Genomic DNA, 86059 nt, shown 5'->3' with positions numbered 1-86059 from the left:
CAAGCTCCGGACCTATCGGTCCGTCGCACCCTGCAGGGAAGGAATAGTATTTGTACCTCCCTCCCCAATAGGAGAGTATGCTGGAAGGAAACGAATATGCCCGTGCCATGCAGAAATTGTACGGCAAATCGCTGATCCTGGAGAGCACCGCCGAGTTTCACCCGGTTCTGTACTTCTACTTCATTGATGCTCTCGCCCACATCGATTTCACCCTCAGTATCCTCGCCTACAACTACATGTCGCCCCGGAACGTCATGAGCATGGAGTACCTGCGGTGGCGGGTGGATGAGGAGAAGGTCGGCGAGCGGGCATACTTCCCCGATTTCGTCAACTGGCTGAAAGCCGAGCACCACGAGAAGTTCGAGGAACTCCCGATGCTCTGGTCCGGCATCTATGACCGCGACGACCCCGCCCAGTACCGGAGTTTCCGCATCGTGCTCAACCCCGACGACAAAAAGGCGATCCCGGTCGAGTACCTCGAGACGTTCATCGACGAGTTCTTCGACCCGAAATTCATCAAACAACTCTATAAGACCTCGTCGCTCGCCCGCCTCTTCGATGAGTTTGCCCAGAGTCACTCCGCCTGAAGGAGACCGGTAATGGATGTCGCCCGCCTTGCCTCGGCGCTTGTCAGGATCAGGAGCGAGAACCCGCCGGGAAACACGGCAGACCTCGCTATGTTCATAGCGGAGTTCCTCGACGCGCTCGGGGTGAAGACCCGCATCGTCCCGCATCCGGGCGGGCGGGACAACCTCATCACGACCGAACCCGACCCCCGGCTCCTCCTCTGCGGTCACATCGACGTGGTCCCCGCCATCCCCGACGGCTGGACGCATGACCCCTACAGCGGCGAGGTTGCCGACGGCTACGTCTGGGGGCGGGGCGCCACCGACATGAAAGGGGGGTGCGCCGCTCTCCTCATCGCCTACCGGGACCTGATCGAAAGCGGTGCGGAGCCGAAGGCCCAGTTTGCATTCGTCTGCGACGAGGAGACCGGCGGGGAGTACGGCATCCGGTCGCTGCTCGCAGAGAACCTGCTTCTGCCCCGGGACTGCCTGATTGCGGAACCGACACCGGAGATGGGTCTGGCGGTCGGCCAGAAGGGTCTCTACCGGATCGCCCTCACCTTCCGCGGCAAGCCGGGCCACAGTTCGCTCTACCCCCTGGTCGGCAAGAGCGCCGTCATGGCGGCGTTCGATCTCGTAGAGTACCTGCGGAAGGTCCACGCGCGCCCGTTCCCGGTCGGCGAAGACCTCCGGCCGCTCATCGCGCAGTCGGCCAGGGTCTTCCGCGATGCCTTCGGCATCGCGGGAGGGGACGCCATCCTGACGAGGGTGATGTTCAATCCGGGACGCATCGAAGGGGGGGAGAAGGCGAACATTGTGGCGGAGAAGTGCCGGATGGAACTTGACGTCCGGGTGCCGTGGGGGTGCTCCCTCGACGATCTCCGGCGGGGCATCGCCGAGCACGCCCCGGACGCCGCGATACGCGAGATGGATGCCGCCGAACCGACCCTGACGCCCACGGACGCCCGGATCGTCCGGACGGTCTGCCGTGAGATGGAGCGGGTCTACGGTACGCCGGCAGTCCCGTTCCTCCAATGGGCCGCAAGCGACGCGAGGTACCTCCGCGACAGAGGGTTTACCGTCGTGGAGTACGGGCCGGGAGAGGTCCCGACGCTGCACGCGGTGGACGAGCGTGTCCGCGTAGGGCAGCTTGAGAAGGCAGTGGACGTTTACCGGGGGGTTATCCGTGCGTACTCGGGGTAAAGAGGAAATTTCGCGACTGAAATTTAGGTCGAGCCGCGGTGCGGCCTGACCGGCTTGAAACACTACAGGAGCACGAGACATTCAAAGCATATCAACTTTTTTCGAATACCGTGCACCGAGCAAAAACCGAAATCCTTATCAGGCAAGGCAGAAACCACACCTTCTGTGTGACAATGGAAGGACCGAACGTAGGGATATACCTTGATTTTGCAAATCTATCGATTTCAGCTTCAAATACATGTCCGCATCTGGAAAGGCCCTTTGACGTTGAGCCTCTGATGGATTATGCGGCAAGCAAAGGAATTATTACCGTTAAAAGAGCATATGCCGACTGGACTCAGCCCTATGCAACAAATTATGTCAGAATGCTTGTAGACCACGGCTTTGAGATGAGGCACGTTCCGGTCATGAATTCACAGGGGAAAAATGCCGCGGACCTTCAAATGACCATCGAAATCTTGAACGATATCCAGTATCTACCGCTGGACATTTTTATACTTGGATCAGGGGATACCGATTTCGTTCCTCTGACCCGGAACGTGATGGCAAAGGGCAAGCAGGTACATGTGGTCGGATTTGAGGTGTCGGTCGGATCGATTCTAAAAAAGAATTGTACGATCTTCAAATCGATGGACGATTTATTAGGTCTCGCCGAAGACAAAGATATCGGAAGTGACGCTTCAAAGATGGGAGTTAATGCAGGCCCGTCGCTTTCGACTGCCAGAAGTTTGCTAATCCGTTTCAACAGAACATGGACTCCGGGTGAACGGATTCACCTCTCTGAGTTGAAAAACCAGTTGCTGCGGATGGAGCCGTCTTTCTCTGAAAAAAACCTGGGTTATCCATCGTTTAAGCCGTTCATGGAATCGTTTGTGGGGGATGTCGTTGAAAGAATTGAGACGGACCCGCGGACAGGCCATCCGTTCATCATCTTCAAAGACAACTCCCTGATCAGCAGCGAAACGGCCGCTACCGAAGAGGGAGCATTAATGGGAGACGTATCGCAGTTTCTCGAACATTCCGTGAGTTATCCCCAAGACCGCAATACTCGCCTGGCTTTCGCTCAACAGTTCATCAAATGCTTTAAGGACCTGAGTAACCCCTCAATCCTGGAAATTACGGAGTATATCTGTCAGCATGCAGGGTTCGACTATTCAAAAGGGGCCGTAAAAAGATTCGTTCTTGCTCTCGGAGAAGGGCGAGCGATGCATTTTGCCAGGGTGACCACAGAGCACCCCCTTTTCACGTTCCCCCAGGAGATTAACGAGGGACTGGATAGCCCTGCTGAAGTCGAGTTCATTTATCGCTCAAGGGTCATCGAACTGGTCCGGAATAAGTTCCCGAAGATAGAAAATGAACAATTGTTACGTCTGATGAATCTCGTGCCGCATTATGACTGATATCTCTATGGAGTCGCGCGGGTTACGATCCGGAGATCTCCGAAAAAACGAAAAGGGATTGCATCCGGGCCGATCTTAACCGACAGGGATGGATATTTCCTGGCAGGAATCGTGCTCTGGTAACTTGACGCGATTGGTTCATCGTCATTCAAAGCGTTGCAGAGTGACAACGAGAGGAAGCAGCGATGTCGGGACTTTCATTACGCTACCGATAGAGAGAACGCCCACAAGTATATTCCGATGTGAATCTCAATCAATCTGATTGAATCGTCACTACCACATCGTCTCCCCGAGTAATAGTCCTCCCTTTGTCAGGCCAGGCTAATTGGTCCTCACGACCCGTGAGGTGATCCCGACGACCGCGGCCGAGGTGACGAAGATCTCCGAGAACGCCTTCCGTGACCTCCAGATACCAGCTCGCCCTCTCCTTTGAGGCGACGGGAATTGACGTCGTAGACGTCCGGGCCGGGGTGCCTATTTACTCTTTTTTTTCTTCATTCAGAGCGACGATCAGCTGCAATATCCCTTCACGCAGGGATACGGATGCGTTTTCCATCCGCGCGTCGGGCGAAGCGTCCCTCAGGCCATACCTATTCCATTGCAACCCTCCACCCTGTGCCCATTCCTTCTCCCACCATGACCAGGTTCCGTTTTGTGCGGCCGGCGGTAAGACGGCAACAGTATTTTCGAGGACCTGCTCCTCTTCTCCGGTGGTTTCTGTCGGCATTATTTTGGTAAGCAGCGGACCGATATGGAAGGACGCCTCCACCTTTTTCAGTGCCGGTTCAAAAAACCGTGCCGGAATTTTGAAGTCCTTGACCGGGAGCAGCCCGGTAAAAGCATGAATCGGTGAGCGTGGGTCCACCAGCAGCGTGACATACGCCGGAGCCGACGCACCTACCGCCAGCTCGAGATAATTTCCCTGCGGCTTGCCCGGAGGCCCGATCCGGCAGACGTAACCGGTATGGAACGGCGGGGCCGCCACACTGTGGAAGCATGTATAGTCGTTTCCGGCAAAATAACCGATAGTTCCGTCATTTCGGGCAATTTGATCCCCTAAACGCAGGGAAAAACCGTATTTTAAGAACGGCGGCTCGATGGGCGCAAAAGTCGCCTGCCATCCTGCGTCGGTGAGGGGCGGCCCCTCCAGTTGAAAGCGGAATCCAGCGCGAACCAACGCAAGCGGCCTGCCGATGAGGAGGGAGAGATGCAGGTCGCTTCGCTCCCCAAGGGGCTCTAACGTCCACATTGCCCCGTCTACCGTCTCTAAAAACGCGGAAAAGTCCGCTTCCCCCCGTCCGGCCAGCCCGGCAATAAAGGCGCCGAGGTGGGGAAAAACCTGGTGAATCTGCAGCAGCGTCCGTATTTCACCGTGTACCGGAGGCGACCATACCACGCGCTTATCTCCCCGGGCCGGCTTTTGCAGACGCAATTCTCCCATCGCGGAACCGTCCGGCGCATACAGGAGCAGTCCATGGTCCAGATGATTCACCAGTATCCATCCGCAGATGGGGTTGACCCGGGGGCTCTCTCCTAACATCATGCTGTCGTCTCGCTGGTCGCTCAAAAGGACCTCCAGGCGCATATGCTGAAGCAGGCGCGGCGGCAGCTGTGCGGGTGCCGTAACCGCCGGCTGAAGGCTGCGCGGCGGCAGCATGGCCGCGTCGCGCAGGAGCGGAAAATTTTCGTGTTTATACAGTCCCGATCCGGTTTCAGAGCGCGCCAGCTCCAGCACCCGTCCGAATTTATCATACAAGATTAAATCGGTAAAAAATATCTGGCCCTGGCAGATCCCGTAAAAATCGGAGAGCACGTCGTTCAATAAAAAAGGAACCGTGTCCGCCGCCGCTTCCGTCATGCCGGTGCCGGGCGTACGAAAGGTGCAGGCGTCCCGCTGGGCAAGCATCGCACGAAAGCCCGTCAGCTCCTGTGATACAAAACACCAGCCGTCCACTCTGCGCATCCAGTCGTCGAGCTGCGCATACCCTTTGCTATCCCCGCCGCTGCTTACGAATTCCCGCAGCCGCTCTTTGAAGGTCTGTCTGATGTGCGTGCTCAGCGGGGAAACTCCCCCGAATTGAACAATGTTGCCGTCGCCGGCGGCATTGTCGTCCAGGATATAATCGATCCCGTCGAAAAGCCAGTTCTTCTTTCCTCCCGCCTCGTGCGGGACGTGGACATGCGATACTGGCGAGACCAGGGGGTGTTGGAATGGGTTCTTCTTTCCTCCCGCCTCGTGCGGGACGTGGACATACCGGACCCTCCATTCCATAAAGATGGGGCTCCAGGGCTGGGACCACTGCTCCAGCCCCTTTTGCGGCAGAACACCCGGGTAATCCCCGTCATTATGCCGGGCAATCCTTTCTTTCAGCACCTCCACGGGCAGCCCCAACAACGGTGCCGCGAATTGCGCGCTTTCCGGGTCTAAGAGCAGAAACTCCGCGAAAAGATCTGCTGCCGCCCCGGGCAGGGCCTCCCGGTTGGGTAACGGCGGCATCGTTTCAACGAGCCGGGCGGCCTCGACGCTCTTCCCATCTACACAAAGTCCCCTGATTAGCTGGCTGCCCAGGCGCACGCGCAAGTTCACGCCGGGGTCCGCTTCTTTCGCGGGCTGTACTCCAGCAATGGCCACGACCGGATCCGTTCCCTGCCAGTAGCGTGCTTTGGCTACCGCCTTTAGCTGTTTATCCGGGTCGATACTGCTTTTTTGCGCGAACGCTTCAATGCCCCGTAAAAAAGCCGCCTGTCCCCCTTCTTCCCCGTTTCCATCGGGGAGCGGCCGGGGGCAATTTCTGCGCAAGCGCATCCACCTTCTCCAGCTGCCGGCGCACCCGGGACAGCAGGGAGGCGGGATCGGCCCCATCCAGCAGTCCGTCGAAATCTTCGCTGCGATAGCCCGTCTGGTTCGGGAAAATATGCCGGATGTGCCCTTTCTTCCACCAGGCTGCGTGCAGGTCCCACTGCAGCTGAAGAAGCTCTGCCGCTTCCCGCTCGTAGGCGTTTTGATCCGTATTGAGCCGGAACAGGAAATCTTCCTCCGGTCCGGTAAGTTCAAGTTCTTTTCCGTCCGCACTGCCGCCTTCGGCACGGCGTGCGGCGAGCTCCCAGCGATACCCGCCGGGCCTGGAGGAGAACCACGCGTCCCGCACCTTTTTGTCCAGCATCGCTTCGCCGCTCGGCTCATCGAGGACGTGCAGCAGGTTGTACTGGAGTGCGTGCAGCAGTGCGGCGGTGCGGCCGGCATCCTGATACCCGGAGAGCTGGCTGGCCAGAAGGGTGCTGAAGGCGTCGACGGTATTGTTCCCGACGGCCACATTCAGTCTCTTGTTCTGCCTGATCTCCTCCAGGGGGTCTTCGTGCGGCGCCGCGCCCGTTCGCTCCCAGGCAAGCGAAAACACCGAGCCGGAGTAGATGCTTCTTTCAATCTGTTGGGGCACCGCACCCTCCGTCAACGACCAACCGAGCATCTTCAGCACTTCCGCCTGCGTAGTTTTGCCGGTAAAACTCCGGGGACCGGTGCGAACGACATCGTTGCCGGGATCGGAGTACCATCCCGCCACAAAATACCTGATTGTGTCGTTGTCGATCCCCGCCAGGTCGTCGTAAAAGGAGAATATATTGCGGTTATGCGCCACATAGATGCTGAATTCGGCGTTTGAAGGCGCCAGGGCGGTTAAAAACATCGCCTCAGGCGCCTGTTCGCGCCAGTTCTCCAGCGGGAAAGGAATACCCAGATTGACGGTAATGGGCTCGTGGGGGTCGGTCGAGGAGAGGTTGGCGTTTTTCCGCCGGGAATCGGCGCAATCCTTCCACATGGCCAGAATGCCGGGATCGATCAGATAAGCGCTTGTCCCGGCTGCCGTTTCCGGCGGTGTTTCCGGGCATGTGGGGCAGTCGCTCTCCAGCACCCATCCTTTTGTGGTGTTGCTGCCGCAGCGGATGATCAGCCACCGGTTGGGCACCAGCGGATAGCGGACAGCGTTCTCTTCCTCAAAGCCGGTGCGCAGGGCGCGCGGAAGCACCCAGTGGAGATATACGCCGGGCTTCTGCTCCCCGACATACTGGTTAAAGGCCAGCGGCTCCGCTGATTTATACTGGGAAAGCGCATTGTAGTTGAACGTCCACCAGCGGAAACTGTCCCGCCTGATCACCGCTTCGTTAGCCACGAGCGCGTCAAGGTCAACGGGAACAATAAGGGTCTCTTGCATGCAATCCCTCCTTTTTGAAGGCAAATCTGTTCTTCATTGTTGCGGGCAGTGAAAGATCATCGTCTCGGGCGGTTTGCCGAGCTGCATCGATAGTGCGCCGGGGGTCAGCACGCCCCCGGGCAGCGTCTCGTTACCCATGGCCGCCGCCATCCTGCCCAGCAGTCCGTCGGGTGAGCCGGGCGACAGGTTCAGCACCCGTCCGTCCCGCATGCAGCCGGGCCCGGATAACAGCGGGAAACCTCCTATCCGGGCGCCGATGCTCCTGTCGCCTTCGCGATGCCCGGGGACGGCCTGACGAAGGGTTACCGTGCCGTCCTCCCGCACGCCGAAACCAAACCCATCCTGCGGTTCGCCGAACTCGATGCGGTGCGGAATGGTCTCAAAGACGCAAAAGAGCACGTTCGGGGATAGGTGGTCGAGGCGCAGAATGCGCAGAGCATTCCCCGCCCCGTCGTACGGGCGCACGACCATATTGGGCCACCCCGCCGCCACTGCAGAGCGGAGCAGAAATCCGCACATAGGCCCGGGAAGAGCGGCGCCGGATGAGGCGGTACTATAAGCCCCTCCCCGCAGCGCACAGAGGGAGCGCAACGCTGCGTCCTGCGCCACCTTTTTGATCATGCCGGAAAATGCGGTCTGGCGGCTGGACTCAAGCCCGATGCTCATCGCCCCGTCCGTCAGAGCGTCCAGCCAACTCATGTCCAGATAAAAGAAGCGTAGCGACTCCACCGGCAACAGTCTCTCATCCGCCACCAGATAGTCGAAGGGAACCGGATAGAATAGAAGCAGTTTCCCCAGCCATCGGGCCACCGGCTCCAGTTCCCTCTGCACCGCCGCGTACATCTTCTCCTGCACTTCCGGATCGTCCATGCATCCTTTCACCTCCTGCACCGGGTCCGTCACGCAGACAGCCCTCTGCAGCGCCGTTCCGGCCCGGCCCGGCACCGGCGGCTTGCCGATCTCCTCAAAGAGCCGTCCGTCCAGCAGAGCGCCGAATTGCACGCTCATCGTATTTTCTTCGTGGAAATCTTCAACGTTCTTTTCGCTGAAATACGAACTGCGCAAACGGTTCTGCAGCGTATCCACGAACCGCTGGCCCGCCGCACGCAATAACAGTAGGTGCCGTCCGAAGTCCGGATCGGACAGGGCCGCGGTACGTCCGGCTTCCCACGCTGCCGCGAGCGAGAGGTCGAATACCCCGTTTGCCTGATCGTAAATCATGGCGGCGTCGGCCGTGAAGAACGGTGCTGCTTTTGGCAGGGACTTTTGTTTACACGGCGCCAGCGGGCCGCGATACCAGGCAAAACTCTCCTCCCCGGTTCGTGCATGATAGCACAACGGCACGTAACCGGCCTGCAGTCTCCGGTTCACATCCGCGGCTGCCTCGTTGCCGTCCTCCTCAACCTTCAGTTCAGGAAGGTGCAGGCTGAAATTTTCCGGCTTTGCTTTCCCATGCTCGTACGCGGCCGCAGCAACGTTAAGCATGAGGGATTTAAAAAATCTTGCATGACAGGCTCATAAAACGGCGAAACGGTGGTATGCTCATTTGGTCGGTCATTAATATCGGTAAAGTACGACTCCGCCAGGAGAATGATGAACAGCGTGTTTTGAGGGGCGTCTTTACGTGCTCTGTCAAGCGCCTCCTGCAGCAGTTCGCAGGTAAAATCTTCGTACCATGAAAACCATTCAAGCTGCCTTTTTTTCTTCAACCAGTGGAGAAACGCCCGACGGTCCGCGCCCGGCTCCGGGCGCTCCTGCAGCGGCGGGCCAAGATCTCGGGGAAGGATGCCGCCGATGATCGCGCCGAAATCGGCACCGTCGCCGACGTTTCTGACGGCCGCGATTGCCGCATTCAACTCTGGCCGTAAGGCGTTGAATCGCGCTTCTTCCTGCTGCCGTGCCTGCACGAACGCGTCGCTGTAGCTTGCCAGCGCAATGACTCTGATATGTATCGAACCCATAGACACGCCGCCTCACGGATGCGGCTCAGCCGTCGGGCTCCTTTTTCTGAGCGGCGCTTCCTACGGGTATCCAGAGAACCTTGATCTCCGAATTGTTTTCCGGGATATCGTTTTTTCCCGAGATGAGCACTTCTTGATTCCGTTTCACCGGAATTATCCCGGAATTCGAACTGCTAAAGGCGTTGTTGTCATTGCCGGGAATATTTGTTATCTCTATATAACAGAAGTTTATAACCTGTATTGTACACCTGGCCACAGATTGGCCCGGCTTTTCACTGTAAGCGATGTTAGCAACCAGGAATCCATCCGCATCGGCCCGATAGTGCGCATAGGGATTCGGCCCCTTGCATACCGTATACATATCATGATGAAACAGATCAAGCTGAATATTCGCCCCGCGCGTATTCAATGAACGCTGTATCGTGACGGAATCTGCAGTCAGCTTTCCTTGTACGTTCAGAGAATTTTCCACGGTCTCTCCGATGACAGTCAGATTGCCGTTCACGTACAGCGCACTGTTGACGTTCAGGCCACCGCAGATATTTGCGCCTCCGCTAAACTTTGCATATTCGTCAAAGTAGGCTTGTTGAACAAAAGCCGCCGGCCCGTTAAACGCGGCCGATTCGCCGACGGTAAGATACGACGGCTGAAGCACGGGATTTGCCACCGTCACCGTAAGGTGCCGGTAGATGTAAACGGACCGGTACCCCGCCTGCGGCTGGTCCCCATCCCAGTCGCCCGTCATGGAGGCAACAAGCACAAAGGCGGTATCGTTCTGCACGCCTTCCTGCAGCACACAGGAGGTTTGCGTTCCCTGGTACACAAGGTTCCCGTCTTTCTGGTAGAGTTTGAAATAGGTGCCGTTGCTCTCCCAGGCAAAGCGGATTTTTTCTCCTGTTTGAAATTCACTGCGGGGAACGGTATACTGATCGGCAGCGGTCGTGATGAAATTGTCGGCGTAAAATTCCGGCTCGCCTTTGACGCAGTTGAATTGATAAAGCCTGTCCTGCATCTCCTGCTGGTTGTCCGGCGACGATGTCTCCTGGATCTGTATTGTGGAACTGCCGCATTGCCCGCTGATATCGCCGAAGATGGAAAACGTCTGATTGCCGCTGATCTTATACAGTTTCTCATCCCTGCAGACCATCGTGAAAGCCGCATAGGGTGTTGCGCTTCTGACTCCCAGCCTACCGCCCGCATCCTCTTCCTTTGTCAGCAGGGACCAATCGGCGTTATTGGCGGCAATGGAAGGCATGGACGCAAAGAGGGCGTCCGGCGTGTTCCCGTAAGGGACCGCGATGATGATCTGTTTACAATAGGCGCCTTGCGGATTCAGCAGGGAGATATTCAGCCTGCCCGTGGCGGGCATCCACGGCACGCTTGCCTGCATGGGCGAAGGCGATGTAGACGCGGCGTACTGCAGCAATACCTGCAATTCTTGAGTATTCATAGTCTTTTTTTCTCCGGTTACTCCGAGATCGTTGAACATGTCTTCAACAAAAATCGGTAACGTCTCAGTTTTTCCGTAGCCTGTCTGTGCCCCGTCTCCTTACGTGATCGTTCCCTCTCCGTCGTTAAATACATTCTGCCGGTAGCCCGCTCTCCCCTGATCCCGGCACAAAGCCGGCGGATGGTGATGGTCTGTCTGACCCTTCCAACGCTCCCACCCTGGAGGGCCAGCCGGAGGAGCCAGGCAAGCTCCAAGCATCGCAGTGATGGAGGTGCTCGGGGAAGAACGTGGGCTCAAAGACGCCCGAGTTCCGAAAGAGGGTCTGGTCATGGCGGAGGAGGAGGGAGTGTGCCATGGGTCAGTCTGGAGAGAAGGGATGGGTGAACTACCCGCCCTGAAGGGCGGGGCTTCCTGCTTCATGGACAATACATCAAGAGAATTCAGAACTCAAGCGCACGTTTTTCCACCATGAGGCGGAACGTCACAGGTCTAACTTCACGAACTCGTTCCTTGCCATAATTTCTTCGACATCATCCGTGAGCCGCTGTTTTTTTACTTTTCCACCAGCTTCGCGAGCGTATCGTCAAGCGTCTCGTCCGGGCGCCTGAGAGCCAAAATCTCATTATACATCTCTTTTGAGACGGGAATGTTCTCCGTAGCCAACATTGAAACCTGATCTGTGCTGAGCGGGGATATACTTTCTTTCGCTCGGCAAGTGAAAGGGCGAGAGGCCGAGCCGGAACAGACGAGGTACGGGCATTTTCTCACCGAAATTCATGTGATGTAGAAGCAGACGCACTGCCCGGACCCCGCCCGGAAGTGGGTGAATGCCATCCATTTTGACGATATGGTCACCCAGGGAGCAAATTTATATCTCCGGCTCCCGATAGAGCTTCTTAATCAGTCATGCCCGTCACCATGGATCTGATCAGGAAGAAGCGGTCCAGGATTCTCGTAATAGCCGAGCGGCACGGTATCACGAACCTGCAGGTCTTCGGGTCGGTCGCCCGCGGCGAAACGGGGCCGGAGAGCGACCTCGACCTCCTGGTGGAGCTGGAGCCAGGCAGAAGTCTCCTCGATCATATTGCACTCATCCAAGATCTGGAGAAAGTCCTCGGGTGCCGGGTGGATGTGGTGACAGAGACGGCGCTCAAGGAGCGATACAGAAAGAGAGTCCTCAGTGAGGCAGTGCTGTTATGAGGGACGGGAACGAGCGGCTCCTCGACATCCTGGAAGCAATCGAGGAGATTGAGCGACACGCGGCCCGGGGGAGGGACATTTTTTTGCAAGATGGCAGGAGCGGGGGCACCGTCAGGAACGACGTTCCCCCTAGGAACGACTGTCCGCAGGACAGGAGTTTGAGAAGACATCAGGCTTCGAGGCGCGAACACAGTGAGCGTGAGCACCGTTAGGTGCGAGGAACGGAGTTGGAGCACCAGGGGTGCGAGTTACGACTCCTTCCCCAGCGCGGACGGGATCTCCCACCAGGCGGCCATCCCGCCCGTGCCCCGGTCGGTGAAGGACCCCCTCGCCTCGAACGAGACGAACGTGACCGGGACGCTCGCTCGACGTCCTCGTCGCGGCGAAGGACTGCGGGGTGCCCGCCATCGTGGCCGCCTCTTCCTCGATCTACGGAGACATCCTCAACTCCTGGGTCATCCCTGCCCCCCTCGACGCTGAAGATGTAGTGGGGGTTCCAAGTCCGCCAGACGGTGATCTCCCGAACCGTCCGCCCCCCGGGGCACGAGATCAACGAACTCGGCCTTACGAGAACATTAAGGCTCTCGTGGCAGGAGATCTTCCCAACCGGAAGGTAGTCCTGCGGCGCCTCAGAATTCACCGCCACGTTTATCGGTTCTCCCTCCTATCTCTTATTCATCAGGTGAAACCGGTTATGTCCGATGTTACCATCAGAGTTCCCCAGGATATCGTCCAGGCGCTCCGGCTCCCTCCCGACGTCGTTGCCGTCGAGTTGCAACGGGAGCTTGCCGTGGCGCTCTACCAGCGGGCATCCTCTCTTCCGGGAAGGCGGCGGCTCTTGCAGGGATGAACCGGTGGGAGTGGGAGGAACTACTCGGAGCACGGAAGATCCCCCGGCACTATGCCGAAGAAGACCTCGACCAGGACATTGGCTATGCCGATCGCGGTCAGTAATTCTTCGCCGCTGATTCACCTCTCGATGGTCGGGCATATCGGCCTTCTTCGCCGCTTTTCATCAAGTTGCATTTTCAATGCAATTGCTTCAGATCTTTGATCTGGGGCAGTGTGCATCCCTCCCGCGGTCTGGCGGGAGGTCGTAGAACTGGGCGGCAGCCGTCCGGGGGCCATCGAGATCCGGGAAGCCCGTGAGTCGGGGTGGCTACGTGTGGTCGAGCCCTCCGATAAGGCTCTGGTGCGCCTGCTTGAGCAGGAACTCCACGCCACGGGAACTGTGAACAGTTCCCTGTCAGGCAAATTTCCAATTCGCCGTGGGGCGAAGCAGAGAGTATTGCCCTTGCTCTTGAGATCCGGCCCGATGTGCTTCTCCTTGATGAGACCGAGGCCCGCCGCGTAGCGGGGCTCTACAGTCTTCCAGTCACCGGCATTATCGGACTATTGATTCAGGCGAAACGTGAAAGGCAGGTTTCTTCACTTGCGGAGGAGATGGACCGGCTACGCCAACAGGGGAACTTCTGGATCCAGGATGCCCTCTATTGGCGCGTTCTTGAAACGGAGAAGGACGAGTAAGCCGAAATTTTCGATTAGGAATGGGGCCAGTCAGTTCCGTCGCATGTAGGTGGAACGATATAGGGGGCGAAAGCCCCCTCAGTTCAGTGCGGGTACGGCGTCCGCCTAGGTCTCGACCGCATCGTGGATAGTGTCGTCCTGGTAGGACGAGATCCGGACGATCTTCCGGGTGAAGGTGACGTAGTAGTCGCGACTGGCCCTCAGGGCAGGAACAGGAGCACCGGCAGGTGCGACACACCCGCCGGGTCGTGGCACTTGAGCTGGGCGTAGTAGGTTTCGCGGGCGTTGTTCCGCTCGGCATCCGCGCCCATCGCGATTCGCACCTGCGGTGCTCCCGCTCCGTTCCTGCAGAACTTCGTGCCTACCGGAGCATCGCGGCCGCGAGGGCCTCCGCGGCGTTCATCTCGAAGGCAGCGATGGTCGGGAACTGCAGGGAGACGGTCCCGACCCTCTTGCCCTCGCCGTCGACGAAGTTCACCTTCGCGGTGTAGTGCTCGCAGTTCCGGACGACGGCGGGAACAGGCTGCCCGTCGGCGCCGGTATACCCGACGCACCCGAAGGGATTGTCGTCGATGACGGACAGAATAAAGTTGTCAAACGATACTGCGTCGGCGATCGGGATCGCAAGATCCCAGACCGCCGTCTTGTTCACGGTCTTCTGCACAAGGTCTGCCACGATGGTTTCTCCTTTCACGGCACAATGCTCCGGGTTGTGCCTGATAGGAAGATGCGAAGCATCTTCCGTGGCCTGCATGCTTCCCGGGATATGACAGACAACTATAGGGTGGACGGGGGGAGATATTAGTCTGATTTTATCGGGAATGGCAGAGCGGGCCCCGACGAGGATTTTGGGACATTGTGCAGAACACAAGCAGCAGGCCCCGCATTCAGGAGGGTGTTTTCCAGAGGGTCGAGAAGGTACCTTGGGGTATAAACTTCTGACCAGCACCGATCTTGCTATACGCGATCGTCCGGGAACCCCTTACGGTTGGTTACTTTTGCTTCTCCGCCGGCTTTGCCACGCCCGGCCTCATCAAGAATTAACCGGATCCCCTGCTTGAAAACCGGGAGATCATCGTGTACGGTCAGGAATACGGCTTCGTAATCCACACCGAAGTAATGATGGACGATCCGCATCCTCGCCGCCTCCCTCCAGGGAATCTCAGGGTGACCTTCACGTAACTCCGGCGAGACCATCTTTGCCGCCTCGCCGATAATGGTCAGCATACGCTCGATCCCGGCACGTTGCAGTCGCCGGCCCCTGAGGTCTTCCACCGACGAGATGCCTTCGGAGAACTCCTCAATGCTTATGATAGCATCAAGGATATGATGGAGATATGCGAGGTCTTCCGGCGTCATAGATCACCACGGCATCACGGTATATTGCATCGGCGAGGTAGGGGCTCACGGCGTTCTCGGTGACGAGGTCCACCTTCATGCGGAGAGCCCGGGCGAGTTCGTCCTCGATGCGAACAAGCGAAAAGAGGCTTTTTTTACGGGCGAACCGGACCAGGATATCGATATCGCTTGCCGGGCCAGCATTTCCCCGTGCATACGAGCCGAAGATCGCGATCCATTCGGCATCGTTCCGGGTGAGTATCGCGACGATGATCTCCCGTGCTGTCCTGGTTAATGTACGTCCTGCCATTTCGCCCGACCGTATCTGTATGCTGGGTAATATGACGCTCACCCCGTATCAGTCTTTTGAAGGATGAGGCGGCTCGCCGGGGAGCGTGGGCGATCAGCTCCGCCTCTCCTGAAGACGGGGGCAGCCGCGGCAGGGCAAGCGGTTTCCGTCGGAATTTCTAATTATAACCTTTACGGTCAGGCGTTTTGGGCCCCTCGTCAGATTGCCCTCCGGGAGGGTTACCAGGACGGCCGGGGAAAAGACCACCCGGGAGCTCGGTCTTACGAGACGAACCGGGACGTGAAGTGGATTTGTAAGACACGACGGGCCAAAGGGTGCGATGTTCCGAAGGAACGGAGCTTGAGCACCGCCAGGTGCGAGGCCGGAGCGGGAGCACCGGCAGGAACGACACTCCAGCGGAATGCGACGGGCCAAAGGGCCGGAGCATGAGCACCGTCAGGTGCGAACGGAGTTCGAGCACCGGGGCACGGACGGCATCCTCCACCATGAGGCCATCCCTCCGTGCCCCGGTCGGTGAAGGACCCGCTCGCCTCGAACGAGGCGAACGTGACCGGCACGCTCGACGTCCTCGTGGCGGCGAAAAGCTGCGGAGTGCCCGCCGTGGTTGCGGCTTTTTCTTCCTCGGTCTACGGGGACACCCCGGCTCCGGGGTCATGGCCGGCCCCGCTCGACGCTGAAGATGTAGTGGGGAGTTCTGGGCCCGGTGGACGTTGATCCCCTCTGCAGAAGATGTACCAGTAGCGGCTGGAGAAGATGGGATATTAAAGGAGGGCCGTGCACGGGCTGAAAATGAAGGGGCGAAGGCTGCAAACTGGGGTGGCACAGGGGAGCAGCTAGATACTAATGAGAAGAGCTTCAGATCCGGGTAGAAAACCGGAGCAGGAGGTTACGCCGCCTGCAGGATCTCGATGATCCGATCGATGACCGATGTAACGGCTCGGTTGTTGAGACGGCCGGCCCGGTAGAGGATCAGGTTGGTACTGGCAGAGAAGAGCCGGTTAGGCCGGACATTGCTCGGTTTGTGGAGCGTTCCCTCCACAAAGTCCACATCGGCGATGCCAATAGAGTAACGATCCCGGATCTGGCGGCTCGTGATCTGGCAGAGGATGACGTCATCCCCGCCGGGTGTCGCAATGACTAGAGCCGGGCGCCGTTTCACTGTTGAGAGATCTGAGAAGGGAAATGGTACAACGACAACGTCGCCCTTTACAAATCGCTCCACGCCTCTTCCTCCTCGGGCTGGAGCCAGTCTTTCCGGAGCGCGGGTTCGCTCGCGAGGGCGGTGTCGGGGGCGGCCTTCCGGCGTTGGGATTTGAGGAACCGAATGAAATCAAGCACTTCACCGTATGTCCGGGGTGAGAGGTCGTTCAACTCGTTGATGATCTCCTCTTTTACTTGGGTCATGGAAGCCTCACCTCTGGGGTATATGATCCTCTGGTGCTTCAATCTACATATCTCTGTCTGAAGAGGAGTCGTTTGCCGGGGCGATCTATGCCCCAGCACTGAGAAAAGTTGCGTGGGAGACCTCCGTCCCCCTCTCACGCCTGTGCGGGAACCGCGTCCGTCGAAGGCGCTCGCACCGCGGTCCGGACAGCGTCGTCCTAGTAGGACGAGATCTGGACGGTGGTGTGGGTGAAGGTGACGTAGAAGTCGCGACTGGCGGGAGTGGAGTGCGAAGGGCCGGAGCATGAGCACCGCAAGGTGCGATTACGAGCGGCAGGAGCAGGAAAAGACCGAAGGGCTTCGACTCGCGAGGGCTCGTTTGAACCAGAGCGTGAGAAGCCGAAGGCTTCGAATCACCCGACGGGTCGTGGCACTTGAGCTGAGCGTAGTAGGTCTCGCGGGCGTTGTTGCGCTCGGCCTCCCCGCCCATCGCAGTAGCGAGGGCCGCGTTCTCCATCGCCTCCGCGGCGTTCGCGTTGAAGGCGGCGATCGAGGGGGACTGCAGGGAGACGGTCCCGACCCTTTTCGCGGTATCCTCGTCGATGAAGTCCACCTTCGCGGTGTAGTGCTCGCGGTTCCGGACGACGGCGGCGACAGGCTGACCGCCGGGGCCGGTATACCCGACACACCCGAAGGGGTTGTCGTCGATGACGGTCTCGATGAGGTTGTTAAACGACGTTACGTCGGCGATCGGGACGGTGAGGTCCCGGATCGCCGTCTTGTTCACGGTCTTCTGCACGAAGTCTGCCCATGGGTTTTTCACTCCTCACGGCACAACGCTCCGGGTTGTGCTTGATAGGGAGACGCGAAGCGTCTTCCGTGGCCTGCATGCTCCCGGGAATATGACAGACAACTATAGGGTGGACGGGAGAGGATATCAGTCTGACTTTACCGGGGATGGCATAGGGGAGATTATACGAAAAAAGCGCCGGAAATAGATCTTCACCACGGAGACATTCCCCGTAACCGGCTACCGGTTAGAAATGCTTTTAGGTGCGGGAGATAGAAGTGATTCTCAAAGGAAGGAGCGAGACGTGAATCGCAGCAAAGATGAGATCATCGAGTTAGTAGACCGGGATTCAGTCATCATCTCGCACCATGCCCGGGTCAGGATGTTTGAGCGCAACATTTCCACCGATGATCTCCTTGCGGCGATCAGGGTCGGTGAGATCGTCGAAGCGTATTCCGACGATGAGCCCTGCCCCTCGTTGCTCATGCTCGGCTTTATACGTGACCACGCGTATCATGTAGTACTCGGGATCTGCGATGATCATCTCCGGGTCATCACCGCCTACGTGCCGGATGACGAACACTGGATCGATATGCGAACGAGGAGGAAGAAAGAATGATTCCAGAGAGATGCACATTCTGTAAAGGGACCCTGCAGGAAGGAAAGACCGAATTCATTGCACGGGTCGGGGATGAGATCATCGTCATCCGGGATGTCCCGGCCTACATCTGCGACCGTTGCGGCGAAGCATACTACAGCGCGGAGGTCTCCCGGAAGATCGATGCCGTGATGAAGGATGTCCACAGCGGCAGGCTCTGCTGTCGGCCTCTCGCGGCAGGCGAGGTTGAACTCACGGGGTGAGGCCGGCAGGTCCGCCGGAACAGGTACAGTAACTTCTGGACCGGCGGCAATACTCTGCGGCCGGACAAGCGCTTTTTTCTACCAAGATTCCTGCATATAGTCCTTACGGTCAGCCTTTTTCTCTTCCCCGTCCTACTGTCCTCCAGGAAGGTTACCAAGATGACCGGGGAGAAGACCACCCGGGAACTCGGTCTTGCGAGACGAACCGGGACGTGGAGTGGATCTGCCGGGCGCTGCAGAGAATGGGGGCGCAGGATGAAGAATTTGAGGCCTGGATCCGGGCGCTGGAGCGGCTCTCGGGCGGAGAAAGCAGGGGAGGAGAGGAGGCCCTCCTGCACCGCGGAGCGACGCGGTGACGCTCGCGATCCAGACGCCGTTTCTCGACAAGAAGGACCTCCTGCCCGACCGCACCCCCCTGATCGAGGGGCTGCGGAACGTCGGGCGGCACCTGACGCCGGGGACGCTGGTGGTCCTCGAGTCGACGATCACCCCCGGGACGACCGCCGGGATGGCCCGCGAGATCCTCGAAGGCGAGTCCGGACTCGTCGCTGGGGAGGATTTTGCACTGGCGCATGCCCCCGAGCGGGTGATGGTCGGGCGGCTGCTCAGGAACATCCGGGAGCACGACCGGGTCGTCGGCGGGATCGATGGGGTCTCGACGGCACGTGCCGTGGAACTCTACGCGCCGGTCCTCACGACCGGGAGGGTCATCCCGATGACCGCGACCGCGGCCGAGGTGACGAAGACCGCCGAGAACACCTTCCGCGACCTCCAGATCGCGGCCGTGAACCAGCTCGCCCTCTACTGCGAGGCGATGGAGATCAACGTCTACGACGTCCGGGCCGGGGTGGCGTCGCTCAAGGGCGAGGGGATCACCCGGGCGATCCTCTGGCCGGGGGCCGGGGTCGGCGGCCACTGCCTGACGAAGGACACCTACCACCTGGAGCGGGGGGTGCAGGTGCTCGGGGGAGAACTCGACTTTCCGGCCGGCCGTGAGTCCCTCTACACTCTCGCCCGCGGGATCAACGACTTCATGCCCGAACATATGTTGCATTTGACGAAGTCGGCGCTGGCACAGGCCGGGAAGACGCTCGCGGGTTCGAAGATTGCGCTGCTCGGCTGGGCGTTCATCAACGACTCCGACGACGCCCGGAACACGCCGGCGGAGCCGTTCCGTGATGCGGCGCTCGCCGCGGGCGCGCTCGTCCGGGTGCACGACCCCTGGGTCGACCCGGCGACATCGCCGGACGTACCGCCGGGGCTCTCGCGGGACCTTGCGGGGGTGCTTGCCGGCGCGGACGCGGTGGTGGTCTTTGCCGGGCACAAGGAGTACCGGGGGCTGGTGCCCGCTGGGGTCCGGCGGTTGTGCGGGTGTGAGCGGCCGGCGATCGTCGATGGGCGGAATGTCGTGGACCCTGATGTGTGGATCGGTGCGGGGTTTGTGTATCAGGGGATCGGCAGGGGCGACAAGAACCGTCACGCGTTGCGGGAATAATATCTTTTTTCCCTGCCTGTAACGTGCAGAGGGGCGGGAGATCGGCCCAACGTCCCCTCTAGAGACGATACTATGGAAGGTGGGAAACAGAGATCGGTTTGCGGCAGGTGAATGCTGGGCGCGGTTCTTTCACCGACACACGGCCCCGGCATCTCCGATGGCATAGAGGCCGGGCTCCCCGGAGAGAATGGTAGAGGATGGCCGCTCAGAAAGAGTCATCATCGCCACAGCCCCCCGCTCATCGAGGGTCGGTTGCTCCCCTCGATCTCCCTGCTGTCCGTCTCGATATCGGTCATGGGTATCCTCACAGGCGAGAAGTTATCGAATAGGTTCCTTATCAAGCATCTGCCTGACCGCAACCTGCAGGTCCGGGAGCTTGTTCCGGACGACGTCCCACACGATCTCGTCATGGATACCGAAGTATGCGTGAATCAGGATGTCCCGCATCCCCATGATCTTTCTCCAGGGGACGCCGTTATACTCACCTTTGAGCGGCTCGGGGATGAGCTTCGCGGCCTCGCCGATGACCATGAGGTTCCGGATCACCCCATCTTGCACGAGGTTGTTCTCCGTGAACGCTTCATAGTTCATCCCTCGTGTATACTGCTCAATCCTCTCGATAGCCTCGAGAATATCACGGAGATAGAGGTTATACTCCCGGGGCATACCGGATACTCCGGAGGATATACGGCGCGAGAGCCGGCTTGACGGTATCGCGATCGACAAGGTCGACTCTCCTCCTGAAGAGATCTTCGAGGAAGAACTTGAGGTCCATATACGCATCAAAGGAACGCCCGCCCTCCTCAAACTCGATGAGGATATCGATATCGCTCTCCTCATGCTCTTCCCCCCGGGCGAAGGAACCGAAGATCCCGATCCGCCGGATGCCGAGGTTCCGGATCTGCTCCCGGTGTTCCGCCAGCGCTCCGAGGATGCTCTCAGCCGTAAGCATGCTGCACCATACTCCTGTTACCCGTCGGTCGGGATAACGCTTTTCCCCCGCGGGTTGCCGAGCGGCGACCCTCTGTTTGATATCGTCGAGATATCTACCGGCCAGCGGCGGAGCGTAGCCGCAGACCTGCGCAAAAATACTCCGGTAGACGGTGAGCGGGGTGTGGTCGTGCCAGCAGTTGACATAGACCGGGACGACCCTTTGGATCTCCTCCCTGACTTCCCAGAAGAGCCGGCGGGCGGCGGTGGCCCTCCCGGCCCCCAGCAGACCACGGAGGACGGCGGAGAGGGCGCTCCCGCCCCGTAGGACAGGCCGGAGGAGGAAGGCGAGTCCCGGACGGTCTTCCTGGTGAAGGTGACGTAGGAGTCGCGACTGACGAGAGCGCAGCGAGCGGCAGGAGCAGGAGAAGGCCGAAGGGCTTCGACTCACGAGGGCTCGTTTGAACCAGAGCGTGAGAAGCCGAAGGCTTCGAATCACCCGACGGGTCGTGGCACTTGAGTTGAGCGTAGTAGGTCTCGCGGGCGTTGTTGCGCTCGGCCACTCCGCCCATCGCGGCCGCGAGGGTCGCGTTGGCGAGAGCCTCCGCGGCGTTCGCATTGAAGGCGGCGATCGAGGGGGACTGCAGGGAGACGCTCCCGACCCTTTTCGCGGTCTCCTCGTTGATGAAGTCCACCTTCGCGGTGTAGTGCTCGCGGTTCCGGACGACGGCGGCGACAGGCTGACCGCCGGGGCCGGTATACCCGACACACCCGAAGGGGTTGTCGTCGATGACGGTCTCGATGAGGTTGTTAAACGACGTTACGTCGGCGATCGGGACGGCGAGGTCCCGGATTGCCGTCTTGTTCACGGTCTTCTGCACGAAGTCTGCCATGGGTATCTCCTTACTTCCCGGAGATATGGGCAGACAACCCTACAGTACGCTCCTAGGTGATATCAGCCGGATCCTATCACCAGAGCTGCCGAGAGACCGAAGGCCATCCTATTGCTGTTTTTCCAAAGAGACCTCCTCCAGGAAGACGGGGCCATACCGGACACTCAGGAGAGTTACTCATTCTTTCCCGGGCCGGGACCTGCCGAACTGGGGTTCCGGGTGAATATCGTGACGAGAATGTTCGTATCGAGCAGATATCGGCTCATATACGGTTCCATTCATCCCGCAGGTTTCGAATTTCAGCCTTCAGATCGATGTTTAAGTCTCTGTATATTCCCCGATATTTTTCGGGATCCGGAACCCCAACCCGTTTGTCGGCAGGTTTTTCGGCATTCAGGCTGTCCCAGAGGTCGATTGGCACGATAACGCCAGTCTTTCTTCCTTCTGCATCACAGATGTATTGCACTCCCATGCCACACACTCCAGGATATGCAGATGTAGGTGCTCCAGGCAGATGATACTTTTCCCGCTCCGATCTCCTCCTCTTCGGGAACATCCACCACTGCCCGGTAAAACAAAACGTCCCCACAGGTAAGGGGGGCCGCCCCGGTTGCCAAGCTCCCGGCACGGGAAAAAAAGAGCGGGGGTAAGAGACTTCCTTTCACTCCGGTGCGGGGACGGCGTCGGCCCAGGTCGACCGCATCATGGATCGCGTCGTCCTCTCTGGACGAGGTCCGGATGGTCGTACAGGTGAAGATGGCGTTGGAGTCGCGATGTTCCGACAGGAGCGGGAGCACCGTCAGGAACGACGCTCCTCCTAGGAACGACTGTCCGCAGGACAGGAGTTTGAGAAGACATCAGGCTTCGAGGCGCGAACACAGTGAGCGTGAGCACCGTTAGGTGCGAGGAACAGAGTTGGAGCACCGGAGGTGCGAGTTGTGACTCCTTCCCGGGTGCGGACGGCATCTTCCACCAAGCGGCCATCCCGTCCGTGCCCCAGCCAGGAGTCGCTCTACACCCTCGCCCGCGCCATCAGCGACTTCATGCTGGCGCACATGCTGCACCTGACGAAGTTGGCGCTCCCCGGCCGGGCCTTCGTCAAACGGCTCCGACGACGCGTGGAACACGCCGACGAAACCGATCTATGAGGCGGCGCTCGCGGCGGGCATGATGCACGACCCCTGGGTGGACCCGGCGACGTCGCCGGACGTCCCGCCGGAGCTCTCGCGGGCGCGGACGCCACAAGGAGTACCGGGGGTTGGTGCCTGAAGAGGTGCGGCGGTTGTGCGGGTGCCAACACCCGGCGATCGTCGACGGGCGGAATGTTGTGGATCCGGATGTGTGGATCAACGCGGGGTTTGCGTACAGGGGGATCGGCTGGAACGATAAGAACCAGCACGCACTACAGGAATACTACCTCCTTTTTCAGTCTGACAGTTTAACGTGCGAGGCGGCATGGCAGGAGATCGCCGTTATCATCTTATGGAGGCTGAGATGGAAGCCGGTGTACGCAAACAGAGATCGTTTGTAGCGGATCTCCTTGCAGAATCAAGGGTGCCGTTGGTGAGTGAAGGTCTGAAAGGCCGACCTTCGCCCGGATAACTGAATCGACTTTGAGACCGCTTCTTGAAAAGCCTACGTGTGAAGTGGTTACCATAATCCCTGCCGGACCCGCTCCCACATGGATTTTTGACGAGATGAAGGCGAGGACCACATCGCGGTCACCCTCATGGAGGACAAGTGCCGGGCGCAGGTTTGTTGCGGTGAGATGGGGAGGAGGAAACGGTATCAGAACAATCTTTCCTTTCATCGCTATGCAGCCCCGGCATCCCTGATGGTATAGAGGTCGGGCTCCTCGGAGAGAAAAGCGGAGAGCGACCGCCCGGAGAGTTTCATCATCGCCATGCTCTCCCTCTCATTGAGGAGAAGATCGAGCTTTTCAGTGAGCACCCTGATGCTCTCCCTGACGTCTGCTTGCCGGTCATGAGTATCCTCAACAAGAAATTATGCAGATGATCAGGGATCTCGTCCCGGATCGTTCTCCGGATGAAGCGGGAAAAGTGATCCCTATCGGGTAGGTTCCTTATCGAGCATCTGCCTGACGGCAACCTGCAGTTCCGGGATTTTGTTCCGGACGACATCCCACACGATCTCGTTATGGACCCCGAAGTAGGCGTGAATCAGGATGTCCCGCATCCCCGCAATCTTTCTCCAGGGGATACTGGTATGCTCGCATTTGAGCGGCTCGGGGATGAGCTTCGTGGCCTCACCGATGACCATGAGGTTCCGGATCACTCCATCCTGTACAAGATGGTTCTCCATGAACGCTTCGTAGTCCATTCCCTGTGTATATTGCTCAATCCTCTTGATTGCCTCAAGGATATCACGGAGGTAGAGGTTATATTCCCGGGGCATACCGGACGCTCCGGAGGATGTGGGGTCTTAAAGCCGGCTTGATAGTATCGCGGTCGACGAGGTCGACCCTTCTCCTGAAGAGATCTTCGAGGAAGAACTTGAGATCCATATACGTGTCGAAAGAACGTCCCCCCTCCTCAAACTCGATGAGAATATCGATATCGCTCTCCTCGTGCTCTTCACCCCGGACGAAGGAACCAAAGACCCCGATCCGCCGGACGCCAAGGCTCCTGATCCGTTCCCGGTGTTCCGCCAGCGCTCCGATGATGCTCTCAGCCGTAAGCATGCCGCACCATATTTCTGTTACCCGCCGATCAGGATAACGCTTTTCCCTAGGTGGCCGGTCGCGGGGAGATGGTGACGCAACGCTTTACACTCATCTGGACAGGAGACTCCCTGCGGCAATCCACTGGATAGGCATGCTGCTCCCGGCGACAATCCTCGCCGGTGACCGGATGAGTAGCGGCAGGACAGACATTTTTCGCGCCCCGGATTCTTCAATATAACCCTTACGGTCAGCCTTTTTCTCTTCGACCTCCTATTGTCCTCCAGGAGGGTTACTAAGATGACCGAGGAGAAGACCACCCAGGAGCTCGGTCTTACGAGACGAACCGGGACGTGAAGTGGATCTGTAAGGCGCTGCAGAGAATGGAGGCGCAGGACGAGGAGTTTGAGGCCCGGATCCGGGCGCTGGAGGGCTGGCGCGCGGAGAAGGCCGGCGAGGAGAGGAGGTTATCGAGGGTGAGCGCCGGGGTCGGCGGGGTGGTGGCGGTGCTGGTGAGGGGGCCGGGCGGGGGGAGGAGCAGGCGTCCTCCCCGGCCGGTACCCCGGGTAGACGGATATCCTGGTTCAATTCAGAAGACCCTAAACCGCCCCCCAGCATAGATTCTTCATGCGCTACATCGTCACCGGCGGGGCCGGCTTCATCGGCTCGAACCTTGCAGACACGCTGACACAGCACCACGACGTCGTCATCATCGACAACCTCGCCACCGGGCGACGGGAGAACATCGAGCACCTCCTCGACCACCTCCTCGACCACCTCCTCGACCACCCTGGGTGACATTCCTCGAGGGGAGCATCACCGATCTCGACCTCCTGATGGAGACACGACTGGCCGAAGGGCAGGAGCGGGAGCACCGGCAGGAACGACGTTCCATGGGAACGGAGTTCGAGCACCGGAGGTGCGAGTTGCGACTCCTTCCCGGGTGCGGACGGCATCTTCCACCAGGCAGCCATCCCGCCCGTGCCCCGGCCGGCCGGGAGTCCCTCTACACCCGCGCCGTCAACGACTTCATGCCCGGGCACATGCTCCACCTGACGGAGTCGGCGCAGGCGGGGAAAACCCTCGCGGGCGCGCGGATCGCGTTCCCCGGCCGGGACCTTCAACAACGACTCCGACGACGCGCGGAACACTCCGGAGGAGCCGTTCTACGAAATGACGCAATTTAAAGGCGCGCAGGTCGCGGTACACGGACCCAGATGGACCCAGATCTTACGTCGCCGGATGCACCGCCCGGGCTCTTGCGGGACCTCGAGGATGTGCTCCCGGGTGTGGACGCGGGGGGTCTTTGCCGGGCATAAGGAGTACCGGGGGCTGGTGTCCGCAGAGGTGAAGTGGTTGTGCGGGTGCGAGCGGCCGGCGGTCGTCGACGGGCGGAACGTGGTGGACCAGGATGTGTAGAGCGGGGCAGGGTGATAAGAATAGACATGAACTTAAACCGACGACACAAACAGTTCTATAATACAGTCATGCAGATGTACGACATTCTCCAGCGAGATCCAGAGATCTGGCACCTCTTCACCTGCGCAGAGGAGTACGACGAGACATTCAGGGACGGCTACGACCGGTTCCCTCACTATATGAGCGGCTACCGCGAGCCTTTTGAGCCCCGAGCCTCGCAGTACCTCGCAGAGCAGGGCTACCGCCCCGAGTACCCCGACGGCCAGCCGTTCGCCGTCTGCCTCACTCATGACATCGATACGGTCTACCGCTCCACTCTCTCTAAGGGGTATGCGACCCTCTCCTCCATGAAGAACGGAGACTTTGCAAAGGCCCTCGCAAACGCGAGGCAGATCCGGTCGAAGAAACTCCCCCTCTGCAACTTTCGTGAGATCATGGCCCTCGAAGAGCAGTACGGCGCCAGGTCGAGTTTCTACTTCCTTTCCCTCGCCCCGGGGGATCAGGACTATGCCTACGATGTCAGGGAGCTCGAGGGCGAGATAGGGAGGATCGCCGACGCCGGGTGGGAGGTCGGGCTCCACGGGGGCCACCGGGCTTACTGCGACCCGGAAGCCCTCACGACCGAGAAGCAACGACTGGAAGCGGTCCTTGGCCGGCCGGTCGTCGGCTACCGGAACCACTACCTCAGATTCCGGGTTCCGGAGACCTGGGAGCACCTCAGCCGCGCCGGGTTCCGCTACGACACCACCTTTGGATACGCTGACTGCGCCGGGTTCAGGAACGGGATGTGCCATCCCTTCAAGCCCTATGACCGCCGGGCCGGTCGCGAGATCGACATCCTGGAGATCCCTCTCGCGATCATGGATGGCACGCTCGATCGCTACATGCGGCTCGACGCCGGGAAGGCCTGGGAGGTCGCCCGCCGGCTCATCGACGCAACCGAGCGCTGCCACGGGGTCATTACCATCCTCTGGCATAACACCTACATGGAGGGGGAGCGGGTGAAGTTGTATGAGAAGGTGCTTGGATACTGCAGGGAAAAGGGGGCGTGGATGACGAGCGGGGAAGAAATTGCCAATAGATTGATACAATGACAACAAATGACTTCGAAGCGAGAATCCTTGAGCCACATGAGTACAACTTGTGGGATGATTTTGCCATCCGGTCACCTCAAGGAACCATCTTTCACAATAGTGACTACTTGCAGGTGGTTGCAGATGCTTCATCAAGTAAACTCAATATCTATGGCTGTTTTAAAAATGACGAGTTTGTAGGGGGATGCTCACTGTTTGTGAAAAGATCGAGATGGGGCGCCTCCCATGCAGTATCAAGGGGCCCCCTCACTCCGTTTGGAGGGGTTCTCCTCCCCAATTCTGACAGTACAAAATTACGCCAGAGCGAGTTGGTTCAAAGCGGTATTCTCAACACGCTCTGTGACTGTATCGAGAAAGAGCGTTATTTTTCAATAACTATAGTCAACTCACCCGATCTATCGGATATTCGTCCCTTTTTGTGGCGTGATTGGGAGGGGCATGTGGCGTATGCATATTACGTCAATTTAGAAGGTAATTTTTCTGAGAGATTTTCAAAGAGCGTCCGAAGAGAAGTAAGAAAGGCAGGCGATGCGGGCTTGTATATTGAGAGACTTGATGATGCTGCGGTGCATCATAAATTACTCACTCAAGTGTTTGACCGTCAAGACCTGAATGCTCCTATTGAAGGGAATTTTTTGGTGAGCATGCTTGACCTCATTAAGAGAAAGAGATGTGGCGGCATGTGGGTTGCGCGAGATGAGTCTGCTAATTTCTTAGCATCCCGCATCTGGATCTGGGATAACAAGCGAGCGTATGCTTGGAGTGCAGCTTCAGATCCTACATTTCGAGACAGTGGAGCAAACCAGTTCTTATTTGCGAATGTTCTGAAAGAAATGCAGAGGATGGGATTCCATCAAGTTAATATAATGCACGGCAATATGCAACGTCTAAGTTATCACGCTACAGGGTATAATCCAATTTTAGTGCCGTATTATTTTGTTACAAGAAGGAGGGTCATCTCCAGCATAGCACTTGGCATCAAAAGGGCCATGAAAAACCACAGATTAAGTGATAGATGAGACATTTAAGCGGGATATCCCATGATAAAAAAGACCATTTTTATTATACGAAATATATTATACAGCACAAACATGCCTGAATTTCAAAAGATTGAATATGAAAATTTTACTATTGAACCATGTAAAAGTGAATACCTAGAAGAAACATTCAGTTTATACAAAGATTTGCATAATGGTAAAGAACTCTCAAAATGGAAAAAATTGCTTCTTCATTTAACTGGGAGTAAATTTTGTTATATAATAAAATCAGAAAACAAAATCATTGGACTTGGATTATACTATTTCAATAAGAAAGATATTAAAGAAAAGACTATTCATGAGGGTTACATAGGATTAAAAAAGGAATATAGAGGCAAAGGGATCGGAACTATAACGAGACAAAATGCATTATATCATTTTTCTCAAATGAAAAGAATAACAGGAGTTTCTTCAAGAGTTAGTTTGGACAATGAAGCTTCTTACAGAGGGAATATTAAACTAGGATTTGAGGTTAAAGAAGAATATTTTGATACAGATTTAAGCAAAGAAAGGGTTTACTTGGTGTGTGATTTAAAAGGGTATAAGAGAACGAAGAAAAGACATGAATGAGGTCATCCCAATACTCTCGATCAAGGACCATACACGCCAAGTGAATCAACCCCATGAATGTCACATTCTCATGCATCTTTTCAAAAATTCAAGTGTTAGGCAGCCGTTACAGGATGGGACAAAATGCGATCTGTTACAATTTGTTAATATTAACTCTATCGATGGATACCGAATAAAAGGTTTCAAGTCTGTCCCTCTGATATGGGTGTTCATTCTCTGCAATAGCGGTCGCTCATAAATTGACGCCCACCCTAGATCTAATTTTGAATATGAGAGCAATGCATTGCTAATAGATCGTAAAATAAAAGGGTTAGTTTGAGATTTTTTACTGTTTAAATCTGTTGTACAATCAATTGTGAGTAGCGGGGTTAAAGAATCAACAAAGAGTTTATCCCTTGCGTAGCGTATATATAACCTTTGTCGAATTCGTTGTTCGAGGCCAATATTTGAGAAGAAATCGATCAATTCTGCATCTAAAAGTGGAACCCTCCATCTACATGTGAAGAACTCGTACACTCGTAAAGAATTTACAATGAATTTCGATTTTCGCTCCTTAAACTCAAAAAATTCCAGAGCATTTGTATATTCCTCTAAACTATTGATAGTAATTATCCCCACACTCGTTTGAATCTTCTCATAAAGAACAGAAGAAATTCTAGTTAGATTAGGCCAATGCCAGAGGTTATAATAGTATTTTGCAATATTCCCCTTGAATTCTTCAAAAGTATATTTATTTAGTTGACTACAGTCGTCATATACAGGGCTACCTGCTATAATCCCGCTATGCATCAAACTACCGGCAACCATCCCTTGGTGTCCTGGCACAAAAACCGCGTTCTCAGGTATCTTTCCCCCATCCATTAGTTCCTTAACGGCAAGAAAATCCTGGATATGAGGCAGTGATACCAGATTCCCACCATATTCGCGGTAACGCTGCATATAATCCGAATGATAACTGCCATACAATTTTTCCTTAGTGTACTCCACAAAGTACCACTTGTACCCCAGTGCCTCTGCCACCTGCCTGCTGATCTCAGTCTCCCTGCTGCCCTTCTTTCCGTAGGTAAAACAGATCACATCTTTCACGCCGAGCCGCTTCAGCATCGCAACGATAACACGAGAGTCCAACCCCCCGCTCAAGGGAACTACGATCTGGCAGCCTTTTGTAGATTCTACAAGCCGTTGGAAGACACGCACAAAGGTTTTGTCAAGCCGGTTCAACAGGTCCTCCTCAGGTTCCGAAAAGTAATTCTCGTGCCAGAAATGGTGATAGAAGTGGGTGGCGAGAGACCCCTCTGTTTTATCGTAGACGAGATATTCTCCTGCCTGGAGCTGCGATATCCCGTCAAAGAGGGTATCAGAGCCGGTAACATACCCGGTGACCAGAAACTCAGCACCGTTCTCTTCGTTGAAGGAGGGATTCAGGCGGTCTCGGAGGTGGTTTGCATCATCTGAAAAGAGAACCTCATCCCGGCTCACGGCGTAGAAAAGAGGAATACTCCTGACACGGTCAACCGTACAGAAGATGTATTGGGAGGTCTCTATTACAAAGGTAAAATTCCCGTTAAGGGCAAGGAGGAGGGATTTCAGGGCATCGTGGTCAAATCGGGAATCTCTGAGAACTGAAGAGAAGAGACGAAAGACATCGGCACTCTGGAGGAGTTCATTCTCATAAAAGAACGTTCCTTTCAGCCAGTACGTAATGTTGCCAGCCTTAACTTCAGTCCACGGATAGTAGCGATTATGGAAAAACATTTCAATTTTCATAGTCTGACTCCCTGTAAGATCCCCCTAAATTCCTTCTTTAAGATAGGGTCTCTGAAAACAATGACTGCATAGTAGATGCAAGTCACGATCCCGGTGACAATGAGGAGTATGTACAACGGCGGTGATAAATATTTGACGATAACTAACGGAAACGCTACCGCAAGGGCGACCAGAGATAGCATAAGAAAGTCTCTCAGACCCATCCAATATGATATACCGGAGATCTTGAGAACGTATGCGTTCATTCCTCCCCAGAAGGCAACCCCAGTGAGCGAAAACAGCATGAGGGTGGTAACCGGATCACCAGAGACTCCTCCAACATAGAGGACAACAATGCGAGAGAGCAAGACCGTCAGGTTAAACACGAGCCCAACGGTTTGCTTTTCGAGCACGCTGAAGATTGTCGAGAGGGGAGATGCAATGAAGACAAGAAATATCCAAGGCGCAAGGATACGGGCGTATCCTCCCGCCGTGCTCCACTGTGCCCCGAGGACAAGACCGAAGAGTTCCTCGCCGATGATCATAAGGATCAGGATCGGGAATATCCCGATGGAGACAAGCCGCTGGTGGACTTCCTGCACAACGGTCTTCACACTCCCGGTTCGATTCTTTTCCTCACTCGCCTTCTGGAAGAAAACCTGCCCGGTCGCAGAGCCGATGAGGCTCATAGGCATGTTGACGACCATGTGCGCCATCCCGTAGAACCCGACAACAGCGGGGCTGAAAAATGAAGCAAGCATTAGGGGGGCGACCTGGAGAGAGACCGAATTCGCCACGGTTGACCAAGAAGTAAAGAGGGGAAATCGTTTGTACCTGACGGCCAAGCGCTTTATATTGCCAGGGCTGACATTTTTAAAGAGTGCAAGATCCTCCCTGATACCCCTGAGCATAACGAGAAGACCTGCCCCATACCCGGCGAGCAACCCAAAAACCAACCCCTGTGGTGATGCCGAGCCGATCCCGGCCCCGATCTGGACGGCCTTGCTTGAGACCGAGTTTGCCACCTGTGCGGTAGCGACCGCCCCAAACCGCACCCTCCGGGACAGCCAGTAGTTCAGCACCAGGTACAGGCCGTTTAAAAAGACCACCACGGGTAGGAATATGATATATTGAGATAGATCAGGCGTTTTGAGTACTTCCCCGACCCATCCGGATAAAAGAATGAAGACACCGCAGCTTATCGCGGAGACTACGCAAACAAGGATGATACAGAGGGTAGTGATATTGGCTGAATCTTCGTCCTTTTTTGGGAGCATGATAGCGAGCTGATAGGATAGGCAGGAAAGGACGGCAAGTACGCTCGATATGGCGAGAAAAAGTTGAAAAACACCGTAGTCTCCCGGAGAGTATAATCTGGAGATAATGGGGAGGAGGAGAACCCCCAGTATCTGGGCGATGACACTGCCGGAGGCAAGTTTGAGGATGTTGGTAGTGAAACGGGACATTGAATATGCTTATAATCACTCGGGGTGGTATATCTAATCTGTTTCGGTATCAGTACTTCGCTAATTTTCAACCTAACATCCTCTTTGCCGAATCAGGAAAACACCGATACGTTTTCGGATGGTCAATCCGGAGGGAGAACATCGATTGCTCTCGATCTATGGGCGGTTTTCCGAGAAGGTGTGAGGGTGAGCGCCCTTCTCTACGAGCAGGTTCACCATAATCTGAACGTCCTGAAACTGACAAACGATGGAATCGCTCTTGGACAACGCCTTGGAACTCGCGGTGAAAGAGGAGTGGTCGGCGCTCGAGATTCTCGCATATCTCCTAGACCAGGAGGTGAAGAGCAAGGAAGAACGGGCCCTTGAGTTCTGATGAGATTGACCGGGTTCCCGATGGAGAAGCGGCTGGATGAGTTCGATGCGATGTCCTCGCAGTTGCGGTTCTGGATCGAATTCTCCATCACTGCACAACGGTCAAGGCAATAGTTATCGCCTCAAAGAGCGCCGACGGCAGGGGATTATCCCTCACATGTAGGATAGGCAGGATCAGAAACGAAGAGATTATGCAGAGGAAGTGAGCACTTTGAGTCGTCACTATTTTATCCCGCCATTGACACCTGACAGGAATGCTTTCCCTGGTTTGAGGACGTGATGCACGAAATGGGGCAAGGATCGCAGTGCTCTTCTGCTCCAGGTTTGTTGAGGTGGTAGCGAACGGACGTTTCACAAGGTACCTGCTCCAAGAATCCGGTGATCGAGTGAACCTACTGATTCATCACAGCCATCCCGAAAAGAACCGCAAACAGGTCGGTTTGCGTGAGGGGGCCGGGGATTGGGATATTCAGGTACTGATTCAGTGCCGCGATGACAGGAGCGCAACATTTTTCAGGTTGAGAACACTCTCCTTTCTGCTAGGTGATCTTCCGCCTTTGGGTGAAAGGCATGGGATCACCTGCAATTTATATAAATCTTTCGCTTTTGTGCCGATTTTTCATTATAACACATAGGGTTTGTGTTTTAAAATTAGCGAACTACTGGGTTTCGTGCGATCGCTAATAGAGTAGTATAAATCCTAGATGATCGATAATTTTAAGTGAGTTATGTCTAAAGATGCCAGCGCTCAGTTTTATGGGAACCTGTCTTGCAGCACTTGTAATGGAAGATGGTTCCATTCAAAGGTTACAGCCCACAGTAGAGCCAAGATAATGCTCTCGAAAACTATAATTCGCACAGTTCGGTCTCTTCAAATCTCCTTTCCGAACGTGGCATCCGACCCATGAACCAGAGAGGAGGTTAGAATTAGGTAGGATTTAACCCATTCTCTTTAGTTTGAGAGCATGTTCAAAGGAGATTTTTTCAATCTGTGAGAGTTATGGAATTAGATAAGAGAAATTGGAATATCCACATATTAAATTGTATTCGCCAATCTATTCCATATCTCCCATACTTAATGTTATTGCTCTTAATTATGGGTATATTTATGGCTTTACATTTTAATAGTCCCGATTTAGCACTAAAAGGTGCTTTTTTGATAGCTCCTGCATTCCTAGCATCATACTTCCTTCAATTCATGTATAAAAAAGATCTTACTTTTAACGACTTTATTAACCTCTTTTCGTGCAATAGAAGGCGTCTTTTAACATTGTTTATGTGTCTATTCTCCATTAGTCTCGTAATACTAGCCGGAGGTTTCGGAAGATCGTGTATTTATCTGGTTCTGATAACCCTGCTTTACATCATTATTTTTCTCCAAATAATTTCAAATAAAATCTCTAAAGCCACAGTATTGTCTGAAATTATGCTTACACAGGCAGAATTTATCTGGAGTAGCACTCAGAAATACTATTTCTATTTTGGGGGGACGGATATCATGCCACACCGATTTATGGCAACGGTAACATATTTATCGGGCCATGTTATCCCTCCAGAGATTGGAGGTTATGCAGAATTCCCTCTTTATCACATTCTCCTTACAGAATGCTCACATGTACTTGGTCTGGACATCGAGACCGTCATATTCTCCGTTACCTGGCCTATATCAGTTATTAGCGTTATTTTTGTGTATTACATCTTTTTACGTACGATTAGAAATGAGCAGATTGCTCTCTTAACCTGCTTGCTCTATTCAATGAGCTCTATAGGTCTGACACATAGCATTTACATGATCCCCCGAGCGCTGGCGTTTGTAGGCTTCCTTATGCTCCTTTATTTTATGACATCTCCTAACGGGTTAAAAGATCTCACTCACAAGTCCTTTAACAACCATTATGCAAACTGTATTCTTGTAACGCTAATAGTGCTCTTTACCATACTCGTCCATCAAGTATCTATAATCCTAATAGTTGCACTGCTTTGCCTTTTGATGGTCTATGAATGGTTTGTAGGCCATGAAAGATATCTGAAGAGTTTGACTTTTGTATTCATAATCGTGATGTCTGTTGCTTATTGGGTATATGTGGCATTTTCATTTGCTCGATCTACATTTGGTTCCCGATTGGACACGGATCTCTGGGAGGATCCTGTAGTGTTACGTACAACCGATCTTCTTCCGACCGACCCCATGGCTACATGGTCTTATTATATCAATTCTATTGGAATAGAGGTGTTTCTATTCTTTGCGGTAATAGCAATAGGTTTTATCTTGTGGAGAAAGGAGTCCAATTATCTCACCGTTTTAGCGCTATTTACATTAACCACCTTGGTATTATATGTGCCCAACCCTCTTCATATGATCTGGCAGTTTAATGATTTACTTGCTGTTAATAGATTTAACTTGCTTCTGGGACCATTTATGGCTTTGATAATGGGGGCTGGTATATATATCTTATCTCAATACCTCCGTAAGGCAAAGATTCCTGTAAATGCTATTTGCATATTACTTGTTTTGGTGATATTCATATATGGTTCGTCCATGACAGGGCTGTTGAAAATTGACACTTCAATTAACCGTGAATATTTCAATTCTGATGAAATTAGGGGGCTTGACTTCGGTTATAATTATATACCCTATGGCTCTACTATCCGTACAGATTACTCTAGTCAGAGATATTTAGATGCAGGTTATTTCAGCGAGAGTGACGCTTTGGATCTCCCTTACTTTTCCACAGGTATAATTGCTGATCTGAACAATATATCCTCTTATAGTGGTTATATCGTAATACCCTACAAAGAGTTTGTACAGCGTGGTTTGTCTTTAGGGGTGGGAAGTAAGTTTGTTCCACGGAGCGTCTACCCATGTTATCCAACCGAAGAAAATGTGATCGCTATGACTGAGGGACTGGAACCGAGAGATAAACTGTATTCCAATCGGGCTATTATGGTCTATTTATAATCTACGCACATTTCAAAAGCACTTTGTGAAGAGTGTTGAACCTGAACTGACAAAGACCGTGAATAAAGGGTAAAGTAAATCAGTGTCTATAGGGGTTCGCTTCAGTGGCAGCACCTGATGCCAACGGCTAACACCAATGGGTAACGTTTCTAGGGCCGAAGGTCAACCCCGGTGGCACTCTCTCCGGTCAGGACGAAAAGAATCCTACTGATCATGGTACGACGGTCCGTTCGAGGTCTCCCGATATAGGGTTTCTGAGGGGAGATGAAGTTCAATAATTACCCTGAGAGCAGCGTCGATTTCTCGGAAAGCCATACTGTCCACTTTTATTCAATACCTAAAATAATTATGGGGCGTCCTCAAAGGAAAACAGAAATTTAATGAGATAACAGGTGTGCAGGCTGAATGTGCTTCCAGATCTCCCCTATGACACCGAGGCAGAGTATCATTTATTGTTATTTATCCACATCGTCGATATCACCGTAGCACAGGGAGCACTGGTGACGCTCCGATGGCAGGATTGAAGAAGGGATCTAGAGGGGGCGGTTGAAACAGAGAGGACCCCAAAGTCATGATGATGTCATTGTCGAATATTTTTCACCACCGTTGTATCACTGATACCAAAGATATTCCCACGAAAAAGGGGGACCCGTTAGGTTTGATGGCTATAAGAAAAACAAAGGGGAGTAAACTCAGGATTCTGGTTGATCAGACCGGTCTCCCTCTTGTCTGCACTATTTTCCCCGCAAATATGCACGATTCTCAGATGTATAAGCCAACCCTCGAAGCATTCACGATTCCCAAGGTCACCGAGAGGCAAACCATCATCTCGGCAGATGCAGCCTACGATGCTCGGGAGATTCGATAGTACAACTGGAACCGGGGAATCAAGAGCAATATTCCAGTAAATAGAAGAGCGAGGAAACATCCGAAGTAAGGTAGGCCATTCTGGTTTGACCGGAAACACTACAAGAAGCGCAAAACCGTTCAACGGTTCTCCAGCTGGTTCGAGGCATTCAAGAAGATCATTCCCCGATACAAGCGGTATGAATACTCGTTCCGGGGAGTAATCTATCTACATGTACGATGATGATCTGGAGGGTTATGGGAGGACCTCTTTTCTACCCGAAGTTCATACTATTTTCTCCGCTTTCCCCAACCAGCGCTTCCAAGAAACCCTTGAGCTGCTTCATCTTCACCGACCAGTCAAGGTGCTCCTCCGCGTAGCGGCGCATCTTCTGCGGGTGGTCAGGATCGGCGCAGACTTCCTTCGCGAATGCTAAGATCTGCTCGATATCGATGGGACTCTCGTCGGCGGCGAGATGGAGAATATACGGGAAGTCTGCGGGGAAGTCAGGATCAGCACATGCAATGATATAGGGAATTCCTCGGGCACAGTACTCACGACCCTTCAATTCAGATGTCTGCGTCAATCCCTTCCTATGAATCCCAAGGCTCCCCACCGCGATGTGGCATTGATCAAAGAGGGCGTCGAGGGCTTTACCAGTCGTGAAGCCGTGGAAGACTACCCCGTCGGTGATGCTGAGTTCCTCGGTCAGTTGCTGGAGATGGGGTAGTTCTGCTCCGTTCCCGGCGATGTGGAGTATGACTTTCGGTGTTCCGCTATAGGTGGCGAGGCCTCGGAGAAATCGATCGAGCCCGTGCCAGCGGCTGACGTTGGCGACGCAGAGGAGGTGGAGGTCATCGCCGGTGTAGTCCGGAGCCTGTCTTACACGGACTGATTGGACTGCGAAACCATTGCCTATCGTAAGATGGGGTTTTTCAGGATCTCCGGCGCGGGCAATCTCATACTGGGTGATCTCATCGGTGACACCAATGAGAGCGTCGGATTGTTTTTTTAACAATTTTCCGAAAAGGCGTTCTGACCAATATTCGAGAGTAATATCATTTAGTCTGTATTCGTCCAGTTCTTTTGTCTGATGCTCGGTCACAATCTTACAAGATCTGAGACGCTTGGAATATTGATGTGGATAATATAAAAGGAATGAACTAGAAGATCTATAATATAATATATCCCCAGAACCCAGTGAATCTATTGTTTCACCAAGTATCTTGCTGATCTTGTGGGCACGCTTGATCCGTCCAAAAACATCTCCCATCGGAACCTTATCTATCCTGTACGTTGTTAGAAAATCATAGGCTGAATAGCGAACATCCCCAACACAGACCAGTATCAGTTCAATATCCACCCCAAATCGGCTCAACTCCGACACCTGGCTAAATATTTTCTTACTTACGCCATTGCTGGAATTTTGATCACCAAACATAAAATATTTTATCTTCAATATACCCACCAAATATTCACTTTGTAGTTAATCGAATATGAATAAATAAATTCTTATTTAAGTTGCCAACGTGGGTCTGCCATTCCCAGTTATGTCAAATATCATTCGACATCCCCCTCTAAAATCTATCGTCAACTTTTGGTCAAACATTTGGAAACCTCAGTTCTGCTCGTTCTTCGTGATTCGTCCACAATTTATGTGGTTTTTGATCTTTCATCTGATAACTTGCCCTCCCGGATTTTTACCATCACACAGTGATGGGGGATCAAATCAAAGGGTGCCGTCACGATGACCTGATCTGGAAAGATCTTTAATTGGCGAACGTCTTATCCGAAGTGAAGATAGTCAGTCTCCCTTCATACCGCCGTGAAGCCAACTGGAAGAACCAATATGTGTCTGTGGCATCGAACGACAAATACTCGATCTCGTCGCTGATCTGGAGATCTAGCCTATGCAGTTTCTTCAAGTACCTATCCAGCCTACCCGGGATGATACGCTTCCTTGAGGGGCTCGATCAGGGCTGAGACATTGATGAACGGCACTGAAATTCTCTGTTCAATGGCAGCGACTCCCAGGCCAGGAAGTCCGAGAAACACCACATTTTCAGCGCTTTCCACACACCTTCGTGTTGCAAGATCCCGGATCACGCTTTAGTTAACCGAAAGTTGAAAAACGAAATCAAACCCTTCGATACGTTTCGGGAGAGGGAAAACGGCATGATTCATCCGCATTCGGACCGTCGCAGAGACTGTGGCTGTTCCATTCCAGCTCGACCAAGTATCCTACTGTCTCAAGAGGGATCAGGCTCTCCCTCATCGCCCGTTCGAGCGTGAGTTCGAGAAGAGCATCCATCGTCTCAGTTTCAGCTTCGTCAGGTGCTGGTGCACCCGTCCAAGAAAATGCATCGTCATGCATTTCCCCTCCCAGAGAGCATCGGTTTGTTCTTTTGGGAACGCTGATGTTTTCCGTAAAGCAAAGGGTGGGAGCAGAACGCGGTACCACCAGCAGAGACCTAGATCGCAGCATCTCAGACAATAACATCGACAGAGTTCCCGGTATACCGCTAGGGAATGGAATAGAGATTCTGTACAACGAAAGGTAACAATTTCAGGAGACTTTGCAGGAGTAGATCCTCTGGAAGAGTTATGGGAGGATAGGAAGAGAGCAGATGAAGGTTTTTCCGGAAAGCCGATCATATAATCTTTCTGTTGGTGGCATCCAGTCGTTCTCGTACATGAAACTTCAGATCGTCAATCGACTCGAATTCCCGGCCATACAGGAATTTGTCTTTGACGTAACGGATTGACCGTTCAACTTCACTCTTAGTCTTTGCTCGGTAGACTCTGCAGAGCCGTGTCGTGAATCTGAAATGGCTCCTGAGGTCAACAAACGCAGGGCGAAAGTCTGAGACGGTCGAAGGTATTTCCGCTTCAAACGATGTTGCGGGGGTTGTCGTAGAGGATAATGTTGGGTAACTTGAAATACTCGATGGTTCTCAGGTGAGAGGCGAGGAACGTCGGGGGTCTTGGGCCGGCGTGAACTTGATCTCAGCAGGGTGAATAAAAATATCAGGATGGCCTTCTGGAAGCGTTGTCTCTGGACTACACCGAGACTGAACATGCCTACTCAATGTCCTGCAGGATTCTCTTCCAGTCTTCCACCGTCTTTTCAAACGTAAAATGCTCCTCCACAAACCGCCTCCCATTCCCTGCGATCTGCTCCAGATCTGGAGAACACAACGCCCGGATCACATTCTTAGCAATGCACTCTGGAGAGTTATTCTCTATAATAAATCCGGTCTTTCCGTCTATTATAATATCCGGTATTGCCCCGACCGGTGTCGCGAGCACCGGGGTCCCACAGGCCATGGCCTCAAGCATGACGTTCGGGAGCCCCTCCGAGTAGGAGGGGAGTACAAGGAGACGCAGCTGGTTCAGATATCTGGGGAGATCATCGTGGGGTATCCAGCCTGGGAGATCGACGCGGGCGGAGGCTCCCTCTTCTTTCAGGGAGGTCTCGATCGTCTCTTTTAACTGCCCGTCCCCGCCGATGAGCACACGGAGATCCTTCCGGTCACTAAGAATGGCAGGGAGGGCCTGAACGAAATGCTGGACGCCTTTCTCCCCGCTCAGCCGCCCAATGTAACCGATTCGGGAAGGGCGATCGGACAGCGGAGTCGTAATACAGAATGAATTGAAATCGAGGGAATGCTCGTGGGCGATGCGGATTTTATGGGCATAATTTTGTAGCCCCCATTTCTCGAGGAGGCTTGGTGAGTATACAACAATACAGTTAGCGTACTTGAAATTAATGGACTCCGAGAATCTCAATATTTTCGAAAAAATATTTGCATTTGCCAATGCAGAATTTGATATCGACGCTGCTAATACAAACACAATCTTCTTTTTTAACAACTTCCCGATAAGTGCAGGCAATATATATACGTGTGAATCTAAGAAGTAGAGTAAAACATCTACATTATCCTTTAACTTTATTATTTTATTGGAAATATGTACCTGTAAGAGAAAATTACCAGTTATTTTTTGGATAATATTTGATTTTGGGGTATATGGAATCCTATAGATAAAAATATTCGAGTTTGTTTCTCTAGATGGACTGATATCTACCTTACCCGTAATGACAAAAACGAAATCAGATATATAAGATATAACGTTTACTAAATTTGAAAGAGGAACCACACCAGCCGCACCAATAGGAGGAGTGATTATACCAATATTTAGGGATCGGTTCCTCATCAAGTTCAATTTGTCAAAGTTGGTATCGATGCTTTTCAGGGGCTGATATGAATCCCTATTCATTCAATCACACAACCAGTTCTATGTGCTTATACTTGAGTTAAAAGTCAGAAATCAAATATATCCCTTGAGATTACATCAATCAACGCCCTCAGTTAGACTCCTATATAGACCCAATAACTTTTTTTCCATAATATCCCAACTATATCGCTCTTCATAGGCTCTCCTACCATTTTTCCCAAAACGTCTGCATAAAGCGGGATTATCCCTCATCAAAATTATTTTCTCTTTCAGTTCATTTAAATTATGAACATCTACCACCAAGCCGCAATCCTCTTCAAGCACCTTAGTTGCAGTAGACGTTCCTTTGTTTACTAAAATTGGCCTACCGCACATCATCGATTCCCAGAGCTTTGATCCACAGATGTACTTATTAGTGTTCAGATCAGAACTCCTCAAAACAACTAAGCAATCAGCGTTCAAACTCATTTTTAATGCCTCAGAATATGCAATTCGCCCAATGTACTCAATTTTATCATCAGATTTTTTCTCCCATTCTTTTATATCATCAACAAGATCTCCATATCCAGCAATAATAAGTTTGACACCATCGATATCTTTTATAACATCGCACAATATATCAAGATTTAACTGACGAATCTTATACAAAACGCCAATATATAACATTATAAAGGCGTTATTAGCCTTATCATTAGTTATCTCTGATTTTCCAAAATCATAAGCAGAATCATAGATAATATTTACATTTTTATTTGGAATCCCTCTAAACTGTTTGATTTGGCACTCATCGACGAGAATTATCGCATCAGAATATTTCATGAACATCTTATCAAGAAACATAATGGCATTTCGGATTGTTCCTGGCCATTTTAGTGCATCGTACGTTGTATCCAATATTTCATAAATTACAGGGATTTTTCTTATTCTCCCGACAATTATTGCAGGCAAAATCGAATTATAATTAAAAATATGGAAAATATCTGTCTGTATATGTAAAAGCGAATGAAACTCATATATCCACCAAATAGGCCAATAGAGCAAAGAGGAGAAATTGTTTCTGCCCTTTAATTTTAAATTATGAATCTTCATTTTGTAGGATGTTTCAGGGTCATCCCTATCACACATGCAGATTACGTTAACATTATATTTTGCTCTTATTATAGAGTCTAACTCCTTAATCAGACGGGGATCGGTTCTGGGGTCACTAGGTTTGATAAGAGAAATGTTAAGTTCTTTCATGTTGTAGCCTCACTATTGTTTGGTTGTTTCTCGAATACTTCTGTCTCTCACACATAATTAATGCTCAATGCTAACCATCTCACCATAGGCGAATGCAGGATTTAACTGTGAAGGTATCAAACCTATATCACGATGGCCATAAGGCCTATAAAGACTCTGTAACATCGTTTTTTCACGGTTAATGGTTATTGCAATATTTTCACTGCTCGCTCCCTCGCCGCTTTAGTTCAGATAATCGCGAACCAAGATCAACTATTTTTTCGCCTAATGGTCGCAAATATACATTTGAAGAGCAAACTGAACTAAGCAGGGGGACAAAACCCCGGATATAATTGTGAAGGCGGGGAGCCATGAGATCAGCATTATAGTCAGGAACACTCTTACCAATCATCTTCCTGAGCGCCATACGTATCTGAACATCAGCCTTCTTCTCTCCCATCGAAACAGACTCTTTCACCTTTTCTGCAGAGAGAGGGGCGACATTCAGGTGCTCATCATGTACAGCCCGTAGAATAAGTTCCTGGGCATCATCTGTCCGAACAATAACAATGGACTGCCCTATCTTTTCCTTTCCTACCACTTCCGGGATCCAGGGGTCACCTACAGAGATATCAGCCAGTTCAGCTGTTAAATCGCAGCAGTAGAGGCAACGATTCATCGCGTTGAACCACACTACGTGAGGGAATATTGCCTTATGATAGGGTATAGATGACTCCTTACCATTCCTCAGTTGTACAGACATGGTCCCCGGCCAGCCATCACCCCGATAACGGATGCTCTTGAGATCGTCTTTTTGTACATCCATCGATTTAAGCAAATAATCTGTCTGCCAGAAAGTATCGGTGTGCGAACAGAATAACCCGATGTGAAGAACCACACGTGCACTGAGTTTCTTATAGATCTGCTCGGCTTTCCTGATACCCTGGATATGGCACGGCAACCCTACAACTGCGAACTTTTCGCCTTCCTGAGCACTAAGCAGTTCCTTGATCATGATATTTGCAGGCACCGGACAGTACTTCGACGTGGAGGCTTCAACAATCTCATCCCTGGTTTTTGCGATGAAGGGTTCAGGTTCCCAAGGTCGGTCCCGGTTCATCCGGGTTACAAGCGCCCCATCTATTATCCCCGCTTCGAGGGCATAGACCAGCAGTCCGGTGATCACCCCTCCGGATGATGCTTTGTACCTGACCCCGGACTCTGCCGCGTGCCCCATATAGCACTTTAGATAAGAGCCCAATATGACATCTTCAGCCTCTTTTCCGAAGATATCCATATTAAGGCCTTTAAAATCGACATAATGTCCAGGACAGATATCATAACAGATACCGCACCCATTGCATGCACCTGAATGTATCTCTGGCTCATACACCCGGGAATGCTTATCTGGTTTCACGGAGATCGCCTGTTGCGGGCACACTCCTGCACACGTCCCGCAATTACAGCAGAGGTGGTCGTCCAGAACTTTCTGAATGGTTTGCCCCATTTAATCACCAGCGGCATTATCATTCGCCAAAACGAGATCCCGGATCAGGTAGCCATTAACCAGAGCCTGCTTCTTCGTGGAGGCGCAATTCTTCAGAAGGTTCGCCCGTATAGATTCTTTGTCATGCAGTATTTTCTCTGATTTCAGTCTCAATTCGTTGAAAAACGCACCATACTCAAAGGTCTGGTTTATATCCAGGAGATATTCCTCCTGCTCCATCATTTTTCCAATAATCCCATGGAATTTATTGTAACTGTAAGAGACCAGACCAATGCTCGGGACCCCCAGAGAGGTCGAGGCAACAAGTGCGTGAAACCTGGAGCAGATAAAGAGATCACAAAGTCCGATAACTGATTTTACCTCTGTAGCTGAAGCGCTAAAAGGGACTATCCGAGCTTTTTCAGGATTTTCCAACGTCCGATATATTTTATCAATTAAATCAATATCCTGAAAAGTGTTCGCGATATAAAAGACCGTAGCACCAATATCTTCAATGAGAAAGTCGCTAACCTCAGAGATAAGTCGAACATACCCCTCCTCGGGCAACATCGAGTTCATCATGGCGGCCGGACAGATCCCGACAACAGTAGCGCTATCTGCGACAACGTCGAACACCTCCGAAATCTTGGTAGAATCAACGTCGTTGTCGCTCTCCATGAGAAATGCCAGATCCGCGGTAACCTCGATCTTTGGTTTTTTAACCTCGATGGATTCCAGGTAATCTCTACTGAACTCTTCCCTCAGGGAGATGAGGCTAACATTATTCAGTATGCGCCGGGCTAAAAACCTCAATACAGGATTTTTATAGGGACCTATGGTTGCCGAGCAGATGACAACCTCTCTATCGCTCAAAGAAGCATTCCATATGCTTAACAGGGCAAATAGTTGTCCAAATACATTCACCGGATCGAACTTCTTGTCATTAAACCTATCAGGCTCTATCAAATTCAAGTCGATTATGACATCAAAGTCACTAAATGGAGTTGTCTTCCCCGTCCCCATTCTGCCATAAGCCTGTTTTAACGCACATGTCGAAAAAGATGCTATATACGCCACCGTGGTGGCTATCAACGAGCCCTTTTCATTGTACCAGGGATGTCTTTTTATCTCAACATCCGGATGGTATTTCTTTAAAGTCTCAATGCGCTTCTTATCTGCTACATCGTAGTAGCGGTGATACACCGTCACTTCATGGCGGGGCAGAGTGGCATTCAGAGCCTTCAGCAGACCTACCAATCTCCCATAGCTTCCCTTGTTTTCCAGGGCATTTGTATCTAATATCGCCACTTTAAGTGCCATGTGAATCTAAGCCCCCAAGCGCATCCTCGCTCCTCGAAGAACTCAGCCTCCCCGCAAGGAGTCCGTCCCCGGAAAGACCGTGAAATATCTCTTCATACAGGGCGATGTTCTCCTCCAGGCTCATGTTTTTCTCCAGGTACCGCCTGCCGTTGCTCCCCATCGCCTCACGGAGAGAAGCGTCCTCCTTGAGGCGGAGGACCGCAGACCGTATGCTCGCGACGTCCCCGGGTTTGACCACGATACCGCACCCTGCTTTCCGTATGACATCGGCGGTCTCGCTCTCCGTCGCGACCATGGCGATGATCGGCTGGCTGCAGGCCATGAGATTGATCGTCTTCCCGGGCAGGCAGGGAGCCTTCATCCTCTCGTCGAGCGAGATGAATGAGACGTCAGAAGAGTTAACCAGATTGAAGTACTCGGCACGGGGGAGAAGTGACAGCAGCCTGACGTTGTTGATCTCTTCCAGGTGTATCCTCGTCTTGAGGTGCCGCTTCTCCGCACCATCTCCAGCAATGCAGAAGATAGTATCGTCATGGTCCCGCAGGGCCTTTGCAGTGTCCAGGATGTTGTCGATGCCCTGGTACGGAGAGAGGATTCCCGCATAGGATATCAGGAACTTATCCTCGATACCTTCCCTTTCCTTGAAGTCCTTCCTATGAACGAGGCCGTTAAACTCGGAGAGGGAAACCGAGTTGAAGATATGAGTGACCTTCTTTGGATCGGCACCCCGCTGCTGCACATATTCGATGCCGCCATGTGAGAGGACAGTGATATGGTCGGCGTGCCTGTACGCCTCACCCTCAATGTGCTCCAAGACCTTGATCATGACGGGGTTTTTCAGTACCCCGACCTCAGTAAGTTCTTGGGGATGGAAATCCTGGAAATTAAGGACAGAAGGGGTTCCATCGTACCGCTTGATCTTCTTTGCAAGGTAGTATAGAGGCAGTGGCGGTATATACATCAAACAGACATCATATTTTTTACCGACCTCACGGTACTTCTTGAAGTAGTAATAGGGCAGATAAAAGTGCTCAAGTCCCCTGACAAAGATGTTATCGCGATTTGCCGGGTGCTTACACCGGTAGATCGTGACGCCCTCTACCTCCTCCTCAAGAGGGAATTCTTTCCCCTGATCCTCCTTGTTCAGATTAAACTCTCGAGGATATGAGGTTATGACATCAACGATATGCCCTCGCTCTGCAAAAGCCTTGGCGAGATCGAAATAGATGTGGGCAGCGCTCCCGATCTCCGGTATAAAGTAAGCAACAACCAGCAGTATTCTCATAGATGCACCAAATAAGAATGGGCAGGTTAGAACTCCGCACTTTTCTCGATATTCTCCCGGTTCTCCACAAACCACTGATAAGTCTGCTCAAGCCCCTCCCTGAACTCGGTCTGGGGGGTGTACCCGAGGAGATCGCTCGCCTTGTCGATACAGGAGAGAAGCCGGTTCTTCTTATCCCAGTCCCGCCGTTCCTTAAAGGCAATGCCCGCCTTGTTCCCCGTTAACTCGTTGATCCAGTTCGCGAGGTCGATGATCCGGATCTCCCTGCCGGCGCCGAGGTTGATCGCCTCGCCAACCGCGTTCTCATGGGTGGCCATCTTTACGAGGCCGTTGACCAGATCCCCAACATAGGTGAAATCCCGGGACTCCTCCCCGGTGCCTGTGATCGGCAGGGGAAGACCGTTCATCGACCAATAGAAGAAGTTCGGGATGACGTTCCGGTACTTGCCGGGGACCTCTCCAGGTCCGTAGGAGTTAAAGAACCGGGCATTGACAATAGGTAACCCGTAGAGGTTGTAGAAGTAGTTGGTGTAGAGCTCACCGATCATCTTGGTGACCTGGTAGGGAGTGTAGAGCTTGATGGAGATATCATGCTCTTCAAACGGCATCTTGGAGTCCAGGCCGTAGATGCCGCAACCGGACGAGGCGTAGATGAACCGCTCGACATCCACGAGATGTGCATACTGCAGGACCTTGAGGATCCCCATACCATTCACCATCAGATCTTTCTCGGGGTTGTCGACCGAGTTCTGGTTGGCAAAGTGGGCGGCGAGATGGTAGACGATGTCGGGCTTCGACTTAAACGCCCACTTTAACTTCTCTTCATCCAGGATATCGCCGTGGATGAACTGGACGTTGTCCCCCCGGGTGATATTCCACTCGTACGAGGAGGAGAGATTGTCGAGGATGATGATCTTCTCTGCATCGAGATCAGAGAGCCTCCTGACCAGGTTCCCGCCGATTGCACCGGCGCCGCCGGTGACCAGCACAGTCTTTCCTTCAAAAAATGATTTTTCGTTCTCCATCGTGCTCACTCCTCGATCCGGTAATACCGCTTCATCCACTCGACCGTACGTCGGACACCTTCCTCCGGCGAGACCTTGGGGTCGTGCCTGAGGTCACGGACGGCCTTCGTGAAGTCCATTGTCTTCACTTTCGTCGTAAACGGCTCGGCCTCCTCATAGGTGACAAGCGAGTCATCTCTGCCGACGGCCTTAAGAATAAGGTCGGAATAGTCTTTGATCTCCCGCTCCCACTCGGGGCGGCCGCCGACGTTGTAGACTTCTCCGGGAATGAAGTTGTCTACGATATTCGCCCAGGTCCTGCAGGAATCCTCGACGAAGTCGATGATCCTCTTGTGGCCCTTGAAGACCGTATAGGGTCTGTTGAAGAGCGCATGATAGATGAATTTGGGGATAAAACCGCGGTAGGGATTATAGTGCTCATGCGGGCCGTAGCAGTTCACCGGCCGGACACGGACCGTCTCGGTGCCGAACATCGCTGCCGAGTTCAGGCACATGAGCTCGCCCGCCCACTTGGTGATGGCGTAATCGTTCATTTGATAAGTATCCCTGATGGGATTGTTCACCATCACATCCTCGGACATTGTCCCGCTATAATCCCCGTAAACCTCGGCGCTGGAAAAGAATATCATCCGGAACTTCAGTTTCTCCTGAAGACGGAGCATATGCTTGGTCCCGATCACGTTGGTCTGCCAGAGATTTTCGTAGTAATCTTCGCCGTTCCAGCGGCCGTACTCCGCAGCGAGATGATATACGTAATCGAACTTCGAGCGGTCGAAGACCCGTTCCAGCTGCCGATAACTCCGCGTATCTGCCCGGATGTAATTCTCCCGGTCGTTGTTCAGGAGGTCGAGTGCGACGACCTCATGACCCCGGCTACGCAGTTCGTTGACGAGATTGGTGCCGATGAATCCGGCACCGCCTGTAACAAGAATTCTTTGTGTTTCCATGTGTATTTCACCGAATCAATGAATTGTTGTTCCGCGACGGTATGCCGCCGCATATCGTCGCAATCATCCTGCCCGCCATACCATCCCCGTAGGGGTTCTCCCAGGTCCCCGACCGGGAGAGCATCTGCCCGGCAGACGCCAGGATCTCATCGGCCCCTGTCCCCGCCAGAACGTTCGCTCCCACCTCGATCGTCTCCGGACGCTCGGTGTTCGCCCGGAGGGTGACGCAGGGCACCCCGAGGATGCAGGTTTCCTCCTGGACGCCGCCGGAGTCCGTCAGGACGAGGCGGGCGTTGGACTCAAGCTGCAGGAATTCGAGGAACCCGACGGGGTTCATGACGGAGATCCCGTCGAGTGTGACCCCGAACCGCTCGACCATCTTCCTGGTCCGGGGATGCATCGGGAAGATGACGGGGAGCCCGTACTCCCGGTGGACCGCCTCGAGCCCCGCGATGATGCTCTGGAGTTTCTCGGGGTTGTCGACGTTCTCCTGCCGGTGGGAGGTGACGAGGAAGTATTCGTGGGGCTCCAGTCCGAGGGCGTCGAGGATATCCGCCTTCTTCTTCGCGATCTCCCGGTTCTGGAAGACCGCGTCGACGATGGTGTTCCCGGTCACGCAGATCTTGTTCTCCTCAATGCCCTCCTTCTCAAGGTACCGCCGTGCCGTCTCCGTGGGGGCGAAGAGGTAATCGGAGACGTGGTCCGCGACCACCCGGTTGATCTCCTCTGGCATCATCCGGTCGAAACTCCGGAGGCCGGCCTCGACGTGCCCGACCCGGATATGGAGTTTTGCGGCCGCAAGAGCCCCGGCCATGACGGTGTTGGTGTCGCCCTGAACGAGAACGATATCCGGGGATTCCTTCACCAGGACATCTTCGATGCCGGTCATGATCTTTGCGGTCTGGCCGGCCTGGGTCCCGGAGCCGACGTCGAGGTTGTACTTCGGCTCGGGCAGTTCGAGTTCCTCGAAGAACGCCCGGTCCATATCATAGGAGTAGTGCTGCCCGGAGTGGAGGATGAAGTAGTCGAGGTTTCGGATCTCGCACTCACGGATGATCGGGGACATCTTGATGATCTCCGGCCGGGTTCCAAGCACAATTGCAATCATCTTTAGATCCTCTCTAGTGGGAAGTCCCCGGCTCAGCCTTTCCGGCCCCCTTTCCGATCGGGGCCCCGGTCACAGGAGCGGCAGCTTTCCCGCCTCCCTGCCCCTGCATGATCTGCACGAGCGAGTAGAGGATTATCCCCACAGTAGTGAGCAGGAGCCCGAGGATGAGCACGGAGAACCCGCCGGTGAAGACGATGTAGTGGAATTGACCGGTGCGGTAGTATTCGGAGAAGGTGTAAATCTCTGCAACGATCCCGATGAGAGCAAAGAGCACACCCGGGATCCCGAAGAACACCAGCGGCCGGCGGAGGCTGATCAGCCGCACAATGTTCATCAGCACCCCGACTCCGTGGGAGACCGGGTTCTGGCTTGATGTATCCTCAATGTCGTAGCGCACCTTGATCGGCACCTCGGCGACCTTCAGGCGGTGGTCGCTCGCCTGGACCAGGATCTCGGAGCCCGCGCTCATCCCCTCGCCGCTGATCTGGATGGCTTCGATGGCCTTTCTCCCGTAGGCCCGGAAACCGCTCTGGGAGTCGGTGATCGCAAGGTTGGTCCCCGCCAGAGTGGTCGCGGTATCGAGGACCTTCATCCCGGCTTTCCGGTAGGCGGGGATCTTGCCGGCCGAACCCTTGACAAAACGGGAGCCGATGACGACGTCATTCCCCCGGCGGAGCTCCGCAAGCAGTTCCGGGATCTCCGCAGGGTTGTGCTGGCCGTCGGCGTCGATGACGACGAGTTCCTCCGCGCCGAGGTTTCGGGCGGTGGCAAAGATCGTCTGCAACGCCCCGCCGTAGCCCCGGTTGACCTCGTGCCGGACGACACGGGCCCCGAGGCCCTCCGCGATCGGGACGGTATCATCCTTTGAGCCGTCGTCAACGACGAGGACGGCATCGCCATGCTTTTTGGCCCCGATGATCGTCTTTGCGATGTAGGCCTCCTCATTATAGGCAGGCATGGCGACGAGAGTCCGGACGGCGGGCCGCGGTCGGGTTGCCTCGTCGTCGACGAGGAGGATCGTGCCCTCCCTGTCACCGTCGTGTTCGACGACCATCCCGGCCGTGCGGGCAGGAGCGGAGGATGAAGTCGTATGGATGGTCATCGGAATTCCTCCCGGGGTATTCTGCAGTCCGCCTGGAGAACAACGCTCCCGATCACCAGCCCCTCGTTGTAGGCCGGGATGACCGCAACGATGGCCGGGTATGCGGGGAGGCCCCTAACGGTGCTCTTTGGAGGACGAAGACTCCGAAGGTCGGCGGACTGTATCATGAGGACTCCTGGTCGTCCGGGGACGGGCAGGGGACTTGCCCCGCCCGCGGATACCGGAACTATTGCCACAGGATATACTAACCATTATTATATATAAATATAACTAATTATCCTAGAGATCCTCATAACATAGATCATTCAAAATTGAATGATTTTAATATAATAATTGTGTTATAGGCTTGCGATAGCAGAGAGTTGGATCTTGTTGATCAACATGTTATACTATAAATATGTTTTCATAAGTGAATCTTGCTACAACTTAATTTTTTTTGAATATCTCCCCTCTAAGGGGGCTATCATACAATATTCCCATTTTTTGGGGATGAACCCGGAACTCTTCGGAAAAGATGGCTGATGCTGCATCAGAAAGAAAATTTGAGACCAGTATAGAATTTTCCCTGGAGCGAACCTGGGCTCTGAAGAACGGACACGTGGCATACGTGAAAGAAGCAGGAACGGGCGGTTTGTGGGCTCCCCTGCAAAGGTATCCTGCCTGTTTAATATGGTCACCCGGGACCGGCTCCAGCCAATGTACCATAGGCGGCTCCCGGACGCCCTAGGACGGGAAACTCGACGTTGAGGAGATTTTCATATGCCTTTTGAGGACTAGGGTATCCGGCGGCAGAAAACCATCGAAAAGCGATGCTCGTGGCACCGGCGGGTCACCTACTATCCGGGCATCTCCGCGCGTCTTAAGCAGTATATCCCCGATGATGACGTCGTCACGGCGCTTCCCGACGCACATGATATTGCTTTAACCATCCCGGGCCGGGTCTACGTCTCCGGTGATTACAATCACATGGTCCAGCATGCCAGTTGGACCCTGACCCCTACCCGGATCATGACCGTGCCTCCCTCTCGGACGTTTCACGGAGCAACCGACCGGACCTGCAAGCCCGGCTGCAACATGCACCCGCATGCAGTTTTCATTAAAACGAAGCTACCGATCCCACCGCCCTCGACAGAGGATGCTATTTATGCACTCAGGTGCCGCGCTGCAAGGCCGATCTTCCCCCCGTCCGCCAGAACCTTCGTAGATGTTTTTAGATACCCTCTGAAGTAAACCAATAGGGAGAGATAGAGAAGTCATCCCAGAAGTGTCTAGCGCTGAAGATTCATATCGTTCAGAGTATTTTGACACATCCTCGGGAGGAATTGAGCAATTTTTGGTGTCAAATTGCTGACACGGCTTCCCTCCGGGTATCGCCACGCGGGGAACGACTGCCGGTACGGCAGGAGTTTGAGAAGACCGGAGGTCTTCGAGTGAGGGATCGGGAGGTGCGCCCGGCGGAACGGCGGGTGCATGAGCACCGCTAGGTGCGATTGGGTTTCCCCCTCCCGGCTGAGGTGTTTTGGGACGACCTCAGAGAAAGACCGGTATACGCACTCCATGATAGCCCAGCGTACAGGAAAGAGGCCGGTCTAAGGATTTTCCGAACCCCGTTTCAGGAAGGGAATAAGAATATCAGTTATTTAAGCCTCAGGCGGGCTTAAAGAAACGAAGTTCTTAATCCATAGTAGTCTTTATAATGGTCGGGCGCATATCATCACTCATGGAGAACGAGCGGTTTCATCACTCGGCGGAGGAGTACTTCGCATTCGCCGAGAAGAGCCTCACGGCCGCGGAAGAGGATGGACGGATAACCCCGGAGGACGCCGGGCTTATTCGGGAGTATGTGGCGGAGAGTTCAAGCAAGTTATCACCCGGGCGACAGTTCAAGACCACCTACACCCTGATCGCGGGCCGGCGCTACCTCCCGCCGTTCCTGGAGACGAAGAAAGCAGACCTGCTCGCCGGCGTCAACCGCATGCGGTACGCGAAGAAGGACGACGGCACGCCGTACGCGAAGAATACGATCGCCGACTACGTGCGGTTTAGCAAGCGGTTCTTCCTCTGGCTGGCGAAGCGTGGATATGTGGAGATCCCGGCAGACGTCATCAAAGAGATCAAGAACCCACAATACAACACGCAGACGAAGACCGAAGACAACATCCTGACGGGCGAGGAAGTCTCGCAGCTGATCGACGCGGCGAAGAGCCTCAAGTACAAGGCGTTGATCAGCGTGATGTACGAAGGCGGGCTCCGGTCGGGCGAGGTCGCTTCGCTGAAGTGGAAGGATGTTACCTTCGTCGAGTGGGGTGCGAAGCTCAGAACCAGTGAGAAGACCGGCCGGCTCAGGACAGTGCCGATCATCAGTTACCGCGAATACCTCGCCAAGTGGCGGAGCTCATACCCCGGCGACCCAACCGGCGATAACTTTGTATTCTTGACGAGCCGCGGCGAGCCGATGCAGTACCGCGGGCTCGCGAAGGCGATCTCGAATTTCGCCAAGGCTGCTGGAATCGAGAAGAAGATCACCCTGCACTCGTTCAGGCACAGCAGGATAACGCACGCCCTCCGCGGCGGGATGCAGGAAACCTTAGCAAAGAAAGCGTTTTGGGGCAACCAGAGCACGCAGATGATCGCATGTTATAGTCATCTGGTTGATGAAGACGTGGATAACGCCTTCGCCGCGCTCGCCGGCGTGGAACTGCCGGAGAACGACCGGGCGAACGAGTCACCGGAGCCGGTGCAGTGCAGCCAGTGTCACACCGTCATGCCGCCGGGCTCCCGGTTCTGCGCCCGGTGTGGAATGACGCTCTCGATAGAGGCGGCGGAGACTGTGAACACGGTTATCAAGGCCGCCGAAGCGGTGGTGGCGAACCCGAACGATCCGGAGGCGTTGACGATCTTGCTTGAGGCCCGGGCGAAGATGGCGAGAGGAGAGTAAAGATTTGATGGGTCTTTGGGCAACAGACCTTATTCAGGTATAAAATCGGGGGGTACAACCTGTCCGATCAGTGTCTCACTCAGGTAGGGGCGGAGTGAAACTTCGATATTGACCCGCTCAAGGTGTTCATCAGCAGTATAATTTAGAGCTCCCTCAATTGCCTGCAATAACGCCCGGAAGTAGACCGCACGCGGGGTTTTATCTCTCCCTATTTTCAATACAACCCATCGGAGCAACAAATCCATATCTTCGACGTCAAAGATTTCTCGGACTTCCTTCTCGGGCATCCCATATGCTACTAGAGCGAGGTCCCGCACCGCTTGCTTGGCCCTCTCTTTGATTCTCATATTATACTGGTTGGTATTACCTTCACCAAACGCGTCTTTGCGCTCCTCTACCGGAGTTTTAAGGAATTTTCGGCGTTTTTCAGTTAAGAACCCAGTCGTCTCCCCTTTGAGGGGTCTATTCTCTAAGCTTCGGTTGTTCTTCCCACTCCCGTTCATGCTATAGAATAACCCTCACTCATATTTATACTTAATTCAAATATTGATTATACAGATAAGTAACAAAAATAACAAAAAATACCTATATGAGTATTTATTTAAATACGCAAGTTCTAAGGAATAGGTATGGAGCGGGTTGCTACAAGGAAACTCCAGCGGTTAGGGGGATCGAATTATGTCTCACTACCGGCCGCGTGGGTTAAGCAGAACAGCCTCAAAGAGGGCGACCCGGTCGATATTTCTCTCGAACGTGGGAGACTCGTAATTACAGCAACGGGGGTGCAGGGCGATGGCACCTGAAAGCGCCCCCGCTCCCGGTCTCGTCATCGACCAGGAAACGCTCGACCACCTCCCCGGCATATATAAAGCGATCGCCGAGGTGCTCATCGAGAAAGGGCGCTGGCAATTGGCAGACGGTGAGAACAAGGATTCGGAGCGCGCCCCGGCGAAGGCACGCTCAAAGGACACTCAGCATCAGCAGGGAGCAATGAATGTCGATAACTATTGTATCTCCGAGGCAGTATAAAACGCCATCGATAATTGGGGAATTATTCATCGATGACCTGCCGCCCGAGTGCCATACTGACGGGACGCTTTGCGGGTCATATGGCACGACGAACGGGCCTTGTAGGATCCGGTGCGATCGAGGATGTCTACTTTTGCGGATGGGTTTGGTACGACCTGACGACGCGGCGGTGATTGTGTGACTGACGACGCCCTCGCGCTGGCGAAAGCCTCGGGGTTCAAGATCGAGCGCACCCCGAAAGGAGCAGCGCCACAACCGCCGGCAAGATCGGCACCGGCACCAACGAGCCGCCCCGCGACCTCTACCAGGTACGCCGCCATCCCCGCCGCGATGCGAGAGGCGAAGCGGTGGGTAGTCTGGCAGTATGAGGTCCGCGATGGGAAGAAGACGAAGGTGCCTCACACTCCGGGAAAAGGACAGGCAAAGAGCACCGACCGCGAAACCTGGGTGACGTTTGAAGAGGCGTGCCGGGCGGTGGAGTACTACAGCGGGATCGGGTTCGTCCTGGGCGACGGCTGGCTCGGGCTCGATGCCGATCACGTGCGGGACCCTGAAACCGGGGAGTGGACGCCCGGAGTCCTCGACGAGATCGCGAGCGTGCAGAGTTACGCGGAGCTCTCCCCGTCAAGGGCCGGCGCCCATGTGATCACCTACGGGACGAAACCGGGCGACAGGAGCCGGGCAGCGGGCGAAGTATGGGAGATGTACGACCGTGGCCGGTTCTTCACCGTCACCGGCGACCACATCCCCGGCACGCCCGATGACGTGCGCGAGCCGGCGCCCGGGAGCCTGGAGGCGATCTACGAGAAGATCGGCCGGACGAAGGAGATGCAGCAAGCGCCCCGGGCGAAGACCCCGACCCCACGATCTACAGCCGCCCCGGATCTAACCGACGCGGAGATCATCGAGAAGTGCCAGAGCGCCGCGAACGCCGCGAAGTTCAACGCCCTATGGCGCGGGGATACGTCCGGATACGGATCGCACTCTGAAGCGGATCTCGCCCTGTGCACCATCCTCGCCTTCTACAGTCAAGACCCCGCGCAACTGGAACGCCTGGTTCGGCAGTCTGGACTCTACCGCGAGAAGTGGGACCGAACCGACTACGCGACGCGGACGATCTCGAAGGCCCTGGAGCACGTGGGAGAGACCTGGAGCCCGGGCGGCGGCATGGGTGCCCTTCCGCCCGAGGAGCGATACCTCAAGCGTGTGGAGTACCGGCGAAAGATGCAGGCGGCCCGGCGGGAGGCGGTGCGGGCGTGACCACGGACAACCTCTCCCCGGACGAGAAGATCGCGATCGGTCTCGCCGGTGGAGATACTCTCAGCACCGTGGCGTGGTGGGGCGGGTTTTACTACAACATCCCCGCATCATCGCGCGATCTCGCGAAAGAGTGCGGCATACCTTCGGCCGACGAGGCGACCGCCGACGAGCGGCGGGAGCAGGCCCGGCGGGTTCTGTTCCGTATCGCAGTCTACTGCCACGACAAAGGACTTGAGGCCGCAAGCAACCTCTCAAAACGATGGTCCCGGCTGCCGGAAGAGGTCCGCCCGACGCCCGAGGAGATCGAGCACCTTACTAAAATGGCGAAGGTCTACCAGGAACGTGCGCGAAGGGACCGAAACGATGAGATCCTGTCCGCGGATCAGGAGGACCTGACCACCGGGATCGGGCTGACGGACATAGGGAACTCCGAACGCCTGATCAGGATGTACGGCGATGACATCCGTTACTGCTCTACGTTGAAAACGTGGTTCGTGTGGGACGGCCGGCGGTGGGAGCAGGACGAGACGAACCGGATGCTCGACCTTGCAACGAGGACGGCTAAGGCGATCTTCCTCGAAGCGGCGACAGCACCGAACAGCGAAACCGTCGCAAAGTGGGCGATCAAATCGGGTTCGCTCGTGGCACGACGCGCGATGATTGACGGCGCTGTGCATATGGTCCCCGTCCGCGCCGACGAGATGGATGCGCGCGAAAACCTGTTCAACTGCCAGAACGGCACCCTCGACCTGGAGACGTTCGAGTTCCGGGAGCACAGGCGCGAGGACCTTCTTACGAAAATCGCCGGCGTGCGGTATGACCCCGAAGCGACATGCCCTCTCTGGCTCGACCACCTGCACACAGTGTTCGCCGGCGACGAGGAGGTGATCACCGGATTTCAGGACATGATGGGATACTCGCTCCTGCAATACAACCCCGAGCAACTCATGAGTATCCTGTGGGGTTCGGGTAAAAACGGGAAGTCGGAGACGTTGAAGGCGATCGCCCTCATACTGAACGACTATGCGGTGAATATCGAGAGCAGCACGCTGATGCAGTCCCGGCACGATGACGTCGGCCGCGCTCGCCCGGACGTTCTCAGGCTCAAAGGCGCGCGGTTCGTGACCTGCACCGAACCGGAGCAGGACGCTATCCTTTCGGAATCGCTGATCAAGAGCCTGACCGGGGACCATGCAGTTACTGCGAGGCCGCTGTACGGCAAACCCGTCGAGTTTGTGCCCGGTGCAAAAATCTTCCTGGCAACGAACCACCTGCCGAAGATCAAAGGCACCGATAACGGCATCTGGCGGCGGATATGGCTCTTCCCGTTCGTCGCCGTTATCCCGCCAGAGAAACGACAACCGGAGTACGGGAAAGTCTTGTTCGAACAGGAAGGCCCCGGTATCCTCAACTGGATGATCGAAGGTCTCCGGCGATATCGAGAGCGGGGCAAACTTACCCAGCCGGCGGCCGTGCGGCGGGCCATGCAGGATTACCGGATCACATCAAACCCCGTCGGGCGATTTGTCACAGAGGCTTGTGTGGTCGGTCCCCAGGAGCGGGTCGGGAAGTCCGATCTCTATGGCGCATATCTCTCGTGGTGCGAGGCTGCCGGGTGGAGAACGCTGTCTCAAACCAAGTTTGGTAGTTTTATGAAAACTTTGTTTGATGACTATAGCGACGGAAACAACCGATACTGGATCGGAATCCGGCTCAAGAGCGAGGCCGAATTGGATAACGGATGCCACACCATTGAGGAACAGACCAAACTCTCTGATCACCCCACACCCGGCACTGACACGACTGACACGTTTGCCCAAACTTTTTCACGTATACACGCGCGAGAAAAAGTTACGGCAAACGTGTCAGGCGTGTCAGGAGAGGATGTCCCGCCGTCTGTGTTCGCTACTATCAACACCTACACCTGGCACGGCGGGCTGGAGAGGAAAGGCGCCCGGTGCAGCGTCAAAGGCTGCGGCAACCAGCCGGAGTGGGTGAACAAAGACGGCGACTGGCCGCTTTGCAGTCACCACTACAACCACCTGAAACGGCAGGCGGCCGGTCTCGCAGAGGTGCGACTATGACCTCCTCGTGCAGGGACAACGCCCGGCGCTACCTCCGGTCCCGGTTCACCGGCGCGGATGGCATCCTGCTACTCTGGGATGCGTTCGTCGCACAGTGCCCCGAGATGGATCTCGTAGCCGACGCGCTCGATCAGCTTGCCGGGCTCCACGATTACCACCGGCAGCCCCGGCAGGCGGCGAAGTATCGAGCGGAGGCGGCCGCCCTGAGAAAGTGCATCAAGCGAGACGACGACCGGAGGAGCAGGCGATAATGGCCCGACGGTGTAGCATCTGCACCCACCCGCGGCGGGACGAGATAGATCAAGCGATCGTTTCAGGCGAAAAATACCGGAGCATATCGCAGAGATTCGACGTTTCCGAAGCCGCGATCGGCCGCCATAAGAAACACATCTCGGCGGCAATTGTCGATGCAGAGCGACAGAAGGCCGTCTCCGGCACCGCAAAGATGCTCAAGGAGTTGTCGAGAGGATTCGATTCGCTCGCCCGTGCAGCGAACCGAGCCGAGGAGGAAGGGGACGACCGGAGGATGGCGTATCTGTGGAAGACGGCCGGCGACCTGGCAAAGCCGTTACTCCAGATCGCCGGGGATCTCCCGGGCGATGGGACGACGATCAACATCTATCAAGCCCCACAGTGGTTGAAGATCCAGGCGGTCATCTTCCGCGAACTTCAGCCGTATCCAGACATCCGGGTCCGGCTCGCAGAGGCGCTAAAGGAGGTCGAAGACCCGTGACCACCGCCCCTCTTCGACACCTCATAGACCCCGTGGCCTTCGCCCGGGAACAACTCGACTTCGAGCCGGACCCCTGGCAGGTCGAGGTCCTCCTCTCCCCGGCAAACCGCCTGCTCCTCAACTGCTCCAGGCAGGCCGGGAAGAGCACCACCACCGCGATCGTGGCGCTCCACACGGCGCTCTTCCGGCCCGGCAGCCTCGTGCCCCTCGTGAGCCCGTCGCTCCGGCAGTCAAGTGAACTGTTCAAGAAAGTGACCGGGTTCCTGGATGCCCTGGACGACCGCCCCCGGCTGACGGAAGACAACAAGCTCTCGTTTGCGCTGGAGAACGGATCGAGAGTGGTCTCCCTCCCCGGCACCGAAGCCACGATCCGCGGATTCAGTGCGCCCGACCTCGTGATTGAGGACGAGGCCGCCCGGGTCCCCGACGCGCTGTACTATTCCATCCGACCGATGCTTGCCGTCAGCGGCGGGCGGCTGATCCTGATGAGTACCCCGTTCGGCAAGCGCGGGCACTTCTTCGAGGCATGGACCGAAGGCGGCGACGACTGGCAGCGGATCAAGATCCCCGCGCCCCGGTGCCCGCGGATAACTCCGGAGTTCCTGGAGCAGGAACGACGGGCGATCGGGGATTGGTGGTTTGAACAAGAGTACATGTGCGAGTTCCGGCAGGCGACGGATAGCGTATTCCGCTACGACGACGTGATGGGCGCGGTCTCCGAGGACGTATCCCCGCTCTTCGCCCCGCCGACGACGAGGACCGCCGCCGGACTCGACGACGATGTTTTCCCGCTCTTTGACGAGGCAACCGAATGACGAGATACTTTGTAGGACTGGATTTAGGGCAGGCGGCCGACTACACCGCGATCAGCGCGATCGAGGTTCGCCCGACGCCATACACCGTACAGCACGAAGACCGCGATCCCGAGACCCGACGCCTTCGGACAGTAGATACGACGTTCGAGAGCATCCCGCTCACGCACCATGTCCGGCACCTGGAACGGCTCCCGATCGGGACACCCTACCCCACGCAGGTCGCCCGCGTGAAGGAGATTATGGCACGTCTCCCGCCCGGCACAGACCTGATCGTCGATAACACCGGGGTGGGGCGGGCGGTGACCGACATGCTCTTTCTGGAAGGGCTGGCGCCCGTCTGTGTCACCATCACAGGCGGGGACACCGTGAACCGGGACGGCCCATACTTCCGGGTCCCGAAGCGTGACATTGTGGGGGAACTGGCGGTATCGCTGCAAAACAAGCGGCTCAAGATCGCGGCAGCACTCCCGGACGCGGAAACCCTGATCAATGAGCTCCTGGCGTTCAAGGTCAAGGTGAACCTGAAAACCGCACATGACAGTTATGAGGCATGGCGGGAAGGCGACCACGACGACCTCGTGCTCTCCGTAGGAATGGCAGTATGGGCGGCGACGTGGTATTATAGCCAGCAGACCGGCGATGACATCGTAGTGTTCGACGAGCCAGTCTCGATATCGCCCGTATGAGCGTAGAGGTGATGTAATATGGCCGAAATAACCCCGGACCAACTGAAGGAGATATTACGTCTCCATGCGGCATGGGTCCGCAACGACCCGGCCGGTGTTCGTGCCGACTTGACCGACGCGGATCTCTCTGGCATTGTCCGAGGAGCGGATAACCCCGATGGTGTTGATCTCCGTGGCGCGAGTATGGGACTAATACCCCTCCGAGGTGCAGATCTCCACGGTGCGGATCTACAGGGAGCGATCTTCTACAGAGGGTATCTCCCGGAAGCGAACCTGGACGGGTGCAACCTGGAAGGCGCGATCCTGACTCGTGCCAACCTCACGGGAGCGACGTTTCGGGAGGCGAACCTCTCCCGTGCCCTGCTTGACAAAATTGCGGCCCGAGGAACTATCTTCACCCGGGCGAAGCTCCGGCATACACTTGTCCGGGAGGCGGATGTCAAAAACGCAGATTTTTGGAGAGCCGACCTATTCCGGTGCAACTTCAACGGATCGGATCTTCGCGGTGCGGATTTCCGGAGAGCAGAGATCGTGGGAGTAGACTTCCGGGATGCAGATCTACGGGGAGCGCACTTCGAGAAATCAGCGTGGCCCCTATGGTGTGGAACCCGTCGCACCCGCGTTGATCGTGGAATAGCTAGCATGCTGGCATACCAACTCTATTGCTTGAACTGCGACGATCCTGACTTCCTGCTAGTGAAGTTGCAAATTGCACCTTTTGCCCAAACATTCCCGTGGCAAGACCGCCCCGGAGAGAACGACATCGGACCGGAAGAGCACCCTGCTCTACAACCATGAAAACGATCGAGATCGCCCCGCCACCTGGGAGCCAACTGCACCTCTTCCGAGATGCCCCGGTGCGCGGGGTTTTTCCCCTCTCCTTCTCCCCGGGTGCGGCCGATGAACCCCCTCCGGCAGTCCGAAGCGGGCGCGGAGGACGATCCCGGTTCAACACGACACCTTCACCGCCATATGGGCGCTGAAGCATAAGCTCCGGCTGCCGTCATATGACGCGGCGCTCCGGCACCTCCTGGAGAAGGCCGCCGCCGGGGAGGAGTGATCGGGTTGCCGAAAATGCCCCCGGCCGAATAGATCCTTGTTCTATATATACCCATATCCCCTATTCCCTCTCATGACTGACGCAGAACCCTCTTTCTGGACCCCCGCGCGAGCTCTTGTGACGATCGGGGCAATCCTACTCATTGTGGTGACGGTCGGGTGTGTGAGTACTCCCGCCGAGACGGCGACGGATGCCGCCGTTAGAGAACTCCGTGCAGCGGTTAATGCTCAGAATGCCGGATTAGGGAATATAACAAATATTGATTCCGAGTTCGTTGATGGGAAATTTGTTGTGTACTCCAGCGATCCAGCTGGTATCATGTACGCGCACGAAAAGTTTGTCGAATCCGCCGAACACGTGGAAAGGGCAAAACAACACCTAGGCGAGGCCCGCCGCAATATGGATAACTCAGAGGATCTTCTGATGAACGGGCGCATGTTTCAGGCGGCACTGATTGTCGATAACATCGCTCAGCGTGGAATTAGCCTTACCACCGAACTTGGGAAACCGTCTCCAAACGCGACATCTTGTATGGTCGATGCCGGGCTGATTGAGCGATACTTACCGGAACGAGACGACATGCTACGCCTCGCCGGGGTGTTGTGAGCACGGGCGCATCCGGCTCATGGGTGCCGGGTACGTCCAACTCTTCCAACTCTTTTTATACGGCGTTGTCCCGGGCCGTAAACGTGCCTTCACATCGCGCCGTATTCCGGCGATCTCCCCTCACCATGACACCTTACACCTACGGCAGAAGAGAGGCCGGGAAATCGACGATATGAAGGCGTGCAAAAGAGATTATTTGGTGTTATCATCCTGCTCGACCTCTCCCTCGTCGAGGAGGATGCAGTGAACCCGACGACCTAACCACCGTCGAGGCACGAGGACCCCGGCACCGTTGCCGACTTTAACCGCCGTCTTCTCGACCTGCTCGTAACCGCTCACGGTCACGGTGAACTTCTCCATGTTATAACATTGTTAGGGAAAAGTATATACCTTTGCATGTTAAAACAATGTTATAACGTAGGTGAGACAGCATGTTCAAGCCCGTTGGAAAGATTCAGAAGGACCACGGCGCCCTTCGCGTGGTCGTAGATGGCTGGAAACTCGGAACACTCGTGATCGCCGCCGCGGACGTTCCGAAGATGCTAAACGGCCGCGTGGTAGATGTTCAGTTCGTGCAGGAACGCCCCGGCCGCGATGTCTTCATCGGCTACGCCGGCACCGCCCGGATCTCCCGGTCCGGTAAGGCGGTGAACGTGAAGATCGAGGCGCGGCTCATGACTGCTCCGCTCAAGGCCGTGGAGAAGGTGATCGCCGGGGAGCAGGCAGCCGCCAGGCTCTCCTCCCCGGCCCCGATCATCGACGCGGACCGGGAGCAGGCGAAGTCGATCGACCATGACCTCGTGAGGTCGTTTGCATGATCCCCGTCGAGGACGCGGAAACCCTGCGCGCGGAGGCGAAGGCGCTTCGCGCGGAAGTCCGGGAGGTCGTGGCCATCCTGGAGAACTGGAACGCAGACCGCCGACCGTAACCACGCGGTCCGGAGGAGGTGCAAGGCCTCCCGGCGGCATCCGTCAAGGGGAAACCAACAGAAGAGACGATATCATGACAAACGTCAAATTTGGAACCACTGTTTCGGCGGTCTTGGAGTGCCTGGACTTCGCCGAAAGCGACCTGACAGACGACGAGCGCCACAACTCCCGCAAAGCCCTGGAGCACTACAAGGCAGCGGTTGCACAGACGATCCGGGCGGTCTTCGACGAGGCGGACGTCCCCGGCCCGGCCGCCCCGGAGCCGGTGCCCTGCACGCGGTGTGGTGCCATCCTGGAGGGAGAGAGGCGCTTCTGCACCGTGTGCGGTATGCCGCAGAAGAAGGAGGCGCCCGGCGACTTCCTGGAGAGGATGCTTGCAAAAGATGCCGGCACGACCCCGGACGACCCGCACTTCCGGGCATCGCTCGCCCGGTTCCGTGAGGAGCAGCCGGAGGCGTGGGACGCTCTGGTTCAGCTGATCGCCGCGCCGGTGAAGGCGTAACCTCTACTCTCTTTTTCAGACCCTGTATACTCCTGCACCCGAGGAGCAGCGACCCCGCGCCGTGTCGGTTTCCCGATGCGCACGGTAGGAATCGCGCTGTTCAAAACCGATGTGAAAATCTCGGCGCTACGGGCTTATTTTTTAGAAGGGATTAAGAACTTAGGTTCTTAGAGCCTCAGGCGAGATTTGAACTCGCGACCTCGTCCTTACCAAGGACGCGCTCTACCGGCTGAGCCACTGAGGCATGACGCACCACCTATGTTGGAGGTTTACCTTATAAAAGGTTACGGCCGAACCCGGAGGAAGAACCGGATAGGAGCCGTCCCTATTCTCCCCGCACAGCAGCGCTGATCGCCTCCAGCGCGGAGATACTGGCGATAACCCCGTCAAGAGTCTCCACCTCGGCGATAGGAGTGACCCTGTTCCGGTGCACGGCATCCATCACGGCCGAAAAATCGATCGTCCCGGCCCCGACCGGGGAATGCGTGTCTTCGGTGCCGTCGTTGTCGTGCAGATGGAAGTGCGCCGCCGGATGGGCGAGGAAGCAGTCCAGGCACCCGTTCAGGTTCGCGTGGCCGACATCGAGCGCAAGCCCGAGCCCGTCGATGAGCGGCAGGTCTTCGCAGGAGCGCAGGAAGAAGTACTCCCAGTTCCCCATGTTCTCCACAAAGAACGTGACCGAAAGGTCTTCGGCCGCCGTCGCCAGTTCGGCGAGCGACTGCTGAAACCTTTCCGTTGCCCGCGCTCGTTCCTCGCTCCACGCATAGTAGCCCGGGTGGACGACCACGTCCGCCCCGACCTCCGCGGCGATGGCGAACGCCCCTGTCAGGACCTCGATGCTCGCCCGTCGGATGGGCTCGAGGATGCTTGCGATGTTGACCCCCCGGGACGGCGCATGGATGAAGTAGCGATACGAATAACTCTGCAGCGGCTCTGCACTCTCAAGGAAGTGCAGCCCTTCATCCATCACCTCCACGCAATCGGTTACGGAAGCGAGCGTCTCAAGTGCCGTAGAGAGCGGCTCACGGTGAAGGCAGTAAGTGGAGATGCCAAACATAGAGAATGTTCCGACCGGGACGATAAATAAGTTCGGAATCGACACTCCTGCCAACGCGCCTGATCGGCCGGGGGCGGCCCCTCGCCGCCATGTCGGCAGTAAAAGGGATCCAGTCGCATGGTTTATGCCACCAGAGCCACATAGAGATAACTATGGTTGGCGGCTTCCTCCCGGAGGTTATCGTCTCGGACCGCCTTGAGAGATCCAAGGCTGAGATATTCTCTTACATCGAGTCCAATACCGAAGCCATCGATGAGAATTTCCCCTCATTCTTCGGCAAGATCGTTACGATCCTTGACCGTGCAGACGTCCCCATCACCGACCAGATGTACGACGAGTTCATTGATGCAATCGTATTTCGGGTCTTGGACGTCAGCAAGCGGGCCGGGGACACGAAGTTCGTGAACCGTGTCTGCGATATCGCCTGCGGGATGAAACGAAAGAAGGAGAGGAAAGCCGGCGTCTATCTTGCGGCCGCCGTCAAACTGATGAAGATCGGGATGCCGCTCGCGGCGGCGGTCTACCTCCAGCCGTACCGCAAACACGACGCCGCCGTAGGATGCTGGTATGCCTACTGCTACTACACCCTGTATAAGGAAGGGTCGACCGAGTCCGGCTATTCCGCCGCGGAACGGTGGAACTACCTGAAAGCCGCACGCCAGTATATGGAGGAACTCGGACAGCTGCAGCCGGGTCTCCGGCGGTTGGCCAGGGGAGAACTCGAGCAGGACCCATGGCTTGCCGAACCGTTCTGGGTGATGATCTTCCTTGCGACCGAATGGATGCCGGATAACCGCTGGTTCCTCGAGACCGGTATGGCAAGGGCAAAACAGGACAACAACGACGTGGCGCTCGTAAAGATGTTGCAGATCGGCCTCGTCCGGTTCCCCGTCGATATGCTCTTTTATCGAGAGGCTTACCATCTCAAGTTCGAGCAGGGCGACCTCGCCGATGCTATGGGCCTCATCCGCGATATGCTCCAGCGTTTTCCCGACGACCCCGAGCCGGTCTACTACGGCCTCCGGACCGCCCTTTACCTCCCCCGCGGAGGGGAATTCGGCGAGTTCCGGAAACTTGCCGAAGAGAAGAAGATGCCGGGCCATGTCCTCTGCCTCATCGACTACGCATATGCCTTCTTCCGGCGGAAATCGGGACCGGCAAACCGCTGTCTTGACGAGTTCCGCAGGAAATACCCTTCGCTGGACTACTACTCAGACCTGCTCCGGTTCCTCACCACCGATATCCGGGAAGCCCAGGACGCCTCCAACCGGGCGGTCTTCACCTCGATCGACCACTTCTGCAAGAAGATGCTCAAGATCGCCGAGACGTGAGATCGGGTTGCCGCCAGGTAAATGCTGAAGATACCTCGTGCCCAACCGATACTTCTTCCATGGCGTACCACTACCTCTTCGGACCGGTCCTCTCCCGGCGCCTGGGCGTCTCGCTCGGGATCGACCTGGTGCCGCAGAAGACCTGCACCTTCGACTGCGTCTACTGCGAGTGCGGGCGGACGACCAATCGCACCTGCGAGCGGCGCGAGTACGTCCCGACCGACGGGGTCATCGCGGAGCTCGACGATTATCTCACGACCGGGCCGAACCTCGACTACGTCACGTTCGCCGGCTCCGGAGAACCGACGCTTCACACCGGGATCGGCAGGATCATCTCGTTCCTGAAGGACCGGTACCCCCGCTATCGGGTCGCGGTCCTGACGGGAAGCGCACTCCTCCCCGACCCGGAGGTCCGGGCCTCCCTTATGCAGGCGGACCTCGTGGTTCCGTCGCTCGATGCGGTATCCGAAGATCTCTTCCGGCAAATCGACCGCCCCTGCCCGGGCGTCACCGCCGGACGGGTGCTTGCGGGGCTCGTTGCCTTCGTCCGGGAGTTTCCCGGAGAGGCCTGGCTCGAGGTGTTCATCGTCCCGGGTAAAAACGATACGGATGAAGAGGTCCTCCGCCTGAGGGACGCCGTCGCCGCCATCGGTCCCGACCGCGTCCAGGTGAACACCCTCGACCGCCCCGGCACCGATATCCGGGTGAGACCGGCATCGCCGCGGGCCCTCGAGCGGATCGCATCGATGCTCGCCGGGAAGGCGGAGGTGATCGGGGCGTCGCACACGAACCGGATGCCGATGCCGGGGTTCGGGGACGCCGTCGAGACCATCCTTGCGGCCATCCGGCGCCGACCCTGCACGTTTGACGATCTCGGCGCCCTCCTCCGCCTTCGCCCGGCAGAGGTTGCGAAATGCCTGCGGGTCCTTGAGGCCCGGGGCCTGGTCGAGCCCGTGCGGGAAGAGAGGGGAGTCTTTTATCGGCGGTCCGAGTTGTAACCGGCACGAATATGCCGTACCGGCGAGAGATCTATATGAGAATTCATGGCGGTCGGTAAAGACATAGTAAAGACGCTTCATTCTCTCGTCGACCGGGAGATCACGCTCATGCACATCTGCGGCACCCACGAGGCGGCGATCGCACGCTCAGGGCTCCGGAGCGTCCTTCCGGAGGGGCTCAAGATCGTGATGGGGCCGGGCTGTCCGGTCTGTATCACGCCGCAGGGCGAGATCGACGCCGCGCTCGACCTGGTGGAGCGCGGCTGCACCATCGCCACCTACGGCGACCTGCTGCGGGTCCCGGGATCGAAGGGTTCGCTTGAGTCGAGCGGCGGGGATATTCGGGTGGTGCAGGGCGTCCATAAGGCGGTGGAGATCGCCCGACGGGAGCCCGACCGGGAGATTGTCTTCGTCTCGGTCGGATTCGAGACCACCGCGCCGACGGTCGCCGCCACGATCCTCTCCCGTCCGCCGGAGAACTTCTCCATCCTCTCCTGCCACCGGCTTGTCCCGCCTGCGATGGAGTGGCTCCTCGCCCAGGGGGAGGCGCCGCTTGACGGGTTCATCCTCCCGGGGCACGTCTGCGCGGTGATGGGCTATGAGGAGTACGAGCGGTTCCCGGTCCCGCAGGTGGTCGCGGGGTTCGAACCCGAGGATGTCCTCCTCGGCCTCCTCATGGCGGTGCGACAGGTCCGCGAGGGGGTGCACCGGGTCGAGAACGCCTACCCGCGCGTGGTCACCCGGGAAGGGAACGTCAAGGCAAAACGCCTGATGTACGAAGTCTTCGAGCCGTTCGACGTCGAGTGGCGCGGGTTTCCCGTGATCCCGGCTTCGGGCCTCCGCTTGAAACCGGAGTTCGAGGACTACGATGCGCAGAAGAAGTATGGAATCACGATCCGGCACGTGGACAAGCACTCTGCCTGCATCTGCGATCAAGTGTTGCGCGGCGTCGCCCGACCCTCGGACTGCAAACTCTTCGGGAAGGCCTGCACTCCGCGGACCCCTGTCGGCCCCTGCATGGTCAGCCACGAAGGGGCGTGCAAGATCTGGCACCTCTACGAATCGAGGAGGGCGTGAAACCCTTCCTCCTGCCGCTGGCCTTTTATATCATACAGGATTATATGATATGGTTGTCTCGGTAGGGTAGTGGATATCCTGAAAGCCTCCGGAGCTTTCGACCCGGGTTCGAATCCCGGCCGGGACGTTCTCCTCTTCTGCACCGCGCTTCAGTCGTAGAGTTACGGCGGGTTCTCCCCCCGGATGGCATCGGTCTCTTTTTCATCCGGCATACGCGCGGAAGACCGCTTCTGCTCGCTCTCAGGGAATTCAACCTTCACCGCGAGGTTTGCAGGCGAGATCTCTCGTATCGATATCGTCGGCCCCGAAGCGGTCGGCCATACCCTTATCATCTCACGGGGCGTGGATACCTGTATGACCGAACAGAGTCGCCCCCCTTACCACCGTTCACCTACGAGACGGCCGTGCAGAAGGTTCGTATGGCTGAAGATGCCTGGAATTCGCGCGATCCCGGACGGGTCTCGCTTGCGTACAGCGTCGACAGCGCCTGGCGCAACCGGGCCGAGTTCGTGAACGGCCGCGAGGAGATCGTCGAGTTTCTGAAACGGAAATGGGCAAAGGAACTCGACTACCGTCTGATCAAGGAGGTCTGGGCGTTTCACGAGGCGCGTATCGCGGTACGGTTCGCGTATGAGTGGCATGATGATTCCGGGAACTGGTTCCGTTCCTACGGAAACGAAAACTGGGAGTTCGATCCGCAGGGGTTGATGCGCACCCGTCATGCCAGCATCAACGACCTGCCGATCACCGAGGGAGAACGGAAGTATCACTGGCCGCTCGGGCGACGGCCCGACGATCATCCCGGGCTCTCCGACCTGGGGCTGTAACCTGCCCTGCAACGATCAATCGCTGTGTATCTCCGATGAACGCCGCAATAGTGTAGAGCGCAACCCATCTTCGTTATAATAGAGGTTGTCCCAAAAACTGCTACCGGGAGGGGGACACCCCTCGAAACTCTTCGAGTTTCTCGAACCCCTTTCCCTTCGGGGAAGTCGTTATTCGCACCTCCGGTGCTCAAGCACCGGCCCTTCGGCCCGGAGCTCATTCGAAACTCTTCGAAGACCTTTGGTCTTCTCATACACCCGCCGTTCCGCCGGGTGCACCTCCCCGAACCCTCTTCGAAACCCTTCGAGTTTCTCAAACTCCTGCCGTGCCGGCAGTCGTTCCCCGAGTGGCGATATGCTGTCTTTCTGCGGAAGAGAGCAGGAGCACCGTGAGGTGAGACTCTCAATGGAAAGCCGTTTCACCATTATTGCCTTGAATATGACTCAGAGGGTCGAGAACTTGGATGTAAATGCTCCAATTTGGTGTAACGAAGGTTCTAGGGTCCTTTTGGGACGACCTCATATACAAGACAGACCTGGAGGGCATCCCAAAATGCCTTTGCCGGAAGGGGGGCACCCCCTCCCGGACCCTCCCCCACATGGCGATAGCCAATAGGAAGCCGTTTCACTCTCTCTGTCCTGGATATCGTTCAGAGGAGAGAAACTTCGGAGGTGCGTGCTCCGATAAGGGTGTACAGAACATTCATAGATCTTTTTGGGATGAGTTCCTGTTGTAGAGTCGGGAAAAAAGTCTCCGCGGGCAGCCATATCCATTCTCTCTCAGAAGAGACCGCACCTCGCCTGCGAGGACCGGCAGATACCCTTCGACGACACCCCGGATTACCTCGTCGGATACGGTTGCGTACCCGTGAATCAGACGATTCCTGAACGCGATTATCAGGGGAGCGTCGGAGATCTTCTCCCTGAGGGGCGGTTCCCGCCGGAGAATGCCGGTTCAGCGCTTCACCGATGATCTCAAACTGCCGCTCAACAGCCGATCTGAGCATGGGATCGTTGCGATACTCTTCAAAGGTCCTCCCACCGGTGAACTGTGCGATATAGTCTGCGGCCTCTGCAATATCGTAGAGATATTTCCTGCCCTCACGCGACGGCATAGACATCCCTGCAGGTCTCTTCCACGGCCTCACGGAAGATCGGGTTTCCGATAGCCGATAGTTCAACGAGATCGATCTCGCGGCAGAAGAGCCGTGCCAGATCGTCGGCGAGACCGAAGTATGCCTCTGCATGCGTACTTTTGGACGATAGGGTGCAACTTGAAGTTGATAATCCTTAGAACACGCTCTTGTAACTTCTTATATATTCTTCAAATTCCTTGGCCTCATTCTTTCTCCCGCTCTTTCCAGGAGCGAATAACTTCTCCACGACATTTTTCAACGGGTCAAAGAGCGGCGTGGAAAGAACATTCTAAAGATATTAATCCAAAATTCCAATGCATCCTTTTCAGGCGGATTCTGACGGCGGTAGAAAAATGAGATTCAAGTTATTGAAGCGGGGGTCTTCCTATATAGTTATACCATCCAAAAGTTCTCGATCATTAACACTGGATTTTCGCTATAGATCTCCTCTTTACAAAGAATACAGTTATCCACCGGCTTCAAAAGGTTTTTCATACGGGTGCCTGAATCTCTTTGTATGACCCACTGGATCGCCTCCTCGAACCGCGACAACCAGAAGATCCTCGATGCGAAGCACATCTGGGGAGTACCCAAGCGGAACAAAACCCTCATGCAACGGGTGAAGCCCGGCGACACCATCCTTGTATATGTCCGGCAGGAGAAAGAGGACGACGCCATCCTCCCCTCCGCGATAACCGGAGCCTACGAGGTCGTCGCCGAACCCTACATAGATCACTCCCGCCTCTTCATCACCCCGCCGCAGATGGGCGACGAGGTCTTCCCTTACCGCATGAAGGTCCGGCCGGTGGCGGTCTTTGCCGAACCCCTTGAGTTCAAGCCGCTGATCCCGGATCTCACATTCATCACGAACAAGACGATGTGGAGCGGCCACCTCAGGATAGCCATGCGCGAGATCCCCGAGGAAGATTATCAGCTCATCCTCAAGCGGGCCGGAGTGGAGGCGTAACCGATGCCCGAGATTACCGGCGTCACCTTCCCCGTCCCGAAACACCTCATGCCCCGGTTCTTCAAGGACAGAAAGACCGTCTTCATCAAACCCGCCACCGTCTACAAAGACCTCCGGAGCGGCATGAAACTCGTCTTCTATCAGTCGCATGAGGATACCGGCTACGTCGGGGAGGCGACGATCAAGCGGATCGTCGTCAACGACGACCCCCTCGCGTTCTTCGATACCTTCGGGGATGCGGTCTTCCTCACGAAAGACGAAACCCGCGCCTACCTGCAGAAACAGGAGCGGTGGCAGGGGGTCAGGGTCAGGAAGGGCGAGACAAAGAAGAGAGCCTGGATGGCGCTTGAACTCGAGGATATCCGGGAGTACGACACGGTCAAGAAACCCGAGCGGTTCGTCCCGGTCGGGGGAAGGTATCTCCGGGAGTGAACCCCGGATTCTTTGGGAATAGAGATCGTCAACCGGGGCCGGCATCATGATCCCATCGTGAACCTGCTGTCGGTCCCTTGCTATCCCTCTCTCGTTGCGTACGTCAACGAGGCACGCCCGGTCCGGTCGTTCCCTCTTTGCGGAGAATGCCGATCTGAACCATCGCCTTAAGATCCCGTGTTGCGGTCGCCTTCTTCGCGCTATTGAGTTGTTGATACTCCTGGTTTGAGAGGGAGCCCTTTCTCTTCAGGTAGTTTACGGCAGCAATCTGCCGCTCATTCAGCCCGAGTGAATCAAGTCGTTCTTGGGTGTAGGGATCTTTCCGGAGAGGTCTTTAGGTTGATCAATACAGTCTCATCATTTATCCGGGCGATCTTGAGCCCGTATTGCTGAAACGGGATTGGAGACTCTTTCCAGAGAGCATGCATGCGGCATGGGCAGTCAGGAGCTCTCTTTCGCAGAAGGACGCACCAGCGTGAGGAAGTCTACCCGATCAAAATCCCGGTCGTTCGTCACGAAGTAGTCGATATGGTGCCTGCGTGCAGACGCGGCATGAAGCGCATCAGAAAACAATAATCCATACTGCTGGGAGATCCTGAGCGTATCATCCAGGATGTCCGAGGTATCAAGGACTCTGAGGTTGTACTGTTCCAGTACCTCCCGGGTCACGGAATATGGGGTGTTGAGCGTGTTCAAGATCGCCGGGTGCTTCTTGATGTACGCGATCGCCTCCCGTGGTGAAAGGCGCTTCTCGATGTAGATCTGGGTGAGAAGAGCTTTATGAAAGAACTCGTCAATGACTGTGGAATTGACATAACCCGTAACATCTTCGGCCTGCACCTTTTCGAGAAGCGTTTCGCACGACAGAGAGAACTTCGTGGTCGTGTAGGCGTAGAGGAGGATATTGGTGTCAAGGAATGCCGACCCGTCCTCCAATTCGGAGATCTCCATCAGTATAACTCTTCCAGATCTTTTTCGGCCAGTTTCAAGACGTATTCCTCCGGGGCATAGAGTTTTGTCATTTTCTTAGGTTGTTTCTTCAACCTGACGACCACCCTCTCTTCCCCGGGCTTCAGGGGCTGATCGAGCAGGATCGTCGTATCATCGATCAGTCTTCCATCGACCTCTACCGGCATCGGGACCACTCCATGGATCACTATTGTGGTTCGGGGATAAAAGGCTCTTCGCTCCTGCCTTCTTGCTTATCGGGGAGTATGATGCTCACCCCGTATCAGTCTTTTGAAGGACGAAGCGACTCCCCGGGCACGAGCGGGTGATTATCTCCGTGGGGTTGAAGGGGCTGAGCGGGAAGACCCCCTGCGCAAGCGGGGGGTAGTTCACCTGGACGAATTGTCAAATACGATTTACAATATGTCCACCTGGTACAGAGAATGAGCCGGCGGGAGGCGGAGGAGAAGATCCGGTCGCTCGCCCTCGGGTTTCCAGCAGTGGCCGTGATCAGCCCCCGCCAGTCGGGAAAGACGACGCTCGTGCGAGCCGTCTTCCCGGAGTTGCCCTATGTGCTGCTGGAGGACCCCGACACCCGGGCCTTCGCCGAGGAGGACCCGCGCAGTTTCTTTGCACACTATGAAAAGACCGGAGCGGTCTCTTCGATGAGGTGCAGAGGGTCCGGGAACTCTTCCCGTACCTCCAGGGCGTCCTTGATAGAAACCGGAGGCCGGGACAGTTCATTCTCACCGGGTCCCAGAACTTCCTGATGATGGAATGGGTATCCCAATCACTTGCCGGCCGGGTCCGGGAGCCGCAACAGATAAGAACCATCCCACGGCTAACAATACGTATGGCTGTAACAACAATGAAACCCACCCGCATCCGCACCGAGCACCTGGACCTGGTCCCGGCGACGCTCGAAATCCTCAAGAGCGACCGCGAGGACCGCCGGGAACTTGCCCGCCACCTCGACGCCGCCGTCCCGGAGTCGTGGCCCCCGCCGCTACTCGACGACGATACGCTTGGGGCGTTCATCCAGATGACGACCGAAGGCGGGGACCCGCTCTTCGCCGCCTGGTACTGGGTGCTTGACGACCCCGCAGTTGGCGGACGGGTCCTCGTCGGCACCGGCGGGACAGCCTCACCCCCAACGCTTGAGGAGACGGGGGACACGGTCCTCATCGGCTACTCGGTGCTCGACGAGTTCCGGGGCCGGGGATATGCGACCGAGGCGGTCCGCCACCTCATCCCCGCGATCTTCTCCCTCCCGAGCATCCGGCGGATCGAGGCGGCGATCTACCCGGATCTCGCCGCATCCATCAAGGTGCTGGAAGAGAACGGGTTCGCCCGTGCCGGCGAAGGGTTCGAGGAAGGAACGGTCTCCTACGTGCTGGAAAAGCCCGAAACGCCGGTTTGACCCGAACCACCCGATCCTTCTTCTCCTCCCGGCCCCATGCCCATCTATGATGCCGGACGACCGGGAGATCATCGAGGCGGCGCTCAGAAAGGCCCGTGAACTAGGGGCGGACGCGGCGGGCGCCGTCCCGGCGGCGAGGCTCATCGACTGCCCCTCGGCGGTCGCGGACGGACGACAGGGATCGCGGGCGGACCGGGGGACCTACATCGTCCTCGGCCTCTACCACGACCCAGAAGACCCCGGACTCGACCTCTGGGAGGAGGGGCGGGGGACGCCCGGGGACCGGACCCTCGCGAAGATCGGGAGAGAACTCGGCCGCTGGCTGCAGGAGAGGTACGGCGTCCGGACTCGGGTCATCCCCTACCAGCTCCAGGACGGCGGGATCTACCTCAAAGATGCTGCCTGCATGGCAGGCATCGGGAGGATGGGGAGAAACAACCTCGTTCTCGTCCCGGGATACGGGCCGCGAGTCAGGTTCCGGGCGGTCTTTGCCGATCTGGACTGTCCCGCCCGGAATCCCCCGGAAAGCGATCTCCCCTGTGCCGGCTGCGAGCAATACTGCACCCGTGCCTGCCCGATGGATGCCTTTTGCACCGGGAGATACAGCCGGGACCGGTGTATGGCGCGGATGAACGCCGACAAGAACTCCGGGAGAGGTAGGATCGACCATTGCCGCGCCTGCGAACTTGCCTGCCCCGCCGGATCGGACGCCCGCTCCCGATGACGGCTGAACGCTTCCGAAAGTTACCAGCACTTGCTGGTTCGAGGTTCGGCATCACCCCGGCTTCATGCAGGCAACTTCGGAGCAGTCCGGAACTATTTCACCCCCGGGTCTCCGACTCGTGCATACGGCAACATCCCCGTAGGTAGTGCAGGAAGGCGGAAGATTCGATCGAATCAGCCGCAAAACGGAGACGATATCATGAACACGTTCGTGAGAACCCCGAAAGGGGTTGAAGAAGTCAGAGGTGTCGATACCTTAACCGCCGTCAGCGATTCCTCTCCTCAATTTTCTGATTTCACGGCCTATCACCATAAAAATCCACACCTCGCCTACCGTGACCTCCACCCGGCGGTCGCCGTCGACGAAGTAGAGGGAGGGGACGACCGAAACCCCGAGGATCAGAGCGGCGGCGGGCCGGTAGACCATCAGAACCATGTAGTCTTTCCGAGGTCGCGGCCGCGGAAGACCGCGTGGACGGCCAGATCGCGGGTCAGGGGGTCATCGCCGGCGGCTCACAGCCGGACCCGATTTTCTCTGTGCCCCGGTCCTCCTCGCCCCGCACCGCAGGTTCCAGCAGTTCGATCAGCCGCCGGATCATAAAGCAGACCGCGGGCATGCAAAAGACCGTCGCAGACCTCACCCCGGCCCGGCGGCCAACGACGATGGCGCTCACTCCATCGACGATCATGAAGAGCTCCGTGGCCCACGTGGGGTCTTTCATCCCCGGCTTTTTTTCCAGCATCTCCCTGAAGAGGTTCAAGAGCGCAACACTCATAGGAAACACCCGCAGCCCGATGCCCGCGAACGGTGCCCGGTCGGGCACCAGGACGGTAAGGTTCACCCGTCTGTTGGCCGCCCTCAGGTCGTCGGCGATGGCCTGGAGGGCGCCGGAGTCGCGGGCGATCATGATGATGTCCTCCCCGGCGTCCCGGATCAGCATCCTCAGGCGGTGCCTGATGCCCCGCTCGTTCCTGATGGACCAGATGGGGGAGGGCAGGTGCGCCTCGACGTGGAGGCTTTTGAGTTCTCCCACCAGCACGTCGATGGACTCACAGTACTCCTCCTTGAGGGCGATGAAGAGTTCGGCCGGGTCCTCCGCGAGGTAGAACGTGGGCGAACCTGCCTCAACCTCCACGAATCCCCGATCGGAGAGCGAGTGCAGCACTGTGTAGATACGCCCCTGCGGCACGCCGGAGATCTCGCAGATCTCGCGTGCGGTCCCCCGCCCGAGGCCGACAACGGCCGTGTAGGCTTTTGCCTCATACTCGGAGAACCCGTGTGTTTTGAGGAGTTCGACGATCCTCTCCGACATTACAACCCACATGAGTTGTAAGTGATTGAATACTTTTCGAACCGACCGCTGATCAGTGCACCCCGGGCCCGGCGGGTACCGGGGGAGGAAACATATGAAGACCGGTATCCATTCTCCGCATGCCCCGACAACAAGTGACGCTGCCCGGAACATAGTGATGGTCGTCGCTCTGCTGGGCATGTACATGACCGTCCTGGACAGCGTCGTCATCACCATCGCCCTGCCGACGATCACCGCGGCCTTCCACGCGGATATCGCCTTATCACAGTGGACTATAACCGGCTATCTGGTGGCCATGACTGCATCCATGCTCGTGTTTGCACGAATGGCTGCGTATTTCGGCAAAAACCGCATCTTCCTTGCAGGCATAGGGCTCTTCACCATCGCCTCGCTGGGGTGCGCCCTTGCCCCGACGCTCCCGGTACTCATCGGCATGCGTATCCTTCAGGGTCTGGGAGCAGCGATGGCCGCCGCTCTTGTCATGGTCATCGTCTTTGAACTCTACCCGGCCGACGGGCAGGGAAAAGCCATGGGCATCCTCGGGGGCACCATCGCCCTCGCCAGTGTAACCGGGCCGTGTATCGGCGGTGTGCTGCTCGACCTCGCCGGATGGCCGGCAATCTTCCTGATCAACATCCCCATCGGCATCCTGCTGGTCACCCTGGGCATCCAGTCGATGGACGTTAAAAAACCCGTTCTGACGCACCGGTTCGTTATGGACTGGACCGGGGCCGCAACCTTCACCGTCATGGTCACCTCCTTCATGGTGTTCCTGAGCCTCATCGCCGGAGATACCGTGGACGGCATTCCTGTTGCAATGATCGGGGTCACCTGTTGCGCGTCAATCATTGCCTTCATCCGCACCGAACGGCGCCACCCCCAGCCGCTGCTCAACTTCGCGATCCTCGGGCGGCAGGCATTCACCCGCCCATTGTTTGCCATGGTGGCGTTCTTCTGCGCCCTCTTTGTTGTGGAGGTCTCACTGCCCTTCTACCTTGAAGATGTCTGGGGCTTCTCCGCCATGCAGGTCGGGCAGGTGTTCATGCTTATTGCCGGCATTCTCACCGTCGGCTCCCCCCTCGTGGGGAGACTCTACGATAGGAACCCGCGAAGCCACTACACGATCGCAGGACTCGGGGTCGCGGCAACAGGGCTTGTTGCTTTTGCTCTCTTCGCAGATTCCATGAACCTCCCGCTCATCCTCGGTGCGCTCGTGGTCTTCACCCTCGGGTTCACCCTCTTCCAGAGCCCCGTCAACACCGAGATTATGCGGGGCCTGCCGGTGCAGCAGGCTGCCATCGCCTCAGGCCTGAGCAACACCGGCCGTCACTTCGCCATGACCGCCGGTACCTCGATCGCCGCGCTCATCTTCAGCATCCACCTGCACGTGGCCGGGGGCACGGGCGGTACGGATGCGGCACAGATCACCGGCTCCACCACCACTGCAATGCTGACCGCCGCGGTCCTCTGCCTCGTGGGGATCGTTCTGAGGGTGTCGGAACCGAAGAATACCCCGGATGACCTCACGGAAACCTGCACGGCGGACTGACGGTGGGTACATCCCACGGCCGGTTGCATCGGGGTGGTGCCCCCACCCTGACTCGCTAGATGGGCTCCAGCTCGGGAGCGGGTGTAACGCTTGGGAAACGGAACGTCAAGATCATTCCGTCAGAGACTGTCGCTTGCGTCTTTGAGACAGACGGGAAATGTATTACACCCGCGTCCGTTCCCCCAAAAGCAGGATATGGCCTCCGAGCCTCAATCGGAGCTGTGGTCGAGGAGATGTACTACCAGCGCGGCGATGAACTCCTCGACCTGAGACATTCAACGGGATGTCCCGCGAACTTGCCTGCACCACCGGTCGGACAGCCCCTCCCGATGACGACGAAAAAGACCCGCATCTCCTAGGCCCCGGCTTTGAGGCTCTCGAGCTTCGCCATCACCTTCCGCCACATGCCCCTTCACCTTCACCTTCCGCCACACGCCAGCAACCTTTCCCTCGGGATCGACGATGAAGGTGCTCCGCTCGACACCCATGTACTCCTTCCCGTACAGTTTCTTTGAGACTCAGGTGCCATACGCCTCGATCATCCGGTGATCGGGGTCCGAGAGGAGACGGACGGAGAGGTTCTGCTTCTCGGAGAACCGCTTGTGGCTCTTGATTGAATCCGGACTGATGCCAAAGACCGGGGTGTTTTGACGGGCAAACACCTCCATCTCATCGGAGAAGGATCGGGCCTCGAGCATGTACCCCGATGAATTGTCCTTTGGGTAGAAGTAGACGACCACATAGGCACCCCGCAGATCTGTGAGGCAGACCTCCTAGTCATCCTCGTCCGGGAGGCAGAAGTCAGGTGCCGGCATGCCTGTCGAGAGTGCACTCATACCAGCGGCTGTCATTCCTGAGGATAAAAGAATGTCGGAACGGCCGTGTGTTTCTCTTCCAACCAGACGAAAGATACCGAGCAGCAAAAAGCCGGCAAATCGGATTCTTCAACAACTCCGTGAACAGGACATCATTACCGTCCTCGCGGAGGACGGGGGGCGGCGTGCCACGACATACGTATTTTCGCGCCTGCTCGCCATCACCGAGGGAAACCGGTTGTGAGTATCCAGATATCCACAAGCAGATTTGTGTATATCAAAACCCCGATCCAATATCCACAACGGATCTTGTGTATACTCGAGTATACACAAACCATCTCCGGGAAGCGGTTGCGGGACGCCTATGACCCACAACAACTTTGGTGCGGCATGAAATGCACTGTTGTGTCCCACAAAAATTCTTGTGCGACACCGGTGACACGCAACGATCAGAGCCGATCGGCCGCCGAAACCGCGGTTTGTGGCCCCTCAAATGACTGCACAGAGGCGTAACCGTCATGGACCCTCACTTCTGCTGCCGCTACATCGGCGACGGCACGCCGCCGTCGAACCGTTACTGCCGGGTCTGCCCGCACGCGCAGAAAGCCTGCGACCGGCTCTGGCTGCGGGTCCTCGATCTCGCCGCATCGAACAGCGGAGATCCGGTCCCGCTCCCCGGGACGCGAGCAGTCCTCTTCCCGAACCCGAAGAACCCCGACATCGTCCGGCTGCAGGTCAACTGCCGGTGGGGTCTCCCCAAGGAAGACTTCCTGCACTACATCGCCACCGGCCATGCGAAGATGGGGCGGCGGGGGCAGCGGAGCGACCCCCGCGCGTCGCCGAGCTGTACCCGGCAGGAGCCCTACGTGCAGGCGATCGTCGAGCTGCTCGGCGGGATGAATATACCGGAGATCGGGGCGATCCGGGAGGTGCAGGATGGGTGAGATGCGGAGAGAATCGTCGGGAAGGCGATCACCCCCACCCAAACCCGTAAGCCAGCACCACGACCAGGATGACCATGATGCCGTTCCTGAGTACCGTCGAGATGAGCATAACCTCCGTCCCGGTCCGCAACCCGAAGATCGCCACGTAGGATGAACCAAGCCAGCGGATACCCCGCGTTACACTGGTGAGGACGTTGCCGACGAGCAGGGTGAGGATGACCTGCTGCCAGGTCATATCACCCGCGGCGAGCAGGGCGGACGCGACGCCCGCGCTTGCTACGAAACTGCCGAACTGGGCCGCGATGATGGCGAAACCTTCCGGGGGCACGGGAAAGACCGCTCCGGCGCCCTGCATCATCCCGGCAAGCCGGTCAAAGACGCCCGCGTTGAGGAGAAACGCGACGATGATGATGGTGGGGACGGTGACCGAGAGCAGGCGCCCGAGGACCTTTCTGGAGGACGTACACGCCGTTCGCAGTGCTTCCCGGAACGTCGTGACGGCCGGTTCCTCCGCGGGACCGACCGGGATGCGTGGAGGGGGGTCGAGAACGGTCCGGCCGACGACCATGATAACCACAGTCTTTGCTAGGCCGACGAACATCAACAGGCCGAAGTAGATGAGGCCGGGGATACCAAGGAGCGGGATGTAGACCGGGAGGAGGTAGCGCCAGTGCATGACGACCGTCGGAAACGAGTTCATGGCGGCTGCGATGATCAGTTCCTTTTGGGTGATGATCTCCTTTGTATGATAGTCCACCAGCATGGAATTGGCGGCAGGGGGGGAGACGAAGGCCATGAGAAAACTGGTACCGCACTCCTCCTTCAGACAGGCGAACGAGGTAAGCGGGCGGGAGATAGCCGCAATCCTCCCGGCGATATTCAGGGCGACGAGCACTTCGGCCAGGAAGACGCCGATGATCATCATCGGGACCGTTTCGCCGAGCAGATCGGCCGCCAGCACCACCGTTTGAATGATACTCTCGTACATGGCTTTTCCCGGGATCTCTGCACGGCAGCGCGTCCTGGAGATACGAAGACTCTGGATTTACAATCTAATAAATAATTATATTTCAGCCTTAGAATTCCAAAATATATGATATAACGTAATATTAGTAGCACATGACTGCAGGGACACGTTCCGTACCTACCGGTTCTCCGGTTATGACGGGGGGCTGACGGGAGTAGTAATAATCTTTAAATAGTCATACTCATGCAACTATCGCCGCACAAACTGAAAACGCCCTGCCGCTTCCCGTGGTGCTCATCTCGACGGTCTCGAAAGCCGGGGTCCGCAATGCTGCCCTGTGGGGGAATACCACGCCGATATCATGGGACGCGATGTCGCGGGAACTCTGGCCTATCCTCCACGGCTCGCCGTATGCCTCCTCCCCCAAGTGTGACACCCTCTACAATGTGCTGTATTCGATGGGCATTTATCCGAATATCGAGACATTCCCCCTCCGGCACGTCAACCGTTTTGCCGACCTCGACGAGGCGGTCGACTACTTCGCGCCGAGGTGTTTTTCGTGACCGGGGAGCAGAAAGAGGTGCTCAGGCGGTACCTGGGGCGGTATGTCAGGTCTGGGGAGATTCCGTTATCGTCCCGGGGGATTCGACCCGGGTGAAGATCTGGTGGGAAAAGGCGGATTCGTAATCAGGCCGGAAAAAGATTTTCATGCCGACCTGCAGCGACTGCGCCCTCTCTATGAAAAAGACCGACACCGACGGAGAAGGCGGGCGGTGTCCTTCCCGGACGTTTCGGCCGCGTGGATGATGCCGTAAGATTCAAAGATACGTCCATCGGGCGGCATGCCCATATCCCCGCGGGTCCGGGAGCGGATGCCGTTCATGCGGCCCGAACACCCGGCGTCACGCTGATCCCATGCTTGCCGACACGGCACGGCCGACCGGATTGAAGTGAAGGTCCGCTCTTTTGCAAGGCTGCTTCCGGTCACCCGGTACCCTTCAAACACCGGAGCGCATCTGGGGCAATCCGTAAAAATGTTCTAATACCATCCGGATATGCAAACTGCCGGACCTCTGTTCGCATCCCCTCACTTCGGGCAGTCGATCTCCTCCGAATAGGGTTTGATATCGAGGACCGGCGTCCCGTCGAGGGCATCCAGCCCCCGGACCCGGACTCTCCCGCCCGTTATGTCGACGATGTCGACGAGCGAGAGGTGATCGGGTTCGGTCGATTGGGGGAGCGGGTCGCAAAGACGCCGTGCTCCACCGGGTTGTGCGGGGGCGTTGCGCGGAGCACGCTCCGGTCGGCCCGGTCGAACCAGCAGAGCACGAAGAGGTGCTTCTTCTCCTCGCTCCTGAATAGGCCGGGGAGGTACCGCTCGTCGATGACGATCTCAGCTTCGGTGTCGGTCAGCCTGCCCTGCCGCGGGGCATCCTCCTTCTTCATATACGGCGAAGAGACGTACCCGATGGGATTCAGGTCGACATTCATGATGCTCTCTTCCAGGAAACGGTGGCGATACGGCATCCAGATGCAATCTCCTGGCAGGTATCCCCACCATCCCGGCAGTTCGACGGCGATACGCCGGTTTTCTTGAGTTCACTCTGTGGCTCCATGACTTTTCCTCCATAGTCAAAAGATAGCAGGGAGAGTAGTTACTACCGCCTCCGGGCGAACAGTAAGAGGGCGCCGCCTCCCAAGACCGCCGCAACGGCCAGGGTTCCGGGGAGCGGGGCTCTGGTCTCTGCCGATGCGGCAGCCGCCTCTTCCGACGCAGCCTGCACCGGGGTGACCAGGCCCTTGTTGTAGCGGATGACGTCGGGGAGCGAGTCGACGCCCGGGAGCGACTTGGGGAAGTTGGTGAATATGACCCGTTCCGCAGGCACCCCGTTGTCGTGAAGCGCCTCCTCAAGGCCCTTTGCCAGTTCTCCCGACTGCATGTTCTCGATGACGTACTTCACGTTCCGGTATTTTTCGGGATTGTTGTAGATATCGCTGACGACGGCCTGCGGCGTGAATCGTCCGCCCTGATAGAAGTCCGGTGCATAGATGGACACCAGGTTCAGTCCGAGCCACTCGATCGCCGCATCCTGCTGCCAGACCATCACTACGGCATCCCGTCCGGGAATTGCCTCCCGTTCCTCCGAGGTCAGATCCGCAGCGTCGATCTCTGCAAGGTAATCGTTCAGCCGCGCCTCGTAGTAGGTCCGGTTTGCCGGGTCTGCAGCGATCAGCCATCCCGCTACCTCGCGGGAGAGGGTTTTTGCTCCCGACGGCGTGTTCCAGGTCATAGAGGGATTCTCAAGGGTCACCCACTCGACCGTGCCGTAGTCGTTGGCAGCCATGAAGTCGGAGACATACGGCATCACATAGGACTGATCGACCGACCCGTTGTGGGCAACGAAGAGGTCGGCATCACGGATGAAGTCCTTCTCCAGCTGGATACGGTTTGGGATGATGTCTGCCTGCATGTGGGGGCAGATGGTCGGATCGGCTATGTAGATGGCCTCGACCTTCTCTCCGCCGATATACTGGGCGGGGTCCCAGAGAACGGTAGTCGTGGAGACCACCGAAAGGGCACTCGCCCCCGGTGTTATGAAAAGCAAGAATAGTAGGAGAGATAAAATATGAATTTTATACATATTGAGAATAGTTATGACTTTAATATTAAGTTTTTCGAAACGTGACGCGCCGCCGGGGAGAGAGGAACACCGCGACGATGAAGACGACGGAGAAGAGAACGGCGGTCAGGGGGGCGACCGGGAGGGAATATTCCAGGCCGACGAGGGCGCCGGATATGCTGACTACTGCAGCCACAATCGGCGCGACCACGAACATCGCGGACAGCCGGTTGCAGAACTGGAGAGCGACTGCCGCCGGAGTAACCAGCCAGACGTAGAGGAGGAGGCCCCCGATGATGGGGAGGCAGAAAGAGACGGTGAGTGCAATGACAAAGAGCATCGCATAATAAACCGGTTTCACCCGGACCCCGACCGACTCTGCAATCCGCTTGTCGAAGATGATCGCGGTGATCTCCTTGTAGAGGATAACGATAACGGCGATCGCCACGATACAGATGGCTGCGAGAAGGTATACCTCCTCGCGGTAGAGAGAGATAACGTCCCCGAAGAGGAGGCCCATGGCGGAGAATCCCTGCCCGAGGGTCTGCATGTAGGCGATGAAGAAGATGGCCACGGCCATGCAGATCCCGAACAGCAGCCCGAGCGCCGTATCGGGAGAGACCCGGGCCTTATCCGAGAGCGGGCCGATGAGGAAGGCGACGCCGATTCCGGTGACGATGGAACAGACGGTCGGATTGAGGGAGAGGAACATCCCCACCGCCGCGCCGGCAAAGGCAGCATGGGCCATGGTAAACCCGATGGAGGAGATCTGCACCTGGGTGATGATCACGCTGAGGACGGCGCAGGCGACGGAAGCGAAGAGCATGGCCTCCACGGCATGGCAGACGATGTTGTTCTGAATGATGAACTCAAGCATGCGACGCCCCCTTTCCGGCACTCCGGACGACCTGCTCTACCTCTTCCGGGGAGCACTCCCGGCTGGCCACGATCTTCCCCTCCTGCATCACCACAACCCGCACCGGCCCATCGGGCAGGTCATCGAAGGCATGAGAGACGATCAGCACCGTTACCCCGCTCCGGACAAGGATGGCGAGGAGGCGGTTGATCTCCTCCCGGGCAAACATGTCCAGGTTGGAGAAGGGCTCATCCAGAAGGAGGACCTCAGGATTGCGGGCCAGGTTCTGCGCCATGAGCACCTTCTGCTGCTGCCCGCCGGAGAGTTGTCCAATGGGTCGGGCAGCGAGATCCTCGATGCCGAGCAACTGCAAGGATCTTGCCACCGCTTCGTAGTCCTCCGTCCGGGGCTTCCGAAAGAGTCCGATCATCCCGAAGCGCCCCATAAGGACGACCTCCTCGACCGTGAACGGTGTAAGCGGATCAAAGGCAAAGTTCTGGAGGAGGTAGCCGACCCGGCACCGCACCTGCACCCCGTCCTCCCGCACATCCTGTCCGCATACGATAGTTCTCCCATGAGTGATGGGGAGCATCCCGTTGATTGTCTCGAGCAGCGTGGTCTTCCCGGCCCCGTTCGGGCCGCCTATCACCACGAACTCCCCCTTTCCTATCGAGAGGGAGATGTCCGTCAGGGTGGGGCGATCAGCCCCTTCATAAGCGGTGTACACGTTCTCAAGCCTGATGACAGGGTCCGATGAAGTCATGGCCCTTCAGGACGAGGAGAGGTCGAAGAGTTCATCGTCGCGCTGGCAGTACATCTCCTCGGCCACGGCCTCGATTGAAGCCTCGTAGTCCATATCCTGCTTCGGGAGGGGGAACGGGCGCGGAATGACGGTAATCTTTCTCCCCTCCGCCTCAAAAACGCAAGCGACGGTCTCCGAGGGGACGATCTCGATGTTACGCTTCCCAAGCGTACACCCGCTCCCGAGCTGGACCCCGTCTGCCAGACAGGACTGAGGAGGCGTCCCGGCGCAGTGGACTCTGGCCTTCATCCTGAACGGGTCGCCACAGAAGTTACTCCGGACATACTTCCCGATCCGGTATCCAAGGACGATATATGGGCCAAGGTGGCCGTGGAATGCGGCAAGGTCGGCGACGGAGAAGTCGTTTTTGATGTTATAGTATTTGCAGTGAGAATGGGTCTCTGCATCCATGGATTAGCGTCTGTAAAGATAATATTTAATAATTGTTCATTCAGATTACGTATGAAATGAATGCAATTAGTTATCACTCTATTCTGGAGTTTTCTCACGACATAGAACAATCGTACAGGAAGGCCGGTGAAGGATGAACGAAACGTACCAGGTCCACGGAGTCATGGAGGCGGAAGACTACGACCGTATCATCAGGGCTATCGTTCCCGGCCAGCCTCTCCTCCTTGCCACCATCGTCGATTACCTGCCTCCCCATCCCCGGCGGGTCCTTGAGCTTGGCTGCGGGACCGGAATCCTCACCGCGATGATACGGGAGGAGTGTCCCGGTGCGGAGATAACCGGGATCGATCTCTCCCCGGAGATGCTGAAGAAGGCGGCGGCAAAGCCGGAACTTGCGGAGGTCAGGTTTCTTGCACAGGATCTCCGGGATGCATGGCCGGAGGGCCGCTACGATGCGATCGTCACCTCGCTCTGCCTCCACCACGTCTCAAAAGAGGAGCGGGTTCTGGTCGCCCGCCGGGCGTTACGGGCGCTTTCGCCCGGAGGGCGGTTCATCTGCGGGGATATCTTCCGCGCCAGGCACGACTGGGAAGAGGAGATCCAGAGGGAGATCTGGTGCCGGAACATGAAACGTGGGAGAGCCCCCGACGACGTTGTCCGGGGTATGATTGCGCAACGTGAGGCGAATATGCCCGGTTTCACCACCGTTTCGGAGTTCCAGGACATGCTGACCGAATCGGGGTTCGACCGTGCGACCGTGCCGTTCACCTCGGGTTTCGTGGGCCTGGCGGTGGGGTTTGCAGGGAACCCTGTAAAGAGTTGACGGGAGATACTTCTTCATAAGTCTCCTACCTCGGCCATCCCACGCCCGCGAACACCTATATGCAGAGACTACCGCACGCATTTAGGTCGGCCCAAAACATCTCGGCTGGGAGGGGGACACCCACTCGAAACTCTTCGAGTTTCTCGCGCTCCGGCTCTACGACCAGTCGCTCACTCAAAGCCCCCCGTCTTCTCGAACTCCCGCCGTGCCGGCAGTTGTTCCTCGCGTGGCGATATCAGGATAAAGGCCGTTTCGCCATTTAGGCCTCTGTTCGGACCCAGATGGAAAACACATGACATACGGGTGCTCTGATCAAGGCACAGCAAAGGTTTGCAGACATTTTTGGGACGACCTCACTTTGAATTTCCGCAAAAATCCAAAATAATTTTGGCTAATATTCAATCCACCCGACAATGAAAAGAAATTATGGCGGCAAATGCATCGGCAGCAGTTCAAAATCTGTTGAAAAAAAGCGGTAAGACAGAATTCTGCGGTGAAACATAGCCGCTCTCGTAAAAACACAGAAACTTTGCATCAATGGAAAAAAGGACGAGAATAAATGATGGAAACTGCAAAATGCCCCGGTCTTTCAAGAATGATTGAACCGGCCGGGCATAAGAGGGCTACTATCCTGGCACACCGGGTAAGTACTATCGCGGATGTTGACAGGAAAGTTATGCCAAAAGACGGTAGAGTTACCGAATCCGGACCACATAAAGAGCCCTGTAAAGAAAAGGGGCGGTACTTCAGGAGATATTAGAAACAGGAGGTGGCGGGAGGATGGACGCTTGAGTCCCCCATTCGCACACCGAGTTCCCCGGGGGTACATTCATGAAAAAAATACCCGAAGTAAAGAATGATTTCAAGGAATTATACGGCAGATTACTCACAAATCAGGAGACAAATATATTCATTGCAGCAATAGAACTGGGAGTGTTTCAGGAGCTCTCCGAGTGGAAAAGCCCTGAAGAACTGGCGGAAGGACTGCACCTTAACCCCACAAAAACCTCAGTTTTTCTGAATTCACTGGCCTCACTGGACCTGATTGAGAAGAAAGACGGTCGGTTTAAGAATTCATCTGTCGCAGATGAATTTCTTGCGGTAAAAAACGACATCTATCTCGGAGATTTCTTGTTGTCCTGCTATCAGTGGTACAACATGTCATCCGGCGATATCTGCAATCTTGTACGAAACGGCCCGGGGGAACGGTGCATGCCGGAGATAGTGAGGTCCTGGTCGCAGGAGTCCGAAGAGATGTGGGCAGGGCAGGCGAAGTTATCGGTAAATTACCAGCGTTCAGGAATGGTGCAGCTGGCAACGCGTCTTGTATATTCGTTGCCGGAGTATCCTTCGTTTAAGAAGATGCTCGACCTCGGCTGCGGTCCGGGGCTCTTCGGCATATCGATGACCATGAGCCATCCGTCCATGACTGCGGTTCTCTTTGACCGCCCGGCTGTCGCCCGGGTTGCCGAGAGAGTGGTGGAAGATTATGAAATGAGCGACAGGATAGAAGTCTTGCAGGGTGATTACATCACCGGTCCTATCGGTGAGGACTATGACCTGGTCTGGGCCTCGATGACTCTCGATTTTGCCAAAGACAGGATGAACGAAGTGATAACGAAGATCCATGATTCTCTTAACCCGGGCGGGGTCTTTGTCAGTTTTTCAGATGGAAAAACAGACGAGGGAACAAAACCGAAAGAGATGGTGCTCGGAACGCTCATGCCTGCACTTTACTGGGATAACCCGGGACTGAATGAAGGGATAATTGCCGGCTCCATGATCGAAGCAGGTTTTGCATCGGTACGGAGCAGGACTTTGATGACACCCATAGGAGAGGTGATGCTGGATATCGCAAGGAAGCACGTTTGAGTCAGAGGTGCTCCCGAAACACCTCAGCCGGGAGGGGGACGCCTTTCGAAGAACTTCGTTCTTCTCATGCACCCGCCGTTTCGCCGGGTGCACCTCCCG

101 protein-coding genes, 2 tRNA genes and 3 pseudogenes are annotated in these 86059 nt (G+C 56.0%); 52 read left to right on the top strand and 54 right to left on the bottom strand.

All coding sequences use genetic code 11. The features are described 5' to 3' along the window. Positions 1-77 precede the first annotated feature (77 nt). From BRA42_RS06750 to BRA42_RS06740, 3 genes are all read left to right on the top strand, one after another. Positions 78-587 (top strand): hypothetical protein, encoded by a 510-nt coding sequence (locus BRA42_RS06750; RefSeq protein WP_292407788.1) that lies wholly within the window; start codon positions 78-80, stop codon positions 585-587. Positions 588-599: 12 nt separating this feature from the next. Beyond that, entirely contained in the window at positions 600-1769 is a 1170-nt protein-coding gene (locus BRA42_RS06745; RefSeq protein WP_292407785.1) for a M20 family metallopeptidase, read from the top strand. 173 nt (positions 1770-1942) lie between these two features. Continuing rightward, positions 1943-3169, top strand: a complete 1227-nt coding sequence (locus BRA42_RS06740) for an NYN domain-containing protein (protein WP_292408022.1) — start codon at positions 1943-1945, stop codon at positions 3167-3169. Positions 3170-3647: 478 nt separating this feature from the next. Here BRA42_RS06740 and BRA42_RS06735 read toward each other — a convergent pair whose 3' ends face one another. Genes BRA42_RS06735 through BRA42_RS06715 form a run of 5 tightly spaced genes read right to left on the bottom strand, consistent with a single transcriptional unit; the run spans position 3648 to position 10788 of the window. Further along, the gene (locus BRA42_RS06735) at positions 3648-5975 is read right to left on the bottom strand and encodes a hypothetical protein (protein WP_342771269.1); all 2328 of its coding nucleotides are present in this window, start codon (positions 5973-5975) and stop codon (positions 3648-3650) included. Beyond that, positions 5890-7377 carry a hypothetical protein gene (locus BRA42_RS06730; protein ID WP_342771268.1) on the bottom strand — a complete coding sequence of 496 codons (1488 nt, stop codon included), beginning with the start codon at positions 7375-7377 and terminating at the stop codon, positions 5890-5892. The genes BRA42_RS06735 and BRA42_RS06730 overlap by 86 nt, the downstream gene beginning before the upstream one ends. Positions 7378-7410: 33 nt before the next feature. Further along, positions 7411-8862 (bottom strand): hypothetical protein, encoded by a 1452-nt coding sequence (locus BRA42_RS06725; protein WP_342770399.1) that lies wholly within the window; start codon positions 8860-8862, stop codon positions 7411-7413. Further along, positions 8784-9338 carry a hypothetical protein gene (locus BRA42_RS06720; protein ID WP_342771267.1) on the bottom strand — a complete coding sequence of 185 codons (555 nt, stop codon included), beginning with the start codon at positions 9336-9338 and terminating at the stop codon, positions 8784-8786. The genes BRA42_RS06725 and BRA42_RS06720 overlap by 79 nt, the downstream gene beginning before the upstream one ends. Positions 9339-9363: 25 nt before the next feature. Beyond that, a complete protein-coding gene (locus BRA42_RS06715) occupies positions 9364-10788 on the bottom strand; it encodes a hypothetical protein (protein WP_342772108.1) in 1425 nt (474 codons plus the stop codon). 918 nt (positions 10789-11706) lie between these two features. Between BRA42_RS06715 and BRA42_RS06710 the strand changes: the two genes are divergently transcribed. From BRA42_RS06710 to BRA42_RS06695, 4 genes are all read left to right on the top strand, one after another. Continuing rightward, complete coding sequence (locus BRA42_RS06710) at positions 11707-11988, top strand: nucleotidyltransferase family protein (RefSeq protein ID WP_292408050.1); 282 nt, start codon at positions 11707-11709, stop codon at positions 11986-11988. 694 nt (positions 11989-12682) lie between these two features. Then, the gene (locus tag BRA42_RS06705; protein WP_342771265.1) at positions 12683-12838 is read left to right on the top strand and encodes a hypothetical protein; all 156 of its coding nucleotides are present in this window, start codon (positions 12683-12685) and stop codon (positions 12836-12838) included. Then, positions 12835-12942 (top strand): UPF0175 family protein, encoded by a 108-nt coding sequence (locus BRA42_RS14525; protein WP_342771264.1) that lies wholly within the window; start codon positions 12835-12837, stop codon positions 12940-12942. Before BRA42_RS06705 ends, BRA42_RS14525 begins: the two co-directional genes overlap by 4 nt. Positions 12943-13305: 363 nt before the next feature. Beyond that, positions 13306-13515 (top strand): DUF3368 domain-containing protein, encoded by a 210-nt coding sequence (locus tag BRA42_RS06695; protein WP_292408053.1) that lies wholly within the window; start codon positions 13306-13308, stop codon positions 13513-13515. Between the two features lie 200 nt (positions 13516-13715). On the opposite strand, the gene BRA42_RS06690 is transcribed toward BRA42_RS06695, so the two are convergent. From BRA42_RS06690 to mntA, 4 genes are all read right to left on the bottom strand, one after another. Beyond that, positions 13716-13838 (bottom strand): hypothetical protein, encoded by a 123-nt coding sequence (locus tag BRA42_RS06690; protein ID WP_292408056.1) that lies wholly within the window; start codon positions 13836-13838, stop codon positions 13716-13718. A gap of 38 nt (positions 13839-13876) precedes the next feature. Next, positions 13877-14191 carry a hypothetical protein gene (locus BRA42_RS06685; RefSeq protein ID WP_292408059.1) on the bottom strand — a complete coding sequence of 105 codons (315 nt, stop codon included), beginning with the start codon at positions 14189-14191 and terminating at the stop codon, positions 13877-13879. A gap of 281 nt (positions 14192-14472) precedes the next feature. After that, on the bottom strand, positions 14473-14874 hold the full coding sequence (locus BRA42_RS06680) for a DUF86 domain-containing protein (protein WP_342771263.1): 402 nt from the start codon (positions 14872-14874) through the stop codon (positions 14473-14475). Continuing rightward, complete coding sequence (gene mntA, locus BRA42_RS06675; protein WP_292408066.1) at positions 14834-15163, bottom strand: type VII toxin-antitoxin system MntA family adenylyltransferase antitoxin; 330 nt, start codon at positions 15161-15163, stop codon at positions 14834-14836. The genes BRA42_RS06680 and mntA overlap by 41 nt, the downstream gene beginning before the upstream one ends. Positions 15164-15664: 501 nt before the next feature. Here mntA and BRA42_RS06670 point away from each other — a divergent pair. Next, positions 15665-15877: an NAD-dependent epimerase/dehydratase family protein gene (locus BRA42_RS06670; RefSeq protein WP_342686236.1), complete on the top strand. Its 213-nt coding sequence runs from the start codon at positions 15665-15667 to the stop codon at positions 15875-15877. Positions 15878-16049: 172 nt separating this feature from the next. Here BRA42_RS06670 and BRA42_RS06665 read toward each other — a convergent pair whose 3' ends face one another. The 3 genes from BRA42_RS06665 to BRA42_RS06655 all read right to left on the bottom strand — a co-directional run bounded on the left by BRA42_RS06665 (position 16050) and on the right by BRA42_RS06655 (position 17369). Beyond that, complete coding sequence (locus BRA42_RS06665) at positions 16050-16385, bottom strand: type II toxin-antitoxin system PemK/MazF family toxin (protein ID WP_292408068.1); 336 nt, start codon at positions 16383-16385, stop codon at positions 16050-16052. Continuing rightward, on the bottom strand, positions 16370-16567 hold the full coding sequence (locus tag BRA42_RS06660) for a hypothetical protein (RefSeq protein ID WP_292408071.1): 198 nt from the start codon (positions 16565-16567) through the stop codon (positions 16370-16372). The genes BRA42_RS06665 and BRA42_RS06660 overlap by 16 nt, the downstream gene beginning before the upstream one ends. Before the next feature lie 85 nt (positions 16568-16652). Further along, positions 16653-17369, bottom strand: coding sequence for a hypothetical protein (locus BRA42_RS06655; protein ID WP_342771262.1), 717 nt, complete (start codon positions 17367-17369; stop codon positions 16653-16655). Between the two features lie 271 nt (positions 17370-17640). On the opposite strand from BRA42_RS06655, the gene BRA42_RS06650 reads away from it, so the two are divergent. The 4 genes and pseudogenes from BRA42_RS06650 to BRA42_RS06635 form a co-directional block, all read left to right on the top strand. Further along, positions 17641-17955, top strand: coding sequence for a DUF4258 domain-containing protein (locus BRA42_RS06650; protein WP_292410830.1), 315 nt, complete (start codon positions 17641-17643; stop codon positions 17953-17955). Further along, positions 17952-18197 carry a type II toxin-antitoxin system MqsA family antitoxin gene (locus tag BRA42_RS06645; RefSeq protein ID WP_292410831.1) on the top strand — a complete coding sequence of 82 codons (246 nt, stop codon included), beginning with the start codon at positions 17952-17954 and terminating at the stop codon, positions 18195-18197. The genes BRA42_RS06650 and BRA42_RS06645 overlap by 4 nt, the downstream gene beginning before the upstream one ends. Positions 18198-18409: 212 nt before the next feature. Further along, positions 18410-18553 (top strand): hypothetical protein, encoded by a 144-nt coding sequence (locus BRA42_RS06640; RefSeq protein WP_292410832.1) that lies wholly within the window; start codon positions 18410-18412, stop codon positions 18551-18553. Next, positions 18544-19692: pseudogene (locus BRA42_RS06635) on the top strand (nucleotide sugar dehydrogenase); the annotation flags it as partial. The gene BRA42_RS06640 and the pseudogene BRA42_RS06635, both read left to right, overlap by 10 nt. Positions 19693-20010: 318 nt before the next feature. Here BRA42_RS06635 and BRA42_RS06630 read toward each other — a convergent pair. The 4 genes from BRA42_RS06630 to BRA42_RS06615 form a co-directional block, all read right to left on the bottom strand. Beyond that, complete coding sequence (locus BRA42_RS06630) at positions 20011-20358, bottom strand: DUF86 domain-containing protein (RefSeq protein WP_292410833.1); 348 nt, start codon at positions 20356-20358, stop codon at positions 20011-20013. Further along, on the bottom strand, positions 20342-20644 hold the full coding sequence (locus tag BRA42_RS06625; protein ID WP_292410834.1) for a nucleotidyltransferase family protein: 303 nt from the start codon (positions 20642-20644) through the stop codon (positions 20342-20344). Before BRA42_RS06625 ends, BRA42_RS06630 begins: the two co-directional genes overlap by 17 nt. Before the next feature lie 94 nt (positions 20645-20738). Further along, positions 20739-21515, bottom strand: coding sequence for a hypothetical protein (locus BRA42_RS06620; RefSeq protein WP_292410835.1), 777 nt, complete (start codon positions 21513-21515; stop codon positions 20739-20741). A 262-nt stretch (positions 21516-21777) separates the two neighbouring features. Then, positions 21778-21987, bottom strand: a complete 210-nt coding sequence (locus tag BRA42_RS06615) for a hypothetical protein (RefSeq protein WP_342686238.1) — start codon at positions 21985-21987, stop codon at positions 21778-21780. Between the two features lie 457 nt (positions 21988-22444). Between BRA42_RS06615 and BRA42_RS06610 the strand changes: the two genes are divergently transcribed. Further along, on the top strand, positions 22445-22663 hold the full coding sequence (locus BRA42_RS06610; protein WP_292410837.1) for a hypothetical protein: 219 nt from the start codon (positions 22445-22447) through the stop codon (positions 22661-22663). 664 nt (positions 22664-23327) lie between these two features. Here the strand turns inward: BRA42_RS06610 and BRA42_RS06605 are convergent. The 3 genes from BRA42_RS06605 to BRA42_RS06595 form a co-directional block, all read right to left on the bottom strand. Next, the gene (locus BRA42_RS06605) at positions 23328-23465 is read right to left on the bottom strand and encodes a hypothetical protein (protein ID WP_292410838.1); all 138 of its coding nucleotides are present in this window, start codon (positions 23463-23465) and stop codon (positions 23328-23330) included. Between the two features lie 117 nt (positions 23466-23582). Continuing rightward, positions 23583-23930 (bottom strand): DUF86 domain-containing protein, encoded by a 348-nt coding sequence (locus tag BRA42_RS06600; protein ID WP_292410839.1) that lies wholly within the window; start codon positions 23928-23930, stop codon positions 23583-23585. After that, positions 23914-24216, bottom strand: coding sequence for a nucleotidyltransferase family protein (locus BRA42_RS06595; RefSeq protein ID WP_292410840.1), 303 nt, complete (start codon positions 24214-24216; stop codon positions 23914-23916). The genes BRA42_RS06600 and BRA42_RS06595 overlap by 17 nt, the downstream gene beginning before the upstream one ends. Before the next feature lie 332 nt (positions 24217-24548). Here BRA42_RS06595 and BRA42_RS06590 point away from each other — a divergent pair, with 332 nt between their 5' ends. The 7 genes from BRA42_RS06590 (at position 24549) to BRA42_RS06560 (ending at position 28315) form a co-directional block, all read left to right on the top strand. Beyond that, positions 24549-24815, top strand: coding sequence for a hypothetical protein (locus BRA42_RS06590; protein WP_342686239.1), 267 nt, complete (start codon positions 24549-24551; stop codon positions 24813-24815). A gap of 7 nt (positions 24816-24822) precedes the next feature. Further along, a complete protein-coding gene (locus BRA42_RS06585) occupies positions 24823-24993 on the top strand; it encodes an NAD-dependent epimerase/dehydratase family protein (RefSeq protein ID WP_342771259.1) in 171 nt (56 codons plus the stop codon). Then, positions 24990-25382 (top strand): hypothetical protein, encoded by a 393-nt coding sequence (locus BRA42_RS06580; RefSeq protein WP_342771258.1) that lies wholly within the window; start codon positions 24990-24992, stop codon positions 25380-25382. Before BRA42_RS06585 ends, BRA42_RS06580 begins: the two co-directional genes overlap by 4 nt. A gap of 100 nt (positions 25383-25482) precedes the next feature. Next, the gene (locus tag BRA42_RS06575; protein WP_342686241.1) at positions 25483-25614 is read left to right on the top strand and encodes a hypothetical protein; all 132 of its coding nucleotides are present in this window, start codon (positions 25483-25485) and stop codon (positions 25612-25614) included. 26 nt (positions 25615-25640) lie between these two features. Then, complete coding sequence (locus BRA42_RS06570; protein WP_342772107.1) at positions 25641-26708, top strand: polysaccharide deacetylase family protein; 1068 nt, start codon at positions 25641-25643, stop codon at positions 26706-26708. Beyond that, positions 26705-27727 carry a GNAT family N-acetyltransferase gene (locus tag BRA42_RS06565; RefSeq protein ID WP_342771256.1) on the top strand — a complete coding sequence of 341 codons (1023 nt, stop codon included), beginning with the start codon at positions 26705-26707 and terminating at the stop codon, positions 27725-27727. The genes BRA42_RS06570 and BRA42_RS06565 overlap by 4 nt, the downstream gene beginning before the upstream one ends. A gap of 72 nt (positions 27728-27799) precedes the next feature. Then, entirely contained in the window at positions 27800-28315 is a 516-nt protein-coding gene (locus BRA42_RS06560; protein ID WP_342771255.1) for a GNAT family N-acetyltransferase, read from the top strand. 60 nt (positions 28316-28375) lie between these two features. Here the strand turns inward: BRA42_RS06560 and BRA42_RS06555 are convergent, their stop codons facing one another. Together BRA42_RS06555 and BRA42_RS06550 are read right to left on the bottom strand one after the other, a co-directional pair. Beyond that, positions 28376-30082, bottom strand: a complete 1707-nt coding sequence (locus tag BRA42_RS06555; RefSeq protein ID WP_342771254.1) for an asparagine synthase-related protein — start codon at positions 30080-30082, stop codon at positions 28376-28378. Continuing rightward, entirely contained in the window at positions 30079-31527 is a 1449-nt protein-coding gene (locus BRA42_RS06550) for a lipopolysaccharide biosynthesis protein (RefSeq protein WP_342771253.1), read from the bottom strand. The genes BRA42_RS06555 and BRA42_RS06550 overlap by 4 nt, the downstream gene beginning before the upstream one ends. 247 nt (positions 31528-31774) lie before the next feature. Here BRA42_RS06550 and BRA42_RS06545 point away from each other — a divergent pair, with 247 nt between their 5' ends. The 3 genes from BRA42_RS06545 to BRA42_RS06535 all read left to right on the top strand — a co-directional run bounded on the left by BRA42_RS06545 (position 31775) and on the right by BRA42_RS06535 (position 35726). After that, the gene (locus tag BRA42_RS06545) at positions 31775-31900 is read left to right on the top strand and encodes a hypothetical protein (protein ID WP_342771252.1); all 126 of its coding nucleotides are present in this window, start codon (positions 31775-31777) and stop codon (positions 31898-31900) included. A 1989-nt stretch (positions 31901-33889) separates the two neighbouring features. Continuing rightward, positions 33890-34858 carry a hypothetical protein gene (locus BRA42_RS06540; protein WP_342772106.1) on the top strand — a complete coding sequence of 323 codons (969 nt, stop codon included), beginning with the start codon at positions 33890-33892 and terminating at the stop codon, positions 34856-34858. Positions 34859-35519: 661 nt separating this feature from the next. Then, on the top strand, positions 35520-35726 hold the full coding sequence (locus tag BRA42_RS06535) for a transposase (RefSeq protein WP_342771250.1): 207 nt from the start codon (positions 35520-35522) through the stop codon (positions 35724-35726). A 253-nt stretch (positions 35727-35979) separates the two neighbouring features. Here BRA42_RS06535 and BRA42_RS06530 read toward each other — a convergent pair whose 3' ends face one another. From BRA42_RS06530 to BRA42_RS06475, 13 genes are all read right to left on the bottom strand, one after another. Continuing rightward, entirely contained in the window at positions 35980-37068 is a 1089-nt protein-coding gene (locus BRA42_RS06530) for a glycosyltransferase (protein ID WP_342771249.1), read from the bottom strand. Between the two features lie 406 nt (positions 37069-37474). Further along, the gene (locus BRA42_RS14520) at positions 37475-37630 is read right to left on the bottom strand and encodes an ATP-binding protein (protein ID WP_394339226.1); all 156 of its coding nucleotides are present in this window, start codon (positions 37628-37630) and stop codon (positions 37475-37477) included. A 13-nt stretch (positions 37631-37643) separates the two neighbouring features. Then, positions 37644-37781 carry a hypothetical protein gene (locus tag BRA42_RS06525; RefSeq protein WP_342771248.1) on the bottom strand — a complete coding sequence of 46 codons (138 nt, stop codon included), beginning with the start codon at positions 37779-37781 and terminating at the stop codon, positions 37644-37646. A gap of 1005 nt (positions 37782-38786) precedes the next feature. After that, the gene (locus BRA42_RS06520) at positions 38787-39983 is read right to left on the bottom strand and encodes a glycosyltransferase family 4 protein (protein WP_342771247.1); all 1197 of its coding nucleotides are present in this window, start codon (positions 39981-39983) and stop codon (positions 38787-38789) included. A gap of 75 nt (positions 39984-40058) precedes the next feature. After that, complete coding sequence (locus BRA42_RS06515) at positions 40059-41180, bottom strand: glycosyltransferase (protein ID WP_342771246.1); 1122 nt, start codon at positions 41178-41180, stop codon at positions 40059-40061. A gap of 199 nt (positions 41181-41379) precedes the next feature. Continuing rightward, positions 41380-42666: a Coenzyme F420 hydrogenase/dehydrogenase, beta subunit C-terminal domain gene (locus tag BRA42_RS06510; protein WP_342771245.1), complete on the bottom strand. Its 1287-nt coding sequence runs from the start codon at positions 42664-42666 to the stop codon at positions 41380-41382. Next, positions 42667-43965 carry a polysaccharide pyruvyl transferase family protein gene (locus BRA42_RS06505; RefSeq protein WP_342771244.1) on the bottom strand — a complete coding sequence of 433 codons (1299 nt, stop codon included), beginning with the start codon at positions 43963-43965 and terminating at the stop codon, positions 42667-42669. Next, positions 43955-45325, bottom strand: coding sequence for a glycosyltransferase family 4 protein (locus BRA42_RS06500; protein WP_342771243.1), 1371 nt, complete (start codon positions 45323-45325; stop codon positions 43955-43957). Before BRA42_RS06500 ends, BRA42_RS06505 begins: the two co-directional genes overlap by 11 nt. Beyond that, positions 45277-46275 carry an NAD-dependent epimerase/dehydratase family protein gene (locus BRA42_RS06495; protein WP_292405497.1) on the bottom strand — a complete coding sequence of 333 codons (999 nt, stop codon included), beginning with the start codon at positions 46273-46275 and terminating at the stop codon, positions 45277-45279. The genes BRA42_RS06500 and BRA42_RS06495 overlap by 49 nt, the downstream gene beginning before the upstream one ends. 5 nt (positions 46276-46280) lie before the next feature. Continuing rightward, a complete protein-coding gene (locus tag BRA42_RS06490) occupies positions 46281-47222 on the bottom strand; it encodes an NAD-dependent epimerase/dehydratase family protein (RefSeq protein WP_292405500.1) in 942 nt (313 codons plus the stop codon). Between the two features lie 7 nt (positions 47223-47229). Beyond that, positions 47230-48330, bottom strand: a complete 1101-nt coding sequence (gene wecB, locus BRA42_RS06485) for a non-hydrolyzing UDP-N-acetylglucosamine 2-epimerase (protein WP_342771242.1) — start codon at positions 48328-48330, stop codon at positions 47230-47232. Positions 48331-48343: 13 nt separating this feature from the next. Further along, the gene (locus BRA42_RS06480; RefSeq protein ID WP_292405506.1) at positions 48344-49432 is read right to left on the bottom strand and encodes a glycosyltransferase; all 1089 of its coding nucleotides are present in this window, start codon (positions 49430-49432) and stop codon (positions 48344-48346) included. Beyond that, a complete protein-coding gene (locus BRA42_RS06475) occupies positions 49429-49668 on the bottom strand; it encodes a hypothetical protein (protein ID WP_342686039.1) in 240 nt (79 codons plus the stop codon). The genes BRA42_RS06480 and BRA42_RS06475 overlap by 4 nt, the downstream gene beginning before the upstream one ends. Positions 49669-51152: 1484 nt before the next feature. Here BRA42_RS06475 and BRA42_RS06470 point away from each other — a divergent pair. Next, the gene (locus tag BRA42_RS06470; protein ID WP_342770467.1) at positions 51153-52370 is read left to right on the top strand and encodes a site-specific integrase; all 1218 of its coding nucleotides are present in this window, start codon (positions 51153-51155) and stop codon (positions 52368-52370) included. A 29-nt stretch (positions 52371-52399) separates the two neighbouring features. Here BRA42_RS06470 and BRA42_RS06465 read toward each other — a convergent pair whose 3' ends face one another. Then, the gene (locus BRA42_RS06465; RefSeq protein ID WP_342770466.1) at positions 52400-52873 is read right to left on the bottom strand and encodes a hypothetical protein; all 474 of its coding nucleotides are present in this window, start codon (positions 52871-52873) and stop codon (positions 52400-52402) included. A 126-nt stretch (positions 52874-52999) separates the two neighbouring features. On the opposite strand from BRA42_RS06465, the gene BRA42_RS06460 reads away from it, so the two are divergent. The 10 genes from BRA42_RS06460 (at position 53000) to BRA42_RS06415 (ending at position 60643) form a co-directional block, all read left to right on the top strand. Further along, on the top strand, positions 53000-53173 hold the full coding sequence (locus BRA42_RS06460; protein WP_300237990.1) for an AbrB/MazE/SpoVT family DNA-binding domain-containing protein: 174 nt from the start codon (positions 53000-53002) through the stop codon (positions 53171-53173). Continuing rightward, entirely contained in the window at positions 53163-53399 is a 237-nt protein-coding gene (locus tag BRA42_RS06455) for a hypothetical protein (RefSeq protein ID WP_342770465.1), read from the top strand. The genes BRA42_RS06460 and BRA42_RS06455 overlap by 11 nt, the downstream gene beginning before the upstream one ends. A 177-nt stretch (positions 53400-53576) precedes the next feature. Beyond that, a complete protein-coding gene (locus tag BRA42_RS06450; protein WP_342770464.1) occupies positions 53577-54659 on the top strand; it encodes a hypothetical protein in 1083 nt (360 codons plus the stop codon). Next, on the top strand, positions 54656-56743 hold the full coding sequence (locus tag BRA42_RS06445; RefSeq protein ID WP_342772105.1) for a phage/plasmid primase, P4 family: 2088 nt from the start codon (positions 54656-54658) through the stop codon (positions 56741-56743). Before BRA42_RS06450 ends, BRA42_RS06445 begins: the two co-directional genes overlap by 4 nt. Further along, complete coding sequence (locus BRA42_RS06440) at positions 56740-56994, top strand: hypothetical protein (protein WP_342772104.1); 255 nt, start codon at positions 56740-56742, stop codon at positions 56992-56994. The genes BRA42_RS06445 and BRA42_RS06440 overlap by 4 nt, the downstream gene beginning before the upstream one ends. Then, entirely contained in the window at positions 56994-57476 is a 483-nt protein-coding gene (locus BRA42_RS06435) for a hypothetical protein (RefSeq protein ID WP_342770883.1), read from the top strand. Before BRA42_RS06440 ends, BRA42_RS06435 begins: the two co-directional genes overlap by 1 nt. Next, entirely contained in the window at positions 57473-58291 is an 819-nt protein-coding gene (locus tag BRA42_RS06430) for a terminase large subunit domain-containing protein (RefSeq protein WP_342770882.1), read from the top strand. Before BRA42_RS06435 ends, BRA42_RS06430 begins: the two co-directional genes overlap by 4 nt. Continuing rightward, the gene (locus BRA42_RS06425; RefSeq protein ID WP_342770881.1) at positions 58288-58977 is read left to right on the top strand and encodes a hypothetical protein; all 690 of its coding nucleotides are present in this window, start codon (positions 58288-58290) and stop codon (positions 58975-58977) included. The genes BRA42_RS06430 and BRA42_RS06425 overlap by 4 nt, the downstream gene beginning before the upstream one ends. Positions 58978-58995: 18 nt before the next feature. Next, complete coding sequence (locus tag BRA42_RS06420; protein WP_214166764.1) at positions 58996-59775, top strand: pentapeptide repeat-containing protein; 780 nt, start codon at positions 58996-58998, stop codon at positions 59773-59775. A 334-nt stretch (positions 59776-60109) separates the two neighbouring features. Beyond that, entirely contained in the window at positions 60110-60643 is a 534-nt protein-coding gene (locus tag BRA42_RS06415) for a hypothetical protein (RefSeq protein WP_300237998.1), read from the top strand. Positions 60644-60835: 192 nt separating this feature from the next. On the opposite strand, the gene BRA42_RS06410 is transcribed toward BRA42_RS06415, so the two are convergent. Next, entirely contained in the window at positions 60836-61003 is a 168-nt protein-coding gene (locus BRA42_RS06410) for a DUF2080 family transposase-associated protein (protein ID WP_342770880.1), read from the bottom strand. A gap of 71 nt (positions 61004-61074) precedes the next feature. Between BRA42_RS06410 and BRA42_RS06405 the strand changes: the two genes are divergently transcribed. Beyond that, on the top strand, positions 61075-61461 hold the full coding sequence (locus BRA42_RS06405) for a hypothetical protein (protein WP_342772103.1): 387 nt from the start codon (positions 61075-61077) through the stop codon (positions 61459-61461). 184 nt (positions 61462-61645) lie between these two features. Next, a complete protein-coding gene (locus BRA42_RS06400; protein ID WP_342770575.1) occupies positions 61646-62074 on the top strand; it encodes a hypothetical protein in 429 nt (142 codons plus the stop codon). 171 nt (positions 62075-62245) lie between these two features. On the opposite strand, the gene BRA42_RS06395 is transcribed toward BRA42_RS06400, so the two are convergent. Both BRA42_RS06395 and BRA42_RS06390 read right to left on the bottom strand, forming a co-directional pair. Continuing rightward, positions 62246-62318, bottom strand: a tRNA-Thr gene (locus BRA42_RS06395). Positions 62319-62399: 81 nt separating this feature from the next. After that, the gene (locus BRA42_RS06390; protein ID WP_342770576.1) at positions 62400-63131 is read right to left on the bottom strand and encodes a sugar phosphate isomerase/epimerase family protein; all 732 of its coding nucleotides are present in this window, start codon (positions 63129-63131) and stop codon (positions 62400-62402) included. Positions 63132-63283: 152 nt separating this feature from the next. Here BRA42_RS06390 and BRA42_RS06385 point away from each other — a divergent pair, with 152 nt between their 5' ends. The 4 genes from BRA42_RS06385 to BRA42_RS06370 all read left to right on the top strand — a co-directional run bounded on the left by BRA42_RS06385 (position 63284) and on the right by BRA42_RS06370 (position 66664). Then, positions 63284-64462: a hypothetical protein gene (locus tag BRA42_RS06385; protein ID WP_292404956.1), complete on the top strand. Its 1179-nt coding sequence runs from the start codon at positions 63284-63286 to the stop codon at positions 64460-64462. 59 nt (positions 64463-64521) lie between these two features. After that, positions 64522-65460 (top strand): radical SAM protein, encoded by a 939-nt coding sequence (locus tag BRA42_RS06380; protein ID WP_292404953.1) that lies wholly within the window; start codon positions 64522-64524, stop codon positions 65458-65460. A gap of 45 nt (positions 65461-65505) precedes the next feature. Next, entirely contained in the window at positions 65506-66537 is a 1032-nt protein-coding gene (gene hypD, locus BRA42_RS06375) for a hydrogenase formation protein HypD (RefSeq protein WP_292404950.1), read from the top strand. A 55-nt stretch (positions 66538-66592) separates the two neighbouring features. Further along, positions 66593-66664 (top strand) — tRNA-Arg (locus BRA42_RS06370). Between the two features lie 34 nt (positions 66665-66698). On the opposite strand, the gene BRA42_RS06365 is transcribed toward BRA42_RS06370, so the two are convergent. Then, positions 66699-66869, bottom strand: coding sequence for a hypothetical protein (locus BRA42_RS06365; RefSeq protein ID WP_342686040.1), 171 nt, complete (start codon positions 66867-66869; stop codon positions 66699-66701). Between the two features lie 87 nt (positions 66870-66956). Here BRA42_RS06365 and BRA42_RS06360 point away from each other — a divergent pair, with 87 nt between their 5' ends. Further along, positions 66957-67364, top strand: coding sequence for a DUF1348 family protein (locus tag BRA42_RS06360; RefSeq protein WP_394339208.1), 408 nt, complete (start codon positions 66957-66959; stop codon positions 67362-67364). A 168-nt stretch (positions 67365-67532) separates the two neighbouring features. Here the strand turns inward: BRA42_RS06360 and BRA42_RS06355 are convergent, their stop codons facing one another. The 3 genes and pseudogenes from BRA42_RS06355 to BRA42_RS14510 form a co-directional block, all read right to left on the bottom strand. Further along, positions 67533-67787: a hypothetical protein gene (locus BRA42_RS06355; RefSeq protein WP_342772102.1), complete on the bottom strand. Its 255-nt coding sequence runs from the start codon at positions 67785-67787 to the stop codon at positions 67533-67535. A 277-nt stretch (positions 67788-68064) separates the two neighbouring features. Next, positions 68065-68235, bottom strand: coding sequence for a hypothetical protein (locus BRA42_RS14515; protein WP_394339244.1), 171 nt, complete (start codon positions 68233-68235; stop codon positions 68065-68067). A gap of 127 nt (positions 68236-68362) precedes the next feature. Then, positions 68363-68476 (bottom strand): annotated as a pseudogene (locus BRA42_RS14510) (hypothetical protein); the annotation flags it as partial. 538 nt (positions 68477-69014) lie between these two features. On the opposite strand from BRA42_RS14510, the gene BRA42_RS06350 reads away from it, so the two are divergent. Then, a complete protein-coding gene (locus BRA42_RS06350) occupies positions 69015-69464 on the top strand; it encodes an EVE domain-containing protein (protein WP_342771210.1) in 450 nt (149 codons plus the stop codon). A gap of 3 nt (positions 69465-69467) precedes the next feature. Next, positions 69468-69896 (top strand): DUF365 domain-containing protein, encoded by a 429-nt coding sequence (locus BRA42_RS06345; RefSeq protein WP_292410978.1) that lies wholly within the window; start codon positions 69468-69470, stop codon positions 69894-69896. 441 nt (positions 69897-70337) lie between these two features. On the opposite strand, the gene BRA42_RS06340 is transcribed toward BRA42_RS06345, so the two are convergent. Next, a complete protein-coding gene (locus tag BRA42_RS06340; protein ID WP_292410977.1) occupies positions 70338-70847 on the bottom strand; it encodes a type II toxin-antitoxin system VapC family toxin in 510 nt (169 codons plus the stop codon). Then, on the bottom strand, positions 70847-71032 hold the full coding sequence (locus BRA42_RS06335) for a hypothetical protein (RefSeq protein ID WP_292410976.1): 186 nt from the start codon (positions 71030-71032) through the stop codon (positions 70847-70849). The genes BRA42_RS06340 and BRA42_RS06335 overlap by 1 nt, the downstream gene beginning before the upstream one ends. Before the next feature lie 255 nt (positions 71033-71287). Here BRA42_RS06335 and BRA42_RS06330 point away from each other — a divergent pair, with 255 nt between their 5' ends. From BRA42_RS06330 to BRA42_RS06320, 3 genes are read left to right on the top strand one after another with little or no spacing between them, the layout of a single operon-like run. After that, a complete protein-coding gene (locus tag BRA42_RS06330; RefSeq protein ID WP_342770283.1) occupies positions 71288-71614 on the top strand; it encodes a hypothetical protein in 327 nt (108 codons plus the stop codon). Continuing rightward, entirely contained in the window at positions 71515-72264 is a 750-nt protein-coding gene (locus tag BRA42_RS06325; protein WP_342770282.1) for a GNAT family N-acetyltransferase, read from the top strand. The genes BRA42_RS06330 and BRA42_RS06325 overlap by 100 nt, the downstream gene beginning before the upstream one ends. A 46-nt stretch (positions 72265-72310) precedes the next feature. Further along, positions 72311-72988 (top strand): hypothetical protein, encoded by a 678-nt coding sequence (locus BRA42_RS06320; RefSeq protein ID WP_292410973.1) that lies wholly within the window; start codon positions 72311-72313, stop codon positions 72986-72988. A gap of 255 nt (positions 72989-73243) precedes the next feature. On the opposite strand, the gene BRA42_RS06315 is transcribed toward BRA42_RS06320, so the two are convergent. Then, on the bottom strand, positions 73244-73423 hold the full coding sequence (locus BRA42_RS06315; protein ID WP_342770281.1) for a hypothetical protein: 180 nt from the start codon (positions 73421-73423) through the stop codon (positions 73244-73246). 55 nt (positions 73424-73478) lie between these two features. Continuing rightward, positions 73479-74300, bottom strand: coding sequence for a TrmB family transcriptional regulator (locus tag BRA42_RS06310; RefSeq protein ID WP_292410971.1), 822 nt, complete (start codon positions 74298-74300; stop codon positions 73479-73481). 94 nt (positions 74301-74394) lie between these two features. Between BRA42_RS06310 and BRA42_RS06305 the strand changes: the two genes are divergently transcribed. Beyond that, positions 74395-75849, top strand: a complete 1455-nt coding sequence (locus BRA42_RS06305; protein WP_342771211.1) for an MFS transporter — start codon at positions 74395-74397, stop codon at positions 75847-75849. A 518-nt stretch (positions 75850-76367) separates the two neighbouring features. On the opposite strand, the gene BRA42_RS06300 is transcribed toward BRA42_RS06305, so the two are convergent. Next, positions 76368-76589 (bottom strand): peroxiredoxin, encoded by a 222-nt coding sequence (locus BRA42_RS06300; protein ID WP_342770279.1) that lies wholly within the window; start codon positions 76587-76589, stop codon positions 76368-76370. Between the two features lie 593 nt (positions 76590-77182). Here BRA42_RS06300 and BRA42_RS06295 point away from each other — a divergent pair. Next, positions 77183-77608, top strand: coding sequence for a hypothetical protein (locus BRA42_RS06295; protein WP_292410967.1), 426 nt, complete (start codon positions 77183-77185; stop codon positions 77606-77608). A gap of 28 nt (positions 77609-77636) precedes the next feature. Here the strand turns inward: BRA42_RS06295 and BRA42_RS06290 are convergent, their stop codons facing one another. Next, entirely contained in the window at positions 77637-78596 is a 960-nt protein-coding gene (locus BRA42_RS06290; RefSeq protein ID WP_342770278.1) for a nucleoside recognition protein, read from the bottom strand. Positions 78597-78862: 266 nt separating this feature from the next. Between BRA42_RS06290 and BRA42_RS06285 the strand changes: the two genes are divergently transcribed. Further along, complete coding sequence (locus BRA42_RS06285) at positions 78863-79138, top strand: hypothetical protein (RefSeq protein ID WP_342685811.1); 276 nt, start codon at positions 78863-78865, stop codon at positions 79136-79138. A gap of 173 nt (positions 79139-79311) precedes the next feature. On the opposite strand, the gene BRA42_RS06280 is transcribed toward BRA42_RS06285, so the two are convergent. From BRA42_RS06280 to BRA42_RS06255, 6 genes and pseudogenes are all read right to left on the bottom strand, one after another. Continuing rightward, positions 79312-79581 (bottom strand): hypothetical protein, encoded by a 270-nt coding sequence (locus BRA42_RS06280; RefSeq protein WP_342685810.1) that lies wholly within the window; start codon positions 79579-79581, stop codon positions 79312-79314. A gap of 81 nt (positions 79582-79662) precedes the next feature. After that, a pseudogene (tsaA, locus tag BRA42_RS06275) lies at positions 79663-80021 on the bottom strand (tRNA (N6-threonylcarbamoyladenosine(37)-N6)-methyltransferase TrmO). Between the two features lie 212 nt (positions 80022-80233). Then, on the bottom strand, positions 80234-81181 hold the full coding sequence (locus tag BRA42_RS06270; protein WP_292410964.1) for a metal ABC transporter substrate-binding protein: 948 nt from the start codon (positions 81179-81181) through the stop codon (positions 80234-80236). A gap of 61 nt (positions 81182-81242) precedes the next feature. After that, entirely contained in the window at positions 81243-82073 is an 831-nt protein-coding gene (locus BRA42_RS06265) for a metal ABC transporter permease (protein WP_292410963.1), read from the bottom strand. Next, complete coding sequence (locus BRA42_RS06260; RefSeq protein WP_292410962.1) at positions 82066-82815, bottom strand: metal ABC transporter ATP-binding protein; 750 nt, start codon at positions 82813-82815, stop codon at positions 82066-82068. Before BRA42_RS06260 ends, BRA42_RS06265 begins: the two co-directional genes overlap by 8 nt. Before the next feature lie 6 nt (positions 82816-82821). Continuing rightward, on the bottom strand, positions 82822-83265 hold the full coding sequence (locus BRA42_RS06255) for a formylmethanofuran dehydrogenase subunit E family protein (protein WP_292410961.1): 444 nt from the start codon (positions 83263-83265) through the stop codon (positions 82822-82824). Positions 83266-83398: 133 nt separating this feature from the next. On the opposite strand from BRA42_RS06255, the gene BRA42_RS06250 reads away from it, so the two are divergent. From BRA42_RS06250 to BRA42_RS06240, 3 genes are all read left to right on the top strand, one after another. Continuing rightward, the gene (locus tag BRA42_RS06250) at positions 83399-84088 is read left to right on the top strand and encodes a class I SAM-dependent methyltransferase (RefSeq protein ID WP_292410960.1); all 690 of its coding nucleotides are present in this window, start codon (positions 83399-83401) and stop codon (positions 84086-84088) included. A 559-nt stretch (positions 84089-84647) separates the two neighbouring features. Further along, entirely contained in the window at positions 84648-84848 is a 201-nt protein-coding gene (locus tag BRA42_RS06245) for a hypothetical protein (RefSeq protein ID WP_292410959.1), read from the top strand. A 71-nt stretch (positions 84849-84919) separates the two neighbouring features. Continuing rightward, positions 84920-85960, top strand: a complete 1041-nt coding sequence (locus BRA42_RS06240; RefSeq protein WP_292410958.1) for a class I SAM-dependent DNA methyltransferase — start codon at positions 84920-84922, stop codon at positions 85958-85960. Positions 85961-86059 lie beyond the last annotated feature (99 nt).

Origin of the sequence: Methanoculleus sp. UBA374 (assembly GCA_002508705.1) — an archaeon.
In the GTDB taxonomy this organism is placed as follows: Archaea; Halobacteriota; Methanomicrobia; order Methanomicrobiales; family Methanoculleaceae; genus Methanoculleus; species Methanoculleus palmolei.
The sequence above is the reverse complement of the archived record's forward strand: the minus strand, read 5'-3'. Positions and strand labels throughout refer to the sequence as shown.

What these genes read in the sequence shown, in the direction of transcription:
- BRA42_RS06730 (WP_342771268.1), bottom strand. Translation starts at nt 7,377, where the DNA reads ATGCAAGAGACCCTTATTGTTCCCGTTGACCTTGACGCGCTCGTGGCT.
- BRA42_RS06555 (WP_342771254.1), bottom strand. Translation starts at nt 30,082, where the DNA reads ATGAAAATTGAAATGTTTTTCCATAATCGCTACTATCCGTGGACTGAA.
- BRA42_RS06245 (WP_292410959.1), top strand. Translation starts at nt 84,648, where the DNA reads ATGATGGAAACTGCAAAATGCCCCGGTCTTTCAAGAATGATTGAACCG.
- BRA42_RS06295 (WP_292410967.1), top strand. Translation starts at nt 77,183, where the DNA reads ATGGACCCTCACTTCTGCTGCCGCTACATCGGCGACGGCACGCCGCCG.
- BRA42_RS06320 (WP_292410973.1), top strand. Translation starts at nt 72,311, where the DNA reads ATGATGCCGGACGACCGGGAGATCATCGAGGCGGCGCTCAGAAAGGCC.
- BRA42_RS06705 (WP_342771265.1), top strand. Translation starts at nt 12,683, where the DNA reads ATGTCCGATGTTACCATCAGAGTTCCCCAGGATATCGTCCAGGCGCTC.
- BRA42_RS06350 (WP_342771210.1), top strand. Translation starts at nt 69,015, where the DNA reads ATGACCCACTGGATCGCCTCCTCGAACCGCGACAACCAGAAGATCCTC.
- BRA42_RS06315 (WP_342770281.1), bottom strand. Translation starts at nt 73,423, where the DNA reads ATGGTTCTGATGGTCTACCGGCCCGCCGCCGCTCTGATCCTCGGGGTT.
- BRA42_RS06520 (WP_342771247.1), bottom strand. Translation starts at nt 39,983, where the DNA reads ATGAATAGGGATTCATATCAGCCCCTGAAAAGCATCGATACCAACTTT.
- BRA42_RS06305 (WP_342771211.1), top strand. Translation starts at nt 74,395, where the DNA reads ATGAAGACCGGTATCCATTCTCCGCATGCCCCGACAACAAGTGACGCT.
- BRA42_RS06435 (WP_342770883.1), top strand. Translation starts at nt 56,994, where the DNA reads ATGGCCCGACGGTGTAGCATCTGCACCCACCCGCGGCGGGACGAGATA.
- BRA42_RS06440 (WP_342772104.1), top strand. Translation starts at nt 56,740, where the DNA reads ATGACCTCCTCGTGCAGGGACAACGCCCGGCGCTACCTCCGGTCCCGG.
- BRA42_RS06620 (WP_292410835.1), bottom strand. Translation starts at nt 21,515, where the DNA reads ATGGCAGACTTCGTGCAGAAGACCGTGAACAAGACGGCAATCCGGGAC.
- BRA42_RS06680 (WP_342771263.1), bottom strand. Translation starts at nt 14,874, where the DNA reads ATGACGCCGGAAGACCTCGCATATCTCCATCATATCCTTGATGCTATC.
- BRA42_RS06380 (WP_292404953.1), top strand. Translation starts at nt 64,522, where the DNA reads ATGGCGTACCACTACCTCTTCGGACCGGTCCTCTCCCGGCGCCTGGGC.
- BRA42_RS06645 (WP_292410831.1), top strand. Translation starts at nt 17,952, where the DNA reads ATGATTCCAGAGAGATGCACATTCTGTAAAGGGACCCTGCAGGAAGGA.
- BRA42_RS06420 (WP_214166764.1), top strand. Translation starts at nt 58,996, where the DNA reads ATGGCCGAAATAACCCCGGACCAACTGAAGGAGATATTACGTCTCCAT.
- BRA42_RS06560 (WP_342771255.1), top strand. Translation starts at nt 27,800, where the DNA reads ATGCCTGAATTTCAAAAGATTGAATATGAAAATTTTACTATTGAACCA.
- BRA42_RS06745 (WP_292407785.1), top strand. Translation starts at nt 600, where the DNA reads ATGGATGTCGCCCGCCTTGCCTCGGCGCTTGTCAGGATCAGGAGCGAG.
- BRA42_RS06255 (WP_292410961.1), bottom strand. Translation starts at nt 83,265, where the DNA reads ATGGATGCAGAGACCCATTCTCACTGCAAATACTATAACATCAAAAAC.
- BRA42_RS06750 (WP_292407788.1), top strand. Translation starts at nt 78, where the DNA reads ATGCTGGAAGGAAACGAATATGCCCGTGCCATGCAGAAATTGTACGGC.
- BRA42_RS06720 (WP_342771267.1), bottom strand. Translation starts at nt 9,338, where the DNA reads ATGGGTTCGATACATATCAGAGTCATTGCGCTGGCAAGCTACAGCGAC.
- BRA42_RS06615 (WP_342686238.1), bottom strand. Translation starts at nt 21,987, where the DNA reads ATGGGAGTGCAATACATCTGTGATGCAGAAGGAAGAAAGACTGGCGTT.
- BRA42_RS06540 (WP_342772106.1), top strand. Translation starts at nt 33,890, where the DNA reads ATGGTCTATGAATGGTTTGTAGGCCATGAAAGATATCTGAAGAGTTTG.
- BRA42_RS06625 (WP_292410834.1), bottom strand. Translation starts at nt 20,644, where the DNA reads ATGCTTACGGCTGAGAGCATCCTCGGAGCGCTGGCGGAACACCGGGAG.
- BRA42_RS06460 (WP_300237990.1), top strand. Translation starts at nt 53,000, where the DNA reads ATGGAGCGGGTTGCTACAAGGAAACTCCAGCGGTTAGGGGGATCGAAT.
- BRA42_RS06240 (WP_292410958.1), top strand. Translation starts at nt 84,920, where the DNA reads ATGAAAAAAATACCCGAAGTAAAGAATGATTTCAAGGAATTATACGGC.
- BRA42_RS06600 (WP_292410839.1), bottom strand. Translation starts at nt 23,930, where the DNA reads ATGCCCCGGGAATATAACCTCTACCTCCGTGATATCCTTGAGGCAATC.
- BRA42_RS06250 (WP_292410960.1), top strand. Translation starts at nt 83,399, where the DNA reads ATGAACGAAACGTACCAGGTCCACGGAGTCATGGAGGCGGAAGACTAC.
- BRA42_RS06630 (WP_292410833.1), bottom strand. Translation starts at nt 20,358, where the DNA reads ATGCCCCGGGAGTATAACCTCTATCTCCGTGATATTCTCGAGGCTATC.
- BRA42_RS06405 (WP_342772103.1), top strand. Translation starts at nt 61,075, where the DNA reads ATGTTCAAGCCCGTTGGAAAGATTCAGAAGGACCACGGCGCCCTTCGC.
- BRA42_RS06570 (WP_342772107.1), top strand. Translation starts at nt 25,641, where the DNA reads ATGAACTTAAACCGACGACACAAACAGTTCTATAATACAGTCATGCAG.
- BRA42_RS06385 (WP_292404956.1), top strand. Translation starts at nt 63,284, where the DNA reads ATGGTTGGCGGCTTCCTCCCGGAGGTTATCGTCTCGGACCGCCTTGAG.
- BRA42_RS06355 (WP_342772102.1), bottom strand. Translation starts at nt 67,787, where the DNA reads ATGGTGAAACGGCTTTCCATTGAGAGTCTCACCTCACGGTGCTCCTGC.
- BRA42_RS06725 (WP_342770399.1), bottom strand. Translation starts at nt 8,862, where the DNA reads ATGCTTAACGTTGCTGCGGCCGCGTACGAGCATGGGAAAGCAAAGCCG.
- BRA42_RS06390 (WP_342770576.1), bottom strand. Translation starts at nt 63,131, where the DNA reads ATGTTTGGCATCTCCACTTACTGCCTTCACCGTGAGCCGCTCTCTACG.
- BRA42_RS06415 (WP_300237998.1), top strand. Translation starts at nt 60,110, where the DNA reads ATGACTGACGCAGAACCCTCTTTCTGGACCCCCGCGCGAGCTCTTGTG.
- BRA42_RS06515 (WP_342771246.1), bottom strand. Translation starts at nt 41,180, where the DNA reads ATGAAAGAACTTAACATTTCTCTTATCAAACCTAGTGACCCCAGAACC.
- BRA42_RS06290 (WP_342770278.1), bottom strand. Translation starts at nt 78,596, where the DNA reads ATGTACGAGAGTATCATTCAAACGGTGGTGCTGGCGGCCGATCTGCTC.
- BRA42_RS06510 (WP_342771245.1), bottom strand. Translation starts at nt 42,666, where the DNA reads ATGGGGCAAACCATTCAGAAAGTTCTGGACGACCACCTCTGCTGTAAT.
- BRA42_RS06260 (WP_292410962.1), bottom strand. Translation starts at nt 82,815, where the DNA reads ATGACTTCATCGGACCCTGTCATCAGGCTTGAGAACGTGTACACCGCT.
- BRA42_RS06545 (WP_342771252.1), top strand. Translation starts at nt 31,775, where the DNA reads ATGGAATCGCTCTTGGACAACGCCTTGGAACTCGCGGTGAAAGAGGAG.
- BRA42_RS06455 (WP_342770465.1), top strand. Translation starts at nt 53,163, where the DNA reads ATGGCACCTGAAAGCGCCCCCGCTCCCGGTCTCGTCATCGACCAGGAA.
- BRA42_RS06495 (WP_292405497.1), bottom strand. Translation starts at nt 46,275, where the DNA reads ATGGAGAACGAAAAATCATTTTTTGAAGGAAAGACTGTGCTGGTCACC.
- BRA42_RS06365 (WP_342686040.1), bottom strand. Translation starts at nt 66,869, where the DNA reads ATGATAAGGGTATGGCCGACCGCTTCGGGGCCGACGATATCGATACGA.
- BRA42_RS06710 (WP_292408050.1), top strand. Translation starts at nt 11,707, where the DNA reads ATGGATCTGATCAGGAAGAAGCGGTCCAGGATTCTCGTAATAGCCGAG.
- BRA42_RS06595 (WP_292410840.1), bottom strand. Translation starts at nt 24,216, where the DNA reads ATGCTTACGGCTGAGAGCATCATCGGAGCGCTGGCGGAACACCGGGAA.
- BRA42_RS06660 (WP_292408071.1), bottom strand. Translation starts at nt 16,567, where the DNA reads ATGACCCAAGTAAAAGAGGAGATCATCAACGAGTTGAACGACCTCTCA.
- BRA42_RS06310 (WP_292410971.1), bottom strand. Translation starts at nt 74,300, where the DNA reads ATGTCGGAGAGGATCGTCGAACTCCTCAAAACACACGGGTTCTCCGAG.
- BRA42_RS06735 (WP_342771269.1), bottom strand. Translation starts at nt 5,975, where the DNA reads ATGCGCTTGCGCAGAAATTGCCCCCGGCCGCTCCCCGATGGAAACGGG.
- BRA42_RS06265 (WP_292410963.1), bottom strand. Translation starts at nt 82,073, where the DNA reads ATGCTTGAGTTCATCATTCAGAACAACATCGTCTGCCATGCCGTGGAG.
- BRA42_RS06715 (WP_342772108.1), bottom strand. Translation starts at nt 10,788, where the DNA reads ATGAATACTCAAGAATTGCAGGTATTGCTGCAGTACGCCGCGTCTACA.
- BRA42_RS06565 (WP_342771256.1), top strand. Translation starts at nt 26,705, where the DNA reads ATGACAACAAATGACTTCGAAGCGAGAATCCTTGAGCCACATGAGTAC.
- BRA42_RS06470 (WP_342770467.1), top strand. Translation starts at nt 51,153, where the DNA reads ATGGAGAACGAGCGGTTTCATCACTCGGCGGAGGAGTACTTCGCATTC.
- BRA42_RS06490 (WP_292405500.1), bottom strand. Translation starts at nt 47,222, where the DNA reads ATGGAAACACAAAGAATTCTTGTTACAGGCGGTGCCGGATTCATCGGC.
- BRA42_RS06550 (WP_342771253.1), bottom strand. Translation starts at nt 31,527, where the DNA reads ATGTCCCGTTTCACTACCAACATCCTCAAACTTGCCTCCGGCAGTGTC.
- wecB (WP_342771242.1), bottom strand. Translation starts at nt 48,330, where the DNA reads ATGATTGCAATTGTGCTTGGAACCCGGCCGGAGATCATCAAGATGTCC.
- BRA42_RS06740 (WP_292408022.1), top strand. Translation starts at nt 1,943, where the DNA reads ATGGAAGGACCGAACGTAGGGATATACCTTGATTTTGCAAATCTATCG.
- BRA42_RS06360 (WP_394339208.1), top strand. Translation starts at nt 66,957, where the DNA reads ATGGCTGAAGATGCCTGGAATTCGCGCGATCCCGGACGGGTCTCGCTT.
- BRA42_RS06465 (WP_342770466.1), bottom strand. Translation starts at nt 52,873, where the DNA reads ATGAACGGGAGTGGGAAGAACAACCGAAGCTTAGAGAATAGACCCCTC.
- BRA42_RS14525 (WP_342771264.1), top strand. Translation starts at nt 12,835, where the DNA reads ATGAACCGGTGGGAGTGGGAGGAACTACTCGGAGCACGGAAGATCCCC.
- BRA42_RS06345 (WP_292410978.1), top strand. Translation starts at nt 69,468, where the DNA reads ATGCCCGAGATTACCGGCGTCACCTTCCCCGTCCCGAAACACCTCATG.
- BRA42_RS06585 (WP_342771259.1), top strand. Translation starts at nt 24,823, where the DNA reads ATGCGCTACATCGTCACCGGCGGGGCCGGCTTCATCGGCTCGAACCTT.
- BRA42_RS06480 (WP_292405506.1), bottom strand. Translation starts at nt 49,432, where the DNA reads ATGACCATCCATACGACTTCATCCTCCGCTCCTGCCCGCACGGCCGGG.
- BRA42_RS06425 (WP_342770881.1), top strand. Translation starts at nt 58,288, where the DNA reads ATGACGAGATACTTTGTAGGACTGGATTTAGGGCAGGCGGCCGACTAC.
- BRA42_RS06410 (WP_342770880.1), bottom strand. Translation starts at nt 61,003, where the DNA reads ATGGAGAAGTTCACCGTGACCGTGAGCGGTTACGAGCAGGTCGAGAAG.
- BRA42_RS06535 (WP_342771250.1), top strand. Translation starts at nt 35,520, where the DNA reads ATGGCTATAAGAAAAACAAAGGGGAGTAAACTCAGGATTCTGGTTGAT.
- BRA42_RS06335 (WP_292410976.1), bottom strand. Translation starts at nt 71,032, where the DNA reads ATGCCGGTAGAGGTCGATGGAAGACTGATCGATGATACGACGATCCTG.
- BRA42_RS06330 (WP_342770283.1), top strand. Translation starts at nt 71,288, where the DNA reads ATGAGCCGGCGGGAGGCGGAGGAGAAGATCCGGTCGCTCGCCCTCGGG.
- BRA42_RS06340 (WP_292410977.1), bottom strand. Translation starts at nt 70,847, where the DNA reads ATGGAGATCTCCGAATTGGAGGACGGGTCGGCATTCCTTGACACCAAT.
- BRA42_RS06505 (WP_342771244.1), bottom strand. Translation starts at nt 43,965, where the DNA reads ATGGCACTTAAAGTGGCGATATTAGATACAAATGCCCTGGAAAACAAG.
- mntA (WP_292408066.1), bottom strand. Translation starts at nt 15,163, where the DNA reads ATGGCAGGACGTACATTAACCAGGACAGCACGGGAGATCATCGTCGCG.
- BRA42_RS06400 (WP_342770575.1), top strand. Translation starts at nt 61,646, where the DNA reads ATGACAAACGTCAAATTTGGAACCACTGTTTCGGCGGTCTTGGAGTGC.
- hypD (WP_292404950.1), top strand. Translation starts at nt 65,506, where the DNA reads ATGGCGGTCGGTAAAGACATAGTAAAGACGCTTCATTCTCTCGTCGAC.